The organism is Actomonas aquatica (assembly GCF_019679435.2).
GTDB classification, from domain to species: Bacteria; Verrucomicrobiota; Verrucomicrobiia; order Opitutales; family Opitutaceae; genus Actomonas; species Actomonas aquatica.
Genome location: NZ_CP139781.1, coordinates 5,262,771 through 5,376,569 on the forward strand (window position 1 = coordinate 5,262,771; position 113,799 = coordinate 5,376,569).

General features: G+C 64.6%; 94 protein-coding genes (2 of these 94 running past the window's edge). 36 read left to right on the forward strand and 58 right to left on the reverse strand.

Going from position 1 to position 113,799, the window contains the following annotated elements; all coding sequences use genetic code 11:
- A protein-coding gene (locus K1X11_RS20115) for an ABC transporter permease (RefSeq protein ID WP_221029463.1) crosses the window boundary here: on the forward strand, window positions 1–353 show its final stretch. It extends 2,359 nt beyond the left edge of the window; 353 of the gene's 2,712 nt are visible here — the last part of the coding sequence; the start codon falls outside the window, past its left edge; its stop codon occupies window positions 351–353.
- Between the two features lie 81 nt (window positions 354–434).
- Here K1X11_RS20115 and K1X11_RS20120 read toward each other — a convergent pair whose 3' ends face one another.
- From K1X11_RS20120 to K1X11_RS20160, 9 genes are all read right to left on the reverse strand, one after another.
- A complete protein-coding gene (locus tag K1X11_RS20120; RefSeq protein WP_221029462.1) occupies window positions 435–920 on the reverse strand; it encodes an LEA type 2 family protein in 486 nt (161 codons plus the stop codon).
- Window positions 921–959: 39 nt separating this feature from the next.
- Window positions 960–2,489 (reverse strand): AbgT family transporter, encoded by a 1,530-nt coding sequence (locus tag K1X11_RS20125; protein WP_221029461.1) that lies wholly within the window; start codon window positions 2,487–2,489, stop codon window positions 960–962.
- Between the two features lie 260 nt (window positions 2,490–2,749).
- Complete coding sequence (locus K1X11_RS20130; protein WP_221029460.1) at window positions 2,750–3,208, reverse strand: hypothetical protein; 459 nt, start codon at window positions 3,206–3,208, stop codon at window positions 2,750–2,752.
- A gap of 19 nt (window positions 3,209–3,227) precedes the next feature.
- Window positions 3,228–5,837 (reverse strand): CHAT domain-containing protein, encoded by a 2,610-nt coding sequence (locus tag K1X11_RS20135; protein WP_221029459.1) that lies wholly within the window; start codon window positions 5,835–5,837, stop codon window positions 3,228–3,230.
- A gap of 13 nt (window positions 5,838–5,850) precedes the next feature.
- Entirely contained in the window at window positions 5,851–8,538 is a 2,688-nt protein-coding gene (locus K1X11_RS20140; protein ID WP_221029458.1) for a WD40 repeat domain-containing protein, read from the reverse strand.
- A gap of 462 nt (window positions 8,539–9,000) precedes the next feature.
- A complete protein-coding gene (locus K1X11_RS20145) occupies window positions 9,001–10,515 on the reverse strand; it encodes a C1 family peptidase (RefSeq protein ID WP_221029457.1) in 1,515 nt (504 codons plus the stop codon).
- Between the two features lie 7 nt (window positions 10,516–10,522).
- On the reverse strand, window positions 10,523–13,999 hold the full coding sequence (locus tag K1X11_RS20150) for a caspase family protein (RefSeq protein ID WP_221029456.1): 3,477 nt from the start codon (window positions 13,997–13,999) through the stop codon (window positions 10,523–10,525).
- Window positions 13,996–17,484 (reverse strand): caspase family protein, encoded by a 3,489-nt coding sequence (locus tag K1X11_RS20155; protein WP_221029455.1) that lies wholly within the window; start codon window positions 17,482–17,484, stop codon window positions 13,996–13,998. The genes K1X11_RS20150 and K1X11_RS20155 overlap by 4 nt, the downstream gene beginning before the upstream one ends.
- A gap of 73 nt (window positions 17,485–17,557) precedes the next feature.
- Window positions 17,558–17,824 (reverse strand): hypothetical protein, encoded by a 267-nt coding sequence (locus K1X11_RS20160; protein WP_221029454.1) that lies wholly within the window; start codon window positions 17,822–17,824, stop codon window positions 17,558–17,560.
- Window positions 17,825–17,959: 135 nt separating this feature from the next.
- On the opposite strand from K1X11_RS20160, the gene panB reads away from it, so the two are divergent.
- Entirely contained in the window at window positions 17,960–18,751 is a 792-nt protein-coding gene (panB, locus tag K1X11_RS20165; RefSeq protein WP_221029453.1) for a 3-methyl-2-oxobutanoate hydroxymethyltransferase, read from the forward strand.
- A gap of 332 nt (window positions 18,752–19,083) precedes the next feature.
- Here panB and K1X11_RS20170 read toward each other — a convergent pair whose 3' ends face one another.
- Both K1X11_RS20170 and K1X11_RS20175 read right to left on the reverse strand, forming a co-directional pair.
- The gene (locus K1X11_RS20170) at window positions 19,084–19,734 is read right to left on the reverse strand and encodes a hypothetical protein (protein ID WP_221029452.1); all 651 of its coding nucleotides are present in this window, start codon (window positions 19,732–19,734) and stop codon (window positions 19,084–19,086) included.
- A 40-nt stretch (window positions 19,735–19,774) separates the two neighbouring features.
- Window positions 19,775–20,230 carry a DUF1294 domain-containing protein gene (locus K1X11_RS20175; RefSeq protein ID WP_221029451.1) on the reverse strand — a complete coding sequence of 152 codons (456 nt, stop codon included), beginning with the start codon at window positions 20,228–20,230 and terminating at the stop codon, window positions 19,775–19,777.
- Window positions 20,231–20,331: 101 nt separating this feature from the next.
- On the opposite strand from K1X11_RS20175, the gene K1X11_RS20180 reads away from it, so the two are divergent.
- The gene (locus tag K1X11_RS20180) at window positions 20,332–21,330 is read left to right on the forward strand and encodes an NAD(P)H-dependent glycerol-3-phosphate dehydrogenase (RefSeq protein ID WP_221029450.1); all 999 of its coding nucleotides are present in this window, start codon (window positions 20,332–20,334) and stop codon (window positions 21,328–21,330) included.
- Between the two features lie 54 nt (window positions 21,331–21,384).
- Here the strand turns inward: K1X11_RS20180 and K1X11_RS20185 are convergent, their stop codons facing one another.
- Window positions 21,385–22,083: a methyltransferase domain-containing protein gene (locus K1X11_RS20185; protein ID WP_221029449.1), complete on the reverse strand. Its 699-nt coding sequence runs from the start codon at window positions 22,081–22,083 to the stop codon at window positions 21,385–21,387.
- A gap of 58 nt (window positions 22,084–22,141) precedes the next feature.
- Between K1X11_RS20185 and K1X11_RS20190 the strand changes: the two genes are divergently transcribed.
- Complete coding sequence (locus K1X11_RS20190) at window positions 22,142–23,893, forward strand: DUF885 domain-containing protein (RefSeq protein WP_221029448.1); 1,752 nt, start codon at window positions 22,142–22,144, stop codon at window positions 23,891–23,893.
- A gap of 371 nt (window positions 23,894–24,264) precedes the next feature.
- Here the strand turns inward: K1X11_RS20190 and K1X11_RS20195 are convergent, their stop codons facing one another.
- The 3 genes from K1X11_RS20195 to K1X11_RS20205 all read right to left on the reverse strand — a co-directional run bounded on the left by K1X11_RS20195 (window position 24,265) and on the right by K1X11_RS20205 (window position 28,280).
- Window positions 24,265–25,989 carry a sodium:solute symporter family protein gene (locus K1X11_RS20195; RefSeq protein WP_221029447.1) on the reverse strand — a complete coding sequence of 575 codons (1,725 nt, stop codon included), beginning with the start codon at window positions 25,987–25,989 and terminating at the stop codon, window positions 24,265–24,267.
- Between the two features lie 185 nt (window positions 25,990–26,174).
- Entirely contained in the window at window positions 26,175–26,435 is a 261-nt protein-coding gene (locus tag K1X11_RS20200; protein WP_221029446.1) for a DUF4212 domain-containing protein, read from the reverse strand.
- A 72-nt stretch (window positions 26,436–26,507) separates the two neighbouring features.
- Window positions 26,508–28,280, reverse strand: coding sequence for a trans-sulfuration enzyme family protein (locus tag K1X11_RS20205; protein ID WP_221029445.1), 1,773 nt, complete (start codon window positions 28,278–28,280; stop codon window positions 26,508–26,510).
- A gap of 93 nt (window positions 28,281–28,373) precedes the next feature.
- Between K1X11_RS20205 and K1X11_RS20210 the strand changes: the two genes are divergently transcribed.
- Window positions 28,374–29,390, forward strand: coding sequence for an inositol monophosphatase family protein (locus tag K1X11_RS20210; RefSeq protein WP_221029444.1), 1,017 nt, complete (start codon window positions 28,374–28,376; stop codon window positions 29,388–29,390).
- 63 nt (window positions 29,391–29,453) lie between these two features.
- Here K1X11_RS20210 and K1X11_RS20215 read toward each other — a convergent pair whose 3' ends face one another.
- Genes K1X11_RS20215 through K1X11_RS20230 form a run of 4 tightly spaced genes read right to left on the reverse strand, consistent with a single transcriptional unit; the run spans window position 29,454 to window position 32,732 of the window.
- On the reverse strand, window positions 29,454–30,356 hold the full coding sequence (locus tag K1X11_RS20215) for a hypothetical protein (protein ID WP_221029443.1): 903 nt from the start codon (window positions 30,354–30,356) through the stop codon (window positions 29,454–29,456).
- Window positions 30,353–30,619 carry a hypothetical protein gene (locus K1X11_RS20220; protein WP_221029442.1) on the reverse strand — a complete coding sequence of 89 codons (267 nt, stop codon included), beginning with the start codon at window positions 30,617–30,619 and terminating at the stop codon, window positions 30,353–30,355. Before K1X11_RS20220 ends, K1X11_RS20215 begins: the two co-directional genes overlap by 4 nt.
- Before the next feature lie 36 nt (window positions 30,620–30,655).
- Window positions 30,656–31,420: a hypothetical protein gene (locus K1X11_RS20225; protein ID WP_221029441.1), complete on the reverse strand. Its 765-nt coding sequence runs from the start codon at window positions 31,418–31,420 to the stop codon at window positions 30,656–30,658.
- Complete coding sequence (locus K1X11_RS20230) at window positions 31,404–32,732, reverse strand: MotA/TolQ/ExbB proton channel family protein (RefSeq protein ID WP_221029440.1); 1,329 nt, start codon at window positions 32,730–32,732, stop codon at window positions 31,404–31,406. The genes K1X11_RS20225 and K1X11_RS20230 overlap by 17 nt, the downstream gene beginning before the upstream one ends.
- A 151-nt stretch (window positions 32,733–32,883) precedes the next feature.
- Between K1X11_RS20230 and lnt the strand changes: the two genes are divergently transcribed.
- Window positions 32,884–34,770: an apolipoprotein N-acyltransferase gene (gene lnt, locus K1X11_RS20235; RefSeq protein WP_221029439.1), complete on the forward strand. Its 1,887-nt coding sequence runs from the start codon at window positions 32,884–32,886 to the stop codon at window positions 34,768–34,770.
- Between the two features lie 21 nt (window positions 34,771–34,791).
- Here lnt and K1X11_RS20240 read toward each other — a convergent pair whose 3' ends face one another.
- From K1X11_RS20240 to K1X11_RS20255, 4 genes are all read right to left on the reverse strand, one after another.
- Window positions 34,792–35,361: a tetratricopeptide repeat protein gene (locus tag K1X11_RS20240; protein ID WP_221029438.1), complete on the reverse strand. Its 570-nt coding sequence runs from the start codon at window positions 35,359–35,361 to the stop codon at window positions 34,792–34,794.
- A gap of 71 nt (window positions 35,362–35,432) precedes the next feature.
- The gene (locus tag K1X11_RS20245) at window positions 35,433–37,841 is read right to left on the reverse strand and encodes an ADOP family duplicated permease (protein WP_221029437.1); all 2,409 of its coding nucleotides are present in this window, start codon (window positions 37,839–37,841) and stop codon (window positions 35,433–35,435) included.
- Window positions 37,842–38,163: 322 nt separating this feature from the next.
- Complete coding sequence (locus K1X11_RS20250) at window positions 38,164–38,838, reverse strand: response regulator (RefSeq protein ID WP_221029436.1); 675 nt, start codon at window positions 38,836–38,838, stop codon at window positions 38,164–38,166.
- On the reverse strand, window positions 38,835–40,007 hold the full coding sequence (locus K1X11_RS20255; RefSeq protein WP_221029435.1) for a sensor histidine kinase: 1,173 nt from the start codon (window positions 40,005–40,007) through the stop codon (window positions 38,835–38,837). The genes K1X11_RS20250 and K1X11_RS20255 overlap by 4 nt, the downstream gene beginning before the upstream one ends.
- Before the next feature lie 143 nt (window positions 40,008–40,150).
- On the opposite strand from K1X11_RS20255, the gene K1X11_RS20260 reads away from it, so the two are divergent.
- The 9 genes from K1X11_RS20260 to K1X11_RS20300 all read left to right on the forward strand — a co-directional run bounded on the left by K1X11_RS20260 (window position 40,151) and on the right by K1X11_RS20300 (window position 47,133).
- Entirely contained in the window at window positions 40,151–40,687 is a 537-nt protein-coding gene (locus tag K1X11_RS20260) for a DinB family protein (RefSeq protein WP_221029434.1), read from the forward strand.
- The gene (locus tag K1X11_RS20265) at window positions 40,675–41,430 is read left to right on the forward strand and encodes an NRDE family protein (protein WP_221029433.1); all 756 of its coding nucleotides are present in this window, start codon (window positions 40,675–40,677) and stop codon (window positions 41,428–41,430) included. Before K1X11_RS20260 ends, K1X11_RS20265 begins: the two co-directional genes overlap by 13 nt.
- 30 nt (window positions 41,431–41,460) lie before the next feature.
- On the forward strand, window positions 41,461–41,895 hold the full coding sequence (locus tag K1X11_RS20270; protein WP_221029432.1) for a hypothetical protein: 435 nt from the start codon (window positions 41,461–41,463) through the stop codon (window positions 41,893–41,895).
- Window positions 41,896–41,903: 8 nt separating this feature from the next.
- Window positions 41,904–42,359: a YHS domain-containing (seleno)protein gene (locus K1X11_RS20275; protein ID WP_425503838.1), complete on the forward strand. Its 456-nt coding sequence runs from the start codon at window positions 41,904–41,906 to the stop codon at window positions 42,357–42,359.
- The gene (locus tag K1X11_RS20280; RefSeq protein WP_221029430.1) at window positions 42,328–43,458 is read left to right on the forward strand and encodes an ATP-grasp domain-containing protein; all 1,131 of its coding nucleotides are present in this window, start codon (window positions 42,328–42,330) and stop codon (window positions 43,456–43,458) included. Before K1X11_RS20275 ends, K1X11_RS20280 begins: the two co-directional genes overlap by 32 nt.
- Window positions 43,455–44,198 carry a GNAT family N-acetyltransferase gene (locus K1X11_RS20285; protein WP_221029429.1) on the forward strand — a complete coding sequence of 248 codons (744 nt, stop codon included), beginning with the start codon at window positions 43,455–43,457 and terminating at the stop codon, window positions 44,196–44,198. The genes K1X11_RS20280 and K1X11_RS20285 overlap by 4 nt, the downstream gene beginning before the upstream one ends.
- A gap of 170 nt (window positions 44,199–44,368) precedes the next feature.
- Window positions 44,369–45,112 (forward strand): GNAT family N-acetyltransferase, encoded by a 744-nt coding sequence (locus K1X11_RS20290; RefSeq protein WP_221029428.1) that lies wholly within the window; start codon window positions 44,369–44,371, stop codon window positions 45,110–45,112.
- 31 nt (window positions 45,113–45,143) lie between these two features.
- Window positions 45,144–45,947: a lysophospholipid acyltransferase family protein gene (locus K1X11_RS20295; RefSeq protein ID WP_221029427.1), complete on the forward strand. Its 804-nt coding sequence runs from the start codon at window positions 45,144–45,146 to the stop codon at window positions 45,945–45,947.
- A gap of 76 nt (window positions 45,948–46,023) precedes the next feature.
- On the forward strand, window positions 46,024–47,133 hold the full coding sequence (locus tag K1X11_RS20300) for an aldose epimerase family protein (RefSeq protein ID WP_221029426.1): 1,110 nt from the start codon (window positions 46,024–46,026) through the stop codon (window positions 47,131–47,133).
- Between the two features lie 41 nt (window positions 47,134–47,174).
- On the opposite strand, the gene K1X11_RS20305 is transcribed toward K1X11_RS20300, so the two are convergent.
- Window positions 47,175–47,816, reverse strand: a complete 642-nt coding sequence (locus tag K1X11_RS20305) for a response regulator (protein WP_221029425.1) — start codon at window positions 47,814–47,816, stop codon at window positions 47,175–47,177.
- Window positions 47,813–49,954, reverse strand: a complete 2,142-nt coding sequence (locus K1X11_RS20310; protein WP_221029424.1) for a histidine kinase — start codon at window positions 49,952–49,954, stop codon at window positions 47,813–47,815. Before K1X11_RS20310 ends, K1X11_RS20305 begins: the two co-directional genes overlap by 4 nt.
- 170 nt (window positions 49,955–50,124) lie before the next feature.
- Here K1X11_RS20310 and K1X11_RS20315 point away from each other — a divergent pair, with 170 nt between their 5' ends.
- The 3 genes from K1X11_RS20315 to K1X11_RS20325 all read left to right on the forward strand — a co-directional run bounded on the left by K1X11_RS20315 (window position 50,125) and on the right by K1X11_RS20325 (window position 54,102).
- Window positions 50,125–51,543 (forward strand): glycoside hydrolase family 30 protein, encoded by a 1,419-nt coding sequence (locus K1X11_RS20315; RefSeq protein WP_221029423.1) that lies wholly within the window; start codon window positions 50,125–50,127, stop codon window positions 51,541–51,543.
- 169 nt (window positions 51,544–51,712) lie between these two features.
- On the forward strand, window positions 51,713–53,440 hold the full coding sequence (locus K1X11_RS20320) for a sodium:solute symporter family transporter (protein WP_221029422.1): 1,728 nt from the start codon (window positions 51,713–51,715) through the stop codon (window positions 53,438–53,440).
- Between the two features lie 65 nt (window positions 53,441–53,505).
- On the forward strand, window positions 53,506–54,102 hold the full coding sequence (locus tag K1X11_RS20325) for an HAD family hydrolase (protein ID WP_221029421.1): 597 nt from the start codon (window positions 53,506–53,508) through the stop codon (window positions 54,100–54,102).
- Window positions 54,103–54,127: 25 nt separating this feature from the next.
- On the opposite strand, the gene K1X11_RS20330 is transcribed toward K1X11_RS20325, so the two are convergent.
- On the reverse strand, window positions 54,128–55,264 hold the full coding sequence (locus tag K1X11_RS20330) for an SAM hydroxide adenosyltransferase (RefSeq protein WP_221029420.1): 1,137 nt from the start codon (window positions 55,262–55,264) through the stop codon (window positions 54,128–54,130).
- A gap of 55 nt (window positions 55,265–55,319) precedes the next feature.
- Between K1X11_RS20330 and hisC the strand changes: the two genes are divergently transcribed.
- Window positions 55,320–56,417: a histidinol-phosphate transaminase gene (gene hisC, locus K1X11_RS20335; RefSeq protein WP_221029419.1), complete on the forward strand. Its 1,098-nt coding sequence runs from the start codon at window positions 55,320–55,322 to the stop codon at window positions 56,415–56,417.
- A gap of 39 nt (window positions 56,418–56,456) precedes the next feature.
- On the opposite strand, the gene K1X11_RS20340 is transcribed toward hisC, so the two are convergent.
- A complete protein-coding gene (locus K1X11_RS20340) occupies window positions 56,457–57,995 on the reverse strand; it encodes a hypothetical protein (RefSeq protein ID WP_221029418.1) in 1,539 nt (512 codons plus the stop codon).
- 397 nt (window positions 57,996–58,392) lie between these two features.
- Here K1X11_RS20340 and K1X11_RS20345 point away from each other — a divergent pair, with 397 nt between their 5' ends.
- The 3 genes from K1X11_RS20345 (at window position 58,393) to K1X11_RS20355 (ending at window position 62,453) form a co-directional block, all read left to right on the forward strand.
- Window positions 58,393–59,547 (forward strand): outer membrane beta-barrel protein, encoded by a 1,155-nt coding sequence (locus tag K1X11_RS20345; protein ID WP_221029417.1) that lies wholly within the window; start codon window positions 58,393–58,395, stop codon window positions 59,545–59,547.
- 75 nt (window positions 59,548–59,622) lie between these two features.
- Entirely contained in the window at window positions 59,623–60,228 is a 606-nt protein-coding gene (locus K1X11_RS20350; protein ID WP_221029416.1) for a polysaccharide biosynthesis/export family protein, read from the forward strand.
- Between the two features lie 14 nt (window positions 60,229–60,242).
- Window positions 60,243–62,453, forward strand: a complete 2,211-nt coding sequence (locus K1X11_RS20355; RefSeq protein ID WP_221029415.1) for a GumC family protein — start codon at window positions 60,243–60,245, stop codon at window positions 62,451–62,453.
- A 26-nt stretch (window positions 62,454–62,479) separates the two neighbouring features.
- Here the strand turns inward: K1X11_RS20355 and K1X11_RS20360 are convergent, their stop codons facing one another.
- The 3 genes from K1X11_RS20360 to K1X11_RS20370 form a co-directional block, all read right to left on the reverse strand.
- Window positions 62,480–63,466, reverse strand: coding sequence for an L-threonylcarbamoyladenylate synthase (locus K1X11_RS20360; protein WP_221029414.1), 987 nt, complete (start codon window positions 63,464–63,466; stop codon window positions 62,480–62,482).
- Between the two features lie 64 nt (window positions 63,467–63,530).
- The gene (gene rpsR / locus K1X11_RS20365) at window positions 63,531–63,725 is read right to left on the reverse strand and encodes a 30S ribosomal protein S18 (protein WP_221029413.1); all 195 of its coding nucleotides are present in this window, start codon (window positions 63,723–63,725) and stop codon (window positions 63,531–63,533) included.
- A 57-nt stretch (window positions 63,726–63,782) separates the two neighbouring features.
- Window positions 63,783–66,245: a hypothetical protein gene (locus K1X11_RS20370; protein ID WP_221029412.1), complete on the reverse strand. Its 2,463-nt coding sequence runs from the start codon at window positions 66,243–66,245 to the stop codon at window positions 63,783–63,785.
- 126 nt (window positions 66,246–66,371) lie between these two features.
- Between K1X11_RS20370 and msrA the strand changes: the two genes are divergently transcribed.
- Window positions 66,372–66,947 (forward strand): peptide-methionine (S)-S-oxide reductase MsrA, encoded by a 576-nt coding sequence (msrA, locus tag K1X11_RS20375; RefSeq protein ID WP_221029411.1) that lies wholly within the window; start codon window positions 66,372–66,374, stop codon window positions 66,945–66,947.
- A 6-nt stretch (window positions 66,948–66,953) separates the two neighbouring features.
- Here msrA and lepB read toward each other — a convergent pair whose 3' ends face one another.
- Window positions 66,954–67,685, reverse strand: coding sequence for a signal peptidase I (gene lepB, locus K1X11_RS20380; RefSeq protein ID WP_221029410.1), 732 nt, complete (start codon window positions 67,683–67,685; stop codon window positions 66,954–66,956).
- A 93-nt stretch (window positions 67,686–67,778) separates the two neighbouring features.
- On the opposite strand from lepB, the gene K1X11_RS20385 reads away from it, so the two are divergent.
- A complete protein-coding gene (locus tag K1X11_RS20385; protein ID WP_221029409.1) occupies window positions 67,779–68,342 on the forward strand; it encodes a flavodoxin family protein in 564 nt (187 codons plus the stop codon).
- Here K1X11_RS20385 and K1X11_RS20390 read toward each other — a convergent pair.
- Entirely contained in the window at window positions 68,302–69,105 is an 804-nt protein-coding gene (locus tag K1X11_RS20390; RefSeq protein WP_221029408.1) for a class I SAM-dependent methyltransferase, read from the reverse strand. The genes K1X11_RS20385 and K1X11_RS20390 overlap by 41 nt on opposite strands.
- 110 nt (window positions 69,106–69,215) lie before the next feature.
- Here K1X11_RS20390 and K1X11_RS20395 point away from each other — a divergent pair, with 110 nt between their 5' ends.
- Entirely contained in the window at window positions 69,216–70,622 is a 1,407-nt protein-coding gene (locus K1X11_RS20395; RefSeq protein ID WP_221029407.1) for an MFS transporter, read from the forward strand.
- A 77-nt stretch (window positions 70,623–70,699) separates the two neighbouring features.
- On the opposite strand, the gene K1X11_RS20400 is transcribed toward K1X11_RS20395, so the two are convergent.
- Window positions 70,700–71,215 carry a YchJ family protein gene (locus K1X11_RS20400; protein ID WP_221029406.1) on the reverse strand — a complete coding sequence of 172 codons (516 nt, stop codon included), beginning with the start codon at window positions 71,213–71,215 and terminating at the stop codon, window positions 70,700–70,702.
- 79 nt (window positions 71,216–71,294) lie between these two features.
- Here K1X11_RS20400 and K1X11_RS20405 point away from each other — a divergent pair, with 79 nt between their 5' ends.
- Window positions 71,295–72,122, forward strand: coding sequence for a sulfurtransferase (locus K1X11_RS20405; RefSeq protein WP_221029405.1), 828 nt, complete (start codon window positions 71,295–71,297; stop codon window positions 72,120–72,122).
- On the opposite strand, the gene K1X11_RS20410 is transcribed toward K1X11_RS20405, so the two are convergent.
- The 3 genes from K1X11_RS20410 to K1X11_RS20420 form a co-directional block, all read right to left on the reverse strand.
- Window positions 72,112–74,544 (reverse strand): alpha-L-rhamnosidase-related protein, encoded by a 2,433-nt coding sequence (locus tag K1X11_RS20410; RefSeq protein WP_221029404.1) that lies wholly within the window; start codon window positions 74,542–74,544, stop codon window positions 72,112–72,114. The genes K1X11_RS20405 and K1X11_RS20410 overlap by 11 nt on opposite strands.
- A 43-nt stretch (window positions 74,545–74,587) precedes the next feature.
- Window positions 74,588–74,950, reverse strand: coding sequence for a hypothetical protein (locus K1X11_RS20415; RefSeq protein ID WP_221029403.1), 363 nt, complete (start codon window positions 74,948–74,950; stop codon window positions 74,588–74,590).
- A gap of 193 nt (window positions 74,951–75,143) precedes the next feature.
- Window positions 75,144–75,479, reverse strand: coding sequence for a nucleoside triphosphate pyrophosphohydrolase family protein (locus K1X11_RS20420; RefSeq protein ID WP_221029402.1), 336 nt, complete (start codon window positions 75,477–75,479; stop codon window positions 75,144–75,146).
- A gap of 124 nt (window positions 75,480–75,603) precedes the next feature.
- Here K1X11_RS20420 and K1X11_RS20425 point away from each other — a divergent pair, with 124 nt between their 5' ends.
- Together K1X11_RS20425 and K1X11_RS20430 are read left to right on the forward strand one after the other, a co-directional pair.
- Window positions 75,604–75,849: a hypothetical protein gene (locus tag K1X11_RS20425; RefSeq protein WP_221029401.1), complete on the forward strand. Its 246-nt coding sequence runs from the start codon at window positions 75,604–75,606 to the stop codon at window positions 75,847–75,849.
- Between the two features lie 211 nt (window positions 75,850–76,060).
- The gene (locus K1X11_RS20430) at window positions 76,061–78,031 is read left to right on the forward strand and encodes a methyl-accepting chemotaxis protein (protein ID WP_225919262.1); all 1,971 of its coding nucleotides are present in this window, start codon (window positions 76,061–76,063) and stop codon (window positions 78,029–78,031) included.
- A gap of 87 nt (window positions 78,032–78,118) precedes the next feature.
- Here the strand turns inward: K1X11_RS20430 and K1X11_RS20435 are convergent, their stop codons facing one another.
- From K1X11_RS20435 to htpG, 9 genes are all read right to left on the reverse strand, one after another.
- A complete protein-coding gene (locus K1X11_RS20435) occupies window positions 78,119–78,664 on the reverse strand; it encodes a DUF3016 domain-containing protein (RefSeq protein ID WP_221029400.1) in 546 nt (181 codons plus the stop codon).
- Window positions 78,665–78,822: 158 nt separating this feature from the next.
- The gene (locus tag K1X11_RS20440; protein WP_221029399.1) at window positions 78,823–80,109 is read right to left on the reverse strand and encodes a (Fe-S)-binding protein; all 1,287 of its coding nucleotides are present in this window, start codon (window positions 80,107–80,109) and stop codon (window positions 78,823–78,825) included.
- Between the two features lie 61 nt (window positions 80,110–80,170).
- On the reverse strand, window positions 80,171–80,971 hold the full coding sequence (locus K1X11_RS20445; protein ID WP_221029398.1) for a hypothetical protein: 801 nt from the start codon (window positions 80,969–80,971) through the stop codon (window positions 80,171–80,173).
- Between the two features lie 139 nt (window positions 80,972–81,110).
- A complete protein-coding gene (locus tag K1X11_RS20450) occupies window positions 81,111–82,088 on the reverse strand; it encodes a FlgO family outer membrane protein (protein ID WP_221029397.1) in 978 nt (325 codons plus the stop codon).
- Window positions 82,085–82,600: a hypothetical protein gene (locus tag K1X11_RS20455; protein ID WP_221029396.1), complete on the reverse strand. Its 516-nt coding sequence runs from the start codon at window positions 82,598–82,600 to the stop codon at window positions 82,085–82,087. Before K1X11_RS20455 ends, K1X11_RS20450 begins: the two co-directional genes overlap by 4 nt.
- Window positions 82,601–82,926: 326 nt before the next feature.
- On the reverse strand, window positions 82,927–84,585 hold the full coding sequence (locus tag K1X11_RS20460) for a GxGYxYP domain-containing protein (protein ID WP_221029395.1): 1,659 nt from the start codon (window positions 84,583–84,585) through the stop codon (window positions 82,927–82,929).
- Entirely contained in the window at window positions 84,582–85,121 is a 540-nt protein-coding gene (locus K1X11_RS20465) for a hypothetical protein (protein ID WP_221029394.1), read from the reverse strand. Before K1X11_RS20465 ends, K1X11_RS20460 begins: the two co-directional genes overlap by 4 nt.
- Before the next feature lie 229 nt (window positions 85,122–85,350).
- Window positions 85,351–87,408, reverse strand: a complete 2,058-nt coding sequence (locus K1X11_RS20470) for a methyl-accepting chemotaxis protein (RefSeq protein WP_221029393.1) — start codon at window positions 87,406–87,408, stop codon at window positions 85,351–85,353.
- A gap of 218 nt (window positions 87,409–87,626) precedes the next feature.
- Window positions 87,627–89,468, reverse strand: a complete 1,842-nt coding sequence (gene htpG / locus K1X11_RS20475) for a molecular chaperone HtpG (RefSeq protein WP_221029392.1) — start codon at window positions 89,466–89,468, stop codon at window positions 87,627–87,629.
- Window positions 89,469–89,686: 218 nt separating this feature from the next.
- Between htpG and K1X11_RS20480 the strand changes: the two genes are divergently transcribed.
- A complete protein-coding gene (locus K1X11_RS20480; RefSeq protein ID WP_221029391.1) occupies window positions 89,687–90,103 on the forward strand; it encodes a hypothetical protein in 417 nt (138 codons plus the stop codon).
- Between the two features lie 313 nt (window positions 90,104–90,416).
- On the opposite strand, the gene K1X11_RS20485 is transcribed toward K1X11_RS20480, so the two are convergent.
- Window positions 90,417–90,602: a hypothetical protein gene (locus K1X11_RS20485; protein ID WP_221029390.1), complete on the reverse strand. Its 186-nt coding sequence runs from the start codon at window positions 90,600–90,602 to the stop codon at window positions 90,417–90,419.
- 22 nt (window positions 90,603–90,624) lie between these two features.
- Window positions 90,625–92,229, reverse strand: coding sequence for a sodium-dependent transporter (locus K1X11_RS20490; RefSeq protein WP_221029389.1), 1,605 nt, complete (start codon window positions 92,227–92,229; stop codon window positions 90,625–90,627).
- A gap of 193 nt (window positions 92,230–92,422) precedes the next feature.
- Between K1X11_RS20490 and K1X11_RS20495 the strand changes: the two genes are divergently transcribed.
- From K1X11_RS20495 to K1X11_RS20510, 4 genes are all read left to right on the forward strand, one after another.
- On the forward strand, window positions 92,423–94,483 hold the full coding sequence (locus K1X11_RS20495; protein WP_221029388.1) for a hypothetical protein: 2,061 nt from the start codon (window positions 92,423–92,425) through the stop codon (window positions 94,481–94,483).
- A gap of 47 nt (window positions 94,484–94,530) precedes the next feature.
- Complete coding sequence (locus K1X11_RS20500) at window positions 94,531–96,429, forward strand: tetratricopeptide repeat protein (protein WP_221029387.1); 1,899 nt, start codon at window positions 94,531–94,533, stop codon at window positions 96,427–96,429.
- Between the two features lie 80 nt (window positions 96,430–96,509).
- The gene (gene nhaC / locus K1X11_RS20505) at window positions 96,510–98,006 is read left to right on the forward strand and encodes a Na+/H+ antiporter NhaC (RefSeq protein WP_221029386.1); all 1,497 of its coding nucleotides are present in this window, start codon (window positions 96,510–96,512) and stop codon (window positions 98,004–98,006) included.
- A 58-nt stretch (window positions 98,007–98,064) separates the two neighbouring features.
- The gene (locus K1X11_RS20510) at window positions 98,065–99,177 is read left to right on the forward strand and encodes an LptF/LptG family permease (RefSeq protein WP_221029385.1); all 1,113 of its coding nucleotides are present in this window, start codon (window positions 98,065–98,067) and stop codon (window positions 99,175–99,177) included.
- A 308-nt stretch (window positions 99,178–99,485) separates the two neighbouring features.
- Here the strand turns inward: K1X11_RS20510 and K1X11_RS20515 are convergent, their stop codons facing one another.
- The 10 genes from K1X11_RS20515 to K1X11_RS20560 all read right to left on the reverse strand — a co-directional run bounded on the left by K1X11_RS20515 (window position 99,486) and on the right by K1X11_RS20560 (window position 110,051).
- A complete protein-coding gene (locus tag K1X11_RS20515; RefSeq protein WP_221029384.1) occupies window positions 99,486–101,243 on the reverse strand; it encodes a hypothetical protein in 1,758 nt (585 codons plus the stop codon).
- On the reverse strand, window positions 101,240–103,753 hold the full coding sequence (locus K1X11_RS20520; RefSeq protein WP_221029383.1) for a S9 family peptidase: 2,514 nt from the start codon (window positions 103,751–103,753) through the stop codon (window positions 101,240–101,242). The genes K1X11_RS20515 and K1X11_RS20520 overlap by 4 nt, the downstream gene beginning before the upstream one ends.
- Window positions 103,754–103,776: 23 nt before the next feature.
- Window positions 103,777–104,295 carry a diacylglycerol kinase gene (locus K1X11_RS20525; protein ID WP_221029382.1) on the reverse strand — a complete coding sequence of 173 codons (519 nt, stop codon included), beginning with the start codon at window positions 104,293–104,295 and terminating at the stop codon, window positions 103,777–103,779.
- Window positions 104,296–104,477: 182 nt separating this feature from the next.
- Window positions 104,478–104,981 (reverse strand): hypothetical protein, encoded by a 504-nt coding sequence (locus K1X11_RS20530; RefSeq protein WP_221029381.1) that lies wholly within the window; start codon window positions 104,979–104,981, stop codon window positions 104,478–104,480.
- Window positions 104,982–105,127: 146 nt separating this feature from the next.
- Window positions 105,128–105,340 (reverse strand): hypothetical protein, encoded by a 213-nt coding sequence (locus K1X11_RS20535; RefSeq protein ID WP_221029380.1) that lies wholly within the window; start codon window positions 105,338–105,340, stop codon window positions 105,128–105,130.
- A 127-nt stretch (window positions 105,341–105,467) separates the two neighbouring features.
- Entirely contained in the window at window positions 105,468–106,085 is a 618-nt protein-coding gene (locus K1X11_RS20540) for a TIGR02466 family protein (protein WP_221029379.1), read from the reverse strand.
- A gap of 55 nt (window positions 106,086–106,140) precedes the next feature.
- On the reverse strand, window positions 106,141–106,458 hold the full coding sequence (gene sugE / locus K1X11_RS20545) for a quaternary ammonium compound efflux SMR transporter SugE (RefSeq protein ID WP_221029378.1): 318 nt from the start codon (window positions 106,456–106,458) through the stop codon (window positions 106,141–106,143).
- A gap of 50 nt (window positions 106,459–106,508) precedes the next feature.
- The gene (locus tag K1X11_RS20550) at window positions 106,509–108,017 is read right to left on the reverse strand and encodes a peptide MFS transporter (protein WP_221029377.1); all 1,509 of its coding nucleotides are present in this window, start codon (window positions 108,015–108,017) and stop codon (window positions 106,509–106,511) included.
- Between the two features lie 106 nt (window positions 108,018–108,123).
- A complete protein-coding gene (locus tag K1X11_RS20555) occupies window positions 108,124–108,777 on the reverse strand; it encodes a peroxiredoxin-like family protein (protein WP_221029376.1) in 654 nt (217 codons plus the stop codon).
- A 35-nt stretch (window positions 108,778–108,812) separates the two neighbouring features.
- On the reverse strand, window positions 108,813–110,051 hold the full coding sequence (locus tag K1X11_RS20560) for a pyrophosphate--fructose-6-phosphate 1-phosphotransferase (RefSeq protein ID WP_221029375.1): 1,239 nt from the start codon (window positions 110,049–110,051) through the stop codon (window positions 108,813–108,815).
- A gap of 253 nt (window positions 110,052–110,304) precedes the next feature.
- On the opposite strand from K1X11_RS20560, the gene mpgS reads away from it, so the two are divergent.
- From mpgS to K1X11_RS20575, 3 genes are read left to right on the forward strand one after another with little or no spacing between them, the layout of a single operon-like run.
- On the forward strand, window positions 110,305–111,573 hold the full coding sequence (gene mpgS, locus K1X11_RS20565; protein WP_221029374.1) for a mannosyl-3-phosphoglycerate synthase: 1,269 nt from the start codon (window positions 110,305–110,307) through the stop codon (window positions 111,571–111,573).
- 30 nt (window positions 111,574–111,603) lie between these two features.
- Complete coding sequence (locus tag K1X11_RS20570; RefSeq protein WP_221029373.1) at window positions 111,604–112,512, forward strand: HAD-IIB family hydrolase; 909 nt, start codon at window positions 111,604–111,606, stop codon at window positions 112,510–112,512.
- Between the two features lie 53 nt (window positions 112,513–112,565).
- Complete coding sequence (locus K1X11_RS20575; RefSeq protein ID WP_221029372.1) at window positions 112,566–113,045, forward strand: phage regulatory CII family protein; 480 nt, start codon at window positions 112,566–112,568, stop codon at window positions 113,043–113,045.
- A 52-nt stretch (window positions 113,046–113,097) separates the two neighbouring features.
- On the opposite strand, the gene K1X11_RS20580 is transcribed toward K1X11_RS20575, so the two are convergent.
- Window positions 113,098–113,799 carry the 3' portion of a PAS domain-containing sensor histidine kinase gene (locus K1X11_RS20580; RefSeq protein ID WP_221029371.1) on the reverse strand. Its footprint extends 1,620 nt past the window's final position, so only the last 702 of its 2,322 coding nucleotides appear in the window; its start codon lies off the right edge, out of view; its stop codon occupies window positions 113,098–113,100.

The following is a 113,799-nucleotide window of genomic DNA, read 5'->3' on the forward strand; positions in this document are numbered from 1 at the left end:
TGGCGCTGATACTGGCCATGTGCGGGGTGGGCGGTTCGTTGGCGCATCTGGTGACGCTGCGGCAAAAGGAGTTGGCCCTGCGCATGGCGTTGGGCGCGACGCCGCAGACCCTGTTGCGCGACGTGTTGTTTGACGGCCTGCGACTTGGCGTGCTCGGCGCGCTGGGCGGCGCGGCGCTGATCGGTGCGTTGGCGTGGGGGCTGTCGCTGATCACGTGGTGGAATGCGACGCCGAGCTTCAGCGTCGCCGTCGGCGCGGCGGTATGTGGCCTGCTGGCGGCGTTGCTGGGCGGCTGGCTCCCGGCGCGGCGCGCCTCGCGGGTCGACCCACAGCGCATGCTGAAAGCGGACTGAGTTTTGGGGCGGTAAACAAAACGGCGGCACCCGCTGATGGGCGCCGCCGTGAAAAGGGACAGACTGAGGCCGGACCGGTGATCAGTCGAGGTTGAGGAGGTAGGGGTTGACCTCGATGGAGCCGGTGGTGGTCGAGTTGCTGCGCAGCTCGTTGTTGGCGGAGAAGACCGTGAGCTTGGTCTTCAGGTCGTAGTTGAGGGCGCCGGTGCGCAGGGCGGCTTTGAGACGGGCGGCGTCGGCGGCGTTTTCGATCACAAAGGTCACGTCCTGCGTGTTGCTCTTCATCGCCTGGGTGGCGAGGGGCTTTTCACTGTGGTGGGTGCCAAGCGGGATGCCGTTGAGGCGCAGGGTGAGGTCCATCTCGCGGATGCCGATGGGACGGATGGTCTCGTTGTGCACGCGGGCGGTGACGGTGACGGAGGCCTGGCCGTTGGAGTCGTCGAAGGCCCGCACGCCGTCGATGTGAACGACGAGACCGGCGAGGTCTTTGGGACCCATGCAGCCGGCCAAAAGGACGGTGCCGGCGAGGGCGAGGAAGGTGAGGCAGGAGCGCAACGTGGAGGTCATGGTTTGGTGTTAAGAGGGTCCACTATGAACACGAATTGCTCAGAGGTAAAGCGGCGCGCTGGGTCCGAGGGGGAGCCCCGTGAGCATCCAAATGATCAGCAAAATGGTCCATGCGACCATGAAGGCGACGGAGTAGGGCAACATGGTTGCGATGATCGTGCCCATGCCCATCTGCGAATCGTATTTGCGCGCAAAGGTGATGATGAGGGGGAAGTAGGCCATGAGCGGAGTGATCACGTTGGTCACGGAATCACCGACACGGTAGGCGGCCTGCACGAGCTCGGGGGAGAAACCGAGCAACATAAACATGGGCACGAAGATCGGCGCGATGAGAGCCCACTTGGCCGAGGCGCTGCCGACCAACATGTTGATGATGGCGGCGAGGATGACCAAACCGATCATCATCGGGATGGGCCACTGATCGAGGCCGAGCGCTTGGAGGGCGCCGGCGCCTTTGACGGCGAAGATGAGGCCGAGGTTGGTCCAGTTGAAGTAGGCGATGAACTGGGCGGCGAAGAAGGCCAACACGAGGTAGGCGCCGAGGGTGCCCATGGCGTCGTTCATGGCGCCGACTACGTCCTTGTCGGATTTGATGGTTTTGGCGCCGAAGCCATAGGCCAGACCGCTGCCGAACCCGATGGCGAAGAGGAAGGGCACGAGGTAGCTGAAGGGCAGCGAGCGCATCATCAGCTCGGGGTAGGCCGGGTTGCGTAGGAAACCCTCCGCCGGCAGGACGCCGAGGAGGAAGAAGGCAACCGTCAGCACGGCGAACACGGCGGTGAAGAGCAGGCCGCGTTTCTCGGCGGCGGAAAGCGGGATGAGTTCCTCCGGTTTGACGTTGCCGGTGTAGGGACCGAGGCGCGGCTCGACGACCTTGTGGGTGACCCAGGTGCCGGCGCCGACGACGATGAAGGTGGAGATGAAGAGGAAGTAGTAGTTGGCGAGGCCGGTGACGCTGTATTCGGGATTGAGCAGGCGGGCGGCTTCGGTGGACAGGCCGGCGAGGATAACGTCGATGGCGCTGATGAGCAGGTTGGCGGAGAAACCGCCCGACACGCCGGCGAACCCGGCGGCCAGGCCGGCGAGCGGATGGCGACCGACGGCGTGGAAGATGGTGGCGGCGAGTGGGATGAGCAGCACGTAACCGACGTCGGCGCCGAGGTTGGACATGACGCCGGCGAAAACGACGATGGGCGTCACCCAGGTGCGCGGCGTGGTGAGCACGAGGGCACGCACGGCGGCACCGATGAGCCCGGCTTTTTCGGCGACCGCGATGCCGAGCAGGCAGACGATGACGACGCCGAGCGGGTGGAAGTTGACGAAGACGTGGACCGTTTCCTTCACGATCTTCTGGAAGCCCGCGAGGTTGAGCAGGCTCACGGCGGAAATCGTTTCGCCGGTGGCCGGATGGGCGACCGAGAGGTCGACGGCTTGGGCAATCGCCGACGCGATCAACGTGAAGAGCGCGAGGAGGGCGAAGAGGGTGGCGGGTTCGGGGAGGGCGTTGCCCACGCGTTCGACGGTGCCGAGGACGCGGGAGAGCAAGCGGGGCGGCTTGGATTCAGGCATGGGCCGACGAAAAGCGACTTTCATGCCGGGGCGAGCCTAAGTGGGCGGGAACGAACGGATCGTTGCAGAGGCTTGGCGGTGGTGGAGCGGTGCGGCGGTGGCGCCGAGGCTGGAAGCCTCGGCCACGGGGAGCACGGCGGCGAGGTAGAGCGACTGTCACGTAATACGTGACAAGTGCTCAAGTGCGCGGGGAGTTGGTGGTTTGGCGCGAAGCGTGCGGTGCCGAGACTGGAAGCCTCGGCCACGGGGGCTGCCCGGGCTCAGGCGAGGAGGGTGCGCCAGTGGCGGCCGGCGGTTTTGCCTTCGTTGACCTTCACCTCGGCCTGACCTTCGCCACCGACCCATTCGCGGAGGTCCTCGTTGTAGGCGCTGGGCCAGACGGTGTTTTGCGGTTTGATGAAAGCAAAGCGCAGCGGGCCGGTGCTGAAACCGAGATCGAGAATGGCGCCGCCGCCGAAGTAATACCACGGCATGCGAAAGCCGCGCAGTTCGGTGCGGGCGAGGTCGAAGAGCGTGGCCGGTAGGGGGGGCGGGGAGCCGGGTTCCGGGGCGTGGCCACAGGCGGTGAAGAGCTCGGTCAGGCGGGCGTTGGAAAAGGTGCCGGACTCCAGGACGCGGAAGCACAGGCGGTCGGTGGTGGCGTCGTAGGACAGGAGGCCGGGCAGGCTGTGGATCGGGCCGTCAAGCAGCCACGCTTTGCTGTGGTAGGAATCGGACATGCAGGAAAGAGGCGGAGAGCTATTGGACGACGAGTTCGCGGCCGCCGTAGAGGTTGAAGGGGGCCCAGAACTGCGGGTGGCGGTAGCCTTGGAGTTTGCCGGCGATCATGTCGCGTTTGACCTGGGCGATGGCGAGGTCGGAGGGCACCCCCTCGTTGAGGTGCAGCTCGTAGTAGCTGCGCATGAAGTAGACGGTGCTGTAGTCCGAGACGGGCCAGAGCGAGGCGAGCACGTTGTCGGCGCCGGCCTGGAGCAGGGAGCCGGTGAGGCCGACGACGCCTTCGCCGGCGATGATCGCGCCGAGGCCGGTTTCGCAGGCGGAGAAGGTGACCAACTCGGCGCGCAGCGGGAGCTCCACAAACTCGGTGACCTGCAGGCGACCGTCGCGCTCGGCGGGCATGTCGGGGGTGATTTCACCTTCCCAGGATAGCAGGATGCAGGAGAGGTCGGGCATGGTGGGCACGGCCGAGCCATGCACGGCGAAGTGGAGGACGCGGGAGGACTGGAGCTCGCCGCGGGCAGCCATGCCGCGTATGTAAGCTTCGGATACGTTGCGGCCGGTAACGATGCGGGAGTTGGGCAGCAGTTCGCTGAGCAGCTCCACTTCGGCCTTGGTGCCGGCAAGGTTGGTGGCGGGGCCGCGGGCCCAACCGGCGTAGGGGCTGCGGGCGCCTTCGATCTGGGCGGCGCGCACGGCGGTGACGGCTTCGAGCTCGGCTTTGATCTGCGGGGCGGAAGCCATCACCTGATTGTAGGAGGCGGGGTTGTAGACAGCGCCGCCGAAGCCGAGGAAGCTGTGAGCGTAGTCGACGTCGGCGCGCTGGGCGAGTTCGAGGGTGGTGAGCAGCGAGGGGGTGAGAGAAACGGCGTAGTCCTCGACCAGCAGTTTTCCCTGAATGCTGGCCAGCGCATCGAAGGGCACGTAGGCGAGCAGACCGCTGGGCGACACGAGGAGGCGTTGGCGTCCACCGAGAGCGGAAGTCAGCGGTTCGATGAGAGTGAAGTGGAGAATCTTGGCAGTCGTCAGGTAGTGAGGGAAGAGCGACGGGATTTCGGCGGGCTCGCAGTAGATGGTCTCACGGAAATAGGCGACGAGGCCGGCGAGGGTGATCTCGTCGCTGAGGTCGTAGCGGGTGGCGTCGACGTCGCGCTGCTGCGCGGCGAGCACATTGGGTTTGGGGAGAAGGCTGAGCAGCTCAGGCAACTCGGCGAGAGGCAGGCGGATGACCGAGAGGTTTTCGTGGGTGAGGACGAAGGCGACGGGATCGGTGCGGGACCAATCGGCGTTGGCGTAGGAGACGACGGCGATGTCGGCGGGCAGGCGGGACTGGAGGTCTCGCAGGGCGGCGACGCGGTGTTCGGCGGTTTCGATGCCAACCTGCTGGCCGGAGATGGCGTCGCGCAGGTTGCGGGCTTTGAGCGCTTCGCTGGTGGCGAGGGCTTCCCAAGTTTGGTTGTTGCGCAGGTAGGTTTCGAGCAGCCAGCGGTAGTGGTCGGACTGGAGGGCGAGCAGGCGCTGGCGGTCCTCCGGGGTGGCGGTGAGGCGCATTGTCTCCACCAATTGGATACCCATCTCGAGGTGGGAGACGGCTTGGGTGAAGTCGTCCTCCTTCATCGAAATTTCGCCAGCGAGGGCGAGGGTTTCGATATAGAGATCGGGGATCTGTCCGTCCTGGGTGCGGAGCATGGCGCCCATGATGGCGATGCGGGCGCTGAAGAGGTCGTTGCGGGCGAGGGCGAGGCGGCAGAGTCCGAAGAAGGCGAGGACCTGCTCGCGGGGCGCCTCGATCTTGCGCGCGAGTTCGAGGGCGGCGTCGAACTTTTCCTTGGCGTCGGCGGTCTCGCCGAGGCGGCGTTCGGCCTCGGCGTAGAGCAGCATGCTTTGCGCGACGGGCACGTCTCCTTTGCTGACCCAGTCGGCGGCGTCGCGGCGGCGGCTGGAGCGGACGCGACGGAGGTCGGCGGAGAAGGCGTCGCGGGCGAGCTTGCGGGCGTCGTCGAGGTCGTTGAGGCCGAGGCGGCAGGCGGCGCGTTCGCGGTGGAAGGCGGCGATCTCGGCGTAGTCGGTGACGAGTTCCGCCAAAATGGGTTCGGCTTGGTCGTAGCGTTGCAGGGCTCCGGCGAGATCGCCCCAGGCGCGACGGAGGCGGGCGTCGCGCAGATACATCTGCAGGTCCCAAGCGCGCTGGTCGGAGTTGGGGCGGGGGCCGAGGGCGCGAAGGGCGCGCAGGGTCTCGGACGCTTTTACCAAATCGGCGGCGCGCAGGTAGGTCGCGTGAAACACCCCGAGTTCACCCTGGCGGTCGCGGTCCTCGGGGGTGTTGGCTTGGGCGCGGGAGACGGCCTCGAGCGCTTCGGTATGGCGCCCGAGTTGCGACAGCACGGTGGCCTGGCGCAGGCTGGTGGAGTAGCGATCGCGATCGGTCTCGGCCAACTCGAGGGCGCGGGCGTAGTGCTCGGCGGCGCGGGCGAACTGGTTCTGCGACTCGAAGCGATAGCCCTCGGAGAAGGCCTCGGAATGGGGGCGAATCTGGATCTGGGCGGCGGCCGGTGTAAGTAAGCCGGCCACCAAGCAGGCGCCAATGGTGAGGGTGCGGACCAGCGCGAAGCGGGGGCGGGAAAATCGCATGGGGCGGCCCGGCTTACTTCGGCATTTGCGAGTAGGCGTAGCGGGCCCACTCCATGAATTGGGAGTCGTTCTTTTTGGCCGGGTCGACCTGCATCCACATGTTGGCGATGCCCACGGTGAGCTTCCAGTCCTTCAGTTGGTATGCGAGGGAGAAGGCGTTGGGCAGGATCTCGAGTTGTTGATCCTTGGTGCGGCAAATATCGAGGGCCTTGAGGTTAAGATCGAGCGCGGCGCGCTGTTGGCCCGCCTTGGTTTTTTGGTAGGCAATGATGGTGTGGGCATCGATGCGCAGACCGGTGTGCGGGCGGTTCTTGGGACGGATGAGATCGATCTCATCGATGGCGGCGAGGGTCTCGGTGAGGTTGCCGGCTTTGCGGGCGCGTTGCATGCGTTGCCACTGGTAGAGGTAGCGCAAGTCGCTGGAGGAGGGGTATACCTGGATGCCTTCGTCGAGGAGACGGTTGGCGTCGTCGAGGCGGTCGAGATTCAGGAGGGCGGTGACGGTGCCGTAGTAAACCGACATCGTGGTGAAGCCGTCTTCGATGGCCTCAAGGCCCAGCTCCGCGGCGGTCGCTTCTTCGTCGGCCTTGTTGTGGTTGCGAATGCGTTCGGCGATATTGCTGGCAACGGAGTTGACCAAGGTGCTGCGGCGGCCGAGTTGGTCGATCAAGTCGCCTTGTTCGGCGAGAGCCTGGCGGGCGAAGGTCTCGCGCTCGTCATCCTCGAAGTCGTAGAGCTGGCGGAGTGTGTCGATGGCGGGGCGCAGCGTGCGCTCGGTTTCGATGGCGGCGGCGAGCGCCTCGGAGTCGATGACCGGGTCGCGGCCCATGATGGTGGCAAGGTGTTCGCCGGTGGCGACATTCCAGCGGTGGAGGTCCTCCGCGCCGAGGGCGGCGGTGACCAGAACGTCGCCGGCGAGGCCGACGGCGACTCCGGCGGGGCCGGTGGGCACGACGAAGCGTTGTTGTAGTTCGAGCGTATCGTAATTCCAGATACGAATCACACCGTTGCGGGCGGCGGCGAGGACGCGCGGCTCGTCACCGGGCAGGAAGGTAACGAAGGTGTAGGGCTGGTTATCGATGGTGAGCTGACGGCGGTTTTCCTCGTCGCTGCCGCGCTCGTAGACGACCACCTCGCCGGTATCGAGGCAGAAGGCGAAGTGGCTGGCGTCGTCGTCGAAGGCGATGTCGGTGACGGGGCCGCGGAAGGCTTGGAAGTAGAACTTGGAAGTGAGTTTGGTGTCATCGCTCATGTCGGGCGGAAGGCCGATCATGACGACGCCATGGTAGGGCTTTTCGCCGTTGCCGAGGTTGTCGGTGCCGGAGAAGCCGTAAGCGGCGTGGAGGCCGTCGCGGGACATGGCGGCCGACGTGATGTTACTGGCGCCGCGCCCGGTGATCTTGGTGTCGAGGTTACCGCGGGTGAAGCCCGGGATGTGGGCCCAGCCCTGGACAAAGCGGTCGACGGTGGCGGCGGTATCGATGGCGCCGGTCAGGTTGGCGCTGGCGGTGTTGTCGCGCAGGTAGGGCTCACCTTCGTCGGCCACGTCCCAACGGAAGAGGCCCTTGGTGGTGAAGGCCATCAGCCGGCCTTCGAAGTCGAAGGCCATGCCGCGCACTTCACCCTCGAGGGTCTGTGTGCCGATGATCGCGTCGTCGGCAGCGGAGCGTATGACGACGGTTTGCAGGTCACTGCAATAGGCATAACGTTCGCCATCGTAACTCACGGCGAGATCGTTGCTGGCAAGGTCGAGTGAGTTGGCCGTGGCGTCGCCGAACCAGCGGGCGAAGCATGCCTGCCAGTCGATCAGGCGGAAGGCGGCGTCGGAGTCACGTTCGCGGCGGACGAGTTCCTGGTGGAGCACGAAGAGTAGACGCCCGCGGTTGTTTGGATCCAAGTCAGGCGAGAGCCCACTGAGTTCACCCTCGATTTGGACGTTGGACATGTTCGCGAGCGAATCACCGAACTCCTGCAGCAGTTCCAGGAGCTTGTCGCGCAGGGCGGCGATTTCGGAGGGGGAGCGACCGTCTTTGCGCAACGGAATGAAGTAGTGCTCGGCGATCAGGCCAAGGCCCTCGTCGATGCTGGCGGATTCGGCGATGAACCGCTCGTCGCGTTCGAGCGGAGTGAGGCCGCGACCGCTGACCCAGTTTTTATCGGTTAGATTGAGGCCTTGGAAAAAGAAGATGTTGGGGCCGCCGGCGGCGACGATGCGGGCGGTGATCGCTTCATGGAGATCGCGGAGGGTGGGTTTAAAGTCCTCTGCCTGCTCCATGAGGGTGACCGTCTTAGCCCCGGCCATCATGCGTGCCATGGGGTTGGCGCGGTTGGCTTGCTCCTGGTATTTGGCGCCTTCGGTGAGAGGAGCGATGGCGGCTTCGAAGAGGGCGATGAGGTTCTTATGATACTCTTGGATATCCGCGCCGAACTCCTCGACCTGATCGGCTTCGTCGTCGCGGTCATCGAGGAAGGCCTCGATGCGGTCCATCGCGTCGTTGAGCTGCGGGATGGACATCTCAATGATCATCGTCGGCAGGTCGGAGTTGGCCGCGCGGAAGGCGGCGATGTCGGCCTGCAGGTCGCGCCAATAGACGACTTCGGTGGCGGTGGCGGGTTCAACGTCCGCAGCGGCGAGGCGGGGGAGGGAGAGGGGCAACAGGAACAGCGCGGCGAGCGCGAGCAGGGGTAGGCGCAGGGGCAAGGGTAGGCGTGGGCGCGAGAAAGCGGTCGAGCGGATCATGCCGCCGAGAATAGCGGCGGGCGGGTTTTATGAGGATACGCCAACTTGCGTAGATGGCGGAGCGTGGCAGGGCGGGTGCGCGGTGGGGCGGGGCGCGGTTAGGTGCGTCGGTGGGGTGCCGAGGCTGGTAGCCTCGGCCACGGGGGCGGCGGCGGGGAAGGCGGACGAACAACTGTCACGTATTACGTGACAGTTGTGACGAGGAGGCGTCTGCGGAAGTGTCACGTATTACGTGACAGGTGTTCGGGGGCGGCGGGGTGTTGGGCGGAGGGGCAGGCGAGGCCACGTTGTCACTGCGCTCCAACGCAGCTACGAGGGGGCGGTGGAGTGGGTAGCTGCGCTTGAGCTGTAGGCGAAAGCGTGGCCGCAGGCGGAGGGGCAGGGGCGGCTCGACACGAGGTCGAGCCCTACAGGATCAGATCCTCAGTGGTGGGGGATTTCGATCATGAGGGGGATGACGGTGCCGGCGGTCTTATCCGTTAGACTAAAGGCGATGCGGTCGGGGGCCTTTTCGATGAACTCGTCGGCGACGATGCGGCGGCCGAGGGCTTGGTGAATTTTGAGCGAGAGCGTGCCGTTGTTGGCATTCATCGCGGTGACCAGCGCGTCGAGATCGAGTCGTTCCTCGGAGTAGAGCAGCAGCAGGTAGTCGGTGCCGGGTGTCGTGTCCATGCGCACGACTTTGCGCTCGGAGGGGAAGGCGATGGTGGAGTCGGGGCCGATGAGCGGCGACATGTTGTCGGCGAAGGGCAGGATCTGGGTGATCTCGCCGGTGAGGTCGGTGGCGAAGGCGTAGAGGTAGGCCTGGGTGGAGGTCTTGACGTAAAACCGGAAGCGCGTGCCGGAGGCGTAGGAGCGTTCGAGGCGGTAGCCGAGGTAGCGGGTCTGCGTTTCGCCTTCGGCCAGCGGCGGGGCGAGGCGGGCGCGCATGGGCGTGCCGTCGCGTTCCTCAAAACGCATTTCGCCGGCGAGCAGCGGCGGCAGGGTGCCGACGGGGTTGTCGGGCGTGACGTTGTAGGGCTGACGCTCGGGGCGTTTGCCGTAGGCCTGCATGGCCATGAAGACGTTGCGGTTGAAGTCGGCGTAGGGGATCCAAACAAAACCTTGGTCGCCCCACTTGGTGCCCCAACTGTTCATGACGCGCATGGCGCCGCCAAATTTGGTGTCGTCGTAACCCACCACGACCATGGCGTGGCGGCCGTGTTGGCCGGTGGCGCCGGCATCGGTGTCGAGTTCGTTCCAGGTGACCCCGGCGCGATAGAAACTCTGCTGCACGATGAAGCCGATGAGCACGGGGCTGCCTTCGGAGAGCGACTTCTTGATGGCGAGGAGTTTGAAGGGATCGTCCTGCGGCAGATCGGAGGCGAAGAGGATCTGGTAGTCGACGATGGGAAACTCGGTCGCCTTGCGCACGGCGTCGGTGTTGATGGTGGCGCCGCAGCTGTAGGGAACATATGAATACGGCGGCACGCCGCTGGTGCGCAGCAGCTCCAGCGCGTTGACGATGCTGGTGCCGGACTTGCAGTCGGGCGCGGCGTCGGGCGACTTGATTTTCTCGTAAACAAAACTGGGGGAGAAGACGAGGCGGTCGAGCTGGGGGCGGTTGGTGATGCCGCGCTCGATGCCGTGCAACATGGTGCGGGCGTGGTAGGCGACGGCCCAGGCGGTGCAGGTGGAGTAGGGGCCCTGGTTGCCGGGCGTGGGCGTGAACTGTTCGAGGGACGCGGCGCGCGGCAGGTTGGCGTAGGTGTCGGCGGTGACCGGGGCCTTGTAGGGCACGGCGCGGTAGGCGGCCTCGTCGAATTCCAGGCCGGTGCCGGGCAGCGTGTCGAGGGGCGGACCGTAGGCGTCGTCGTCGATGGGCGCGGGCTGCGCGAAGAGGCGCAGCGTGACGCTGATGGCGAGGAGCGAGAGCAGAAAGGAGCGACGGAACAACATAGGTAAATCAGTTGGTGGCGGCAGGCACGATGGTGAGCGGGAAGTCCTGGCCGTAGCCGTAGGTGACCGGGTATTGGGCCTCGCCCTTGGTGGCGGCGGTGACTTCGGGCACAGTGGCTTCGAGGTAGGCTTTGAGTTCGTTGACGGTGACGATGCCGTCGCCGGCGTCGGCGGCGCCGTTGAGCGCGTCGAGGAGGACCTTGGTGAAGGCGCCGTGGCCGAGCTCGGCAAACTCGGTGGCGAACTGTTCGCTGGCGGTGGCGGTGAGCCAGTGCGTGCCGGTGGAGCGGGCGAGTTGGGCGATGGCGCGCTCCTCCACAGCGCCGCGGGTGGCGAGGGCTTTGAGCGCGCCGGCGGACTGGCAGGCGTCGAGAATGAAGAGCTGTTTCTGGGCAGCGATGTCGCGGGAGTAGGCGAGGAGTTGGCTGCCGGGGATGCCGAGTTGGCGGAGCAGACGGCGTTCGCCGTAGAGCTGGGTGATCTCGTGGGGCGCGAGGTAAAACTCCGGATCGTCGTCCTGCGACATCACGCCGTGGCCGGCGTAGTAGAACACAAACACATCGCGCGGGCCGGCCTCGCGGCGGACGGTCTCGAGGGTGGCGAGGATGTTCTCGCGGGTGGCCTCGGCGTCGTAGAGCGCGTAGTGGTGGGCGCGGGTGAAGAGTTGGCCGAGGCGTTCCTCCAACACGGTGGCGACGGCGGTGGCGTCGGCGCGGGCGTAGTTCAGGTTGTAGGCAGGATTCTGATACGTGTTGATGCCGACGGTGACGACGTGCAGGGCGATGCCGGCGGTGTCGTCGACGGGCGCGGTGGCGCCGGAATACACGATCACCTCATCGGGCACGGACTCGGTGCCCTGCGCATTGATGGCGACGGCGCGGAAACGGTTTTTGCCCGGCGTGAGGGTGAAGGTGTGGGTGGCGGATTTGGTGAAGGTTTGAGCGTCCGCGGGCGGGGCGTCCTCGTCGTCCTCGACGAAGAGACCGCGGGTGGCGCCGGCACCGGCGACGAGTTTGCCGTTGTGGTAAACACGCAGGTCGGTGACGGCGGCGCCCTCACAGGAGGCGTCGAGCTGGAGCGTGACCTCGGGCGTGGGGATTTCGAAGGACTCAAATTCGTCCTCGACCGTGAGGCCGCGGGTGGAGGGGCCGGCGACGCGGAGAGTGAGTTTGGGCGCGTGGCGCAGGGCGTTGAGGGGGATGGCGGGGCGAGGGGCGAGGCCTTTGACGAGGGAGCCGAGGAGGCGGGGTCGGTAGAACTCGTCGAAGTAGGATTCGAGCGGCGTGATCTGGTTGCCGACGGCGAACTTGAGGTCGCGTTGCAGGGAGGTCTCGGAAGCGAAGAGCCCGGTGGCGGGATGGCGCACGAGCCATTTTTGCGGCGACTCGAAGAGGTGGATCTCGGCGATGTTTTCCGCCTGTGACAGGTCGTAGAGGCGCAGGGCTTCGTCGCGGGTGGAGGTGGTGAGCAGGAAGCGGTCGGAGCCGATGAAGGTGAGGTCGTCTACGGGGTGTTCGACCTGAATCGATTGCACGGTCTCGCCGGAGGGCAGGGCGACGGTGGTGAGGCGGCCGCGGGCGTAGGTGGCGAGGAGGGATCCGGCGGCGTTGTAGGTGAGGCGTGTATCGGGATCGTAACTACCGCGGTGGGGGTTGATGCCGGCGGAGTTCTCGCCGGTCTCCGCGTAGACCAACTGGAAACCGGCCGCGAGCAGGCTGTCGTCGGGCGGGAAGGCGTAAGGGCCGGAGAGCCCGCGACGGGTCCAACGGAGATCGCCGGTGGGGAGGTTGTAGAAGTGGGTGGTCGTCTCGACGATGCCGCTGGTGGTTTTGGTGGCGAAGCTGAACACGAGGCCAGTGCCGTCGGGCGCGAAGGTCAGGTGGGGCGTGGTGAACTGGTGCTGGGTGTGGGCGTGGCCGTCGTAGAAGGTGTGGCGTTGCTCGCCGCTGGTCAGGTCGACGACCTGCACGGCGTTGCCATGGTGCAGGGCGATCAAGGTGCCGCTGCGATCGATGGTGCTGGCGAGGACGGGGTTGAAGCGCCCGTAGTTGCCATCGTCGCGCCGGTAGTTGGCGTGACCGAGTCCGCGCGCGGCGTAGGGCGCGGTGGTGTCGGTGGGGTTGGCCGGCGCGGCGACGGCGGCAGGGCCGGTGAGCACGACGTTCCACGCGTCGGTGTTGCGGTGGTAGAACGGCACGAGACCGCCGACGTCGGCGCGGTCGTAGCGGATGGGGGTGGAGTGCACGCCGGCCTCGTTGAAGGTGACGCGACGCAGTTCGGAGCCGCGTTGCACGATGAAATCAAAGTCGTCGGGGCGGGCGGTGAGTTGGGTGGGTTTAAACACCTCGGGATTCCACGGACCGAAGGAAACGCCGCTGGTGAGGTTGAAGCGTTCGAGGTGGGTGGAGAGCACCTCGCGGTTGACGCCGACGGTGCGCGACAAGGTGGCAAAGGCGGAGTCGGGGCTGGCGGGGCGATCGAAAACAAAGGCATCGAAGCGGCGGCCGGGAGCGGTGAGCAGCGCGGAGGAACGGCCGGTGGCGAAATCGAAAAGGGTGGTGCCGTTGCTCTGGTGGATGCGCAGCGGGTCGCCGAGCTGGGCGGGGAAGCGGAGGTAGGGCTCGTGCGGGGTGGAGAGACGGAGGAGCTCGATGGAGACGTTGATCGACGTGGCGAGGGCGGCGAAGCGCGCGATGCCATTGGTGTAGTTGGCGGTGAGCACCTGGCCGGAAGGCATCAGGCCCTGCGGGTGTTTGTCGCTCGGCACGGTGGCGACGACCTTGGCGGAGGACGGGGCGACGATCGCGAACGGCACCTCGCCGAGGAAGTGGAAGCCGACGAGGGTGCCCTCGGCGTTGACGGTGAGGCCATTGGCGGGATGAAAACGCAGTGCGGTGTCGGCCGGGTGGGTGTTGTAGAGATTGATGGTCTCGCTGGTGAAACGCAGCGGATCGCCGACCTGCAGTCGGGCGAGATGGACCAGACGCGGATTGGCGGATTTGATCTCGGCGGCGAACAGCGTGTTGGTCGGGCGGTGGAAGCGTTTGGTGGAGCTGGTGCTGGCGTAGGTTGAGGTGAAGGACTCGTCGTCCGGCAGGTTGGGGTAGTGCCGGAGCTCGGAGCCCACCTGCACCAGCAGGCCGTGACCATCGGCGGTGAAGGCGGCGAAATGGATCTCCTTGTTACGGTCGGCTTCGAGGGTGAAGACGGTGACGCGCTCGGCACGGTTCCACAGGCGCAGGAACTGGCGGTCGGCGGTCAGCAGATAGTCTCCGTCGACCGAGCGGTCGAGGTGCTCGATCGGCAGGGCATGTAGCTCCGGGGAGATCAGGCGCGGCGGCGGAGGCGGCGGGGTTTCCGCGACGGCGGGAACGGTGGCCGGGTCCGGCTCCTGGAGGAGCTGCTCGTATTGGGCAAAGCATGACAGGCTCGTCGCGAGGCACAGGGCGGCGAGCGTGGATGGGAAAAACGGGCGGCGGCTCATGGGAGGAGGGCGATGGGGAAGTCTTGCCCGTAGCCGTAGCTGGACGGGTATTGCGGGGCGCCCTTGTGGCGCTGGCTGACGGCGGGGAGCTCTGATTCGAGGAAGGCCTTGAGCTCGTTGACGGTGACGCGTTTGTCGCCGGTATCGGCGCGGCCGTTGAGGGCTTCGAGCAAGGTGTGGGTGAAGGCGCCGTGACCGAGGTCGGCAAACTCGGTGGCGAACTGGTCGGCGGAGGCGGCGGTGATCCAGTGGGTGCCGGTGGCGCGGGCGAGTTGGGCGAGGGCCTTTTCCTGCGAAGCGCCGCGTTGGGCGAAGGTTTCGAGGGCGCCGCCGGAGTTGCAGGCGTCGAGGATGAAGAGCTGCTTGCGCGCGGCGATGGAGGCGGAGAGCTGGCGCAGGGTGTCGGCCGAGATGCCGTTGGCGGAAAGGCTTTGGCTGGCTCCGTAGATGCGGGTCACGTCGTGGGGCACGAGGTAGAACTGGCGGTCCTCCTTGGCCATCACGCCGTGGCCGGCGAAGTAGAAGATGAAGGCGTCCTGCGGGCGGGCGTCGGCTTGGATGCGGGAAAAGGCGGCGAGGATGCCGTCGTGGGTGGCCTCGGTGCTGACAAGGTGGGTGGACTTGATCTCGGCGAACAGGTCGCGGTTGGCGGCGGTGAGTTGACGCAGGATGCCGGCGGCGTCGGCCTCGGCGAAGTTGAGGTTGTATTCGGGATTACGATACTCGTTGACGCCGATCACCAGCAGATGGAGTTGGGCGGGGCGTTCGGCGGCGGCGGCGCGGCGGAGGGCGGCTTCGGGCGGATGCAGGGTGACCTCGGACGGCAGAGACTCGAGTCCGCTGGTGGTGACGGCGACGAGGCGGAAGGTGTTGGCGGGGACGAGATCGAGGTCGAGTTCGATGTCCTGGTTGGCGCCGCGGGCGTAGGAAGGCGGCACGGTGGCGACGAGTTTGTCGTTTTGGAAGAGGCGGAGCTCGGCGATGTCCTCGACCTTGCTGTCGGCACGCAGCTGGAGCTGGGCGCGCAGGGCGTTGGCGGCCGTGATACGACCGGAGAGCGTGACGGTGGGCGGGAGGATGACATCGGCGAGCGGCGTGTCGTCGACTGGCAGACCGGCGAAGAGGCGGGTGAAGAGGTCGGGGGTGTAGGCCTGGCCCATGATTTGGGTGAGGCGCACGGGCACGAAACCGCGGAGCATCACGCCGTCGGCTTGGAGGGCGGGGGTGGCGTCGAAGAGGCCGCCGGGAGTGCGGAAAAGGTAGTCGGCACCGTCGTTGTAGAATTCGAGGAAACCGGCGATGCGGGGGCTCGAAGCCGTGGCGGAAAGGTCGATGAAGGCGAGGGTGCCGTTGGCGAGTTTGGCCACGAGGTGACGGCCGTCGCCGAGTTGGTGGACGGTGTGCACGGGGTTGGGCGTGGCGACGATTTGGGCGTGGGCGTCGTCGGCGGTGAGGTGGAGGAGCGCGAGGCCATGGGGAATGAGGAGCGCCACGCGGTCGGGCGCGACGTCGGGAATGACGGCGAGGGATGGGCCGGTGAGGTCGGTCGGTTCGAGTCCGGAGAGGGGGAGGGGTTGTGGGGGCGCGGATAGGTCGGCGGCGGAATAGACCAGGAGGTCGGCGGAGGTCAGATCGAGGAGGAGGATGCGGCCGTCCGGTGACCATTGAAGGAAGCGCACCTGGCCGTGGGGGAGGTTGAGCGTCGCAGAATCGGGGTCGTAGCCGTCGGTCAGGTAACGCTCGAGCGAGAGCAGACTGAGGGACGCGGGGGAGAAGACCTCGCCGGTGTCGTAGTCGGTGTCCTCCTCGATCTCGAGGCGCAGGAGTTGGGATTCGTCGGGCGAGAAGGCGTAAGTGACGGGTTGGTCGCGGGGGGAGGACGGTAGGTCGGCGGCGATCTCGGCTGCGCCAAAACGGTAGAGCGTGGCGAGCGTGGAGGTCTGGCGGATGAGCCAGGTGTGCGACGGCGAGAGGGTGAGGTTTTTTTCGTATTCCGGGAGCGCGCTGCGGGAGTATTGCGGCTGGTAGGTGAAGGTGGGCTCGAAGGGGAAGGTCGAGGCCGGCGAGGTGGAGATGGGCGCCTCGTAGTCTTCGGTGGAGAGGAGCGATTCACCGTCGGGCGTGTAACGCATGCTGGTGGCGGAAGAGCCGCGGATCTGGCGTTGCAGGCCGGACGAGGTGAAGCGGAAGAAGTGCACGTCGCCGTCGCCGGTGTGGGCGAAGAACTCCGGCTTGGACGGGTGAAAAGCGAAGCCGCTGTAGTTGAAGACGCTCTTGCCGGCGCCGTCGAAGGTGGCGAGCACCTCGCCGGTGGCGGTGTCGATGCGTTGGAGCGTGTAGGGTTGGTCGTAGCTCGCGCGGGTTTTCACGAAGGTGATGGGCGCGTCCCACGGCGTGAGCAGTTCGCGCGGGGAAGGGAGGTTGGCGAGGTAGGGGAACTCGGGGTAATCGGATGCGTCGGCGATGGGCACGTTGCGAATCGTCTTGAGGGTGCCGGGTTCGAGGTAGTCGCGGAAATGTTGAGTCGAGCCGTTTTCCTCGACGCGGCGGGTGGCGACAACGTGGCGCGGGTCGGAAGTGTCCCAGGTGACGTTGGGCACGGCGAGGGAGCGGGTGATCTTGCCGGCGTAGGGATCGATGAGGTGGTAGGCCTCGTAGGGGTAAGACGCGGCGTGGAGGAGGGTGCGATCGGCGGAGGTCCAGTGCAGGATGTCGGCGGAGAGTTCGAAGCGGTCGTCCGGCGGCGTGAGCGAGGAGACGGGCGTGGTGTGGCCGGTGTTGAGATCGAGGTCGACGAAGTGGAAGTCGCCGAAGCGGCGCGGATCGTAAGGGTCGCCGGTTTCCGCGAGGTCGCGCAGGACGAGGAGGGCGTGGTCGGGTTGGCGGGCGGGTAGGGCGGCGATGAAGGCGATGGCGGTGAGGCCGATCGGTTTGATCTCGTCGAGCACGGTGACGGCGGCCGGCGCGTCGGCGGCGGCGGTGGCGAGATCGAGGCGGCGGATTTGGAGGGAAGTCGGCAACCAGAGGTTGGGGGCACCGACGATGGAGAGGAGTTGATCGCGCTGCGGCTGGTAGAAAAACTGCGCGTAGAAATCCTTGGGGCCGAGGGTGGTGGCGGCGCCCGTGGTGAGGTCGACGCGTTGCAGGCGGTTGCCTTGGGTGAGCAAGCTTTGGCCGTCGGGGGCGAACATGACGGGCGCGCTGCCGTCACGCAGGATGAAGCGCGGTTCGAGCGTTTGGCGGTCGTGCAGGATGAGGCTGTCCTGATCGGAGACCGGCAGCAGCTCGGCGGCGGGACCGGTGTCGACGGCGTGGGAGCCATCGGTCCAGTGGCCGAAGGGGAGTTCGGCGGCGGTCGCAGTCGCAGCGGCGGTCAGGCTGATGCAGCAGCCGACGAGAAAGGAGAGGCGAAGGCAGCGGGCAAAACGTGGTAAGCCGGCGGTCGTGGAGACAGCCGGCCGATCCTGGCGTGGATACGGAGTCATCGCCGTCAGTGTCGCACGAGCGTGGCGTATCGAGAATACGCCTACTTGCGTAGGCCGGGTCGGGCAAAATGCCTTAGAAGCTCGAGATGGCTTGGGCGCTCTCGATGACGAACCAGGTGCACATCACGGTGATGGCGAGGACGACGACCGTTTTGAAGAAGCGTTGACGCTTGAGGCGGTGGTCGTGGGCGTCGGTGTAGCGGCGGGAGACGCACTCGGAGCCGTTAAAAAAGCTCACAAAACCAGCGCTACGGACGGGGCTGCGGAAGGAACGCTTTTCGTCGATCAGTCCGAGGCGGACCGGGGGGCGACGAAAGAGTTGCTTGAGAATGCGCAGCACAACTAAGCGATTCGGTAATTTCTCGTAGTGCTCAAGGGGAAACTGGGGATTTGTCCTGATTGACGTGAATTTAGCGATCGGGTGCGCGCGAGTTGATGGTTGCGACTGGCCGGGGCTTGGGTTGGCTGCGCGATCATGGCCGACAAGAAACCCACTCCGCATACGCTGCGCCAGCGCAAGGGCGGCGAACCGATCGTCGCGATCACTGCTTACGATGCGGTGATGGCGCACTACGCGGGCGAGGCCGGGGTGGACATCATCCTGGTCGGCGATTCGGTGGGCAACACCGTGCTCGGACTGCCCGGCACAGTGCCGGTGACGCTCGACATGATGGTGCATCACAGTGCGGCGGTGGTGCGGGCGCAGCCGCCGGCGCTGGTGGTGGCTGACGTGCCGTTTGGTGAGGCGCACTTTGATTTCCGGCGCGTGTTGATGAGCTGTCAGCGACTCATGCAGGAAGCCGGCGTCGACGCGGTGAAGATCGAGGGGGGGCGCAAACTCGCGCCCAAGATCGCGCGGCTGGTGGAGGCGGGTGTGCCGGTGTGGGGCCACATCGGGCTGATGCCGCAGCAGGTGAAGCAGTTGGGGCGCTACAAGAAGTTTGGCGTCAACGATGCGGAGACGGCGGCGTTGGTGGCGGATGCGCAGGCCTTGGAGGCGGCGGGGTGTTTTGCGTTGTTGTTGGAAATGGTGAAGCCGGAGGCGGCCAAGATCGTGACCGAGGCGGTGAACATTCCGGTGGTCGGGATCGGGGCCGGGGCGGACTGCGACGGGCAGATCCTGGTGTTCACCGATGCGCTGGGGCTTACGCCGGGTTATGTGCCGGGCTTCGTGCAGCAGTTCGCCGATGCGGGGGCGGTTTTCCGGCAAGGGTTGAGCGACTACGCGTCGGCCGTGCGGGGACGGCGGTATCCGGCGTCGCGGTAGCGCCGGCGCTCGGCGCGCCGAGGGGCAGGGCTTTTTTGACACAGAGGGCACAGAGTTGGGGGGAGGTGCCTTCGTAGCTGCGTTTGAGTGGAGCGAAAACGTGGCTCGCGGGTCGTTCTCACAGAAGGGAACGAAGGTGAGGTGGACCTCGTGGTCTCAAGTGCTCCGCAGTGTTTTTACACCAAGGCAGCAAAGGGAGCAAAGGGGTAGGTGCCGAGGGGCAGGGCCTTTTTGGCACGGAGTGCACAGAGCTGGGGTGGGGAGAGGTGCCTTCGTAGCTGCGTTTGAGCGCAGCGAAAACGTGGCTCGGGTGGAGATCCGCGGACGGGCACTCAGGCTTTGGCGGCGCGGAGGGCGTGGATGAGGAAGTGGCGGCGGGCTTCGCTGAGGCCGCTGCCGAAATGGATGGGCTGCGGACCTTCCAGGACGATCTTGCGCGTCGTGTTGGTGCCGCCGCGGCGAGACCGGTGATGCGACACTTCTTCGGAGACGCCGGTGATGTCGGCGAGGTTGAAGTTCCGTTTCCAACCGATGCGACCGACGCCGACGAAGACACGGCCGAGCTTGCGGTTGATGGTCACCTCGACCTTGCCGCAGATCGCCATGAGCGTGAGGCCCCAAAAAAAGATGGAGCCGGCGAGGAAGGGCAGACCGAAGAGGGACATCATGAGGTTAAACTCTCCCTTCATGATTTGCGTGCCGTAGATCCCGCCGAGGGAGCCGCCCGACCAGACCAGCATGAAGGGCACGAGGAAGAAGGCGATGGGGGAGCGGGTCGTCGCGCCCATGGAGACGCCGTCCATCGTGGGTTGCAGCCAGGCGCCCTTGGGCGGGTCTTTGACGGCGGCGGGATCAAAGACGTCGTCGAGCAGATCCGAGGCGGGGGTGATGCGGCCACACTTGCGGCAGAGGGCGACGTCGGAGGCGACGTTGATGTCGGCGGTGGCGATCTCGGCGCGGCAGGATGGGCATTTGGGTTTCATGGAGCGGCGGCGAGAGCGGCGAGGTGGAGATGGCGAGCGGTCAGTTGAACCAGGAAAGCACGGTGTTGAAGACGAAGTCGCGCAGACGCCAGTCCAGGAGGAAGTCGATGGCTACGTAAAGGTGCGCAGCCACGATGAGCCAGTAGACGGTGCGGTAGCTGCGCTTCTGGGTTTTGTGGCGAAAGAGTTCGCGGCCGACGAAGGCACCGGGCCAGCCGCCGTGGAGTTCGGCGAGGTGGAGCAGGAGCTCGGGGATGCGGGAGGTGTTGCCACCTTTGCGGGCGCGGCGTTTGTCCTCGGCGTAGGCCAGCAAGGTGATTCCCGAAGCGACCGCGTAGATGATGAGCACGGGTTGGGCGATGCCGGCACGCACGGTGGCGAGCACGATGGGCAGGAGCAGCAGGCCAAGCGTGAGCGTAAGGCTCCAGGACCAGCGTCCGGTGACGACCGCGCCGGTATCGGAGCGGGGAGGAGGCGCTGATGGTTTGGGTGGCACGGGGCACTGTTTGAAGGCGACGGGGTGCGGTCAACTGCGGGGCCCAAAACGCTGGCCCCGATTGGCCTTGCTTTGGGGCGGGCGCTGCTGGCTCATGGGGTATGAATTTTGCGGTCATTGGTGCTGGGGCGTGGGGGACGGCGATGGCGATCCATCTGGCGAAGATGCAGCATACGGTGACGTTGGTGCCGCGGCGATTTGAGCAGGCGTTGGCCTTGTCGTCGGCGCGCGAGAATGCCGATTACCTGCCGGGCGTGCCCCTGCCGCCGAGCCTGCAAATCGGACACGAATTGGTGCCGGTATTGATGGAAGCCGAAGTGGTGCTGCTGGCTTGTCCGGCGCAGGCGCTGCGGGAGACCGCGACGCGCGTGAAGGACGCACTGACGCTGGCCACACAACTGAAGTTGGTGGTGAGTCTGGCCAAGGGGCTGGAGTTGGAGACGCACCTGCGTCCAGCCGAAGTGATTGCGCAGGTCCTGCCGGACGTGCCGGTGGGATCGTTGACGGGACCGACCAATGCGGCCGAGGTCGCGCAGGGGTTGCCGGCGGCGATGGTGCTGGCGGCGAATGCGCCGGCGGACTTGCTGGAGGCGGTGCAGGTGGAGATCAGCGGAGCGAGTCTGCGGGTCTACCTCAGTCACGATGTGGCGGGGGCAGAGTTTGGCGGGTGCCTGAAGAACATCTACGCGATCGCGGCGGGCATTTGTGACGGGTTGAAACTCGGCGACAACACCAGTGCGGCGATGCTCACGCGGGCACTGGCTGAGATGGTGCGGGTGGGCGAGGCGCTGGGCGCGCAGCGGGACACGTTTTATGGCCTGAGCGGGTTTGGCGATCTGATCGCGACCTGCCACGGCGAGTGGAGTCGCAACCGCCAGTTTGGTGAGCAAGTGGGCGCGGGGGCGTCGATCGAGGAGATCATGGCCAACCGCAAAACGGTGGTGGAAGGCTACAAAACGGCGGCGTCGTTTTATGGTCTGTGTCGCGACCGCGGCATCGAGGCACCGATCTTGGCCGAGGTGTATCAGACGCTCTACGAAGGCAAAGCCCCGGCGCAGGCGCTGCGCGACCTGATGCTGCGCGAGTTGAAACGCGAGTGAGTGGGGCGCCCGGCGTGCAGGAGAGCGATGGCCGGACGCGTCAGCGCTGAAGGGTCACCGCTTTCGCCAAGCGCCAAAATACTCGAAGTGGTTTTCGCTCCCCGGAGACTCCACTTCGCAGGAAGCTGTGATGCCGAGTCTGGCGGTGGCTTGGTCAAACATCGCGCGCCAGGAGCCTGAGTCCCAGACGTGGGCGTGTTCGCGACGACGGCGCACGGTGACGATGTGACCCGGCAGGTATTCGGCGGGTTCGTCGAAGACGTGAGGGCCCACGTGACGCAGGAAGTCGAGGTAGTGTTCGTCGTCGTTTTCGGTCACCCCGTTTTCATAGTCGGCCCAGAGGTGATCGAAGGTCGTAAGGGCGCGGTCGCGATCGTAGGTGTAGCGTTTGTCGGGCACCGCGATCAGCAGCAGGCCGTTGGGGCGGAGGATCCGGAAGCACTCTGCGAGCACGCGAATCGGGTTGGCGACGTGTTCGATGACATGACTGAGGATCACGAACTCGAAGGTTTGATCTTCGAACTGCGCCAAGCCGTCGTGATCGAGTTCGCCGAGGTGGTCGACGGAGACAAAGGCGTCATCGCCGATCTCGGGAAAAAGTTGGCGGGCGTCCTCCGCGGTCATGGCGTCGAAATACTCGACCTGCGCCGCCGGCGGCACCGGCGAGGGTTTGTTAAGCGCTCCAATTTCCAGGCCCCGTCCCGAGAGCATCGCGTAGGCACTTCGGCGATAGGGGGCGGTGAGGAAACTCATGGCCGGATTCACGTTCCGGTGCTTGCCTTCGGCAACCTCAATCCCCCGTCATAGCTGCATGAAGAATCTGATCCGCGGAGTTTGGGTAGGAGCTTTAACCATCCTGTCGGCGGCGGCCCATCCGGTGGATGATGCGATGGAGGCCTTTGCGGCAGATTGGGTTCGGGGGAATCCGGTGCTCGCGAGTCGCACCCAGTATTTCACGGGAGCGGAGCAGGCTGCGCTGGAAGGCCAACTCACTCCCGTGACGAGTGAATACAAAGCCGAGCGCGCCGCGCAGGCGGCGGCGGGACTGGCAATGATCCGCGCGCTCGACACGACCGGGGCCCCCGAGTCGACCCTGCGGGCCAAACGCACGCTGGAGTGGTTGCTGGAGGACTACGTGCGCGAGGCGCAGTTCGATGACTTTTATTTTCCGCTCAACCAGTTCACCGGCGTGCAGCGTTATCTGGTGAGTTACCTGGCGAGCTCAATGCCCATCCGTCACGCGGGTGACGCCCGCAACTATGCGGCGCGGATCGGACAGATGGGCGGCGTGATGACCGATGCGCGGGTGGAGATGGAGCGGCGCGAAGCGCAGGGCATGTTGCTGCCGGATTTCATTCTGCGGGCGACCATCCGGCAGATGGAGTTGTTCCTTGCGCCCGAACCCGCGGACAACCTGCTGGCCACCTCGTTTGAACGGCGGGCGGCTGAGCTGAGCGACCTGACCGCGGCGGAACGCGAGCGTTTGCTGGCGGCGGTGGTGAGCGACCTGACGGAATCGGTGTATCCAGCATATCGTGACGCGCTGGCGACCTTGGAACGGCAACTCAAGCAGGCGACGGCGGATGCGGGCATCTGGCGGCTGCCGCGCGGGGCGGAAGCTTACGCGTCGAAACTGCGCCACTACACCAACGGTGATATGACCCCGCAGGAGATTCATGAACTGGGTCTGGCCGAGGTGGCGCGCATCGAGGCGGAGATGGATGCGATTCTGCGCGACCAGGGATTGACGGAAGGTTCGGTCAACGCGCGCTACAAGGAGTTGGAGGCGCGTATCCAACCCACGGGCACGGATGATCCTCGCCCGATGCTGTTGTCGCAGTATGCGGAGATGGTGGACGACGCAGTGGCGCGGTCGCAGTCCTTGTTCGACATGATGCCGCGCGCGCCGGTGGTGGTGCGCCGCGAGCCGTTGTTTTCGGAGGCGAGTGCGGCGGCCCATTATTCGGTGCCGGCGGCGGATGGCTCGGTGCCGGGCATCTTCTGGGTGCCGCTGCCGGGGGAACCTTACCGGATGATCAGCCGGCGTTCGCTGGCTTACCATGAAGCGGTGCCGGGGCATCATTTCCAGTTGGCGCTGCAGCAGGAGATGGAGGAGCTACCCAAGTGGTGGTCGAACCGCATCTTTGGCAGCAACTCGGCGTATTCCGAAGGCTGGGCTTTGTATGCGGAATGGCTGGCCAACGACGAAGGCTGGTATGAAGGCGACCCGATCGGGAAGCTCGGTTATCTGAGCAGTGAGCTGCTGCGGGCGCGTAGGCTGGTGGTGGACACGGGCCTGCACGCGTTCAAGTGGACGCGGCAGCAGGTGATCGACTACGGCATCTCGGTGAGCGAAACGGAGCGTTACGTGGTGTATGCCGGGCAGGCGACGTCCTACAAAGTGGGGCAGCTCACCATCGTGAAGCTACGGCGTGAGGCCGAGGCACGGCTGGGCGATAAATTCGACCTACCGACCTTCCACAACATCGTGCTGCGCGGCGCGAGTGCGCCGCTGGAAATCGTGCGCGACGACGTCGAAGCCTGGATCGCCGCACAGGAATGAGCGCGGCGGGCGGGAGGGGCTTTCTATTTTACAGAAGGAAACGAAGGGGAAGCAGGTGCTGAGTGGCAGGGCTTGGTCGCCGAAGCTTTTTACACCAAGGCAGCAAAGGGAGCAAAGAGCCGGCAGGGGGAGTGCCTGCGCTATCCGATGGAGGCTCGGTTATCGGAGGGCGCGGAGAGTATCCTGCCTAAGGCGGAAGAATGGAACCGAGGGGGAGGTGGAGTCAGCCACGAAGAGGCACAAAAATGCACGAAAAGGATCCGGATGGTTTTTGTGCGTTTTCGTGCCTTTTTGTGGCTAGGTCTCGGTCGGACGGGGGCCGGTGGAGAGGCTTTGCTCTCTTTGCTGCCTTCTGTAAAAACAACCCCGGCTTACCGCGCGAGTTGGCGGGGGACGCGGATGTGTTCGACCTCTTCCTGGACTTCGGCGGGGGGCTCGGGGGTGAAGCGGGCGACGATTTGGGCCACGGCGAAGTTGATCAACATGCCGATGGTGCCGATGCCTTCGGGGGAGATGCCGAAGAGCCAGTGCTCAGGGTTGTTTTTCTCCGGGACGATGAACTTGAAGTAGCTGATGTAGACCGCGGTGAAGATGATACCGACGATCATGCCGGAGATGGCGCCTTCGCGGTTCATCTTCTTCTGGAAGATGCCCATGAGGATGGCGGGGAAGAAGGAGGCGGCGGCGAGACCGAAGGCGAAGGCCACGACCTGCGCGACGAAGCCAGGCGGGTTGATGCCGAAGTAGGCGGCGACCACGACGGCGGCACCGGCGGCGACACGGGCCCACATGAGTTCACCCTTTTCGCTGATGTCCGGCTTGATGCAGCGCTTCACCAGGTCGTGGGCGAAGGCGGTGGAGATGACCAGGAGCAGGCCGGCGGCGGTGGAGAGGGCGGCGGCCAGACAGCCGGCGGCGACGAGGCCGATGACCCAGTTGGGCAGCTGGGCGATCTCGGGATTGGCCAGGACGATGATGTCGCGGTCGATGGTGAGTTCGTTGCCGGCCCAACCCTTGGCGGCGACCTCGGTTTGGAAGGCAGGGTCGGTGTTCTTGTCGTTGTAATACTGAATTTTTCCGTCGCCGTTTTTGTCGTCGAAAGTGAGCAAGCCGGTCTCTTCCCACGTGGTGAACCAGGCCGGCATTTCGGAGTAGGTGGCGTTGTCGACGGTGTTGAGCAGGTTGGTGCGGGCAAAGGCCGCGACGGCCGGGGCGGTGGTGTAGAGGATGGCGATGAAGAGCAGCGCCCAGAAGGCCGACATGCGCGCGCCGGAGACGTTGGGCACGGTGTAGAAGCGCACGATCACGTGGGGCAGTCCGGCGGTGCCGACCATGAGCGCGCAGGTGATGGCGGCGACATCGACCACGGGTTTGACGCCCTGAGTGTAGGCGTGGAAGCCGAGGTCGGTGCTGAGCGTGTCGAGCAGATCGAGCACGTAGGTGCCGCCTTCCTTGGTGGCGGCGCCGAGCCCGAGCTGCGGGATCGGGTTACCCGTGAGCATGATGGCGATGAAGATCGCGGGCACCATGTAGGCGAAGATGAGGACGCAGTATTGGGCGACCTGCGTGTAGGTGATGCCCTTCATGCCGCCGAGCACGGCGTAGACGAAGACGATGCCGGTGCCGATGATGACGCCGGTGTTGATGTCGACCTCGAGGAAGCGGGAGAAGACGATGCCGACGCCGCGCATCTGACCGGCGACGTAGGTGAACGACACCATGATGGCGCAGAGCACGGCGACGATGCGGGCGGTCTGCGAGTAGTAGCGGTCACCGACAAAGTCCGGCACGGTGAACTTGCCAAATTTGCGCAGATAAGGGGCGAGCAGCAGCGCGAGCAGCACGTAACCTCCCGTCCAACCCATCAGGTAGACGCCGCCGTCGCGTCCCTGGAAGGAGATGATGCCGGCCATTCCCATGAAGGACGCTGCACTCATCCAGTCGGCGGCGGTGGCCATGCCGTTGTGGATCGGCTTCACGCCGCCGCCGGACACGTAGAACTCCTTGGTGGAGCCGGCGCGGGAGCGGTAGGCAATGTAGAGGTAGAGCGCGAACGAAAGGGCTACGATGAGGTAGGTCCAGGCTTGAGCGGACATGGGCGGGGTAAGGGAGGAGGTGGGTAAGAAGAGAGAGGGGAGGGGGCCGGGGAGCCGGCTCTTTATTCTTTCTCTTTATCTTTCTCTTTCTCCCCGAAGGCCGGGATCCGATCGCACCACGGGGAGAAAGAGAAAGATAAAGAGGAAAGAATAAAGAGCGCCTGACGGCGCGGGCGAAGGGGGGATCAGTCCTCGTGCACGTCGTATTGGCGGTCGAGTTTGTTCATGCGCCAGACGTAGTAGGCGATGATGCCGACGAACACGTAGATCGAGCCTTGTTGGCCCATCCAAAAGCCGAGTTTAAAACCACCGATCCGGATCTGGTCCAAGGCGTCGGCAAAGAAGATGCCGCAGCCGAAGGACACAAAGGCCCAGAGGATGAGGAGGGTAGAAAGCAAGCGAAGGTTGGCGCGCCAGTGAGCCCGGCGGTTTTCAGGGGTAGCCATGGGGGGAAAGCGATGGCGGGCCCGACCGCACCGGTCAATGGCGGAGTCGGGCCCGGCGGAGATTGGCCGCCATCAAAGCTCAGCGAGGCGCGGTCGGGAGGCGGCGTGACGGCGGTGCACGTCGACGTAGATCTCGTCGCAGAGTTGGTCGACCACGGGGCCTTGCGGGAAGTCGTCACTGAAACCGGGCGCCACCGGATCGAGCATGAGTTTGGCGGTGGCGAGGAAGTCGCGGATGAGTTCACGCGGTTCTTCGTCACCGACGGCGATGCGGATGGTGGTGGGCGCGATGCCGGCGGCGGCGAGGGCCGCGGGTGAGAGTTCGCTGTGGGAGGTGAGGGCCGGGCAGAGCACGACGGTGTTGCTTTGGCCGAGCGTGACCATGTGTCCAAACATGGGCGCGAGCGCGTCGAAGAAGCGTTGAAAGTGCAGGCGATTGAGTCCGGCGCGTTCGAAGTCGATGGTGAAGAGCGGCGCGGGCAAACCGAGGTAGCTGAGCTCGTCGACGAGGTGGTGGTGCGGATGACCCACGATGGCCGGGCACTGCACGGTGATGGCGGGATGGGTGCTGAGCCACTCGGCGAGAATGCGGGTGTTGATGCACTTTTTGAGCATGCGGCCCTCGAGGGTTTTCATGCCGCTGAGCACCTCGAAAGCTTTGTCGGCTTCGAGGAAGGCGCCCTTCACGTAATACACGTTCCAGAAGAGGGTCTGGTCCCAGCCGGGTTCCCCCTTGGGGGCAAACATGTCGGGTGCGCGGCCGATCACGACACCGGCGGTGGTATTGCCGGCGCCGGCGAGGTCCTTGGTGTAGCTGTGAATGAGGTAGTCGGGCCGCGCGGTCGGGTCGGGGTGACGGAGTGGCCGCGACAGGAAGGGCGTGGCGACCGTGCCGTCGAGCAACACGGTGAGACCGGCGGCGTGAGCGGCGCGGCAGATACCCGGCACATCGAGGAAGGTGCCGTGCGGATTGCAGGGACTTTCGATGAAGACGTAGATGCGACGGCCGTCGGCGAGGCGATCGGCGTGAGTCGTCTGGGCGCGGGTGAGGGCGGCAGAAAAATCGTCGGCGTCGCAACCGTCGAAAAATTCAATGGCGACATCGAGGTTGGAGGGTTTGGCGAACCAATCGTGCAGCAACTGGTAGGTGCCGCCGTAGACGTTGCGGGAGGCCAGCACGATGTCGCGGTATCCAATAAGATGTGACAGCGCGCCATCGATGGCGGACATGCCGCTGTTGAAATTCCAGGCGAGGTAGTCGGCGGCTTCGGGGCCGGCCTCCAAATCGACGATGTGATTGGCCAGCGCGATGGAGGTCGGATTGAGCAGACGCGAGTAAATCTCGTGCAGGAACTCGCGACCGTGGAAAGCGTCGTCGATCCACTCGGTGCAGGCGAAGATGTAGGTCGCGGTGCGGGTGATGACCGGGTTGGCAGAGAAGAGCGCGGCGACGTTGTCGAAGGTGGGATACGGGCCCTTGGCGAGGGTGGTTTCCAGTGAGTGACCGAGGGACTGATGGACGGCGCGCGACGGGTTCTGCAGCAGGTCGAGCAGCTTGGCCAATTGGAAGGCGACGAACTTTTTCGCGTTAAAGAGGGCGAGGCGGTCGGCGCGCGGAAGTTGGGCGAGGGTGCGAGTGGTTTCGGCCCAGAGGCCGAGGAGGTCATCGTGCGCGGCGTAGAGTTTTTCGGTGAGGGCAAGCAGCGGGGGCGCGACGGGGGAGTCGGCCGGAATGGCGAAGTGGTCGAGTTGTTCGCGGGCGAGTTCGGCGGGGCTGTGGGCGCCGGAGGTTTTGCGGCGCGGCGAGAGCAGCCGGGCCGGGGTAGGGGTAGCCTGATCTTGCATGAGCGGAGCCTGCCGCGCGGCGGCGCGCGGGCAAGCTCAGGCGGGTGGGTCGAGGCTTTACGGGGATGAACGGCGCGGGCAGGCTGCGCGGCCATGTCGATCACGCTGGATTCCCGCACTTTGGAACGCGCGCGCCGTCTGCTGTGCGCGCTGCAGGATGAAATTCGCAACACGCTGGTAGCGGCGCGGGCGCAGCAACGGCGGCACTTTGCGAAGGTCGCGGCGGTGACGGCGGCGGATACGATTTACCAGATCGACAAGTTGTCGGAGGACGCGCTGTTGGCGTGGCTGGAACGCAAGTGGCCGCGGCGCTGGCCGGTGGAGTTGGTGATGGAAGGGCTGGAGGAAGCCTGGACGTTTCCGCGCGGCACGGCGGTGGCCGACACGGTGTGGAAGCTGGTGATCGATCCGATCGATGGCACGCGCGGTATCATGCACGACAAACGCAGTGCGTGGGCCTTGAGCGGACTAGCGCCGCAGCGCGGGACGCGCAATCACCTCGGTGACATCGTGGTCGCGGCGATGACGGAGTTGCCGACGACGAAGCAGTGGTTGGCGGATCAGTTCAGCGCGGTGAAAGGTGGCGGCAAGGTGGTGGCGCGGTCGTATGATTTGCGGGCCGAGCGCTGGCAGAAACTGGCCGTGGCGCCGCAGACGGGAACGACGTTTGCGCATGGGTTTTCGACGGTCTCGCGGTTCTTTCCGGGCGGGAAGGTGTGGCTGAGCGAGTTTGAAGAACGGCTGTGGAAGGCGTTGGGGGAGTTGGAGGATGGCGCGGCGACGCCGGCGATTTTTGAAGACCAATACATCTCCTGTGGCGGGCAGTTGGCGGAGATCTTGTTGGGGCATGATTTGATGGTGCTCGATGTGCGGCCGCAGGCGTTTACGGCGATCGGAATGGGGCCGGACGGGTTGAGCAGCCATCCGTATGATTTGTGCGCGGAGTTGATCCTACGCGAAGCCGGCGGCGTGGTGGAGCGGCCGGAGGGAGGGCGCCTGCGTGACCCGCTGGATACGACGAGTCCGGTGGCGTGGGCGGCGTATGCGAATCCGCGTTTGGCGCGCAAGGTGCGGCCGGTCGTGAAGCGGGTGTTGGGCGAGATGGGGTGAGGCGCCGAGGCTGGAAGCCTCGGCCACGTTGGCGGCGAGGTGGGCGTTGCGCGGCGTTGTCTCTCAGCCGCCGTAGCCCCAGGTGCCGAGGGGGGCGTCGGATTCGAGGGCGGTCCAGGGTTGGTCGACGTCGGGGAGCCAGGTGTAACGCACGCGGTGCGCTTGGAGGAAGTCGACCACCTGTTGATAACCCTCGATGGCGTCGGCACAGACCCAGAGGGCGATGTAGGTGGTGTCGCGATCGAAGTCGGGAGCGGTGACCAACGCGTGCAACACGCCGCCGGGTTGGACGGCGGCGGTGATGGTGCCGGCGTCGCTGACGCGGGTGTAGCGCGGACGCTCCACGACGCGGCGATCCGGTAGGCGGACCTTGATGTATTCGGTCTGGAAATACGGCTCGCTGAAAGGCGCGAGGTTGTCACCGGTGAGCAGGAAGGGGCGCGGGGTGAGGCCCTCGAGCGAGACGGCGGATTCGAGGGGCGGTTCTTCTTCCTCGGGCGGCGGGGCGGCTTCGAGCTCTTCGATCTTGGTGAGGAGTTGATCGCGTTGGGCGAGGGCGGCTTCGACGGAGTTGAGGTCGAGGGTGAGCAGCTCCTGCAGGCGCGCGACGAGCGCTTCGAGTTCGGTGATGGAGAGGTGCAGCGCGTCGCGTTGGGTGGTGAGTTGGCTGATGAGTGCAGCGAGGTTCTCGTCGCTCAGGTCGTATCGTTCCAGGAGGGCTTCGACGCGCGTGACGCCGGCTTGGACTGAGGTCAGGGCCTCGGCGGCGGCGGCGTGGCGGTCGAGGAGATCGGCGTAGATTTGAGCGCGCGGACGGGCGGATGGTTCGGGCGCGGCGGCGAGGGTGAGGGCGGTGAGGAGGAACGCGGCGACGACGGTAACGGTGGCGGGGAGCGGCTGAGGGGCAGGGTTAGCGCGAGCGAGCTCGCGGCCTACGTTGTGGAAGGGACCTCTATTGCGCGTCATGGGGCGGTCTCCTCCGGTTTTAGGTCGAGGTCTTCGACGAGGGTTTCGAGGGCGCGGAGTTGGGCTTCGACGTGGTCGGTTTCGCGTTCGAGGGCGTTGACGGCTTCGGCGATGGCGGCGGGATCCGGGTCGCGGTCAACGATGGGCTGTTCGCCGTCGAGTGACTTCCCCTCCATGGCGGCGAGCAGGAACAAGCTCGCGCTCAGGGCGAAGAAGAGGTCCGCCATGCAGATGAGGTTACGAAACTTTTGCGGGACAGCCATCGAGGAAGTTCGAAGTGAGAAGTAAGAAGTAGGAAGTTAGAGGTGCGGGGGGAGGTAGGGGGTGATGGGGGCGTCGTTCTTCAGGGGAAAATCGGTGTGGGCGATCGTTTGGCCGGCGGCGCGGCGCGCGGCGAGGTGGGTTTGGACGAGGGGTTTGATTTCGGCGAAGGAGTCCTGGGTCCAGGCCTGCGGGCGCACGGCGATGGCGACGTAGCCGAGGCGGTCGATTTCGCCGAGGAGCCAGTCGCGGTGCGCGTAGAAGTCGCGCAGCGGTATGCGGCGTTGCTGGGGATGAACGATGATCTCACCGGCGAGGCATTCGATGAGCACGTATTGGCCGTTGTATCCACCAAACAAGGACGTGGTCGCGGCGCGTGACTGGTCGCGCTGGCGTTGCAGGTCGGTGAGTTGGATTTGGGCGGCCTCGATTTCGGCGAGGAGTTTTTCGAGGCGGTCGAGGTCCTGTTGTTGGGCTTCGAGGCGGGCGTGTTGTTCGAGCAGGGCGGTGACCTCGTCCTGGAGGGCGGCGAGGCGGGCGGCGTTTTGCAGGCGGCGGAGTTTTTCGGCGGCGGATTGTTCGCGCTCGTCGAGTTGGTAGGCGGTATAGGCGCTGGCGGCGACGGCTTCCTCGAGGGCGAGGAACTCGTTGGTGAGGGTGGGTTTGTTGCCGCCGAACTCGTAGACGAAGAGAGCGGCGCCGAGCAGGCAGCAGAGCAGCGGAATCGAGACCAGACCGATCTCGGGCTGGCTGGGCGCGGCGGGGCCCGGGTGGGCGGAGCGGTGTTTACGCCTTCGCGTCATGGTCGCGCGCCGGGCCTTCGGTGATGGTGAAGGACTTGGGGCGGGTGAGCAGATCGTGGGTGCGCTGGTCGGCGGCGTGGGTCGCTTCCTGCAAGGCGGCGAGGGCGGCGGCTTGGTCCTGGGCGGCGAGCTTGAGTTGGGCGGTGATGTCCTCGCTGGCGGCGGTCACGGTTTGGCTGAGCTGGCCGTGACCCTGCTCGAGGGCGGCGCGGAGATCGGCTTGGGCGGAGGTCGCCTGCTCGCGGGCGGCTTCGAGTTTGGCGGCGATGTCGGTGAGGGCGGCGAGGTGTTGCTCGCGGGCGGTGGCGTCGGCGGCCTGGGTTTGATCAAAGGAGGCCTGCAGGGCGCTGAGCCGGTCGAGTTGGGCGCGGGCGGCGGCGGTAGCGGCTTCGGTCGCGGTGACGAGGGCGGTGAGTTGGGGCGTGGGATCGGGCGGCGCGGGGCGGTCGGCGGTCGCGGCGGCGGCGCTGGCGGTGGTCGTATTGAGCTCGGCGATGGCGGCGGTGAGTTTCTCGTTGGTGGTGGAGAGGGCGGCGAGGTCGGTCGCCATGGTGCCGAGTTTTTGGCGGAAGTAGCTGATGAGTTCGGCGGGATCGATGCCGAGTTCGTCGAGCCAGACGCGCGGGTCGTTGGAGGCGGGCACGGGTGAGCTGCCGGTGGCGTCGACTTTGAGGAGGGCGGATTCGACGTGGCGGTCGAGTTTGCCGAGCAAGGTTTGTTCGGCGCGGCGCAGGAGGCTTTGCGCGATGGAGAGGGTGATGGTGAGAAAGAGCGCGAGCAGCGTGGTGTCGAAGGCGGTGCCGATGGCGTTGGCGAAGGAGTCGGTGCTGTCTTCCCCCTGGAGCACGAAGTTGTTGTAGAGACCGGCGGAGAGGCCCCAGACGGTGCCGAAGAAGCCCACGAGCGGGAGCAGGCCGATGACGTCGGCGGGGAGGGTGTAGCTGTCGTTGAGGGCCTGGGTGTCTTCGTCGGAGAGGTCGCGGGCGGCCTCGCGGCAGAAGGACGGCGAGTGTTGGGCGCTGAGTTTAAAGAGGGCGGCGATGCGGCGGCGGACCCAGGAACCGGTGGTCTCCGGGTAGTCCTGCCAAGCGGCGGCGGAGAGGTCGGCCTGTTCGCGGGAGAGGCGGCGGGCTTTGCGCACGAGGATGTCGGCCCCGAAGACAAACATGGCGATGCTGAGCCATTGGACGGGGCTGCGCTCGAAAAGGAAGGCGCGGAACCAAGCCTCGGCGGGCAGGGTGAAATGCAGGATGAGGAGCAGGACCGCCGTGGTGACGACCGCGACGAGGCCGGAGGAGAGCAAAGATCTCATGTGGGGGCAGAGCGAGAGCGAGGGGGGAGAAGCGGGGCGGAGTGTTTGGGGTAGGGGTAGGGTCAGCAAGCGATAAGCCGTCGTTGAAAGCTGCGGTTGCGCTCGGCGGTCGCAGCGGCGTAGGTAGGCGGTTTCACTTTTGTTGACTGTTTTGAACACCGCCAAACCCGACATCCCGCTGTTTCCCGAGTATGACAACCCGACGCCCCCGTTTTGGGAGCAGCACGGTGGTTGGCTGGCACCGGCGGCGGTGTTTGTGCTGACGGTGCTGTTCACGGTGGTGGCCTTCCCGCCGTTTCAGGTGCCGGAGGCGGCTTACGCGTGTCTGGCGCCGGCGATCCTGTGGGCCTATCGGCGGCCGAGTTTCAGGTTGTTTGCGTTGGTCACCATCGGGGCGCAGGTCACGGCTTGGTATATCCTGTTGTGGTGGCTGCACCATGCGACCTGGGCGGGGTGGGCGCTGTTGGCGCCGGTGGTCGGCGTGTGGGTCGGCGCGTGGTATCTGGCGGTGTGGTGGATGATGCCGCGGCTGCGCGGACAGGCGACGATCGTGCGGGTGTTGGGCGTGCTGGGCTTGGCGGGGTTGTGGGTGATCATCGAGTGGAGCCGGACCTGGTTGCTGACCGGGTTTCCGTGGCTGCCGCTGGCGGCGAGTCAGTGGGAACGCTCGTCGATTCTGCAGATCGCGGCGTATGCGGGCGCGGGTGGCGTGTCGTTTGTGCTGGTGCTGATGAACCTCGGGTTCGCGGCTTACGGGCATCGGTTGTTTTTTGAAAAACACCTGCGGGGGCTGAAGAAGCGCAGTCAGGAGTTTTTTGTGGCGGTGTTTGGCCTGCTGGTGTGCCTGAGCGTGCACGTGTCGGAGTCGGTGAATCGCCACTACTTCAATCAGGACGTCGGGCGGATTGGTTTTGTGCAGCCGGACGTGCCGCAGGAGTTGAAGTGGGACGCGAGCCAGGGGCCGGCGATCGTGAACACCTTGCAACAGGCGACGGCCACGGTGGCGCGCCGCAACGCCGACCTGATCCTGTGGCCCGAAGCGGTGACGCCGTGGGCGGTGCGCGGTGACGCGACGGTGAAGGCGTTTGTCGAGGAGGTGGCGCGTGAGTCGCATGCGCCCTTGTTGCTGGGCTCGATCGCGGTGGAAGGCCGCGAAGTGGGCGAAGGCGATCCGGAGGACGGCGTGTGGTATAACGGCGCCTTCATGGTCGATCCGCAGCGTGGGGTGGACTACGACTACTATCGCAAACGCCACCTGGTGCCGTTTGGCGAATACGTGCCGATGCGATCGGCGTTGGGCTGGCTGGACAAGGTGGTGCCGCTGCCGGGCGATTTTGAAGAAGGCTCCTCGCCGCAGCCGCTGTTGTTTAATGCCAACGGGGTGACGCTGTCGGTGGGTCCGCTGATCTGCTACGAGGACACCTATCCGCAGCTGGCGCGCGACAGCGTGAAGGCCAACGTGGACCTGCTGGTGGTGTTGACCAACAACGGCTGGTTCGGGCGGGGCGGCGCGGCGGAGCAGCACGCGGCGCACAGTGTGTTGCGGGCGGTGGAGACGCGGCGCCCGGTGCTGCGCATCGGCAACGCGGGCTGGAGCGGCTGGATCGATGAGTTTGGCGTGACCCGCGCCGTGCTGCGCAAAGTGATGCGGCGGCAGGCGGACGGCACGTATCGACCGATGGTCTCAACCAAGATTGACGAGGAGGTGGAAGGCTCGATCTACTTCCGCGGCTCGGCGGTCGTGGATGTGCAACGCGACGTGCGTTGGATCGGGAAGCAGAGTTTTTATGTGCAGCACGGCGACTGGTTTGTGCTGGTCGCGCTCGGGCTGTTCACGATGGCGGTGATGGTGGTGCGCAACAAGGTGCCGGACGAACCGGAGCCGGAGTCCGACACCAGTCTGCTGGACGACGTGCATTTGCTCGATGCGGAGAAGATCGCGCCGCGGTCGTCGGGCACGCCGCAGTCGCCCCGCGCGCCGGAGAAACCGGCGGAGGGCGACGAAGGCGAGATCGAGAAAGATAAAGATAAGGAATAAAGAGAAAGCGTTGGCCGGAGCTTACTCGGTGGATTTGGCCGCGATGCGTTCGAGCGCCTTGGTCGCTTCCGGGTAGCCGGGCTTGGCGGCGAGGGCGGCTTCGAAGTGGGTCTTGGCGGCGTCGAGGTCTCCGCGTTTTTCGGCGACGAGACCGAGTTCCACTTCGCCGAGCCACGCCACGCGCTGGTGGACCTCCTTGGCGTAAGTCTCGGCCTTGTCGGCGCTGCCGCCGGCGATGGCCGGAGCGTTGAGGTAGTAGCGGCAGAGGCCGATCCAACCCGTGAGGTGGTCGGGATCAATTTCGACGGAGCGCTCGTAGGCCTTGAGCATCTTGGAGGCGATGAAACCCTGGGCCATGAAGTTGACCTGGCCGATGCGCACGCCGAGGGCCTGGGCGTAGTCGGTTTGGAGTTGGGCGTCGTCGGGGGAGGCTTTGATCGCCTTCTCGTAGAGTTTGACGGCGTCCTTGGTCTCACCGGCCTCGAGGGCGGCGGCGGCCTGTTCGGGGAGCGGCAAGTCGGCGGCGGGAGCCGGGTCTTCGGCGAAGACGGTGGCGGCAAGAAGGAGGAAGGAGAGGATGTATTTGTGCATGGTAATCAGAGGGTTGCGAGGAAGTGTCACGTAATACGTGACAAGTGATATGGGTTGGAGGTGAGAGGGGGTTAGGCGGAGTGGAGGATGGTGGTGGGGTCGGTGCGGGCGGCGCGGTGGGCGAGGGGGAGGGCGGTGAGCAGGGCGGTGAGGCTCAGGGTGAGGAGGAGGGCGACGTAGCTGAGTGGATCGGCGGGACCGATGCCGTAGAGTTGGGCGCGCAGGGCGTGGCTGACGGGGAAGGCGACGAGCAGGCCGAGGGCGAAGCCGGTGCCGACGAGTTTGCCGACGCGGCCGAGGATGAGGGCGCGGATGCCGCCCGGGGTGGCACCGAGGGCGAGGCGGATGCCGATCTCGGGCAGGGTTTGGGCGAGGGTGAAACGCAGGCTGGCGTAGAGGCCAAAGGCGGAGAGCGAGAGGGCGAAGGCCGCGAATCCGCCGAGGAGGTAACTCTGCAACCGCTGCAAGGTCGTGCCCTGGGCGATGGCGTCTTCGAGGAGTTGCGGCTCGACCGGCAGGGTGGGGTCGGCGGCGCGTAGGGCGGAGCGCACGGCGGGGACGACGGAGGGACGTTCGATGCGGACGAGCAGGGTGGAGAAGAACCACGGCATCTGCGTGTGTGGCACGTAGACCTGTGGAGGCGGGGCGTCGGAGAGGTTGTTCTGTCGGGTGTCGGCGACGATGCCGACGATCTCGCGGTAGATCGGGCCCATGAAGGAAACGATCATGATGCGTTGGCCGAGGGCGTCGCGGCCGGGGAACATGCGGCGGGCGTAGGCCTCGTTGACGACGGCGACGGGAGCACCGTCGGCGTTGTCGAAGTCGTTGAGGAGGCGACCGCGCTGCAGGGGCAGTTGCACGGTGGTGAAGAAGTCGGGGCTGACCGGCGCGTAGACCGCGTCGAGCGCGTTGGTGGCGTCGGTGGTGGTGCCTTCGCGCCAGCTCGGGTAGGTGAGGGTGATGCCGGTGAGGGGCGTGGAGGCGTTGACGGCGGCGGAGCGCACGCCGGGGACGGCCTCGGCGGCATCGATCAAGTCTTCGTAGTAGCGGGCGAGATCTTCGTTGGTCTCGTAGCGGCTGGGCGGCGGGGCGAGGCGGACGAGGACGACGTTTTCCGGGCTGAAGCCGGTGGGGGTGGACTGCAACTGCACGAGGCTGCGCATGAGCAGGAGGGCGGCGGCGAGCACGGCGACGGTGAGGGTGATCTGGCCGACGACGAGCACGGCCTGCCAGCGGCGGGTGGCGGGGTTGGTGGAGCCGCGGGAGGAGCCCTCCTTCAGCCAGAGGTTCACGTTGGCGCGGGCGAGGCGCCAGGCGGGGAGGAGGGCGCAGAGGGCGGCGCAGAGCAGGGCGGCGGCGAGGCCCACGCCGATGGCGGCGGGTTGCAGGGCGACCTCGTGGGCGCGGGGCAGGAGGGCGGGCGGAATGTGTTGGGCGACGGCGGGCAGAGCGATGGCGGCGAAACCGGCGCCGAGGAGTCCGCCGATGAGGGCAAGGATGAGGCTCTCGGCCGCGACGACGCGGGCGAGGCGGGAGGCGGTGGCGCCGAGGGAGAGCCGGATGCCGAGCTCGGGCAGTTTGGCGAGGGCGCGGGCGAGCAGGAGGTTCGCGAGGTTGGCGCAGACGATGAGGAGGACGAGGGCGACGGTGCCGAGTAGTAGGAGCAAGCCGGAGCGCATGGCGGTGACACGTTGCTCGAGCAGGGAACGGGTGGTGGCGGACCAATCGCGATTGGAATCGGGGTATTCGCGAGCGAGGTCGTGGGAGAGGGATTCGATCTCGGTGGCGGCGACGGCGGGATTGGCGTCGGGGGCGAGGCGGCCGATGGCGGTCCAGTAGCGGGAGTCGCGGGCGAAGTATTCAGGGGATTCGGCGGGGAAGGGCAGCCAGGCATCGACGAAGGCGGGTTCGCGGAAGGTGGCGGGCATGATGCCGATGACCGTGTGGGGCTGGTCGTCGAGCAGGACGGTCGTATTCAGAATATCAGGACGGCGGTTGAAGTAACGTTCCCAGGCGGCGTCGCTGATGATGACGGTGCGTTCGGCGGCGAAGGAGAATTCGTCGGGCGAGAAGAGGCGACCGAGCTGCGGGGTGGGGCGGAGGGCGTCGAAGAGGCCGCCGGTGACAAGGCTGGTGACCCATTGGGCGGGATCGCCGTCGGTCGGGTTGTAAGCGGCGAAGTTGGGGCGGTAACCGCCGAGGGCGGCGAAGCTGGTGGTGCGGTCCTGAAAGTCGCGCAGATCGGTGGCGGAGACGCCCTCCTGGTCGATGGCCTTGCTGGTGTTGAGGGCGCGCAGGACGACGAGGCGCTCGGGCTCCGGGTAAGGGAGCGGTTGCAGCACGATGGAGTGGAACAGCGAGTAAGCCGTGATGGTGGCGCCGAGCCCGGTGGCGAGCATGAGGATGGCGAGGGTGGCAAAGCCCGGGGCGCGACGGAGTTGGCGCAGGGCGGTGTGGAGGTCGTGCAGGACGGCGTTCATTTCCCCTGCAGTCTAGACCATGACCAGAGCGGGCGCATGGGCCGGAGGTCATGGTCGGAAGTCATGGTGGGGCGGCGGAGCCGCCCCATCGAAACGCTGAAAGGCTAAAAAGCTGAAAAGCTGAAATTGGGGGGAGCCCCGAGGCTGGGGGGGGGCTGACGCACTGGAGTGACGCGGCCCGGAGGTCCGCGTCCACCTTTTGGTGATCTTTATTCTTTCCTCTTTATCTTTCTCTTTCTCCCGACGGGGCGAGATGCGGGCGGCTTCCGGGGCGCGGGGAGAAAGAGAAAGATAAAGAATAAAGGGAAAGATGAGCTCGGGCTTAGATCAGGCCGAGCTCTCGGGCGCGGAGGGCGGCTTGGGTGCGGTCGAGGACGCCGAGTTTGCCGAGGACGTTGCTCATGTGGTTTTTGACCGTGCCTTCGGCGATGCCGAGCTGGGCGGCGATCTCCTTGTTGCTGTGGCCGGTGGCGAGGTGTTTGAGCACGTCGAGTTCGCGCGAGGAGAGCGGCTCGGTGAGTGGCTGGGGCGCGGCGCGGCGGGTTTCCTGGCCGGCGAGGCGGGAAAAATGGTTGAGCAGTTTGGCCGTGACCGAGGGCTCGATGAACGACTGGCCCTGGGCGGTGAGCTCGATGGCTTCGATGACGCGCTCGCTGGGGGAGGCCTTGAGCAGGTAGCCGACGGCGCCGGCGCTGAGCGCTTCGTAAACCTCTTCGTCGTCCTCGAAGGTGGTGAGCACGATGACGCGGGAATCGGGCATCTCGGCGGTGATGCGGCGGGTGGCCTCGACGCCGTTGAGGCGAGGCATGCGCAAGTCCATGAGGATGATGTCCGGGCGGTGAAAGCGGGCGGCATCGATGGCCTGTTCGCCGTCGGCGGCTTCACCAACGATGGTGAGTTGCTCGTGTTGTTCGAGCAGGATGCGCAGGCCCTCGCGGAAGAGGGCTTGGTCATCAACGAGGAGGACGCGGATCGAGGCGGAGGACGGACTGCTCATACGGGCACTTCGACGGTGAGGGTAAAACCGCCGGCGGGTCGAGGCCCGGCTGTGACTTGGCCACCGAGGAGACCGATGCGTTCGCGCATGCCCTGCAGGCCGAAGCCATCGGAGGAGGGCGTGGAGGCGGCGCCCTGGCCGTCGTCCTCGACGGAGAGGCGGATGTGGGCGTCGTGGGAGAAGTCGAGGGCGAGGGCGGCGCGGGACGCGCGGGCGTGTTTGCGCACGTTGGTGAGGCCCTCCTGGGCGGCGCGGTAGAGGGCGTGTTCGGCGGCGGTGGGGAGGCGGCGGGGTTCGCCGGCGATGGTGAGTTCGACGGGCAGACCGGCGTCGGTCGTGAGGTTGCGAATGGCCTCGGCGAGGGGCGGGAGTTGGTTGTCGGTGCGCAGGGTGCCGACGGAGCGGCGCACATCGTCGAGGGCTTCGCGGCTGAGACGGGCGGCTTTTTCGACGGCGAGGGCGGCCTTGGCGGGGTCTTTGGTGCAGATGGAGCGGGCGGCCTCGAGTTGGATGTTGATGACGGTGAGGTAGTGGCCGACGCCGTCGTGGATCTCGCGGGCGAGGCGGTTGCGTTCGCGGGTGGTGGCGAGTTCCTCGGCCTGGGCGGCCTGGGCGCGGAGTTGGGCGTTGGCGGCCTCGAGTTGGTTGCTGAGAGCCATGGCGTGTTCGCGGGCGAGCAGGGCGTTTTGGGTAACGTAGGAAAACACCATGGTGAACAGGTAGGCCGGGCTGTAGGAAACGAGCACCTCACGATAGACATCGAAGCCGTAGAGCATCCAAAACACGCCGGTGGCGGCGAGGTAGATGCCAATGCCACAGGCGAGCGCGACGAGTCGCGGGAAGATGAAGACGGCTTGGCTGGCGAGGGGCAGGGCGATGATGCCGAAGAAGCCGCGGATCGGGCTCACGTAGACGATAATGAGCACGAGCGTAACCTGCAGGGCGAAGACGGCGGATTGTCGGCGGGTGTTCTCGTCATCGAAGCGGTAGGAGAACGTTCCAATCAGAATGTAGATCGTGCCGAGCAGGAAGGTGACGGCCAGACGCCAGGCTTCGCCGTGAATGTTGCTGATGAAGACGAAGGACGTGAACGCGCCCAAGCCGGTGCCGGCGAAAGCCAGCATGCTGTAGTAGTCACCTTTGGCGGGGGCACGTTGCGAAGTTCCCATGGCGGCGGAGTGTAGCAGATCGGTGGGACGGAAAGGAATAGGTCGATGGTCACGGTGAACGGGCGGGGCGTCGTGACGAGTTTGTTACGCGGAATAATTTTCTGTGGCTGGACTCTGAACGAGTAATGCAATCGCCTCGCTTCGTGCCCCCTCGTTCCGTCGTTACCGCGGCTGTCCAAGCCAACCTCGTCCTTGTGGCCCAAGGACAGGGCGTGATTCAGAGCCTCGGCCAGCAACGCTACACCCGGCCCTATGCGGGCTGTTTCAACTCATCGGCGGGCGGGCATTTCCGGCACGCGATCGAGCATTACCAAGCCTTCCTGCAGGCGGTGAAAACGGGCGAGCTGGACTACGAGAATCGGGCCCGGGACTTGCAGATCGAATCGTTGGCCGACTATGCGGCGGCGGCGTGGGAGCAGATCGCCGCGGGCCTCCAGGCGCTGGTGGGCGGGGCGCATGACGGTCAGCGCCTGACCATGGCGTCGGAGAGCGTGGAGGGCGGCACCATGCAGACCTCGGTGGAGCGCGAGCTGGAGTTTTTGATCAATCACACGGTGCATCATTTCGCGCTCATCGCGGTGATCGCGCAGGCCCATGGCGCGTCGGTGCCGCAGGATTTTGGCATGGCGCCCTCGACGCTCAAGTATCGCGAAGCGCAGGAGCCGGCATGTGCACGTTGAGTTGGCGACCGGCGGAAGCCGGCTACACCCTGTGGTTTAATCGCGATGAGCTGCACAGTCGGGCGGCGGAGGAGCCTCCGCGGGAGTTTCGCACCATCGGCGGCGTCGCCTGGCTGGCGCCGACTGACCCGGACAGCGGCGGCACGTGGCTGATGGTGAATCAGCAGGGCGTGACCGTGGCGCTGCTCAATGACTACGGCTCGACCTGGAGTGAACCGCTCGACGGGCCGCGCGAAAGCCGGGGACGTCTCGCACCGTTGGCGGCGGCGGCTGGCACCGCGACGGATGCCATCGGCCTGGCGCTGCGGGCGGGCGGACTGGACCGCACGCCGCCGTTTAATCTGGTGGCGATCGACGGCGACGGCGGCGCGGCGCACCTGCATTGGAATGGAGCAGAGATCCGGCTGCGCGAGGGCGACGACGTGGCGGCGCCGCTGACGTCATCCTCCTACGCCTCCGAACGGGTGGTGGCGGCGCGGCAGCGGGCGTATCCGCGCAACGCCGATGCGGCGGCGTTGGCGGCGTATCATCATTCTCATGACACGGAGCGCGGGGCGGAATCGGTCAACATGAGTCGGGCGGATGCGGCGACCCGCAGCATCACGCAGGTGCGGGTGGGGCCGGAGTGGGTGGTGTTGGATTACGAGCCGCAGAACTGGCCGGGCGCACCGCGGGTGGCCGGTGGGCCCCGCCAATGGCGGCTGCCGCGGCAGGATGTCTTTTCGTCCATCAATGCGGAATAGGGCGACGGAAGCCGATCTCCCACGCCGCGTATGAAGCAATCAATCCAACTCTCGAAGGGCCTTACGGTGGTGAGCTGGGTGACGCGAATCGTCGCCGCGGTGATCCTGTTGCAGACCCTGTTTTTTAAGTTTAGTGCGCATCCCGATTCGGTGGCGATTTTCACCGCGGTGGGCCAGGAGCCGATCGGCCGCATCGGTTCCGGTATCGTGGAACTGATCGCCAGCGTGATGCTGTTTGTGCCCGGTCTGGTGGCCGTGGGAGCGGCGCTGGCGGTGGGCACGATGAGCGGCGCGATCTTCTTTCATCTCACCTCGCTCGGGGTGGTGGTGAATGACGACGGCGGGACTTTGTTCTCGCTGGCCATCGTGGTGTGGGTCTGCAGCGCGGTGGGGCTGTGGCTGTATCGCGGCACCTTGCCGGTAATCGGACCCAAACTGGTCGGCCGGACGGGAGGTGTCTCGTGAATCCCGCGATCAAATGCAGCCGAACGCTGGGCCGTTTTATCAATCTCTTCCTCATCGCCGGACTGTTGGCCTTTGGCCTGCGTGCTGACGAAGTGAATACAAACTGGCGCGGGCTCGCGATCAAGGGTTACGACCCGGTGGCCTACTTCACGGAAGGCAAACCGGTGGAGGGCGACAGCGACTTCGAATTTGAATGGCGGGATGCGACCTGGCGTTTTGCCAGCGCGGCACACCGGGATCGTTTTGCGAAGGATCCGGAGGCGTATGCCCCGCAGTATGGCGGCTACTGCGCGTGGGCGGTGAGTCAGAACAAACTCGCGCCGATCGATCCGGAGGCGTGGCGCATCGTCGACGGGAAGCTGTATCTGAACTATTCACCCAAGGTGCAACGCGACTGGGAGCAGGATATTCCCGGTTTTATCGAACTTGCCGATGGCTACTGGCCCACATTGCGAAAGGAGTGACGTGGCCGGTGCGACGTCGTTAGCGGGGCCGGTCGACGGAGGCGTCGGCGGTCTCATGCGGTGGCAGCGGCTGGCGGTGTCGCGGTGGGTGCGGCTGACACAGTGGGAGTATTGGCCGATCTGGGCGATCTATCTGCCAGTGTTTTTCTACGGACTTTGGTTGGCGGTGTGGCATCGCGGGGCGACGGTGTTCTCGGCGGCAAATCCCGGCATGCCGGCGGCCGGTGGATTGGTGGGGTATTCCAAGTCCGCCATCCTCGAAGGGCTGGCCGGCGCCGGCGACGCGGTGGCGACGTGGGCGCTGATCGCCCCGGGGGCGTTTCCGGAGCGCAACGCGGCGGTGCGGCGGTTTATGGCGGAGCATCAGCTGGGTTATCCGGTGGTGCTGAAGCCGGACCTAGGAGAGCGTGGCTCGGGCGTCGTGATCGCCAAGAACGCGGCGGAGGTGGAGGTCGTGCTGCGGACGGAGCCGACGGCGTTGATCGCGCAGGCGTATGTGCCGGGCGTGGAGTGGGGCGTGTTTTATGTGCGGCGACCGGGGGCGGCGAAGGGCGAGATTTTTGCGATCACCGACAAACGTATGGTGCACGTGGTGGGCGACGGGCGAAGCAGTCTGGAACGGTTGATCCTAAACGACGCGCGCGCGGTGGGCATGGCGCGATTCTTCCGGCAGAAGTTCGCCGCGCGGTTGGGCGAAGTGCCGGCGGCAGGGGAACGCGTGATGCTGAGCGAACTCGGCACGCACTGCCGCGGGGCGATGTTTTTGGACGGTGCGGCGCTGGAGACGCCGGAACTGGTGCAGGCGGTCGAGGCGGTGAGTCGGCAGTTTGAAGGGTTTTATTTTGGCCGCTACGACCTGCGCGCGGAATCGACCGAGGCGATGCAGGCGGGGCGGTTTAAGGTCATCGAACTGAACGGTGTGTCTTCGGAAGCCACGGCGATGTATGACCCGAAACATTCGGTGTGGTTTGGCTGGCGCACCCTGTGCCGGCAGTGGCGGATCGCATTTGAAATTGGCGCGGCCAATCGCCGTGCCGGCGCACGGGTGTGGTCCGTGCGGGAACTGTGGACCCTATTACAGGAGCAACGAAAAGCATGAAGACGATAGCAGCACCGATCGAAGTGGAGACCGAACGTTATGTCCTGCGCATGGGGACCGGGGCGGAGGATTTGGCGGCGGCGCAGCGCCTGCGCTTTGAGGTATTCAATTTGGAACTACAGCGCGGGCTGGTGGAGTCGTATGCGTCGGGACGCGACGAAGATCGTTTTGATGCGGTGTGTGATTTGATGCTGGTGATGGAGCGCGACAGCGGCGCGGTGGTGGGCACGTATCGCATGCAGACCGGGCTGAGCGCGGCACAGCATTTGGGGTATTACAGCGGGGCGCAGTTTGACCTTTCGCCGATGGAGCCGGCGCGGCATCAAATCCTGGAGTTGGGGCGCGCCTGCGTGGCGGAGGCGCATCGCAACCAGACCGTCATCGGGCTGTTGTGGAAAGGCATCGCGCGCTACGCCCAGGCGCATGGGGCGCGGTATCTGGTCGGTTGCAGTTCCCTCATCTCGCAGGATGCCGGCGCCGGCATGGGCACGTATGAGCAGCTGGCCAAACGTTACCTGGTGGAGGAACCGTGGCGGACGCGGCCGTTGGCGGATCATCGTTGTGACGTGCCGGCGAGTGAGCCGGCGAAGGTGCCGAAGTTGATGGCGGCTTACCTCATGCTCGGGGCGCGGATTTGTGGGGAACCCTCGCTGCATCGCGAGTTTGGCACGATCGAGTTTTTGACGTGGCTCGACCTCGACGGGCTGGCGCCGCGGGTGGCGCGAAAGTTTCTGGGTTGAGGCGTGGCGCGGCGCCGACGTCACGGCCGTGTGGCGAACAGGCAAGGGCCGCGTGACGATGGTTACAATCCGCCGACGTGGGCGCGCCGCTCTTGCGAGCTGGTGCGGCGCAGCGCAGGGAGTTGAACTGCCGCGAAGGCCATGGGGGCCGGTGCGGCGGCTATTATCCCATGAGCGTGCAAGCGTCATTTCCGCCGGTCGGCACCGAGCGTTATCGAGTCCATTTTGCGGCGAACGAACAGGACCTGTGGGCCGCCCAGCGGCTGCGGTTTGAGGTGTTTAATCTGGAGCTCAACGAGGGGCTTGTGGCGTCGCACATGATCGGGCGCGATGAGGATGGGTTTGATCCGGTTTGTGAACATCTGTTGGTGACGGATCAGGCGGACGGGAAGGTGGTCGGCACCTATCGGATGCAGGCCGGACTCTCGGCGGCGGCGCACCTCGGTTATTACAGCGAGCAGGAGTTTGATTTTGGTCCGTTCGCCGCGCGGCGTGGCGAGATTTTGGAGCTTGGGCGCGCCTGTGTGGCGGCGGAGCATCGCAACCAGAGTGTGCTGTCGTTGCTATGGCGCGCCATCATGCAACATGCGCGCCGGCGGGGGCAGCGGTATTTGATCGGTTGCAGCTCGTTGTCGTCGTTGGACGAAGCCGGAGGGCTGGAAACGTATCGTAATCTCGCGGCGCATTACCTCGCGGCGCCGGAGTGGCGGACGCGGCCGGTGGCATCCTGTCGGTGTCGGTCGGGGACGGCCGATGCGTTGGCGGTGCCGCGATTGATGGTGGCGTATTTGGCGGCGGGGGCGCGGGTGTGTGGCGAGCCGGCGATCGACCGCGAGTTTGGCACGATCGACTTCCTGACGGTGCTCGACCTCGACGCGTTGTCGCCGCGCTTTGCGCGAAAATACCTCGCCTGACTGGCAGGTTTGGGCGTGATGGGCGGCTCGCATGGCCGTCTTTGGACCGAATACCCCATCTCCTCCCATCCCGTGGCGTTGGTCGCTGCGCGGGGTTGGTCGGGTGGCGGCGTTGCTGGGTGGAGCTGGAGGCAGCGCGTTGGAATACCTGCGGATGCCGCGCGAGGAACGGACCTCGGTGGCGGGCAAAGCACGCTGGTTGCAACGGACGTGTCGGCGAGCGTTGCGGGCGTTCAAAATCGAGGTGGTGGCTGAGGGGGAAGCGTTGCCGCATGGGGTGATGCTCGCGCCCAACCATGTGAGTTACATGGATATTTTGGTGCTGTCCGCGCTGGCGCCGACGGTGTTTGTGGCGAAGTCGGAGGTGAAGGGCTGGCCGCTGTTTGGGTGGTTTGCGCGGATGGCGGGAACCTTGTTTATCCGGCGGCAAGTGCGCGCGGATGTCGTGCGGGTGGGGGAGCAGTTGGCGCCGGTGATGGCGGCGGGGGTGAACCTGGTGGTGTTTCTCGAAGGCACGAGCACGGATGGGCAGGACGTGAACCCGTTTCGTCCGTCGATGCTGGAGCCGGCGGTGAAGGCGAGTTGGCCGCTGTGTCCGGTGGCTTTGCGCTACGAGGTGCCGGCGGGGCGGGATGCGACTTGGGAAGTGGCGTGGTGGGGATCGATGCCGCTGTTGCCGCATGTGATCGGGTTTGCGGGCCTGGAGTGGGTGCGGGTGCACGTTCGGCGGGCGGCGGTGCTGACGGCGGAGGGCGATCGGAAGGAGCTCGCGGCTCAGCTGGAGGCGCAGGTGCGGGCACTTTTGCACGGAGAATCGGGCGCGCGGCGTGAGTGAGCGTTGGCTTGTGCTGGGCGGGGGGATGGCCTTGAGTCCCGGCCTCGACTCCCAACCTCCAACCTGATCTTTCACCATGGCCTCAACTTCCCACGAATTGAACGGTGCCGGCAACTGGGCCAGCGTCGCTCGGAAACCCTTTGGTGAAACCAAGTCAGGCGAGGCGACCGAGCTGTTTACGCTGACCAATGCCAAAGGTATGCGCGTCGAGATCACCAACTATGGCGGCATCATCGTGCGTTGGACGGCGCCGGACCGGGAGGGCAAGCTGGCCGACGTGGTGTTGGGCTACGATGACCTCGCGGCCTACGAAGCGGGCGGCGCGTATTTCGGCGCGGTGGTGGGGCGTTTCGGCAACCGCATCGCCGGGGGGCAGTTCACCTTGGACGACGAAACTTACACGCTGCCGACCAACAATGCGCCGGGCGGCATCCCGTGTCACTTGCACGGCGGGCCGGAAGGGTTTGATCGCAAAGTCTGGGCGGCCGAGGTGGCGGCGGAAGGCGAGTCGGCACGGCTGACTTTGAAGTTGGAGAGTCCGGCGGGGGAGGCGGGTTTTCCGGGCACTTTGGCGGTCACGGTGGTGTATTTGCTGAAGCCGGAGAATACGCTGGAGATCACCTACACGGCCACGACCGATGCGGCGACGCCGGTGAACCTTACTCAGCACACTTACTTTAACCTCGCGGGTGAGGGCACGATCGACGGACACATCCTGCAGATGCAGGGCGCGTCGCGTTACCTGCCGGTGGATGCGGGACAGATCCCGACCGGCGAACTCGCGCCGGTGGCGGGCACGCCGTTTGATTTTCTGGCGCCGCGCCCGCTGGGCGCGCGCATTGCGGAGGATCATCCGCAGATCAAGATCGGCTGCGGCTACGACCACTGTTGGGTGTTTGACGATGCCGACGGCACGACGCACCTCGCGGCCAAAGTCATGGAGCCGATCTCGGGGCGGGTGCTCGAAGTGCTGACGACGGAGCCCGGCATGCAGGTTTACACCGGCGCGTTCATCAAGCCGGGCGACCAAGGCAAAGACGGCGCGATTTACGATGCGCGTTCGGGCTTTTGTCTTGAGACCCAGCACTTCCCGGACTCGCCCAATCAACCGACGTTTCCGTCGACGATTTTGCGGCCGGGCGAGACGTATCGGTCGGTGACGGCGTTTCGGTTTGGCACGATCTGACGGGGCGGCGCAATCTCGAGCCCGACCCACCGCAGGGGGGCTCAGAGTTCGAGCAGGCCGCGTTGCACGGCGGCGGTCACGGCTTCGGTGCGACCGGCGACCTGGAGTTTGCCGAGGATGTGTTTAAGGTGATCCTTCACCGTGTTCTCGGTGATGCCGAGGGTCGCGGCGATTTCCTTGTTGGCGAGGCCCTTGGCGGTCTCGCGCAGGACGTCGAGTTCGCGCGGGGTGAGGGCTTCAAAACGTTCGCGCACGGCGAGGCGACTGGCGACATCGCGCGGGATCCAACGACCGCCGCCACAGACCTGCCGAATGGCGGGGATCAAGTCGTCGCCAGTGGAGCTTTTGAGCAGATAACCGGAGGCACCGGCGGCGAGCGCGCCGTGGATATCCTCGTCGCCGTTGTAGGCGGTGAGCACGAGAATGCGGGCGGCGGGAAACTCGCGGCGAATCTGCTCGATCGCCTCACGTCCACCGAGCCCGGGCATGCGCAGGTCGAGCACGGCGAGGTCGGGCTGGTGTTCGCGAAAGAGTGCGACGGCCTGTTCGCCATCGCTGGCCTGCGCGATGACGGCGAGTTCCGGTTCACACTCGATGAGGGCAACCAAACCACTGCGCACGACGAAGTGATCGTCGGCGACGAGGATGCGCACGCGGGAGTGGGAAGAGGCAGGCGAAGTCATGACGTGGGACGGGGGACGACGAGTTGCAGGCGGGTGCCGCGGGACTGCGGGCCGGGCTCGAATGTAAGGATGGCATGGATACGGCGGGCGCGTTCCTGCATGCCGATGAGGCCGAAGTGACCCGATTGGCCAAGCTCGGCGGTGGGGGCGGGGGAGAAGCCGATGCCGTCGTCGGTGACGGTGAGGACAAGTTGGGTTGCGTCGGTGTGGAGGTGAAGTTGCACGGAGGCGGCGCGGGCGTGTTTGGCGATGTTGGTGAGGGCTTCCTGGCCGATGCGCAGGACGTTTTCCTCGACCACCTCGGGCCAGCGTGGCGGTGGGTAGGCGCAGTCGCAGTTGCAGGTGAGGCCGGCGGCCTCGGCGAGATGCTCGGCGCTGTGGCGCAGGGCGTCGGCGAGGTCGAATTGTTCGAGTTCGCGGGAGCGCAGGTCCCAGATCGAACGGCGCAGGTCCACCTGACTTTGTTGGAGGAGGAGACGGGCGGTCTGCAGGTGGTTGGCGGCGGCGCCGGCGTCGCGGGGCGCGAGTGTAGTGGCGGTTTGGAGACGCAGGGCGATGCCGGTGAGGGTTTGCTCGAGAGAGTCGTGGAGTTCGCGGGCGAGGCGGGTGCGTTCGGTGAGGGCACCTTTGAACTGCAGCTCGTCGGCTTTGCGTCCGGTGATCTCGACCTCGAGCTGGGCGGTGCGCTCGGCGACCTTGGTTTCGAGTAGCGCGTTGCGGCGGGCGTTGTGGAGGGACCAGGCCACGGCGAGAAAGAGGGCGAGTGCGGCGCCGCCGAGGGCGGTGAAAAGGCGGGCGGGCGTCCACCACGCGGGAGGTTCGAGCACGACGGCGTCGGCGTGCGTGGCGAGCAGCAGGTGAAGCGCGATCAGGCGGCCGGAGGCGTCGAGGGAGGATTGGCAGACGCCGTCGACCTGGACGGTGGCGCCGACGGGGAGGTTGGGTGCCTGGCCGGGAGCGTGGGCGAGGTTGACCGTGACGCTGAGATCGTCGGCTTGGAGCAACCAGGAGGATTCGATCAGATCGGTGGCGGGCAGCGGACGAAAGCTGGCGTCGAGGATATGGCCGACGAGGCGGATGCGTTCGCCGTGATGCAGGCCTTGGCGGAGTGCGGCGACCGGGGCGGGCAGTGGCGCGGGCTGAGGTGCGGAGTTGGTGGGGCGCAGGATGGCATCGCGCAGCACGGCGAGGTGGTTGTCGTATTCGATAAACCCGATGGCGGAGACCGCGGTGCCGACGGGCGGCAGGTCGGGTTGGATCGGATCGAGGCGTAGTCCGCCGGTTAAATCCTGCAGAAAGGCGAGGCCGTCGGGTCGTTGGAGGGTGAGCACGCCGGCGACGTGGACACGATTGGAGGACGTATTGCCCGGGCGGTATTGGGCGACGGCTTGAAGCGGGAGCGGTGCGGCGGACCACGGGGGAGCTGACTCGGTGGAAAGTAGTTCGACGTCGGCGGGGCGCGGCACGTGCAGGCGCACATCCAACAACTGGCGGACGGGGGTGTGGTAAGTCGTGGCGGCGGTGCCGCTGACTTGTAACCGGGCTCCGAGGAGGGAATCGGGCGTGGCGTCGGGTAGCGAAGGAATGAAGACGGTGAGGCGGTAGCCCTCGACGGCGAGGATGAGGCGCCATTGGTTGGCGTCGAGGTGAGCCTGACGCACGGTGCCCACAATACGGATACGTTGGCAGTCCTCGCTGCCACTCATCAGGCGGTCGGCGGAAACGGGTCGAGCCGGCGGGAGGGGCGCCGGGCCGAGCACGCGCCACTGCGGCTCACCGATGACGGGGGCGAAGTCGCCGGGATGGGAGGTGCCGTGGATCTCGACGCGGGTGCCGGGGGCGGGGGCGGGTTCAGTGCGGGCGTCGACGTAGATGCCAGCGGTTTCGTCCTGCACAAAAAACTGGCCGTGCCACGCTGGGTCGGCGGCGGTGACCACCCCGGTCACGGTGACAGGCAGCCCGGCGGCGGCACGTTCGGGCGAAAGGGCGAGCACGTCGGCCGCGTTGCGCAGCGTTTGCGCGGTGGTGACGGAACTGAGGGGCAGTGCAAGCAGGAGTCCGAGCCAAACCGCGCCGAGGCCGAGCCACCCCAGACGGGGGGCGAGGGGGGGAGCGGAGAGGAGGCGGGGCGGGATCACGTTGGAGTGCAGCTTGGGGTGGGGACGGGTGCGCGGGCAAATCCAAGCGCGACCGATCACCCGAAAGAGGGATGCGGGGGCGGGGGGCGAAACGCTACGATGAAAACCCTTCCGGTCGGCCCGCATGAGCGAGCGTCCGACGTCTCCCAACCCCTCGTTGTTTTCTCCCCATGACCTCCCCGATTGGCTCTCTTTCTCATTTGGTAACGGCGGTTTCCGCCGCGGCGGCGCTCGGCGCGACCACGGCCTCGGCGGCCTCCACTTGGACCGCGTATGAAACCGCCCGTGACAACGACCATCGCTTAACTCCGATTGCAGCCGAAGCGGTGGGGGGAGAGGCCGCGCGCGCGACGCTGAGTTTTGAGCCGGCGGAGCAGTTTCAGACGATGGTGGGGTTTGGCGGCGCGTTGACGGAATCGTCGGCCTGGGTGCTGGAGCAGTTGCCGGCGGAACGGCGCGCGGAAGTGATTCGCCGCTATTTCGATCCGGCGGAGGGCATCGGCTACACGTTGGCGCGGACGCACATCAACTCCTGTGATTTTTCGCTGAACATGTGGTCGCTCGACGACGTGGCGGGCGACTATGATTTGCATCACTTTAGCCTCGATCCGATGCGACGCTGGGTGCTGCCGCTGATCCATCAGGCGCGCACGGCGGCGGGCGGTGATTCCCTGCGGTTGGTGGCCTCGCCGTGGAGCCCGCCGTATTGGATGAAGACCAATTATCGCATGGATGACGGCGGGTCGTTGCGGGGCGAGTATGCGCCGGTGTGGGCGGAGTTTTTTGTGAAGTTCGTGCAGGCGATGCAGGACGAGGAAGGCATTCCGGTGTGGGGCCTCACGGTGCAAAACGAACCGCAGGCGCACCAGGTGTGGGAGTCCTGCCTCTACACGCCGGAGCAGGAACGCGACTTCGTAAAAAACCACCTCGGTCCGGCGTTGGTGCGGGCGGGCATGAGTGACGTGAAGCTCATGGCGCTGGACCATAACCGCGACATTCTGGAGGTGCATGCGGATGCCTCGTTGGGTGATCCGGAAGCGGCGCAATACCTGTGGGGCCTCGGGTTGCACTGGTATGTGAGCAACGACTTTGAGGCCTCCTCGCGGGTGCATGCAAAGTATCCGGACAAGCCGATTCTATTCACCGAAGGCTGCTGGGAAGGCGGCGACGCGATCGGCGCGTGGAAGCACGGTGAAGGCTACGCCCGGCAGATGATGGGCGACTTCCGCAATTGGGTGGTGGGCTTCATCGATTGGAACATCGTGCTCGATCAGCGCGGTGGTCCCAACCACGTGGGCAACTTCTGTGACGCGCCGGTGATCGTGAACACCGACACCCTGGAGGTGAGTTACGGCCCCTCGTTTTATTACATCGGGCACTTCAGCCGCTTTGTGAAACCGGGCGCGGTGCGCATCGCCTCGACCTGCGGAAATGAGAATCTGGATACGATCGCGTTTGCCAATCCGGATGGCGCGGTGGTTGTCGTGGTGATGAATGAGACCGACGCCCCGCAGCGCGTGGCGTTGGCGACGCTGGGCACGATCGAAGTGCCGGCGCGCGGCATTCGCACCTACGTCCAGAACCGCTGATGCCGCTGATTGGCGAAAGGCCAGTGCGCGGGTTTGAGCAAGATTTGGACAGACCCGCGGCTTGCGCTGCCGAGGTCGCGCTGGTCAGACTTCGCGTCGCGACCGCCCACCCACCGGGTGAGTGAGCCGCGTTCCATCCCACCCAAGCAAGCCCCCTCCTTCAACGTTCATGCACCTCCTCGAAGTCGTTTTGTTTGTCACCGCCGTTGTCGGCGTCATCTGGCTCGGAATCTGGAAAAGTAAGGATTCCGCCGCTGACTCGGGCGCGAGCGGCTACTTCCTGGCCGGCCGCGGTCTGACCTGGTGGTTGGTGGGCTTCTCGCTCATCGCGGCCAACATTTCCACGGAGCAGTTTGTGGGCATGTCGGGTTCGTCGGCCAACTGGCTCGGCATGGCGATCGCGTCCTACGAATGGATGGCGGCGATCACGCTGGTGGTGGTGGCATTCTGGTTCCTGCCGAAGTTCCTGAAGGCGGGCCTCTACACCATCCCGGAATTTCTGGAGTATCGCTTCGGCACGGTGTCGCGCATGGCGATGGCGATTCCGGCGATCGTGACGCTGGTGTTTGTGACGACCTCGTCGGTCATTTTCTCGGGCGCGAAGTTTGTGTCGGCCTACTACCATGACGTGCCGGTGCTCAACAGCCTCACCGCCTGTTGCTGGCTGATCGCGATCTTCGCGGCGGTGTATGTGTATATCGGCGGTCTGCGCGCCTGTGCCTGGACGGACCTCGTGTGGGGCTCGGCGCTGATCGTGGGTGGTCTGATCGTGGCGGTGCTCGCGTTCAACGTGCTCGCCAACAAGCCGGCCGAAGAACTCATCCTGACCAAGGTCGCCAACTCTTCGGCGACGGTCGAGGATCTCGAAGCGGCCGGTCCGTGGGAACGCTTTATGTTGCTCAACGACGGCAAGGATGGCGAAGCCGAGGTGCGCAACGGTGACAACCTTTCCGGCGGCAAGGTGCACATGGTGCGGCCGAAGGAAGACAGTGACATTCCGTGGACGGCGTTGCTGGTGGGCCTGTGGATCCCGAACTTTTTTTACTGGGGCCTCAATCAATACATCGTGCAGCGCACGCTGGGCGCGAAGTCCTTGGCCGAGGGCCAGAAGGGCATCGTGTTTGCGGCCTTCCTGAAGCTGCTGATCCCGTTCGTGGTGGTGATTCCGGGCATCATGGCCTTCAACCTCTTCAGTGCGGAAATGGCGTTGCCCGGTGGGGGCTATGATTACGACGCGGCGTTCCCGGTGTTGGTGCGCGAGTTGGTGAAACCGCTGCCGTTGATCTCGTGGTTCGTGTTGGCGGCGCTGGCCGGTGCGGTGATCAGCTCGCTGGCCTCGATGCTCAACTCGGCTTCGACGATCGCGACGATGGACCTTTATGCCCGCTTCACTGGCGAGAAGGACGAGATGAAGCTCGTGCGCATGGGCAAGGTATTCGTGACGGTGTTCGTCGTGCTGGCGGCCCTGCTCGCGCCGCAGCTCAACAAGCTCACTTCGATCTTCGCCTACATTCAGGAATTCCAGGGCTTCATTTCGCCCGGCATTCTGGCGGTGTTCATCTTCGGTTTCTTCTCGCCGCGCACCCCGCGCTTCTTCGGCTGGCTGGGCATCGTGATCAACGCGGTGGCTTATGCGGCCTTCAAGTGGGTCGTCGGTCCGATCCTGGTGAACCAAGGCTGGTGGTATTCGGAGGAGATGGCCTTCCTCGATCGCATGGCGTTGTGCTTCTTCCTCGTCATCGCCGTCGGTTTGGTGGTCACGAAGTTTGCCCCGCTGTCGCGTCCGGTGGAAATGCCAGTGAATAGCGCGATTGAGTTGAAGAGCTCCTCCGGCGCCAAGCTGGTGGGCATCGGCGTGTGTGTGCTCACGCTGATCTTCTACGTGATCTTCTGGTAACGAAGCGCGCGGAAGTCGCGCCGAGGGTTGCAAGTTGGCGGGATGCGACCCTTGGCTGGAGGGCTATGCAGATAGAATTTCCCGATCGCGGCTTCCGTGGCTACATCTTCGATCTCGATGGCACGCTCATCGATTCCATGCCGGTGCACTACCGGGCGTGGGATCTCGCCATGCAGGAGGCGGGCGTGCCGGGGACGCTCGATGAGGATCTGTTTTACAGCCTTGGTGGCGTGCCGACGCTGGGTGTGGCGGAGAAGATGGGGGAGCATTACGGCCTGACGATCGACGCCGCGGCGGTGTCGCACCGAAAGGAGAAGCTCTATCTGGACTGTCTGGCGGAGGTGAAGGTCATCGAGCCGGTGGCGGCGTTTGCGCGGGAGATGGCGAAGACGCATCCGGTGGCGATCGCGACGGGCGGCGAGCCGCTCATCGCGCATCCGGCGATCAAAGCGGCGGGGTTGGATGATGTGTTTGAGATCGTGGTGACCCCGGAGGACGTGGCGCCGGGTCGCGGCAAACCGGCTCCAGACATGTTCCTCGAAGCGGCGCGACGCATGGGCGTGCCGCCGGCGGAGTGTGTGGTTTTTGAGGATGCGGTGCCGGGCATCAAAGCCGCCGAAGCCGCCGGCATGGCGGTGGTGCGGGTGCCGAGCCGCGGTTGAATTCGAGCGAGGCTCGGCGGCGGGCTCAGTTCTTCTCCGCTGTATCGAAACGGCGGATATGCACGGTGTCGCCGAGCTGCAGGTTCGCAGTTTCGGCAGCATTGGCCCAGTTGCGCGACAGCCAGTAGAAGCCGTCGGCGTTGGGGAAGACGACCCATTGGCCACGCTCGACATCGGAGAAGTCGGTGCCGTGGCGCACGCGGTAGGTTTCGTCGCCGGCGGTGAGGCGAGCCCAGAGACCGGAGGTGAGGCCGATGGCGGCGAAGTCGGCGGGTTGGGCGTTGAGCCAGACGTTGCCGTAGATGGCGGAGACGTCGGTGACAGTGGCGGTGAAGCCGCGGCCATCGGCGTCGAAGGTGACCGCGGAGTCGCGGGCGACGGGTTGCACGGTGCCGTCGTGCGGCGACGCTGGCGTCTGGGCGTCGTCGGGGAGGGCGCGGGAGCCGTGTTCGAGCCAGAGCTCCATGGCGCGGATGGCGTAAAGGCGCTCGGCTTGGTTCACATTGACGTGGCCATCGCGATCGACGCGAAAGAGGGCGGGGGCGGTGAGCGCGACCGAGGTCGGGCGCTGCAGGACGGTTTCGGTGTAGGCGCTGGGGCCTTCAAACTCGGAGCGGTTGGCGATGAAGAGCAGGGGATGGCGGGGCTGGAGGTTGACCGCGCCGGCGCCGTTGTCCTCGCGCAGATCGAGCGCGGCGCCGATGGCGATGAGACCGTCGTAGGGCGGTGACTCGGACTCGGCGAGCAGGGTGGCGATGGTGCCGCCCATGGAGTCGCCCATGACGATGGAGCGGGACGGCGGACCAAACTGGGCGCGAATGTGGGCGTGGAGATTGGCGAGGTCGGTGATGGCATCCTGCACAATGATGCCGTTGCGACGGTAGCTGGTTTTGGCGACGATCCAGCCCTCGGCGAGCAAGGTGGCGTAGGCGGCCTGAGCAGGGTTGAGGTCGGCGACGAGCGGGGCGGTTTCGGGGCGGTAGCCGTGGGCGATGAGGAGCAGGTTGCCATTCCAATCGGCGCGGGCGGCTGGCGCGGCGATGGTATATTTGGCACCTTCGATCTCACCGGTGAGGACGGTCGTGGCGGGCGCGGCGATAAGGCGCGGGAGCACCAGCAGGCCGAGGAGCAGGGCGGTGAAAGAAAGAGCAGGGCGGCGCATGGGAGCAGACGTATTTGGCTTTTGTGGGCTTGTCGAATGGTGTTGGGATGGCGGCATGAATCTTCGTGAGCTCGTGAATCCCAGTGTATTGACGCAGCCGGTGTATGAACCGGGTCGTCCCATCGAGGACGTGGCGCGGGAGTTGGGGCTCGATCCGAACGGCATCATCAAACTGGCCTCGAACGAGAATCCGCTGGGCGCTTCCCCGAAGGCGATCGAGGCGATGAAGGCGGCGTTGGAAGATTGTGAGTTGTATCCGGATGGCGGATGCGTGGCGTTGCGGGACGCGTTGGCGGCCCATCATGGGGTGGACGCGGCGCAGCTGGTGGTCGGGAATGGCTCAAACGAATTGCTGGAGTTGCTGGGGCATGTGTTCCTGCGGCCCGGCGATGAGGCGGTGATGGGGGCGCCGGCCTTTATCGTCTACAAACTGGTCACGCTCTTGTTTGGGGCGACACCGGTGGAGGTGCCCTTGGTGGACCACGTGCATGATCTGGCGGCGATGGAGCGGGCGATCACGGAGCGGACGCGGATCGTGTTTTTGGCCTGTCCGAACAATCCGACGGGCACCTTAAATCCGGCCGAGGAGGTGCGGGCGTGGATCGAGCGGCTGCCGCAGCATGTGGTGGTGGTGCTCGATGAGGCTTACGCGGAGTATCTGGATCCGGTGCCGGACTGGACCGATCTGCTGACGGGCGACCGAGCGGTGGTGGTGTTGAGGACGTTTTCCAAGATCTACGGCTTGGCGGGGCTGCGAGTCGGCTACGCGCTGACTTCGCTGGAGATGGCGAGTATGCTGCAGCGGGTGCGGCAGCCCTTTAATGTGAACACGATCGGCCAAGTCGGTGCGATGGCGGCATTGGCGGATGAGGCTTGGGTGGCGCGTTGTCGGGAAGCGAACCGGGCGGGCGGCGAGCAACTGATGGCGGGCCTGGCGGCGGCGGGGCTGGAGTATGTGCCGAGTGCGGCGAACTTCCTCTTGGTGAAAGTCGGCGACGGTGCCCGGTGTTATACCGAGCTGCAGCGAGCCGGGGTGATCGTGCGACCGCTGGGACCGTATCAGCTCCCCGAGTGGGTGCGGGTCACGATCGGCACGGAGGAGCAGAATGCGCGGCTGTTGGAAGCGCTGAGGCAAACGGCCCGTTCGAGCTGAAACGGCGATCGGGTCTGAGCAGTAGTCTGAGTCAGCGACTTACGAACTCTGGGCGCGTTGGTAGCGTGACCGCGCCAACTCGTTGGAGATGCGGTCGAGCACCTCCTCCCGGCCTGGCACGAAAGCGAAACGATCGCGGCCGAGCGTTTGGTAAGCTTGGCGGAGCAGTTGGGGGGAGGGTCGCCGCATGGTCAGCAGTTGGGAGAGGTGTGCGGTCAGGTCGCTCTCGGTCGGACGCTGGAGTTCGAACTCGATGAGGGCCGTGAGCGCGAGCTGGTTAAGCGGGTCGGTGGCCACGGCCTGTTGCAGGACACGAACGGCCTGCTGGTCGGCTCCAACGTTGCGGAGACGTTGGGCGACCGCGACAAGGTTTTCGGCGCGGACATTTTTGAGATTCAGGAAGTCGGTTAAGTAGAGATTCGCGGCCTCGCGATCGCCCAAGGCGTAGTTGGCGATGGCAAGCAACCCATTAAAAATGGGGGCGAACTGGTCCTCCCACTCCGGATGAGCCTGCAGGAGTTCACGAGTGAGTTGCACCGCCTCGGCGTGGCGCTGGGCCACGATCAAGGACTCAACGCGCATGAGGGCGAGCGCGCTGGTAGAGTGCTGATGAGCGGCGGCGTGGGCAAACACGTGGTCGGCGATCTCAGGTCGACCTGAATTGGCCGCAAAATCGCCCAACATCAGCGCCGCTTGGGGGTTGGCTGCAAACTGGCGGAGCATCAGCTCGGTCTCTGCGCGAACGGCGTCATCGTCGTCAGTGGCGTCGAGGGCCGTGAGTAGATCGATGCGCGGCTGGAGTTCGTCGGGGTAGTCGATGCGGCGGAGAAGGCTAAGGTGACGGGCTCGATCGGGTGCGCCGGAATCGCGCAACCACGCGTTTTGCAGCGAGTAGATTTCCTGGTGGGTGGGGAATTCGTGCGCCAACTGGTCGATCAAGACCACGGCGAGCTCTTGAAATCCGCGTTCCCATTCGATTTTTGCGCTGAGGACTCGACCTTCAGGCGTGAGTTCGAGGTCGAATCTGCGCAGAGTATCTTCGGCTTGGTCAAAATTACCCCGAAAAAGCAGGGCGTTGGACTGAGCCAGAGCGAGGAATTGCGCCGCGGATACGGGTAATTCGGCGCTCTGCAGCAGATCCGTCGTCAGCGAGACGATCGTTTCGTCACGTTGTTCTCGGAAAAGAAAGCGAATCGACTCCTCGCAATAGGCCCAATCGAGATCCGTCACCGGAATTTCACGCAGCGGAGTCAGGGCGTTGGCGACGGCGAGGTCCTTGCGGCCGAGATAGAGGTAAATGTCGGTCAGCAGGCGGCGGCCGGTGAGATTTTGGGGAGAGCGGGCCAGACCAGAACGGAGCAAATGGAAGGCTTGGGGGAGATTGCCTTCCTCTAAGGCGGCTTCGGCCAAATGGATCATGCTTTCGCCCCGGCTGCGCGAGTAAGCGGGCCAATTCGGCGGGTAGAGCCGATCCCAGAGACTGATCTCCTGCAAACCTCGCCGGTAAAAGTCGTTGCAGTATAGTGCGATGCCGACCGAGAGGTAACCGCCGATAAGGCCGAGAGTTAACCACCCCACGAGCTTGGCGGGAAAGAGGCGGACGCGGAGGCCCCGGGCGTCGCGATAAATGTAACAGGGAAGGAGTGTGCGCCACCCTGAGAGCACGCGAATGGACGGCGCGGACTTTGCGGTCGAAAAGCTCTGGTTTTGGTTCATCGCAATGGCATGAAATTTGCAGCAACACTAACAATATCCAAGCGAGTTACATGCCCTTTCTCGCCCCGGGCCATAAATGCAAAAAAGTTACAAGAGAGGTCTTGATCAGCTCGAATGAATTCGTTTTCTGGATTGCGTCTACTCGGGTGGACGCCTTGGACTTCGCCTTTCGGTGAGCGTGATTGCGAACAATTTACTTTTCATTTCCTAATCCATCATTCCTAAATCGGGTTTCCTAATCACCAAACTCAGACTACATATGAACAAGACCATCATCTCCGCTGCTGTGGCGGCATCGCTCCTCGGGAGTAGTGCGTTGGCCGCGCCGTTTATGGCGATCGGCAGCAGCGCCGAACTTTTTGTCACGGCCAAAGCCGGTATCGAATTCAACGACAACGTCACCCTTGGTAACGACTACGTCGCCCCTGGGGCCGTGGGTGGTCCTTCCAACCCGGTGCGTGACGACACGGTTTTCCTCTTTGCGCCGGGTCTCTCCTATGAGTTCGGCAAGAACGCGTTGGTCAGCGGCAAGCTCGCTTACACGGAGAACATCACCCGTTACAGCGACAACTCCGACCTCGATTCCGAGCTGTCCGACGTGACCTTCACCATTCAGCACAAGGATGAGAAGTCGTCCACCAAGGGTAAGGCGTCCTACCGCCAGCTAAATCAAAACACGGTTGACCTCCGTTCTCCGACTCTCTCCCGCCGCGACGTTTTCAACGCTGGCGTTGAGCACGAAATGGAGATGACCGCCAAGTCATCGATCCTGTTTGGCGTGGACTACACCGACACGGATTACGAGCAGGCTTCCTTCACCGACCGCACTCGCACCGAGATCCCGCTTCGTTACTACTACGAGCTCACCCCCAAGGTGGACATGAGCTTTGGCGCACAATTCCGCCAGACGGACACCGACACCGTGACGGCTGATGCCGAGGACTGGTTCTACAGCGTGGGTGCTCGTGGTGAATTCACCCCGAAGCTCACCGGTTTCCTCCGTTTGGGTGTCACCGACCGTAACCTCAAGGCTGGTGGCGATCGCACGGCCTTTGGTCTCAAGTCGGACTTCTCTTACGCTTACTCCGAGAAGACCAGCCTGACCTTTGGCCTCGGTAACGACTTCGGCACCTCCGGCGTCGGTCTGAGCCAGGAGAACTTCGACGCCTTCGTTGGCTTCAACTCCAAGATCTCCCCCGACTTCACCCTCGGTTCCCGTCTGACCTACCGCAAGATCGACTACTTCACCCGCGCCGATGACACCTATTGGCAGGGCACGCTCAGCGGCGATTACATCTTCAACGAGTATTTCCAAGTTCGCGGCGAGTTTAACTACAAGAACAACGAGAGCGGTGTCGTTGGTGGTGACTTCGACAACACCGTCTTCAGCCTCTCGGCCCGCCTCCGTTACTGATCGTTGCGGGAACAACTGAAGTAGCTTTGAAATCGTAGGAAGAAGGCCCTTAGGGTCTTCTTCCTTTTTTTTCTAATGAGAACCACGCACCTTTTTCTGTTGATCGCCGCCTTTTTCGCCAGCGCCGTGACGCAGTCTTTGCGAGCCCAAGACTCCGGCGCATCCACGGCCATTTCTGACGACTACATCCTCCAGCCGCTCGATCTCCTGCAGGTCCGGGTCTTCCAAGAAGAGGACATGGATCGAGAGCTACGCATTTCCCGCGAGTCGGTTGTTTCCTTGCCGCTCATCGGACGGGTCAATCTGAAGGGACTCACCATTCGCGCCGCGGAGCAGAAGATCGAGGAGCTCTACGATCGGGATTACTTGGTCAATCCGCAGGTGAACATCGTCGTGATGGAATACGCACGGCGCACCGTCAATGTGCTCGGATCGGTGGGGTCTCCAGGTGAAATTGAATTTCCCCGCGAAGAAGGCCTGAACCTGCTCGATGCGATCTCGCGTGCGGGTGGCTTCACCCGTTTGGCAGATCGCCGAAAGATTCGTCTGACGCGGAAGAATGACGATGGTTCTCAAGAGAATTTCGTCATCAACGCCGATGATATGATCGAAGGTGATTCCAATGAAGTTTGGGTGCTCCAGACCGATGACCTTATTTATGTGCCCGAGCGACTGCTCTGACCGTTTGACGTGCAATGAATCTCTCTGACAAAGAAAACAGCCCGCAAGGTGGCGATTACGGTTACGGCGGTTATGCCGGCTATGGTTCGGGTGGCTACGGCGAGGGTGAAGGCACCGCGCATCGTTCCTTTCAGGACTACCTGCTGATTCTCCGCGAACGCATCTGGTATATCATCGTGGTGTTCCTCGTGGTGTTCTCGTCGGTGCTGGTTTACACGACCAGTGCGACGCGCATCTACGAGGCCACGGCAACGGTGCAGTTGCTGCGCGACGATCCCAAAGTGATGCAGGTTGAGGCGGTGGTTGATACTGAAATTCGTGGCGCGGAAGACCTCAACACGCAGGTCAAGCTCCTCGAGAGTATGAACCTGATCGAGAGTGTGGCGAATCGCCTCACCGGCGATGAGCTGACCAAGTTCCTAGCGCCCTACGTGGACGAAGACAGCGAAGAGCCTCTCTTGCCGCATGGCATTTTGGCCGAAAATCGGAAGATTGTGCCGCAGCGTCTCAGCCTCGTGATCGCGATCCAATACCGCCATCCGGACCGAGTGATTGCAGCCCGCGTGGCCAATTACTTCACCGAGGAGTTCATCAACTTCAACAATCGCCAACGCATCGAAGAGACGCTCAAGGCAGTGGACGACCTCAAGCTCCGGGCTGATGAGCAGGGACGAAAGGTCGATGAACTTGCCAACGAACTCCAAAGCTACCGCGAGAAAAACAACATGGTATCCTTGGACGAACGTCGGGATATCGTGACTGACCGTCTCAAGGCGCTGGGTATGAACGTGACCGAACTTTCGACCGAGTTGAAGCAGGTCGAGGTGCGCTACGACCAACTCGAAGAGCGCAAAGACAACCTCAACGAGTTGGCCGAGCTACCCTTTGTGGCCAGCGATCCGCATATCGCCGCGCTCAAGCAGCAAATCGCGGCGGAGAACATCGCGATCGCTGAGTTGCAGGAACGGTATCGGGCCAAACATCCGCGTATGATCGAAGCGCGTCGCAAGCTGGAGCAGACCAATGCCGAGCTCGAATCCGCGATCCGCGGTATGGTGCGACAGATCGAGTCCCAATACGACGCCGCCAAACGCAGCCTCGCCGAGGCCCGCAAGGACTTGGTGGAGCAGGAGACCGAGTCTCTGGCTCTGAGTCGCGCGGCGGTCGATTACGACAAGAAAGAGCGCGAATACCTGATCAACAAAGAGCTCCATAACAGCATCGTTTCGCGCATGCGGGAGACCAACCTCAACGCGGCGATGGACAACCAAAATGCCCGCGTGATCGATCGCGCCCAGCCGTCTAAAGAAGGCAATTTTGTATCTCCGAATATCGTGCTCAATCTCGGCCTCGGCCTGATCGGTGGCGCGGGTCTGGGTCTTGGCTTTGCCTTCTTCGTCGCGTTCATCGATGACCGTGTGAAGAGCTCCTTCGACATTGAGTCGGTGGTGGGCGTGCCGCTGGTCGGCATCATCCCGCAGATCAAGAAACTTGATCCGGTGGAGAAGGCCCAAGTGGTGATCAACAACTCTGATCGGCAGGTGGCCGAAGCGTTTCTGACACTTCACTCCGCGCTGCGGCTCAAGGAGGAGGCGAAGAACGCGAAGTGTCTGCTCACCACCAGCACGATTCCGGGTGAGGGTAAGTCCTTCACCACGACGAACCTGGCCCTCACCTTTGCAGCCCACGGCGAGAAAGTCTGCGTGGTCGATTGTGACCTTCGTAAGCCGAACATCCACAAGACTCTTCAGCTCGAAAACGTGAAGGGCGTCATTGATATCGTTGGCGGCACGGCCGACCTCGACGATGTGGCGGTGAAGGATGTCTTTCCGGGCTTGGACGTGATCACCACAGGTGGACGCGCCAAGAATCCGACTCATGTTCTCAACTCCCGTAACTTCGAGAAGATGATCGAAGACCTGCGCAAGCGCTATGACCGGGTCTTCATCGACACGCCGCCACTCGCCGCGGTGAGCGATGCGATGATCATTCTGCCGCTGGTGGATGGTTCGCTGTTCACGATCTTCTTCAACAAGGTGCGCCGCAAGGCCGCGCAGTTTGCCGCCAAGAAGCTCTTGGAGAGCAACGTGCCGCTGCTGGGAGCCGTGCTCAACGGCCTGAACTTGGCTGTCTCGGGTTACTACTACGCCCAGTATTACGACAAGTCCTACAAGGACTACTACGTGGTGATGTCGAAGAACGACGACACCCCGGAGCGCAGCTGAGCCTCATCGCGGAACTGAACGTCTGCCTAGCGGGCGTTCGATTTCACCGCAGCCCGGCTGAGCCGGTCGAAAATAGCTTCCCGCCACTTCAACTGAGGTGGCGGGTTTTCTATGTAGATCGTGGCCAGTTTCGCTTGGTCCAGCTCCCGTAGCGTGGCGAACAGCTTCTGGGCAGCTTCTTCACCGTTTCCGTCGAGGGAAAGCGCGCGGCAATTGTTTGCTGGGTAATCCAACGCCGCTAACGGAGTGAAATGCACGTAGGCTTCATCCTTCGCCAGAGCCGCGGGAGGGGACGCCACCATCACCAGCGGAGTGCGAGGACTGTAGTGCTTGTGTTGTAAGCCCGGCGCTAGTCGTCGATCGGCCGGACTCTGGTATCCGATGAGCGGAGGAGTGCCGAGCACTTCGGCGATGTCCTCGGCGGTGATAGCGCCCGGTCGGAGGAGTTTGGGGGCGGCCGGGTCACGAAGATCGAGGATCGTGGACTCGATACCGATGGGGCAGGGGCCACCGTCGAGGATGTAGGGGATGCGGCCGTCGAGTCCCTGCAGCACGTGAGCAGCCGTGGTGGGACTGATATAGCCGAATGGATTGGCGCTCGGGGCGGCCAACGGAAGACCAGACGTTTCCAGCAAGCTTCGAAAGACCGGGTGCTGCGGCGATCGGACGGCTACGCTGGGAAGGCCGGAGGTGGCGATGTCAGGCACAGCATGGTCCTTCGGTAGCACGAGGGTGAGGGGACCCGGCCAGAAGCGCTCGGCCAGTATTTCAGCAGCGTCATTCCAGCGCGTCAGAGACCGGGCCTGCGGTGTCGTTGCGACGTGCAGGATCAGCGGATCGTCGGCCGGGCGCTGTTTGGCCGCGAAGATTCTGCCGCAGGCGTCGGCATCGAGCCCGTGAGCGGCCAACCCGTAAACGGTTTCAGCCGGCACCGCCACGAGTCCACCCTCATGCAAGTGCTTGGCTAGCAGGGTGATGATTTCTGGCGTGGGCTCGACGATCCGGGTGTTCATGTCTTGGCACAAAAAAGCCGGAGCTGGAGAGCACCGGCTTGGAAAGGAGGGCTGTAACTTCGTCTTACTGAGCGAAGAGCAGGTTACGGGCGCGCTTGATCGTCTTGGTGATACGGCGCTGCTGCTTGGCCGAAAGACGGGTGTATTTGCGCGGGAGGATTTTGCCCGTGTCGGTGGTGTATTGGTTGAGCGCCTGCGGGGTGGAGAACGGAATCTCCTCCGGAGTGATGCTGCGCTGGGTTTCTTCGGACGTGCTCATAATTGGAAAAAGGCCGGGATCGAAGCGGTTTCTTGCCCAACCTGTCAATCGGTAACTTCAAGGGCTGTCCACCCGGTCTATAGTGAGTCGGACTCGCCGGGTGGGCCAGCCGGTGTCCAGCAAGATTCCGAACCAGCCCTCGGGTCCGGAGGACCAAGCGCGGAACCGGCGTGGAGCATCGATCGCGTTGAATTGATCCACGATTTGGACCCGACCGCCTTTATACCAGAGGATCCGCACCATCGGCAGGGGTTTGTCGGCGGGCCCAGTTGGCGTGATTACACCTTCGAGGCTGGGCAGGCTGGCCGCGGAACGCAGCCAGACTTGGTCGCCGGAGGCCATGGTCCAGTAGCCTTCCTCGTCAAATCCTCCGCCGCGCAGATAAACGTCGTCGGGTTTCCAGGGGGATTTGATGGCGGCGGCGGTGAAACTGGGAGGGGTGGCTCGCTCAGGGGAGGGCGTGCGATACAAGGCGGGAGGCGGCGTGGAGTCGGCCACCGAGTGCAGCATGAGCGGGAGGAACCAGCCGACCAGCACGTCGTTGGCGGAAACCTGCGCTCCATGGGCATGGAGGCGGATGCGACGCCGGCGGCTATCGACGCGAAACTCCGGCAGCATCTCCTCTTGGTTGGGTTCCAGCACGACTTCCTGCTCCCAGAGCGGATGCCAGACGCCATCGATGTCATACTCGATCCAGAACCGGATGGAGACCTTTTGCTCGATGGGAGCGTTCAGTCGTTTGATGACGGGGCGAATCAGGAGCTGATTGGAGATGCCGCTGAACTCCAGCTGGGCCTGCCCGGTGTTGGAGCCGTAGAAAATCTGCCCGCTTTCGACCGCAAAATAACTGCCTTCCTCTGGTGCCGTTAACAACTCGGGAGGGTAGTTGATCCCCAGGGTGTTCATGGCGAGCATGGCGTCGGCTTCCCAGTTGAGGCGTTTGACCGGGGCTCGATGCCGAATCACCGGCCCGACGAAATGGGTGTTGGTGAACAACTCCACCGCAGTTTGGGCGGGAGGGGGCCAGAAGCTCCAGTTGACGGAATCGTAGACGGCATCGAAGACCGACGGAGGGCTGAGTAGCTGATTGAGCAGCTGGCGCTGGGGCTCCTGGTAGGAGGTGTCGTTGTGCATCCACAGTGGCAGACCTGGCCGCGGGATCGCCGGCCACAGGCGCTCAAGAAATTCCAGCGAGGTAGAGTAGAAGACGGACCGCCGACCGGCCTCATCCGGGGCGGGAAGCCACTCGGGCATGGCTTGGAGGGACTCTACCAGTGCTGGAGGCATGTGCAGTCCGCGAAGGTAGGCAAAGGTCGGATCCGTCGCGTCGATGGTGAGGTATTCGCTGCGGTCGGCTTCTTCGTGGCCGAACTGCGATCGCTGTCCGCGCCAGGCCGATTCGAGCGCGAGGCAGCCCGTCACCACGGCCAGCGCGAGCAAAGTGAACTGTTGCCATCCGGGACGCAGGCGCACGCCGAAGGCCAGACCCAGCGTCAGCGCCAGGGCTACGGCCATGCCGAGGGCGATCCAGGCGATGTCTTGATTGGTGGCGAGGGCCGCCAGTGCCGCCACGGCACACGCAGGAGCTGCGATCAAGAGGGCGAAACGGTCGAGTCCACGGCGGTGCGGCCAACCGGCGACAGCGAGGCCGGCAAACAGAGCGACGATCGCGGCTCCGATGAAGGGCAGATGCAGATCCCCGTAATAGTTGTGCAGTGGGCGCAGGTAAAATTGCGGGTCGGCCAGCGCGTGGAGGTATTGGGCGCGGTCGCCTGCGGCGAGTTCGATGACGTTGTAACGCCATTGGGCGAAACTAGCCCCGGTCAGTCCCAATTCCGTAAGGAGAGGGAGAGCCCCGCCGGCGATCGCAGTGAGCAGGCCGAGTCCCGCGCTTCGTTTCCAGTGAGCGGGAGCCAACAGGATGCTGCGAAGCGCGAGCGCAAAACAGCCGGCGACGGCGACCAGATGGAAACTGATTTTGTTGACGCCACCGATCCAAAGGCAGGCCGCGAGCAGCAGAATCAGGCGACCGGGGCGCACTGGGTTTTCAGCGCGGGTCAGCAGGGCCATGCAAGCGGTGGCGAGCGCCATGGTGATGACGCCCAGCACATTGTGCCAGATGATGGTATGTTGCGCGGTGGTGAGCGCGGTGACGATCCATGCCCCGAGAATCGCGGCCGGGACGCCATAAGCGCGCCGGAGCAAACCGAAGAGCAGGCCACCACCGAGCAGCAGCAGCAGCAAGGCACCGTAGGTCATGCCCAGGTAGGTGCCGCCGAACAGCGTTTCGACTCCGCGGTTGATTTCCAAAAAGCCCACCTGAATCGGGGTCACAAAGTCGACGTAGGCGGCTTGGCCATCGGCCAAACGACCCGCGGCGGCCATGACCAGGCCGTAGTCCATGAAATCGCGCAGGTAATCGTGATTACGCAGCCAGGGAGCGATGGCGGTGAGCACCGCCAAGACGGAGGCACCGCAGAGCAGCCATTTGGACGAGGCGGAGGTTGAGGCGGTCGGCATGAGCGTTGAGCAACGTGCGACCTTGGGCGGTCGGCGCTCACCGGCAAGGGGTTTCCCGCCACGACAGATCGATGCACGCGGTGGAAATTTGGGAATAGGCACGCATGTTGGCGGTTCCCAACGACCATGATACGCCGCATTGCCCTTTTCCTCAGTTTTTTGGTTTCGCTCTCCTTTAGCCAAGCGGCGGAACCGCAAAAAGCCACGCTGGGCGCGGGTTGCTTCTGGTGCGTCGAGGCGATCTACGAGCAGTTACCGGGCGTGCTGGATGTCGTGTCAGGTTACGCCGGCGGTCCGGAAAAGAACCCCACCTACAAGCAGGTCAGTGCTGGCCGCACGGGACACGCCGAGGTGGTGCAGATCACCTTCGATCCGGACCAGACGAGCTACCGCGAACTCATCGACTACTTTTGGGGCACGCACGATGTCACCGATCCCACCGGGGTGTGGCCCGACTTCGGCAAACAGTATCGCAGCATCATTCTGCCCCACAACGAAGCCCAGTTGGCTGAAGCGCGAGCGTCGCGCAACGAGGCTCGCGCGCGTTTCGACAAACCGGTGGCGACCGAGATCGTGATGCTGGACACGTTCTATCCGGCCGAGGACTACCATCAGGACTTTGTGCGGCTGAATCCGCTCCATCCCTACGTGAAAAGCATCGCGTTTAAGAAGCTCGATAAGCTCGGGCTCAAACGCCCCTGACCCCTCCTAACGCAGCGGTTCCAGCCATCGCTGCCAGCGGGGCAGGTAGGTGTCGTTGATGTCCCATGACAGCAACACGCCCTTGGCTTGGCCCAGCACGTCGTTGCGGTCGGCAAAGCCAAAGCGACGCGAATCGGTGCTGTTGTCGCGGGAATCGCCCATGAGAAACAGTTTGCCGGGCGGCACGGTGACGGGACCCCAATCCTGACGGGCGACGCGTATCCGCAGACCCATGACGGCGTGTTCGGGCCTGTCGGGCAGGTGTTCTTCGGCAAAGTAGGCGTGAGGGCGCAATTCCTCGGCGATCATCGAGCCGTAGTCTGAGCCGGGTGCTTGATAGGTCACAGCTTCGCCGTTCAGGTAGAGTTGCTGTCCGTGCATCGCGAGGGTGTCGCCGGGGATGCCGATCACGCGTTTGACCAAGCGAGTGCGTTCCGCGGCGGGCGACAGCACGACGATGATGTCGCCGCGCTTCGGATCAGCTCGGTGTTGCAACGACCACGGGGTGAGCGGGACGCGGAGGTCGTAGGCGAGTTTATCCACCCAGACCACGTCGCCTTCCAGGATGGTCGGATTCATGGAGCCGGTCGGCACCGGACTGTAGTCGATCACCGAGGAGCGCAACGGCACCCAGACGAAACAGAAAAACAGCACGTAGCCGCGCCACGCGCGCCATTGGTGCTGCAGGTAGGGGCGGACGCGATCGCGCCAGAGCTGAGCGGCGGAGGAAGGGTGCATGGGACCAGAACACTGCTTTACGAACAATAGTTGCAGCCGACTTCGCGGGTTTTGCCCCTTGCTGGCCGGGAGCCGGGCTTCACCTTCGCGCCCATGGGAAACGTGCTCGTGCTTTACGCCTCCGCGACCGGTAACACCGCCAAGATGGCCGAACAGGTGGCGGCGGGGGCGCGTCGAATCGATGGGATCGAAGTGCGGGTGCGCGACGTTAGTGCTGCGACTCTGGAGGACGTGCAATGGTGCGACGGCCTCGCCCTCGGGGCGCCGACCAACATGGGCACGGTGCCCTGGGAGATGAAGAAGTTCTGGGATGTGACCATGCAGTCAGCCTGGGCCGACATCGACGGCCGCATCGGTTGTGCCTTCGCCACGCAGGGCGGTTGGGGTGGCGGCGCGGAACTGACCTGCCAGACGCTCAACACCATCATGATGAACTTCGGTTTCCTCGTCTTCGGCGTGACTGACTACGTGGCCCAAGGATTCACGCTGCACTACGGCGCCACGGTGGCGGGTGAACCGCGGGCGGACCGCGAAGTCGAAGCCTGTCAGCGGCTCGGCCAACGTCTGGCCGAGTGGGTGGCGGTGTATCGGGATGGTCGCCAGGACCAGCACCCGCTCACGTCGGGTCGGACTCGCTTTCCGTGGCCGCGGGATTAAGCGCGGGTTTCCACGTCTGGTAGTAGAGCGAAAAATCGACCGCGTGATCGAGCTCCTCGGCTCCGACCTTGGCGCCGTCATGGCCCTGGAGCACGCGGGTGTTGGCAAAGCCCAGCTTCTCCAAGACCCGCACCTGGTGGGCGGGACGGATGTAGATGTGGCGCACGTCTTCATCGTCGCCGTAGACGCCATCCCAGAACATCGCTTCGGGCTGAGTGGCGAGCTCGGCCCACGGCGGGTTGCGCGACTGGATGCCAGCCCAGCGGCTGGCGGTCAGCTCAGGCTGGTCGGCGTGGTAGGTCGTCGGGATCGCCTGCAGGTTGTGAGAGGAGAACATCAGCATGCCGCCGGGGCGCAGCACCCGTTGGATCTCGCGTAGACAGCGCTCACGATCGGCCAGCGACAGGCAGTCGAGACCGTTGAAACTGAAGAGCACAAAATCGAACGACTCGTCTGCCCACCGGCTGAGGTTGGCCCCGTCGCCGACCTCGATGCTCCATCCCTTGCCGTCGATCGCCGTGGCGAAGGTCTTGCGGCAATAGGTTACCATGCCCGGTGCGATGTCGATGCCGGTGTAGGTGCCGCACAGCGGGGCGAGGAAGCGTGTGGTGCGGCCGGCGCCGATGCCCAAGTCGAGCAGATCGGGGTCGCCCTCGTGGCGCATGAGGGCGCGGAGGAATTCTCCCTCGGCGAATTCGAGGCGGTCGAAGTCGAACTGACGCACGATGTGCGGACGACTGTAGATCTCGGCAAAGGACTCCATCGCCGAGCATGGAGGCGGCGGCGGCGGGGAAGGTCCACCGTGTTTATCGTGGACTAAGCGGAGCTAAACTTCGCCCTTGTTCGATTGGATGCCGCTCCTACGGTCGCGCCATGCCCCATACCCCCAGTTCGCCAGCGAAGGGCGATCGTCTGTCGTTTAAGGAAAACCTTGGCTTCGGCCTCGGCGACATGGCGTCGAACTTCTTCTTCCAGACCTTCGGCATCTTCCTGCTGTATTACTACACGGATGTGTTCGGGATCGAACCGGCGGCAGCGGCGGCCATGTTCTTCCTCACGCGGTTGGTCGATGCTTTCACGGATCCGGCGATGGGCGCGCTGGCTGATCGCACCCAGACACGTTGGGGGAAATACCGTCCCTACCTGCTGTGGATGGCTATCCCGTATGGAATATGTGGATACTTGATCTTTGCCAATCCGTCCCTCGAAGGCGCGAGCAAACTGGTTTATGCCTATATCACCTACTCGGCGATGATGCTCATCTACACGGCCATCAACGTGCCGTATTGCTCGCTCATGGGCGTATTGAGCCCGTCCTCGCGGGCCCGCACCGTCGCTTCAAACTTCCGTTTTGTCTGCGCGTTTGGCGGCGGGTTTCTCATCTCACTCTTTGTGCGTCCACTGGTGGAGGGTCTGGGCGGCGGCGATGAGATCCGTGGTTTTCAACTTACCATGGCGCTGTTTGCGGTGGTTTCCATCGTGCTGTTTTTGATCACTTTCGCCACGACGCGGGAGCGGGTGCAGCCGCCGGTTAACCAGCAACACAACCTTAAAGAGGAGTTGGTGGAGCTGTTCCGCAACAAGCCGTGGATCATGCTGTTTTACGGGGCGGTGGCTTCGACCACGTTTCTGGTCATGCGCGATTCCGTCACCATCCACTACTTCAAGTATGTGGTGGGCGTAAGCGACGAGAAGTATTGGTGGATCTTCGACCAAGCTTCGCTGTTTCTGGGCGCGGCCAAGCTTTCGAATGTGGCCGGGATCATCTGTATCGGATTCTTCCTGCGCAATTTTGATAAGAAGCCGCTCGCGGTGACGCTCTGTGTCGTCACGGCGCTGAGTGTGGCGGCCTTCTATTTCATTCCGGCCGATCAGTTCGCGCTGATGGTGGTGGTGAACACGATCGGCACCTTTGTCTACGGGCCTACGGCGGCGATCATTTGGTCGATGTATGGCGACGTGGCGGCGTATGGAGAATACAAGTTCGGCCGCCGGTCCACGGGGTTGATCCACTCGGCGTCACTCTTTTCGCTTAAGACCGGGAGCATGATTGCGGGCACCTTGGCCAGTGCGTTGCTCGCCTACTTTGGGTTCGTGGCCAACGAATTGCAGACCGAGCGCTCCATTCTCGGTATCACGCTCATGTTCTCGCTGATCCCGGCGGTATTCGCGCTGATCAAAGCGTGGGCGATTTGGGCGTATCCGCTCGATGCGGCGCGGATGGCGGAGATCGAGACGGCGCTGGCTGAGCGTAAGGCGGCGGAGACATCGTCGGCGTAACCACGATCCCGATACAACGAAGCCGAGGCAGGGATGCCTCGGCCACGGGGGGGGGGAATTCGCTCAGGTGCGGCGGTTTATTTGCCGCAGCACTTTTTGTATTTTTTGCCGGAGCCGCAGGGGCAGGGGTCGTTGCGCCCGACTTTCTGGGTGTTTACCACCGGAGCGGGACCTTCGCGCAGCGGGCGAGTGAAGATCCAGTGGCCGTCGGTCAGCTTAAACTCGGACTTTTCGTGCATCACGCCGGTCTGGCCGCGCTCTTCGAAGTGGGCGGAGAAATCGACATGGGAGATGCCGGGGCGCACGTCGGGTTCGTGGCTGTGGACCTCAAGCTTGGTCCACTTGATGTGATTGCCGTATTCCTCCTCGGTGTAGGGCGTGCCGGCGGTCTCGGCGTAGGTGCGGTGCAGGTAGGGGAAGTCGTGCACGACGTGGGCGGTGTAGCGGGAGCGCATCATCTCCTCGGCCGTGGCGGCTGGACGCAGCCCCTTGAGCAGAGGCTCGCAGCATTCGGCATAGGTCTTGCCCGAGCAGCAAGGGCACGGGTCGGCGGACGTGAGAGTGGGAGGTGTGACGACGGAGGAATCGCTCATGGGGCGGAAGATGGGCGGTTGAAGTGGAGTTTGGCGAGTCTGGGTTGGCGTTGATCTCGGCTTCCCGCAAGGTGGGCCCATGCTCATCAGCACCTCAGCCTTGGAAACGCGTCTCTCCGATAGCTCAGTCGTGATTTTCGACTGTCGCCATGATCTCGGCGATCCGGCCGCGGGTCGGGCGATGTTTGATGCGGGCCACATTCCCGGGGCGCAGTTTGCCGGGGTCGACACCGTGCTGGCCGGAGCGCTTACGGGGTCCAATGGCCGGCATCCGTTGCCGTCGGCGGAGGCGTTTGTGGCGTTTTTGGAGCAGGCGGGGGTGACGGCCGATACGCTGGTGGTCGGTTACGACCAGGTAGGGGGGCAATACGCTGCCCGACTGTGGTGGATGCTGCGGTGGATCGGGCATCCGCAGGCGGCGGTGCTGGACGGCGGTTGGAACCGCTGGACGGCCGAGGGTCGTGCCACGTCGACGGACGATCGGGCTGCGACGCCCGGGCGGGTCGCCGCGGCCGTAGACGATGCTCTGTGGGTCGACGCCGACATGGTCGCGGGGGGCGGCGGGCTGGTAGTCGATGCGCGGGCGCCGGAGCGCTACCGCGGAGAGGTGGAGCCCATCGATCCGGTGGCGGGGCACATTCCCGGGGCGGTGAATCGTTTTTTTAAGACCAACCTGCGCGACGATCTGACCTTCCGTGATCCGGCGGAGCTGCGAGCGGAGTGGTTGGCGCTGCTCGACGGTCGCGAGCCGAGCGAGGTGATTCACCAATGCGGTTCGGGCATCTCGGCCTGCGCGAATCTGTTGGCCATGGAGGTGGCGGGGCTGACCGGCTCCCGGCTTTACGTGGGCTCGTGGAGCGAGTGGGTGGCGGATCCTTTGCGGCCCGTGGGCACGATCAAAGGTTGATCTGCTGTTCGCCGGGACGGAGGTCGACGGTCTGGCCGCGCCATTCGAAGCGGCCGTGCAGTCCGGCCGGCAGGATGATGCGGGCGCGCAGGCCGTGGGCACCGACGCGTTCGTAGGCGACCTCGATGTCGCCGCGTGGGTGCGGCACCTTGCCGGCGGCGTGCGGGAGAGCGCCGAGGTGAGGCGCGATGCGCACCGAGGCAAAGCCGGGTTCGGCAGGCGTGATGCCGAGCACGGTGTTGAGCAGGCCGAGCATGGGATGGGCGCCCCAGGCATGGGAGTCGGAACGCGAGTCAGGCCCGGGGCGCTCGGGCACGGTGGTGAGGCCCTGCGCGAGGACGTCGTGCCACGGTTCGAGTTGATCGAGGTAGCGGTCGCCAAGCCCGACGCGGGCGAGGGCGGCGTGGGAGTAGAAGCTGAAGTAGAAGGTCGCCTGAGCGAGGTCGTCTTCGGCCAGCATGCGCTCGGCAACGGCTTTGAGGCGCGGATCGGAAGCGTCGCCGGTGAGGATGTAGTAGCTGTTGGCGTGTTGGCTGAAGGTCTGGTGCTCGGGGGTGTCGGCGATGAGTCCGCGGGCCTCGTTCCAGCAAGTGGTTTCAACCCAGGCCCGAAGGGCGGCGGCGCGCTCGCGGCAGCTAGCGGCGTCGTGCTCGAAGCCAAACGCCGCGAAGAGCTCGGCGGCCTGTTGCAGGGTGTAGACGTGTTGGAGATCGATGATGGCGGAGGTGCCGCGGCCATCGCGCGGCGGCACGCCACCGAGGCCGGTGACGGCGTCGCGACCCCAGGCCGGAATCCAATCGATGTAGTTCCACCATTGGCGGCCGGTGTAGCTGCCGGTGGCCGGGTCGCTGTGTTCGGCGAAGTAGCGCAGCACCTCGCGCACGCCGCCGAGACGAGCGCGGACAAAGGCGTCGTCCTGTCGCAGCATCCAATAGTCATGAACCATGCTGACCCAGACGAGGGAGTAGGGCGGGATGATTTGGATGCCGGAGTCGGGCCACCGCGAGGCGGTGAGACCGTTGGGATCGCGGCTGTTGTCGAAGGCTTCGATGGCCTTGCGCATGAGGCGGTCGTCGCCATCGATCCAGAGGCTGACCAAAGCTTCGATGCGGGTGTCGCCAACGTAACTGAGTTGTTCGTAGTAGGCGCTGTCGGTGAAAATCTCGTGGGTGCCGGTGCGCATGGTGCGCCAGGCGATGTCCCAGATCTGTGCGAGTTCGTCGTCCGGGCTGAGGAAGGCGGCGTGCTCACGCAGTGGATACGCGGTGAACTCGGCAGTGAGGTCGTTCAGCGTCAGAGCGTCGTCGCCGGTCTCGATGTCGAGCTGCAGGTAACGCCAGGTGCGCCATCGCAGCGGGCGGAAGGTGCGGTCGGCCGCGCCGTCGGGATGGTAGATGTCGAAGAAGCCGCGCAGGTGTTTGCCCTCGATCGCGTTGCGGTCGCCTTTGACGGTGGAGCTGGGGTGGTCCTCGCCCTCGTAAAGCGACTCGGCGTAGGTGAGTCGCACCTGGCTGTCGGCGCCGCCGCTTACGTTCAGTTGCGGGTAGCCGGTGGTGTGCTCCCCTTGATCGAGCAGCACGGTCGCCGTGGTGTGAGGTGGCACGGTGAGCGGGGCGTCGCCACGCAGGAAGGCGTCGGAGGTGTCCACGCCGGTAGTGCGGCGCACGGTCTGCAGCCGTAGGGGGCGGGATTCCATGAGCGGAATCTGGCGGGGGACAAGCAGCCAGACGCCGTGCGTGCTGATGCCGCGGGGCTTGCCGTGGTGCAGCGTTTGAGCCGGTGTCCATGCGGAGTCGTCGAAGGTGGGATCGGCCCAACCCCAGGGGTAGCGGGAGGCGTCCACTTCGTCGCCGGGGCCCACCACGATGTAAGTCCAGAGATGAGCGCCCATGTCACCAAGCGGTGAATACGCGGGGTTGGTGAAGGTCGTCCAACTGGCGTCGGTATTGGCGATGGCCTCCGTTTCGCCGTCGCCCTGGAGAATAAAAGCGGTGCGGCCGCTCTGCTGGGCGATCGGGGCGTGTTCGCCGAAGTTCCAAACCTGCGCGGCGAGCACGTTGGGACCGGCCTGCAGGAAGGGGGCGAGGTCGAGTGAATCAAAGCGCCAGTGTCGCAGTTCGCCGCGGGCAGGACCGATGTGCACGGGAGTGCCGTTGACGAAGATACGGTAACGGTTGTCGGCCGAAATATGGACGACAAAGCGCTCGGGCGCTGCGGGCAGGTCGATGTGCTTGCGAAAATGATACACGCCGTAGGCGCGGGCGGGGGCATCGGCGGGGGCAATCCACTGGGCAGACCAGGTTTGCTCCAACAGCTCCGGGGGAACGGGGGCCGTGCTGACGCGGGGAGCGGGTTGGCCGGTCAGGAGGGTGGGGCTGATGGCCAGAAGCAGGGCAGCGGCGAGTCGGGGCAGGAGGGGCATAAGCGCCACGATGCGAGATCGTGACGGCGGCTCAACCCCGCGCTTACCACGCTTCGCGCACGGCGCGCTGCGCGCGGTCGGCGGAGATCCGCAGGCGCAGCCAATGGCGCCAGCGACGCTCGCGGCGGCTTTGCTTGTAAAAGTCGTTGGCTTCGTGGGTGATGCCACGGCGGGAGCGAAGAGGAGCGAGCCCGCGCACGAAGCGGCGATCGAGTTCGAAACAGCCCGGCAGGAGCAGCCGCAGCAATGGGGCCAGGAGGCGGGCGTGCGGGTAGAGGGACCGCGAAAGCAGGTGGGAGGTAAACTCGTCCTCGGTCAGGTGGTGCGTCAGGCAGTAGCGCTCCTGCAGGTTCTCGGGGAGACCGGGCGAAACGGGGACACTCAAAATACGGGCGGAACGCTGCACGCGGGGAGGCGATTCAGAACGGACAGAGGCTGGGATATTAGCGGTGGCAGAAATGGGCATAAGGTGATCAGCGAGAGGCCGGGATCGCCCCTGCAAAATTCGTGCCGAGGTAAGTTACAGCTCGGTGACTTGAGCGTGCGGGCTGCGGTGGTCTCGGCGGCCGGAATGGCGCGCGGCTTCGCGGGCGCGCGGGTCAGCGGGTTAGCTTGGCTTCCGCGGCGGCGATCATCCGGGGGTAGGCGGAGGTCAGGTCGACGCCATATTCGTCGGCGAGGACCAGAACGCTCCAGAGGCAGTCGGCCAACTCGTGAGCCAGCGGGGAGTCGTCGGCGGTGGTGGACGGTGAGCCAGCCGCGCCCTGCCGGCGGCCGTCGACGATCATGCAGAGTTTTTGGAGTTCACCGACATCGGCGGCGAACCCTTGGGCGAGTTCGAGCCGGGACCAGGGGGCGCGGTCCTCGCGACGGGCGGATTCATCAAATTGGCGGCGCAGGCGGCGGGCGTGGTCGATGAAAGGGGATAAGCTCATGGTGCTGACAATGGCGGTTCTCAGCGCGAAGGGAATCCCTGGTCGGCCATGACCCTACCGCTCTTGGCGAAAAATGTGCGTCGGCGGGTGACCCTTTGGCGGAGAAATTTCGCATCTAGAGGCGATGCACCTCACCTCCAGCCCCTTCACCACCCGTCCCGCCGCCCAGACGCCCGATTCCACCAGCATCGACGACCAGATTTTTCGCACCCTCATGGAGGTGGATGCCGCGGTGCGGGACTTGTTGCTTGCCCATCTGTGTGATGGCGACGAGCAGCGGCGCGAGCGCCTGCAGGCGACCGTCGAGGCGGCGTTGGCGTGGCGCGAACAGGATGAAGCGCCGCGGCGGGTTGACCTCTCCATGGCCTGAGCAACGCCCCTCGTTGCTCGATCAACCGTGGCCGTCGGCTGCTAGGTAAGGGCTGAGGAGTTTTCCCTGTGATGCTCTAAGGGGATACCCGTGGACGAGATTTGCTCTGCGGAGGGGCAAGATCTGCATTAGGTAGAAATACCTGATCCGAAAGTGCTTAGGTGGATCCATCGGGTGTCGAAAGCGGAGTTAATATTCCCGTCATTACCCGATGAAAAAGAACCTCACCCTCGCGCAGCGCATCACCGCCGGATATGTCCTGCTTCTTACCGTTTGCGGCATCTTTGGTGGTGTCGCCGTTTGGCGAATGCAAAAGTCGGCCGATGGGGCCGCTTTTCTGAACGAGGCGGTGACGCCGCAGCTGCAGATCTCCAACGACCTCAACCACCATGCCGCCTTGATGAACCGGGCGGCGCGGACCTACGGACTGACGGGGCAGGCGGATCAGCTGGAGATCGCCCGCGAGCACATGGGGGAACTCAAGCAGGATCTGCAGACCGCCCTGAAACTGTCGCAAAGTCATCCGGAGCTTCAAGCCATGGTGGTCGCGGTGCAAAAAGCCCAGGCGGCGATGGCTGAATACCAGAAGGACTTTAATGCGACCGAAGCGGAGCAGCAGAAGTTGACGCAAGTGAGTGCGGTGATGGACGGAGCCGCTGCACGTTTCTCGAGTGCCTTTGAGGCCTATATCGCCAGCCAATCCAACACGCTCGAAGTTGAAATCCTAGGCGAGGTCGACGATACCAAGATCCTCGAGACGCGCACGAAACTGGTGAAGGCGGGGGAAGCGTTCCGTTTGGGTAATCAGGCCCGCATTGAGAATTTTAAAAGTCAGGCCACCCGTGATCCCGCCGCGCTGGAAGCAGCTCTGCCGCTGTTTGACCAGATTCTGACCCTCGGGAATGAGGTGGGCGAAATCACGGTGCTGGACGCCGATATCAAGGAACTGACGGTGGTGCGCAATGCCGTCACCGACTACCGTGAGGGGGTCCTCAATGTGATCACGTCGCTCAAGGCGATGAAGGCCTTGCAAGTGAAACGAACGGCCGCCGCCGACGCCTTCGATGCTGCCGTCGAAAACTTTGTGGACGCCGCGATGGAGCAGACGGTGGACTACGCCGAGAACAGTTCCACCGGTCTGGCGGTGGTGGTCGGCACGACCATTTCCGGCGGCATATTTGTCGGTATCATCGGGCTCGTCATGGCGTGGTGGACGGTGCGCAGTATCAACCGATTGGTTACGGATATCGCGAATACTATCAACCAGGGAGCACTGCAGGTCGCGACTGCCGCGTCGCAGGTGTCCGGCTCCAGTCAGACCCTCGCCGAAGGCGCCAGTGAACAGGCCGCTTCGCTCGAAGAGATCAGTTCCTCGGTCGAGGAGCTGGTGAGCATGACCCATCGCAACCGTGATCACGCCGCCGCCTCGAAGACCGCGGCGAATCAGGCGCGCGGATCCGCCGAAACTGGCGTCGGGGAGATGGAGCGCCTCGAGACCGCGATGCAGGCGATCAAAGAGTCTTCTGAGGAAATCGGGCGCATCATCAAGACGATCGACGAGATTGCCTTCCAAACCAATATTCTGGCCCTCAACGCGGCGGTGGAAGCCGCCCGGGCGGGTGAGGCCGGAGCTGGGTTTGCCGTGGTGGCCGATGAAGTGCGGGCGCTCGCGCAACGTTCGGCCAAAGCGGCTCGCGAAACCGCGACGAAGATCGATGACGCCATGAGCCGCAGCAATCAGGGCGTCGAGCTTTCCGGTCGAGTGGTGAAGGCCCTCGAGGACATTGTGGAGCGGGTGCGCGAAGTCGACTCGCTGGTTATCGAGGTTTCCAGCGGCTCCGAAGAGCAGAGCACCGGCCTGAATCAGGTCAGCACCGCGATCACGCAGATGGACAGCGTCACACAGACGGGCGCTGCCAATGCGGAAGAAACCGCCGGTGCCGCCGAAGAACTCAACGCCCAATCGACCGAACTGCGCTCTGCGGCCGAGCAGCTGGCCGCCTTGGTGGGACTCAAAATGGAGTCCGAGGTCGAGAGCGGTCGTGGTCTGGGATCGATGATGGGAAGCGCGGTGTCCGTGTTGACCTCAGGTCGATCAAAATCCACGTCGCGAGCCCCGTCGAAGCCGGTCGCCACGGTCATGAGCAGCGGCGGGGATGACTCGATGGAATTCTTTCGCTGAACCGACGGAATGACTCAGCGTGAATGAACCAAAGCGCGGTCCGTGAGGACCGCGCTTTGCCTATTCGGAGGAGGGAGATCAGGTCGCTCAGGAGATCGAACGCGACAGGTCGTAGATCAACTGGCGGGCGAGTTCGGTCTCATAGAAGAGCGTTTCGTCGTCGCGGAAGTTGATGATGTATTGGAAGTCCAGATCGGCGATGCGGCGCTGGCCCTTGGTGACGACTTCGCCGGTGGGCGTGGTCACGCTGTATTCGACCAGGAAGCGCGGCGCGTAGATGCTGCGCACGATGCGCACGTCGTCATTCGGCGGCGTGAGGTTGGGCTCAAAGTCGCCGGCCATATCGATGTCGAGGAAGGTGAGGTGGAGATGGCGATCCTTCGGCAGGTAGCGCGGTGCGATGCGCTTGATCTCTTCACGCAACTGCTTCGCGAGCGCCTTTTGATTATCGGCGCGGGGGTTCATGCTGTAGCCGAAGTCGGTGTAGGACTCCATATCCTCGAATTCGACGCTGATCACGCCGTCGGGGTGCTGATGATCCTTGGACTTTTTATGATCGTCGGCCTGGAGCACCGTGCCGGTGCCGAGCGCCAGTGCGATGAACGGAACGAGGGTTTTACGTAGTGCTTTCATGGTTACGTTGGATTTGAGGTGTTTGCTTTTGATAACCATGCGAGAATAGGCGCAACCCGTGTGCCAGTTACGTAAGTGCCCATGGCCCAGGGGGCGGTGCCTGTCCTGTATTGCAGGCTGCAATACAGCAGGCGGGACAAGCCTTCAGGTTGCAACGCTCAGAGCCGGCCGGCGTAGGCGTCGCGGAGGATCTGCACCGTGTGGCGGATGGGGAGCGGCGGGCCACCGTCCTTGGCGAGATGACTCTTGATCTGAGTGAGGCAGCCGATGTTGCCGGTGGCGATCAGGTCGGCGTCGGTGGAGCGCAGGTGCCGGGCTTTTTGGCGGCCGAGGGAGGCGGCGATTTCCGGTTGATCGATGTTGTAGGAGCCGGCGGAGCCGCAGCAGGTGGCGCCGTCGGGAACCTCGATCACCTCGACGTTGGGGATGGCCCGCAGCAGGTCGCGCGGTGGGATGGTCACGCCCTGGGCGTTGGCGAGGTGACAGGCGTCGTGGTAGGCGATGCGCAGCGCGCGCGACGGCGCGGGGATGGGCTCGAGATCGGCGGCCAGTTTGGCGAGGTAAACCGAGATGTCGCAGCTGCGCTCGGCAAAGGCGGTGGCGGCAGCTTCGGCGCGGGTGCCTTTGAGGATGAGGGGATATTCGTGCAAACCGGAGCCGCAACCGGCGGCGTTGGTGATGACGGCGTCGACGTCGGCCGGGAAGGCGGCGAGATTTTTAACCGCAAATTTTTGGGCAGAGGGCAGGTCGCCGACGTGCCAACTGAGCGCGCCGCAACAGCCTTGGGTTTCCGGGATGACAATCTCGATGCCGTTGCGGTTGAGCACCTCGATGGTGGCGTCGTTGATGTCGGGATCGAGCACCTGTTGGGCGCAACCGAGCAGGAGGGCGACGCGAGCGCGGACGGGCACTCCATCGGGCGGCGGCACCGTGGGCGGATAGACCACGAGGGGGGGCAGGGGCTCGTCGGGAATGAGCTCCAGCATGGGGCGCAGCGCGCGGGGCAGAAGAGGGGCGAGGGGTTGGGCGAGTCGGCCGGTGCGGGCGGCGAATTGGAAGCGGCTCGGATGCGGAATGGTGGTCGAGACGAGTTTGCGCCGCAGCTTCTCCATTAACGGGCGCTGGGGCTCACGCTCGGCGGCGGTGGACGCGCGATAGGCGCTGACAAGGTCGCGGTAAGGCACGCCGGACGGGCAGGCCGGTTCGCAGGCGAGACAGCCGAGGCAAGCGTCGAGGTGAGGCGCGGCGTCGGCGACGGCGAGGGAGCCCTCAAGGACCTCCTTCATCAGCACAATGCGCCCGCGCGGGGAATCCATCTCGGTGCCGAGCTCGCGGTAGGTGGGGCAAGCCGGCAGGCAGAACCCGCAGTGCACACATTTCTCCACGGCGCGGGCCATGGGAGCGGTCAGGGGGCCGTGGGTATCAGGAGGAATGGCGTGCTGCATGGGGGGTAGTCAGATAGGGCAGACTCAGCCCGAAAGGCACGCAAGAACGGCACACGCCGCGCTAGCGGGAGGTGACGAACTCGTCTCGTCGTTGATAGGCTCGCAGGACTCGGGCATTATCGGCGGAAGCGGGCAAGGTGGCATCGATCATGACCTCGTAGCCCCAGTGCGGGATACCGTTGGTGTCGGGTGCGCCATGGACCCAGAGGACGAGGACCGACGGTGTGAGCCATCCTTGCACTTCCGAGGAACAAGCGCGGTCGAGTTGGCGGGTGGTAAAAAACGGCGTGAGGTCGGTGCTGCGCACGGAGATGGAGGCTTGATCCAAGTCGTGAGTGTCGACGAGGAAGGCGTGGCGCCAGTGGTTTGGGCGGAGTTCGTTGAGCCCGATCCAGCGGCCTTGGGGCGACCAGTGGAGTGATTCAAACTGGCCGGTGGACCAGAAGTAGCGTTGGTCCTGATCGGCCTGGCGGGTCATCTCGATGACGTTGGGCAAACCTTCGGTGCGCTTGAGCTGCGTGAACCACAGCCCGTCGGGAGAGGCGCCGCTGAGCGGGGCATGCGGACGTTGGCGCGGGTTGAAGAGACCGGCGGACAAGGCTTCCGCGGAGACCAAGGCGCGGTGCGTGTCGGGTGGGAAAAAGTGATCGTGGTTGGCGGGGGCCAGGGCGTCGAAACCGAGTTCGGCCACGTTCAGTTCCGCGAGCGGGATCCCCTGCCAGTTGATGGGAATGATGAGAAAGATGCCCCATTCCATGATGGGGAGAGCGGCGGGGCGCCGAGAGTTGAGGCAGCCCGGTAGGGATACGAGCACGGCCAACGTGACGGCGAGCGGACGCAGATGACGGGCAAGCGTGGACATGAACAGGGGGGCAGATTCGTGGCCAGCGAAGGGCGTCAGCGTGGCAGCGCGCGTGGGTTGGGAAAAGCGGGAAGTGAGTAAAAGAAAAGCGCGACCGGGGAGGGTCGCGCTTGATTGGTGCGAGGGTTTGCGCGAGCGCTTACTCGACGGTTACCGGGACGTTCCGGAACTGAACGGGGAACCTTACGTTGCCGCTTTCACAAGATACTTCCAGCACCTGCAGATACTCCGACGGTTGCTCCGTCGCCGGAAAAACCAAGGAGGCGGCAGTGGAGATTTCGCGGATAAGATCCGAGGTGGCGTAAGTAGAGGCATCTTTGCTTCCGAGTTGGGACTGTTTAGCGCGGGCGACATTGCCAAAGGGATCAATGATACGGGAGAAACTGGAGTTGTAGGTTCCGTAGATCTTGAGTCGTAGATCTTCCTTCAAGGCAGTGATCCGCAGTTGGGCTTTGATGGAATCGCCGGACTTGGTGACGGAGAGCAGCTCAAAGCGGATATCCCGCGTGGTGATGGCGCCGGTTGGAGCGGGCGGAGGTTTAAGCTTCTGTTGGCGTTCTTGGAGCAGAGGAGGATCTCCCACGGTGGTCTGCCCGGCGGACTTGGCGAGGAGGTCGGCGACGGTGCCGACCTTGGGAATGCGGACCTGGGAGACGGAGAAGATCTTGGCGGTTTCGACGGAGATCAGGCGGGCGTTGATTTTAATGTCGTTGCCCAGGTCGACGATCGAGCCAGTGACCACGGCGTCGACGGCGAGGAACTGGCCCAATTGTTTGATGGTGTCGGGATTGAGCAGGCCGGTGGCCCCCAGCTTATGCTCCGCCATGACTTGGGTGAGTTGGCGTCGCTCAACCACGTCGAACTTTCCCGGGCTCACAACGAAGAGTTGGGTGATCAATTCTTCGGCGAGGAACTGGCCGAAGTGACTGACGTCACCATTCAGATCCGCGAACTCCAGCACGGCGACGCGTTGTTTGCCTTCGGCCTCAAGGTTGGTCGTGATTTGCGTCGCGAGATCGGCGATCCCGGACTCGAAGTCGGCGTGAAGGGATTGAGTCAGTATCACGCAGGCCCAGGCGGCGGCCATGGTGCGGCCTAGATATGAGGTCAGTTTCATTGCGGGGGTGGATTTGGTTTTTGGAGGACAACGACCGTCGCTTGGCCAGTAGCGGGGTCGAAAGCGTTCAGATTGATGAGGTAGGTGAAAGCGGAGCTTTTCCAGGAGAGGAGGGGACCGGCGGTGATCACCGTTTTACGAATCGGTGGTGAACCGTCTGCGGGGATTAAAGTGGCGGCGGCGATTTTGGAATCGGCGACAACCGACAGCGTCACACTGAACGAGAATTCGCCGTTTTCCGGAGACCAGGCTTCGCCTGAAGATAGGTGAAGCTCAGTCGATCGTGGAGCGGACAGGGTGGCTGGCGGGGTAACGGCGACCGGTGGCGGGGAACTTGACGAAGTGGCCGCTTGAGCTGCGGGCGGCGGCTCGTCTCGAAACCGCCTTTCGATGAAATCCACGACGTTAGTCAGGTTGGCCAAAAAGGTCACGGTGGCGACGACTCCGGTTCCGGCTGCCGAGGCTTTCACCCACGGCGAGGAGGTCTTCAACTTCAGCAAGGCGGATTTCATGACGATGGGGCACCTGGTTGCTGCCAGTTGAGTGCCAATCGACCGGTGGAATCCGCGCTCATTTTAGCCGAGTGGGCTGGGGCGCGAAGTCGAGCGGCTGCTTGTCCGGGGCGCGGTCTGGACATGGGAAGTTCAAGGCCGGGGCGAGCGGCTTCTTTTGGAATGGGGGTAGGCATCGGGTGGCGGACCGTCGAGTCGGAGCCAGCGAAGGCCGTATTGGGAACACCGCCGTCACGGGAGGAAAGCCCGAAACGTCTGGAGCAAAAGAAAAGCGCGACCGGGGAAGGTCGCGCTTGGGATAGAATTTGAGGAGACTCTGGAGGTGCTCAGAAGCCTTTGAAGTGCTTGGGGTCTTCGGGGTCCTGGTAGCGGGTGGTGTAGGTCTTGTTGCTGGCGGCGAGTTTGAGGAACACGTCCAGCGGCACGATCTCGACCGGGCCCTCGAGGTTCTGCGTCACTTCGACGAGGCTGTTCACGTCGTTGGATTCACGCACGTGCACGAGCAGGAAGTAGGGGCGCTTGGCGTTGAGGTAGATGAGCTCGTTGAGATCCGCGGTCACTTCCTCGCGGGGACGTTTCGGATCGATGTAATAATCGTAGGAGATGAGCGGTTGGCCGTTGCGCAGATCGCGGGTGCGGGCGGGGCCGTAGCCGTTGATGAAGCCGATGACATCGGGGAAGGCTTCGTAGTAGCGGTCGACCGTTTCCTTGGTGAGGTCGGTGTTGCCCACGTTGCCGTCGGCGGCGGAGTTGTCCATGATCTCCATGACGTGCTCGTCGAGCATGGCCATCATCTCCTTGGCTTCATCCATGAGGCCGAAGAAGCGGTCCTCGGGGATGTGGTTCGGATACATGTAACCCGGGCCGGAGAGGCCGCCGATGAAGTAGTCATTGGGGGTGGCGGACTCGTGGAAGTATTCGAGGGCGGGGGCGGAGAACTTGGTCCAGTTCATCGTGACCTGCCAGCCGAAGGGCAGTTTGCCGCGGCCGGGTTTGGTCCACACGCCGATGCCGATGGAGTCGGACTGCACGAAGGACATGTAGACCTTCTCCTCGGCGACGAGATCGGCATCGAGAGCGACGTTATTGTTGTTGGTGAACTTGAAGCCCTCGGTGAAGCCGAACTGGCAGTTGAAGCTGAGGTTGGGCAGGTTGTGCAGGCCTTCCATCTTGAGGCCGTAGGTGGAGAGCAGGGTGGTGGCCTGTTCCTCGGTGTCTTTGCCGTAGGGGTGCCAGCCGAAGACGATGGAGCCCGGGTTGAGCTCGGAGAAGATGCGCTTCATGAGCGCGAGTTCCTCGGGGTGGCGCAACGGGTTGGCCGAGAGGTCGTGGAAGAACATCTTTTGGCGGATGCCCCAGTCGGCCATGGCGGGTTGCATGACCCGGCCGCGGTGGCCGCCCATGAGCATGACCGAGTCGTGGGTGCAGCGCTCCCAGTAGCGATCGTAGGCGTCCTGGTAGATCGCGGCGTCGCTCATGCCGTTGTAGCGGCCGCGCAGGTCGTCGATGGGCTGGAGGCCATGACGCTCGACCAGCGGTATGAGTTCTTCGGATACAACGACGGCGTCTTCGAGGCCGGCGATGGTGAAGGCGACGTTGAGGGACGGGCCGACGGTTTTGTCCCAGACCACGTAACCCTTGGCGGCGGATTTGAATTTCGTCAGCGCGGCGTCGGCGTCGCGCAGGGTGGTGAAGTCGACGTGGTGTTTGCGCTCATAGAAATCGAGCAGGGGCGCGGTGATTTCCCATTGGAAATCCGGCGGGTGCACGACGTAGAGCTGGGGCTGATCGCGATTGGCGAGACCTTGCAGGCTGACGATGAGTGCCTTGTCGGACAGGCCGGAGTCGACGCGCCAATCGAGGTCGAAACACATCACCGAAGCGTCACGGCCGTTGTCGGCGGCGACAGCGGACGAGGCGGTGGGGCCTAGGGCGATCGCAGTGGCGGTGAGGGCGAGGGAGCAAAGGGAACGCAGGGATTTCATTTGGCGGCCTCCTCAGCGGAGAGTTTGTCGAAAACGTAGACGAGCGGGCGGGTGCGGCTGGAGTGCAGCTCGATGAGGGTGAGGCGGTCGCCCATCTCACCGACGCGGAACTCCTGGTAGAGACGCATGGGCACGTCGCCCTGGGAGACCTCGACGGAGGTGTTGGCTTCGATGCGCAGGGTGCGGCCATCGTCGAGCCAAGTGGCCGTCGCGGTGGTGGTGCCGTGTTTGGTCGGGTAGACGGCCATGTGGCGTTGCTCGACGCGGAAGTAGTCGTCGCTGGTGACCGACTGAGTCGTGTCGTAGTGATTGGTGGCGGACACTTTGGTGGAGCGCCACTGCATGTGGTAGGTGACGCTCACGGCGGAGCCGTCCGTGGCGATTTCGAGGTCCATTTTCTGCCAACCATCGAGGGCGGTGCTCTTGGCGGGATCCATACGCCAACGGCCGTCGATGTTGGGGGCGGCGGACAGGAAGCTGGCGGCGAGCAGCGTCAGCCCCAATCCGAGGAGGAGTTTGAGTGGGTGAACTTTCATGAAGGGTGCGGGTAGTGTCACCCGACCGGCGCGTGAGTTCCAAGTGTTAAGTGTTGATGAGTAGTGATTTGTGAAACGGAAATGAATGAAATTTCATTTCATCAACCAGGGGTTGGCGAACCTTGTGAGGGAGAGCTGGTTACGCCGACGGACGCAAAAACGGCGCACCGTTGTGGGTGCGCCGAAATAGGAGAGCGGACGGGCCTGACAGGCGGGTCGCTGCCGAGTTTTAGGAGAAACTGGCGAAGCTTGCCTCGCGCGGAGCCGACGCGGTGGCGCGCGGGGCATTGTAAGTGGAGGCGCCGAATGACGGGGCCGGAGCGGCGTTTTCCGCGTCATCGATGGTGCCGCCGTTGACGAGGGTGCGCAGGCCGTGGACGAGTTGCCGCATGCGCAGAGCGTGGGCATTGAGGTCTTCGACGGCGTGAGCGGTGCTGGTGGCGGCTGCGGCGTTTTGCTGGGTGATTTGGTCGGAGGCCTCGGCGGTCTGATTGATGCGCTGGATGGCCTGTTGCTGCTCCAAACTGGCCTGGGCAATCTGGCTGACGAGGGTATCCACTTGCTCGATACTGCCGACGATTTGTTCGAGGCAGCCGGCGAGGCGTTCGCTGCTGGTGACACCGTCCTGGGTGCTGCGCGCGCTGATTTCGAGTTTCTCGGCGGTTTCGCGCGCGGCTTCGGCGCTGCGTTGGGCGAGGGCGCGCACCTCTTCGGCGACGATGGCAAAACCGGCGCCGGCCTGGCCAGCGCGGGCGGCTTCGACGGCGGCGTTGAGCGCGAGCAGGTTGGTCTGGAAGGCGATTTCGTTGATGGTGCCGATGATGTGGCCGGTTTCCTGGCCCGATTTGCGGATGCGCTGCATCGCCTCGTCCATCTGGGTCATGGCGTGCTGGCTTTCCTGCACGGCGGTGCTGGCCCGGTGGCTCAGCTCGGTGGCGCTTTGGGAGTGGTCGGTGTTGTTCTTGGCCTGTTGGCGGATCTCCAGCAGGGATTGGTGGATGTCCTGACTGGCCTCGGCCTGGCGGGTGGCACCGGCGGCGAGGTCGTTGATCTCGGCCGAGATCCGATCGAAGGTGTGAGTGGAGTGTTCGGCGCTGTTGAGCAACTGCGTGGAGGTGCGGTTGAAGTGTCCGCTGAGCGAGCGGGCGACAAAGAAGAACACCGCGCCGGCGAGGGCGGCGGCAAAGATCATGGCACCGATGCGCAGCCAGGTGGCGCGGCGTTGGCTGGAGCGCACCTCGGTGGCGATGGCATCGAGTTCGTCTTGGGCGATGCTGACGCCGAGCACCCAGTCCCAGGGGGCGTAGTAGGTGGCGAAGATGGCGGTTTCGCCGGAGGCTGCGGCGGAGTCGCCAAAGGCGAGGCGCGCCATGTCGCCGGCGGCCAGTTGGGTGGCTTGTGCGGCGAGGTCGTTGCGGAAGTCGTCGGAGGCTTGGGAGAGGTAGGCGCCGCGATCGCCGGTGGCGTCGGCGGTGACGATTTTGCCGCGGTTGGCGCCTTGGGAGTGCATGACGAAGAGGCGGCCGGTGTTGCCGATGCGGGAATCGTTGAGGCGGGACAGCAGGGGCTGGGTGGCGATGGCGTCGGGGGTGCCGACGTAGAGGATGCCGATGACTCGGCCGGCTTCGTCGCGCAGCGGTTTGTAGGCGGTGATGTAGTGCTGGTTCACGACATAGGCGCGGCCGACGAAGGTCTCGCCGCGCAGCACGGTCTGCACGACCGGGCTGGTGTGGGGAATGAAGGTGCCGATCGCCCGTTCGCCGTTGAGGAGTTTCACGTTGGTGGCGACGCGGAGCATGTCGCCGCGATCGTTCATGCGTTGGAAAATGGTGGCGGTGTCGCCGGTGCGGGCTTGGAGGGCGTCGACGACGGGAACCTCGACGGCGTCGTCAAAGGTGCGGGTTTGGCCGAGCCATTCGCCGCCGACTTGGAGCTGGGGCAGGGTGATGGGGGTGGCCTCCTTGGTGATCTGATTGATCGCCTTCCACTCGGTCGATTCGGTGGAGGACTGGGTGACGGTGCCGCGCTGGAGGAGCAGTTCGTCGGCGACGGCGAGGGTGGTGCGGACCTTGGCGCGCAGGAGATCGTCGGCGAGGCCGGCCTGTTGAGCGAGGTCGGCGATGAGGTGCTGGTAGCGGCCGTTGCTGTCGCGTTCGAGGGCGGTGTCGAGGTTCTCGCTGAGTCGGCGGGAGTCGAACTCAGCCCAAACGGCAATGATGAGCAGCGGCAACAGCGTGCAGCTGAGGCCGACGATCAAGAGGCGTTGGAGGAAGCTTTTGCGTCGCATGGAAAGGGAGTGATGAAAAAGGAAAGGTCCGCGGGTCTTGGAAGGAGTATGCGGCTTTATGGTCATCGTCCGGTTTGGTGCTTATCTTGATAAAGGATGCTGCTTAGTTGGGTGAGTAATATTGCCCAGAAGGAGCAGTGGGATTGCCGGAGGGCCCAAAAAAAGCGCGCCCGGGAGGGGGGCGCGCTTCGCGAAAGGGAGTGGAGGGCGGGCTGGGCTCAGACCTGCTCCAGCAGCTTATACAAACGCTGGATCATGGTGCTTGGGTCCTCGAGGAGGCCGGCGGCGAGCATGGCGTTGTCGAAGAGCTGCTCGGCGACGAGGCCGGCCTTCTCGGACTCGGTGTCCTTGGAGGCGGCGAGCTTCTTGATGACGACGTGGCGCGGGTTGAGCTCGAGGTTGACCTTGAGCGGGGGCGGACCGCCGGCGGTGTCGCCGTCCTTCTGCAAGGCCTTCATCATGGCGCGCATTTGCGGGGTCATGAAGCTGTCGGCGTTGAGCACGGCGGCGGGGGATTCGACAAGGCGGTCGGAGCTCTTCACCTCGTTGACGCGTTCGCCGAGGGTTTCCTTCAGCCATTTGGCGAGGGCGTCCATCTCGTCCTTGGAGAGGGCTTCACCTTCCTGCTCCTTCTCGTCGAGTTTCACGTCGGCGGAGTCGGCGGCGACGAGCTTCTTGCCGTCGAATTCGCCGAGGTTGCGCATGACGTAGTCGTCGACGGCTTCGTAGCAGAAGAGCACCTCGAGGTTGCGGCTCTTGAAGCCTTCGAGGTAGGGACCGCGCTCGATGGCGGCGCGGCTCGGGCCGATGAGGAAGTAGATCTCCTTTTGCTCTTCGCCCATGCGGGACACGTAGTCGGCGAAGGAGGTGGTTTTGCCGGCGTCGGTGAGAGAGGACTCGAAGCGGAGCAGTTTGGAGAGCTGTTCCTTGTGGGTGAAGTCGGTGGCGGCGCCTTCCTTGAGGAAGTAGCCGAACTCGGTGTAGAACTTGGCGTAGTCCTCGGGGCGGTTCTTGGCTTCGTCGGCGAGGAACTTGAGGAAACGTTTGGTGACGACCTTGCCCAGTTTGTCGATGAGGGCGCGGTCCTGCATGGTTTCGCGCGAGATGTTGAGGGGGAGGTCCTCGCTATCGATGACGCCCTTGAGGAAGCGGCCCCATTCGGGGAGCAGGTCCTTGGGGGAGGGGTCGATGAGGACCTTGCGACAGTAGAGGGACACGGCCGGCTCGGCGCGGGTCATGCCGAACTTCTCCGGGTTGTTCTGGGGAACGAAGAGGATGGAGTTGATGGCGAGGGGCGCGTCGGCCGAGAAGTGCAGCTTGAGGCGCGGCTCATCGTAGGCGTGGGCCTGGAACTTGTAGAACTCGGTGTATTCCTCGTCGGTGATCTCGGACTTGGAGCGGAGCCAGAGGGCGGAGACCTTGTTGACGCGATCGCCGTTGAGCTGGATCGGGAAGGAGACGAAGGCGCTGTAGCGCTCGAGCACGGACTTCACGCGATCGGCGGTGGCGTAGTCGTGGGAGTCGTCGTTGAGCTCGATGACGATCTTGGTGCCGCGGGTGAGGTCGGCGGCTTCCTCCACGGAGTAGGAGCCGGAGCCGTCGCTGGTCCAGACGTGGCCGGACTCGGCGGACTGCCAAGAGCGGGAGTAGACCTTGACGGACTTGGCGACCATGAAGGCGGAGTAGAAGCCGACGCCGAACTGGCCGATGAGGTTATCGTTCTTGGCGCCGCCTTCCTTGATGGCTTGGAGGAAGGCCTTGGAGCCGGAGTGGGCGATGGTGCCGAGGTTTTTGACCAACTCGTCGTGGGTCATGCCGATGCCGGTGTCCTCGATGGTGAGGGTGTGGGCCTGGTCGTCGGTGGTGAGCTTGATTTCCAGTTCCTGGTCGGCGTCGGCGATGTCCTTCTCGGTGAGCTGGGTGTGACGCAGCTTCTCGAGGGCGTCGGAGGCGTTGGAGACCAACTCACGGATGAAGATCTCTTTTTCGGTGTAGAGGGAGTGGATGACGATATCGAGCAGTTGCTTGATCTCGGCTTGGAACTCGTGGGTTTCGGGCATGATGGGATTTTCGATTTTGGATTCTCGATTTTTTGATTTTGGAAGGGAGGTCGCGCCGACGGGGGGCGCGGAAATTGAAGGGCCGGAAGTTTTAAACGAATTTCCGGAAAATCAAGAGCCCGGCTGCATGGGGGGCGTCAGCTTTGGTCGGGGGCGCGAGTGACGAGCACATCGAAGGGCAGGGGAAGTCCTTGGGGCGAAAGCAAGACATTGGCCGGGTGCACATCCCAAAGATCAAAACCGTCCAAGCGGAAGGAGAGGGAATCCTGATAACCGAGTCCTCGCCAAGGGAGCTGGGTGAACCCGAACTCCTGAAAGGCGGCGGAGAGTTCTGCGAGCGTCACGCGGGAACCGACGAGGCCGGGTTGCGTGGTGACGATCGACCATCGGTGCGGTTCGGCGGCAAGCAGTCCGACGAAGAGAATGTCGTCACCGAGGAGCTCGTTCTGCCAGATGAGACCATGGAGTTAGTCGAGCGGAAGGGCATTGTGGAGGTAAGGGGTGCCGTTTTCGGCCCAACTCACCGTATAGCCGCAGCTGGCGGGTTTGGTGTATTTGATCCAACGCCCACTGGATTCGTCGACGGAAACGTCGTGCTCCCGACCGCCCTCTCGTTCGGGACCGGGGAAGCTTAGCGGGAGGAGTTTTCCGGAAGTTTTTGCCCAAGCGATGAGCGCTGCCCACTGGGCTTCGAGGAGACGGAATTCGTCTTCTTCCCCATCAGACGCTCCATTTGCGCATACGCCGAGTCGGAGGTGAGCGGCCGCATCTGCGAGCGCGCTTGCCGAGCCTGCTTGGAGTAATTGCTGAGTGTCATGATCCGGAAACATTGGGGCTCGGGGCCGAGTTGCAAGTATGGTTCGTGTTGGCAGGACGTCCCAAGAGGTCTCCCGCTAGCCACGGATTTCTCCGCTGTGATCGGCGTGATCCGTGGCCGGCTGAGTCTCCTCAGCGCTTCGCGGACTCGTCTTCGTCGAGGGGTTCGACGTGGGCGAGTTCGTGCTCGTGCTTGGCGCCGGGACCTTTGAGGACGCGGGTCACGCAGTAGATGAAGAGGCTGGTGACGAAACCGACGGAGAGGAGCATGTTGATCCAACCTCCGATCGTCAGGGTGGCCAGGGTGATGAGTGTCATGGCGAGAAGGGGGTGGAGGTTATCAGTCGTCCTGCGCGGTGGGCGGATTGGTGGTCCAACGCCGGCCGGCAATGTTTACGAAGACGAGGGCGAAGGTGGTGATGATGGCGATGAAGCACACCGTGATGCGAGCGACGTGGCTGGGGTTGTCGCCGATGATGTCTTCGACGTAACCGGTGGGTTGGAACACCGGATCGGAGAAGGAGTAGTTCCAGCCAAAGACGTTTTGGAGGAGGAACATCACGAAGATGGTGACCAGGTAGGTGGGCGTGATGTATTTGATGATGATCCCAAAGATATTGGGGATGCGCATCTCGGCGCCTTCGTGGGCGATTTCGAAACCGCGTTTGATGCCCAAGCCCCAGCCGAAGATGATCACGAGGATGGTGGCCTGCACAAAGAGCATCACGGTGCCGACCCAGAAATCCATCGTGTCGAGCGCCTTCAGGTCCTTGGAGAAATACCAGACAAACATGGTGCCCACGGCGGTCATGAGACCGAGCAGGGCGACCGAGGCTTTACGCTCGATGCCGAGGCCTTCTTCGAGGAAGGCGATGCCGGGCTGCAACATGGAGAGCGAGCTGGTGACCGCCGCGATGAAGAGCAGCACGAAGAAAATCGACGCGAAGAGGTGACCGGCAGGCATGGAGGCGAAGACCTGCGGCAGGACATTGAAGCCCAGGCCGAAGGTGCCTTGGCCGACGATGCCGGCGGCGCCGAGGAAGACGAAGGCAGCCGGCACGGTGATGAGACCGCCGAGGCCGACCTCGCAAAACTCGTTGGCGGCGGTGGCGGTGAGGCCGGAGAGGACGACATCGTCCTGTTTGCGCAGGTAGGAGGCGTAGGTGATGATCACGCCGAAGCCGACGGAGAGGGAGAAGAAGATCTGGCCGGCGGCCGCGAGCCAGAGTTGCGGGTTCTTCAGGCCGGCGGCGACGTCACCGGGGTTCCACATGTAGGCGAGGCCGTTGAGCACGTTTTGGTCGGGCTTGGCCGGGTCGGGCGTGCCGAGGGTCAACACGCGCACCAGGATCACGATGGCAATGAAGATGAGCGCCGGCATGGCCACCTTGCAGACCATCTCGATGCCCTTGGAGATGCCGCGGTAGATGAAGAAGAAGTTAACGACGTAGACGATGACGACGAAGATGCCCACGTCGCGCAGGCCGAACTTGAAGGCCACGCCATCGGAGCCCGCCCCGGTGAAGTTGGCGAAGAAGGTCGTGTAGTCCTTCCCGTCAATGGAGAGGTTACCCATGAGCGCGTTGAGCGCGTAGCCGAGCGCCCAAGCCTCGATATACACGTAATACATGTAGATGATGACCGGGACGACGAAGCCGATCACGCCGAGGTATTTGGCGGCGGGGTGCTTGAGCAGCGCGTTGAAGATGCCCGAGGTGGAGTGGTAACCCTTGCGACCGCCGAAACGGCCCAGCGTCCACTCGGTCCAGCAGATCGGAATACCGATCAGCAGCAGCGAAATGAAATACGCCACCATGAAGGCGCCACCGCCGTATTGAGCGGCGAGGCCGGGGAAGCGCAGGAAGTTGCCAAGGCCCACGGCGCTACCGGCAACCGCGAGAATGACACCAAGTCGGGAGGACCAAGCCTCTTTGGGAGCGGACATGGGCCCAACGGGCTAAGGGAGCGCGCGTTAACTGCAATGGTGTTTTTACGTAGTGGCGTTCCCCACCGTCCGACCGGCGTCTGCAGGCTGCGGGGAACATTGCCGGATTGGCCTCGTCAATGAAGCCGTGCCGAAGTCACTGTGCCCCCGTATGCGAAACCCCTTTCGATGCCCCCAACGAATCCGCCGAGCCGTGGCCGGCCTGAGTTTCGGGATACTTTTCTGGTGGGGCGCGGGGTGTGAGAGCACCGCCGGCAGTTTGGCGACGAACGAAACCTCGTCGGACGTCACCGCCATCGATGGCGGCGATCAGTCTGCGTCCGAAACGGCCGACGTCGCGGCGGAGTTGACTGCCGCCCAACAACAGGCGGCCGAAGCTGAGCGGCAGTTGGAGCGGGATCGGCAGGCGCTGCAGTTCTCCGCCTGGCAGCACGTGAAGGCCATCGTGGAGATGTGGCGGCAGATGCCGCCGGAGTATTTTCCGGGCATCGCGACGCTGGTGGAGCAAATCGACACGCTCGCGGCCGAGATCGAGCGCGAGGATTCGTTGCAAGTGGGGCGCATCGACCCACTCCAGCTCACCACGCACAACCCGGCGTTCTGGCGGGCGATGTTGGAGACCACTCCGGAGGATCCGGTGGTGGGACTCTTCGAGCAGATGTTGTGGACGGCACGGGGGTATTTTGACCGGGCGGGCTGGTTGATTGATCTGCAGATTTCGGGACCAGCGCTGCCCATGCCAGTGCATCGGCTGACCTATCGGGTGGACGACGAGATTGAAAAGCTGCGGGCGCGCAAAGACGCGCGCTTGCGGGCGCTGAGTCAGAGTCTGAGCGGGGAGGAGTTGTTGCGTTTCATCACCAGTGCCCGGGGCTTCCGCGGACAGGATCCGGATCTGGTGCTGGCCTCGATCGTGGTGCGGTTGCGCATGGCCGGTATCGATCCAGCCGATACGGAGGCCACGTCGGTTCAGGTTTCCGAGCTGATGGAGACGATGCGGGACGACTGGCTGATCGTGGCCGAGCACAATCCGTGGCTCGCGGCGCGCTTCAATCCGGATCCGGCGGCGCGCAAGGCGGCCCTCGAAGCCGAGGGTTTTTTCGCCCAGTTGGCCGAAAGCCGGGGCGCTTACGGGGAACGCGATCTGCAACGTCTGGCGGAGGCGATGGCGGCGGGCGGCTTTTATGCCGAGGCTGTGCAAACCTCGCGCCGCGCGGTCGGCATGCGCGGCTTCACGATGCCCGGCGATACCATGGTTTGGTGGGACTGGCTGGAACCTCTGATCGGGGCGGAGGAAACGGCCGCGCTGCGCGACGCGATGGATTCCGGTGAGATTCGCCCGGTGGCCTTTTTTGAAGTCGGACGCGCGCTCGACGGCACGCCTCAGTTGCCCTTGCACCCGATCCTGGGCGAGCGGGCGCTGCGGCGTCTCCAGGAAGTGGAGCGGCGCTTGAGCAGCGCGGAACCCGACTCCCGGGAAGCGGCGATTGCGCGACTCACGCAGGCAGAAACCCTGGGCCACCTCGGCCGGTGGGACGAAGCCGAAGCGGCGTTGGACGCGGTGCCGGCGACGCTGGCGCAGGCAGCCATCCCGATGCGGATGTGGGTGGCGCTATGGAGCGGTCGGGTCGACGACATCGAGACGCTCAAACGTGAGCTCGACCCGGACTCCGTGCTGGAGGCGCCGGCCTTGCCCGCCCTCGCCGATGCGGCGCAGGGCAACTGGGCGGCCGGAGCCGAGGTGTTTGCCATGGCGGCGGAGTCGCTGGCCAACGACAACGAATACCGCGCCTACTACGCGCTCATGGGCGCGGCCTTCCATCGGGTGGCCGGGGATGAGGCGAAGGCGGTCGCGTTGATCAAACGGGCACGCGAACTCGGCGCGGGCCATGACTGGGTCAGCGTGTTGGTGCGCAGCATGGCCGGCGAAGACGAGCGCGAGCCGGTGGGCGACAACATCACCGAAATCGCCGAAGCCGGGCGGGTGTGCGAACAGCGTTTTTATCGCGCTTTCCAAACCGACCTGTCCCCCGCGCGGCGTCAGGCGCTGTTGGAGAGCTGCGTATCCACGGGCGTGGTCGACTTCGTGGAATACACGGCGTCACTGCTGCGGCTGCGCGAGTTGGAACCCGAGCGTTGGGATCCGAGTTTTGCCGCGCCGGATGTTGCGGATCCGGCGGAAGACGAGGAAACCAAAGACGCGGATCGCGAGTGGACCAGGGACGCCTCGCCGACGTGGTCCGTGCCTTCCTGAATCCTGGTCGTGTCGTTTTCGTCCGTCATCTGTTTACCTGTTTTGCCATGTCCGTAATCTCTTCGTTCCGTTCCCGTCTGCGTTGCGTATCCACCTTCTGGGCACTCGTTGGCGCGCTGGCGGTGGCCTGGGTGTTGCCCGGCTGTCAGGTGGTGCCGCAATCGAGCACGATCGTGGCGGCTTCTGCGGGTGACGTGCAGGAAGAGGCTTGGGCGAACGTGCAGGAACTCACCGCTGAACTGGGCCAGGTGGACGGGCGGCGGTATCCCGGCGTGGCGGCGTTGGTGAGCGACCTGCGGGCGGCGGCGGCGCGGGTCGATGCGGGCACGGGCGGTAGTTACGAGATGCTCGATCCGGCGAAGCTCATCGCGGAGAATCCGAACTTTTGGCAGGCGATGGCGGAGATGGACCCGGGCGACAGCACGTTGGCGGTGTTGGAGGGCATGGTGCTGGCGGCGGCGGGCCACATCGAAGCGGCGCAGGATGCATTGGAGTTGGCAGAGGCCGGACCGTTGATGGAGGACGAACTTGGCCGGCGGGTGGCGGCGCAGTTACGCACCATCGATGCGTGGTCGCTTTCCCCGCCGGGGGTGCAGCTTTTGCAGGCGCGCAGTCTGCCGCCGGAGGAGCAGTGGTCGCCGGTGAAGAAGGTGGAGGCGAGTTTTCCGGAATCGGCCACGGCGGCGATGGCGGTGCTGCGGATGCGCGCGGAGCTGGCCGACATCGAGCTCACCGAAGCGGAGGGCGACGACGAGCGCATGCGCACCAAGATCCTCGCGGCCGAACCGCGGGCGGTGAAGGTGCTGGAGGAGAAGCAACCGCTGTGGGCGGCGATTTTGAAGGCGGACGGCGAAGCGGGCGACGCGGGGCGACGCATCGCCAAGATGCTGGAACCGGATCTGACCGGCGTGCTGAACCTGTCTGCGGAAGACTGGGAGCAGTTGATCGCGGATTTTGATCGGATCGGGCTGCCGGATTGGGCGCTGCGGGCGTTGCGCATGCGAGCGGCGGAGAGCGGTGGTCTGAGTGATCGTGATCTGACCGCGATGCGTCAGCTATTGCCGAAGGTGCTGCCGGCGGCGACGGCCGAACGCTTGGTGGATGCCTTGGAAAGTGGCAGTCTCGAGCCGGTGGCGCTGCGGGTGCCGCAGGCGGAGCCGACCGGGACAGAGGACTGGCCGATCGATCCGGTGGTGGGGGGATCGTTGGTTTCCCTGACCCGGCAGGCCGAAGCGGTGCTGGAGGATGTCGAAGGTGAGCCGGAGACCTTGATCGAGCGCAGTGCGGTCGTGAGTCTGGCGCAAAACGCGCTGTTGTTGGGCGATCTGGAGCGGGCCGAGCGGGAGTTGCTCAATGCGGCGACGGTGGCGGACGCCGATGAGCGGCTGCAGGTGGCGCGGTTGAAACTGGCGATGATGCGGGGCGAGCGCGGCGCGGTGGTCGCGGCCCAGGAGGAGCTGCGCAAGGTCGATCGCGGGTTTAAACAGAGCTATTTTACGGCGGGCAATTCGTTCATCCAGACCGGCGATTGGGAGCAGGCTATGGACGTCTTTGCGGTCGGTTTTAAACACCGCAATCTCGAGCCGGAGCGCCGGGCTTATGCGGCCTTGTATTCCCATGCGGCGGCGCGACTGGCCGGGCGCAGTCAGGAAAAAATGCTCCGCGAGGCGCTGGAGTTGGTGGAGGAAGACGAGTGGGTGGCGCGGCTGATTTTGACGGTGCTGGGCGAGGTGGAGCCCGCGCAACTCATGGTCGAGGCCGACGAAGGCCGCCACTACGTCGCGCTGGGGCAGCGTTGTGAGGCGCACTTTGTGTTGGCCTTCACCCCGGGGCAGACTACGACCGGGCGCAACGCGGAACTCGAAGCCTGCATCGCGACGGGTGTATCGACCTTCATCGAATACGAGTTCGCGCAAAGCTGGTTGCGGGCGCAAGGGGGGCGGTAGGCGGTAGGCTCGCTTTGGGGCAATTGAGTGAACTTCGTTCTTCTGCCCGGGGGCTTGATCCGTAGTGTGCGGCGCGACGCATGAAGCACGCACCGACTTCTCTTCGCGCCCCGACGCTGGGCGAATCGCTGATTCCGGTCGTATGCCTGGTGGTGTTCCTGGCTGGATCGGTGCTCAATCTCAATGACCTCCCGGAGCTGGCGGTGATCACGCCGCTGCTGCGGGCCCTGGCGTCGATTCCGTATTTCGGCGACGTGTTGCACGCCTCGATTCCGGTGCAGTTGCCGCTCGTGGCGGCGACGGTGGTGGCCTCCATTATGGCGAAGCGGGTCGGGCTGCGTTGGCGGGACATTCACGAGAGTTATTTGCGTGGCATCAAACTGTCGCTGGGCGCGGTGCTCATTCTGCTGGTGGTGGGCATGTTGATCGGGGTGTGGATCGCCAGCGGGGTGGTGCCCTTGATGATCGTGTGGGGGCTCAAGCTGCTGTCGCCGGGGGCGTTTCTTTTTGTGACCTGCCTGATCTGCGCGATCGTATCGGTGGTGACGGGCAGCTCGTGGACGACGGCGGGCACGGTGGGGGTGGCGCTTATCGGCGTGGGGCAGGGGCTGGGCGTGCCCATGCCGATGGTGGCGGGGGCCATCATCTCGGGGGCGTATTTTGGCGATAAGATGTCACCGTTGTCGGATACCACTAACCTGGCGCCGGGCGTGGCGGGAGCGGAGTTGTTCGAGCACGTGAAGCACATGCTTTTCACCACCGGGCCGAGTTTGGTGATCGCGCTGGGGCTGTATTGGCTGCTCGGGCTGCGCTTCGGCGAGGGCACGATCGAGGCGGGCTCGATTGACGAAATGATCCGTGGCATGAGCGCCGGTTACACGCTCTCGGGCTGGCTGGTGGTGCCACCGCTGGTGGTGTTGGTGCTGGTGATCGCGCGGGTGCCGGCCTTGCCGTCGCTGGTGGCGGGCGTGGTGGTGGGCGGGGTGATGGCCAGTGTGCTGCAAGGGAGCACGCTCTCGGATCTGTTGATCACCTCCTACGACGGTTTCGTGAGTGAGACCGGGGTTGCGGCGGTCGATGACCTGCTGACGCGCGGCGGGATGAGCAGCATGTATGGCACGGTGGGGATCATTTTGTGCGCGATGTGTTACGGCGGCGTGATGGAGCGGTCGGGCATGTTGGAACGCATCGCGGGGGCGATTCTGGGTCTGGCCAAATCGCGGGGCGGACTCGTGGGCGCGACGCTGGCGACCAGCATGGGCATCAATCTGGTGGCCTCGGACCAATACCTGTCGATTGTCGTGCCGGGCCGCATGTATCGCGGCGCTTACGCCAAGCGCGGGCTGCATCCGAAGAACCTGTCGCGGTGCCTCGAGGACGGCGGCACCATCACCTCGCCGCTCATTCCGTGGAATTCCTGCGGCGCCTACATGTTTGCGACGCTGGGGGTGTTCCCGCTGGCCTACCTGCCGTTTGCGTTTCTGAACCTGCTCAACCCGCTCATTTCGCTACTGTATGGCTTCACTGGCTGGACGATGGCCCCGGCAGATCCCGTGGACGACGAGGAGGAGGAATAGGTTTTACAGAAGGAAACGAAGGCAACCAAGTCGGGCTCGGCGGCTCGCGCCATTATTCATGTCATTGATTGATCGATACGTTTTGCGGGAGTGGGTGGGCGCACTGGCTTTGGTGCTCGGAGCCACCATGGGCCTGCTGCTCATGGCCTCGATGGTCGATGATCTGACTGACCTGCAGGCGGTGGGCGCAGGGCTGGTCGACATCTGTTTTTATTTCCTGATCAAGCTGCCGAGCTTTCTCTCGGTGGTGCTGAACCTGTCGGTGTTGCTTTCGCTGCTCTTCACGCTGGGGCGCCTCCACCGGAATCTGGAAATCACGGCGATGCGGGCGGCGGGCATGGGCTTCTTCCGCATCACGCGGATGATCTGGGGGGCGGGTTTGGTGCTGTGCGCCGCCACCTGGTATCTCAACGGCACGGTGATACCGTGGTCGGTCGAGACGTCGCGGGCGATCCTGCAGGACCTGCGGGTGCAGGGGCAGGGAAAGGTCGAGAGCGCCGACAAAGTGGAGGCGGTGTATTCGGTGGCCTTCGACAATCGGCGGGAAAACCGCATGTGGTTCATGAACCGTTTCAGCCGCTACACCGATCGCGGTTACGGCGTGATGGTGACGGAACTCGACCGGCAGCGACGGGAGAAAACTCGCCTGCAATCGCGCGAAGCGTGGTTTGACGAGGAGACCGGGAGTTGGGTGTTTGTGGACGGCCGCGAGACGTGGATCGATCCGGAGACGGGCGAGGTGCAGCGCACGCTGCCCTTTGCGGAAAAGGCGGTGCGGCACTATCGCGAGGATCCGAAGCTGATGCTCGTCTTCGACCAGAAGCCGCAGGACCTGTCGTTTTTCGAATTGGAGCGGGTGATGGCGTTTCACCGCGCGGCGGATGACCCCAAGGTGCAGCGGTATGCCGTGCGGTATTACGGCCTGCTGGCCGAGACCCTGGGGCCGCTCATCATCATCGCATTGGCGGTGCCGTTTGCGGTGGCGGGCGTGCGAGTGAATCCGGCCGTGGGGGTGTCGAAATCGATCGGCCTATTCCTGGTGTATTTTGTCCTCTTCAAAGCCAGCACCGGGTTGGGCGGACGTGCGCTGATTGACCCCGTCTGGGCGGCGCTGGCGCCCAACCTGATCATGCTCGCGCTCGGTATCGTGCTGATGTTCCGTGTGCGGTAGGACGGGCGCAAATGTAGCTGCGCCGTAAAGTAGCTGCGCTTGAGCCGGAGGCGAAAGCGTGGCCGCGGGTGGAGTGGCCATCCCACGGGGCCGCGTTGTCGCTTCGCTCCAACGCAGCTACGGTTGTGCAGGTGGGGGTGGTGGGTAGCTGCGCTTGAGCCGGAGGCGAAAGCGTGGCCGCGGGTGGAGTGGCCATCCCACGGGGCCACGTTGTCGCTTCGCTCCAACGCAGCTACGGTTGTGCGGGTGGATGGTGGTGGGTAGTTGCGCTTGAGCCGAAGGCGAAAGCGTGGCCTCCAGTGGAGAGGCTACGGTTGCGTGGTCGCGGCGTCGAGGCGGGCGCGGAGGTCGTCGTAGAAGTGGGCGGTGCGGGCGTCGCGAGTGCGGGCGCGGGCGTAGTTGAGAATCTGCCGGGCGAAGGCGAGTTGGCCGCGCTCGGCCTGCAGGGCCACCATGGTCGCAATGACGTTGGGTTCGTGGGGGAAGAGGCGCACGCCGCGGGCGAGGGGGGCGAGGTCCGTGCGCGTGAGTGGCGCATCGATCTGCCGCCAGAGTTCGGCGAGTTGCACGTAGACTTCGGGCAGGGCGGGCGATTGCTCGAGTGCGCCGTTGAGCATGACACGGACGGCGCCGACTTCCTCGCCGGGGATAAACTCGGTGTCGGCATGGCGGGCGCGCAGCTCGTCGAAACGCAGGTCGGCCAGCGCCTGCAACACGCGCGGACGGCGCTCGCCGCTGACGACGGCGTATTCGAGCTCAGCACGGGCGGCGTCGGCGGCACCGGCTTCGTATTCAATCAATCCTGACAGGGCGGCGAGTGCAGGGGAGTTGCCGGCTTCGCGTGCGCGTTGCACGGTGGCGCGGGCGCGGTTGAGGTAGAGCTCGGTGAGGGCGGGGGCGTGTTGGCGCACGTAGCCGGTTTCGAGGCGTTCCCATTCGCCCATGATGAGGCCAACATCGGCAGGACGGGTGCGGCGGGTGGCGACGGAGGGGGGATAGAAGTCACGCGGCAGGGTGAGGGCGAAGGTTTCGGAAACGGCGCTGTTGAGGTATTCGCTGAGCCGGTCGCGGGCCTCGGCGAGGCCGAAGCCGAAGCTGGCGCGGAAGGTGTCGTCGGTGGGGCGAGACAGTTCGAGCTGATCAACAAAGTCCCACAAGGCATCGCGGTGCGCGGCGTCGTCGGCGAAGAGCGCCCAGCGCACGAAGAGCGCGGCTTGTTGTTCCCAGCGCGCACGGGTGGCGGGATCGCTGGGCGGCGGATTGCTGAAGAGGGTCGGTAGCACGAGCAACTCGCGCGGTTGGTCCGGATCGCGGCGGAAGAGGTCGGACTGGGCCGGCGAATACCAGACGTAGGTGGCGGCTTCGAAGGTCTTGGAGCCGAAGACGCCGTTGCGGTAAACGCCGGTGAGTCCGGCGATGAGCCAGGCGGGCAGGGCGGGTGTGCGGCGACTGAGTTTTTCTTCGAGGCGGGCGACCGAGAGGTAGAAGCCGGCGTTGTCGCGGCGGCGCAGGTGTTCGCCTTGCATGAGTTCCCAGGCGGAGCGGATGCCCCGGGAATTGGGTTCCTCGGGGTCGTCGTGAAAGGCGAAGACCACGCTGCTGTCGTGGCCGGCGAGGCGCATGTTGGGCAGGAAGCGGGAATCGGGAGCTTCCTGGCCGTCGCGGCGGTCGTCGCGCAGGGCCGCCATGGCCTGCTGCATGGCGGTATCCGTTTCCTGGCGACGGCTTTCGCTGGCGACGACGATGTGGCGCACGGGCAGGGCGGGTTCCCAGAGGTAGCGGTCGGGCACGAGTTCGCGCACGAGGGCGAGTTGGCGAAAGTAGTGTTTGGTGTAGGTGCGGGCGAAGTCGGCGTCGTGGGTCGTGAGCAGCTCAAAGCCCGGGGTGGTGGCGAGCATCCAGCGGTCGGGACGCGAGGGAGGCTCCACGAGGAAAGGCGGCAGGAGGATGCTCTCGTCGACCTCGGCGGGGCGGTCGGGCGTTTGGGCGCGCAGTCCGGGCGCGGTGAACGTGGCCGCGAGCAGGACAACGGCGACGGTGGCGGGGAGGAGGCGCAGCGGGGTCATGGCGCGTCGGGCACCTCGCGCGAGGGACCAATCTCGACGTCGAAGTTAAGCAGGGTTTCGTTGAGGAACTCGGCCACGCGCAGCCAGACTTCGGGGCGTTCGGCGATGCTGCGATTCCACGGCGAGGCCGGCAGTTCCCAGACCTCGGCGGGATGGCGGGCGTCGGCGAGGGCGGCGGCGATCTTGCGGGTGGCGGAGAAGGAGTGGCCGGCTTCGTCGGGCGTGGCGCAGAGCAGCACGGCGGCGTCGATTAGGTCGGCGTGTTCAGATACTGAATACGCTTCGTTGCGGTGGGTGTCCTCGCCGAAGAACCACTGGGCGAAACGCACCCGGAACGGCACGGGGGTGGGTTCCTGGTGACGGACCATGCGGTCGAGGGCGCGGAAGCGGGACGTGGTGTTGTAGCGGTTCCACTGGTTTTCTTCGGAGTAGGTGACGTTCTCGTCGACCTCCTCTCCTTCGCCGTCGGAGTAGGTGGAGGGATCGATGGTGCTGCCGGAGGAGAAACTGGTGTCGCTCGTGCCGCCGCTCACCAGGTTGATCGTGGCGTCGAGGTCCCGGCGGGTGGCTTCGAGGTATCCCTGCATGTCTTGGGCGAGGCGCAGGGCGGAGACGGTGCCGTCCGGACGTTCGCGTTCCGGGGGCGGGGTGAAGAGATGATCGAGGTCGTCGAAGGCATTGAGCGCGGCCACGGAGCTGAAGGCGGAGGGGGAGAGTTGGGCGGCACGCAGAGCCAGCCAACCGCCGTAGCCCACGCCGATGAGGGCGACGCGGCGGGGGTTGTAGGTCTGCTTTTCCGCGAGCCACGCCATGGCGCGGGTGAGGTCGGCGTGGGCAACGTGGTCGGGGGCGTCGCGGCCGGCGAGCAGGGTGGCGTTGCCGTGGCCGGCGCTGCCGCGGTAGTCGACCTCGAGGACGAGGCAGCCGTATTCGGCGAGCATCTGGGCGGGGGCGGAGTGGGTGTGGTCGGACACCTGCCACGGGCCGTCGGGGAGGAAGCAGACGAGGGGAGGCGTCTTGCCCAGCGGCTGACGCGGGTAGGTGACCCGGCCGTGGAGGGGCGAACCGTCGTCGGCGGTGAGGGTAAAGGACTCGACGCGGTGGTGGTCGGCGGCGCGGTCGATTTCGTCGCGGCGGAGGATTTCCACCCAGGCGGCGTCGGCGGTGCGGTAGAGGTAGTAGCGGCCGGTGGAGGCAGCGGAGGCGACGTTGACGAGGAGGAACTGGCGGGCGTCGTCCCAATCGAGGATATGCACGAGGCGGCCGGGATGGTCGCGTTCGAGCAGGGGTTGCAGGGCGGCGAGCTGTGGGTCGATCCAATGCGCGCCGGCGGGCAGGGCGGCGACGCGCACGCCGGCGAGTTCGCCGGAGGCGCGATCGAAGACGAGCGGGTTGGGCGGCGGCACGGGGGCGAAGTCGGTGTAGAACAGGGCGGCGTTTACGCGGCGCTGTTGACGTTCGTAGGAGCCGATGAAGCGGGTGGTGACATCGGCGACGGGGGGCGCGAGGTCGATGCCCGGCAGGTCGACCTGCAGGTCGGTGAGGGAATCGCGGGCGAAGTCCCAGGCGCGCAGGGCGTAGCTGTCGCGGTCGACGTTGGTGGCGAAGTAGAGCGTGGTGCCGTCGCGGTTGAAACCGAGCGGGAGGGCGCGGTCGAGCCAGAGGCGGTCGGCGTCGGCCTCGAAGGCGGTGGCGAGGGTGGAGGCGATCACGTCCTCGAGGGGCCGCCAGCGACCGAGGCGACCGTTGGCGCGCAGGTCACGGGCGCGCCATTGCAGGGGGAAGTAGGTGCGGTCCTCGAGCAGGCGGTAGCGGCCCTGCGGGTCGGCCCAGGTCCGCATGGCGGGCGCGATAAGGCGGACCTGCTCCAGCTCTTTGAGCGAGCCGTCGGTGAGGTCGAGGCGGGCGGTGGTGGCGATGGCGTCTTCCAGATCGCGGCCGGCGACGCCTTCGACGATCACGGTGTCGGGTGCATCGGGAGCGAGGGCGAGCAAGCGCGGCGGGCGGGCGAGGCGTTCAAACTGCAGCGGGTTGTCGCGGGCGGCGAAGGTGGTGTCGAGCTGGCCCGAGACACCGATGGTGAAGCGACTGGGATCGAGCACGATGCGAGCGGAGCCGTCGCTGAGGGTGGCGGTGGCGATGGCCCAATCCTCGGTGGCGAGCACGAGGCGATCTGGGGAGGTCCATTGCAGGGAGAGCAGCCGGGCGCCTCGTGTATCGCCGAGTTGGATACTTTGTTTGGCGTAAGGCGGCGTGGTGGCGACGATGTCGATGCGGGTGCGGCCCCCGGCGTGCACGGCGTAGGCGAGGTGCCGGCCATCGCGTGAGAGGGTGGCGAGGGAAGCACGGGGGGGCGCGAGTTGGCGTTCAATGCCGTCCTGGCGGGCGACGGGGCGGGAGGCACCACCGAAGAGTTGGGCGGAGGCGGTGGGGGGCGCGGTCAGGGCGATGAGCAGCGCCAACGCGCAGGTGATGAAGCGGCGGGAGCAGTGGGGGCGGGGCAGGGGCACGGACGGGGGGCAGACGAAGGCGCTCAGGATACAAACCAATCGGCGAGGCGGTTCCAGACGGTGTTGGAGGGCCAGAGGAGCACGACCCAGACGACGATGGCGTTGATGTAGCTGAGAAACACCGCGGCGCTGCCCATATCCTTCACGCGTTTGGCGAGCGGATGAATCTCCGGGCGCAGGTAGTCGATGGTCCACTCAATGGCGGAGTTGAGCAGCTCGACGATCATGATGAGCAACAGCACCGCGATCATGAGAGCGGTGGAGACGGCGTTGACCGGCAGGATGATGGCAAAGGGCACGAGACAGGCCACGAAGATGAGGTCTTCGCGGAAGGAGGGCTCGTGCTTCACCGCGGCAAAGAAGCCGTCGACCGAGTAGCGGATGGACGCGATGAAGTTGCGCAGGTCGCGGCGTTTGTTTTCGGCGTCGCCACCGGTGGCCATGGTGGTGGCGGGCGGCGGGCTGACCGGCTCGGACGAGGGTGGCGTCGAAGACTCGGGACGCGCCGAAGCACGGTCGGACTGGGGCGGAGAATCGCTCACTAAGCGGGCATGGTGAGCAGTTCGGGAGGGAGCGAAAGCCTTATCGGAACACGCGGCGGCGGCGGGGCACAAAAAAGCCCAATGTTCGTATTACGAACATTGGGCGAAAGGGGATCGATGAAGGGGAAAGCAGGGGGGAGGGCGCCGCGGGACGTTGGCGCGGCGGGGGGCGGATTGGCCGATCAGGCGGCGAACGAGATACGGCGAGCCGGGCGGCGCATGCCGATCACGTTGCAGGTGAAGTCGATCAACTCTTCGCGATAGCCGCAGAAGGTGAGCACGCGGGAGAGGAAGCGGCGCTTGGTGGGCGTATCGATGTTCATGATCGCCCAGTAGTGGGTGCCGGGGATCTGGCGGGCCTGGTTGTGGCGGCACTGCGAAAGGATGTCCTCGCGGCTCATGCTGAGGAAACGACGGCCGCGGTTGAGGGACTCAATGTATTCGCGGAAGTCGGCTTCGTGCTGCTTCGAGATCCAGCCGAGGATGGCGAGGTATTTGTCGGCATCGGTGAACTTGCTGCGGAACTCGGGGCCTTGGAGATAGGTGATGAGCGGATCCTGCTGGGCCACGGTGGAAACGGGCAGGTGCAGGATGGAGGCGAGCACGTCGTTCGGGCTCTGGTTGAAGTCGGTGGTGAGCCGCTTCAGGGCGTTATAAACGTCTTCGGTTACATCGATCTGCTTCATGGTGGTCACAGGTTGGACCGGTGCGGGCCGGCCGCGACCACTCTGCGATGAACCGGTTTAATTTTGCGGTGAACGGGGGCTCCGCTGCGACGACCCGGGGCGGGGCCTGCGACGAATGGGGCGGATTCTGCGACGAATGGCAGGATTCAGCGTTCGGTCGCAGGCGGGGAAACCGGCCGCTGGAGGTCAAAATCGGTGAAATCGTTCAGGACATCGGGGTAGCGTTTGTCCTGTTTGTAGATCTGGAGGATGCGGGCGTGCTGCACGTCGTCGGTCGGAAAAATTCGCGGCGGCTCACCCGGCAGGAAGATCCCGGTGTAAGCGCGGCGGCGGTCGACGATGCGGCGAATGACGAGCATGGCACGCAGCGAAGCTGCGAAATCCTAAAACACAAAATCCTAAATCCTAAATGGGAGTGGCCTACGCCAACCGCGAAGGCTGACGGTTTTTAGGATTTAGGGGTTAGGGATTAGGATTTTTGGAACGTCAGTTCCACGCGTAGTTGAAGGAGATCGAGATGCGCTCCTCCTGGACCTGGTTGGCGGGGACTTCGTGGCGGAGCCAGCTCTCGAAGAGCACGACGTTGCCGGCTTGGGCGGGGTAGGTGACGAAGGCCTCATTCTCGGGCTTGCACTTGGCCTTGCGGGGCGGGGCGGCCATGAAGCGGTCGAGGCGCGGGTCCTCGAACTTGATGCCAGGGCAACCTTCCGGGGTTTGCACGTAGTAGGTGCCGCTGATGAAGGAAAGCGGGTGGATGTGAAGGGCGTGGGTGGTGCCGGGGGGCATCATGTTGACCCAGCAGTCGGTCATGCGCACGTCGGCGCCGCGCAGGTCGAAGTCGAGGGCCTTGGCGTAGGCTTTGACGTGTTTGTCGATCTTGCGCTGCAGCGCCTCGAAGGTGCTGGAGAAGCGGTGCAGCTCGTTCATCGACGCGTAGCTGGTGTAGCCGCCGGGGTAGTTTTTCTCCGACCACTTGCGGCCGGCGACATCGAAGGCGCGCAGCTGGTCGCACTCGGTGACCAACTCGGCGTTGAGCTTGTCGAGGCTCTTGGGTTGAAGCGGCTCGCAGTAAACGTAGGTGGGGAAGTGCAGGTGGACGGGCATGACGTTTAAAAAGCTGAAATGCTGAAAAGCTGAAACGCTGAAATGAGCGCGCGGCCTACTTGGCGAAAAGTTTGAGGCCGACGATGCCGGCGACGATGAGCAGGATGCAGACGATGCGGGCGACCGTGGCGGGTTCACCGAGTTTCGCCATGCCGATGATGGCGGTGCCGACGGCGCCGATGCCGGTCCACACGGCGTAGGCCGTGCCGATGGGCAGGTGGCGGGCGGCGAGCGCGAGCAGCCACATGCTGCCGATCATGGCGGCCCCGACCAGGAGGCTGGGGCCGAGCTTGGTGAAACCTTGGGTGCTTTTGAGGCCCACGGCCCAGACTACCTCCAAGCCGGCGGCGATCAGGAGCAGCACCCAAGGCATCGGTTTAAAACGCTGAAAGGCGGAAAAGCTGAAAGGGCTTCTGAGGCGACTCAGTGCACGCCGCCCATGAGGCGCTTCACCCACGGGACGAGGGCGAGCAGGATGGCGGTGGCGATGCCCACCCACATGGCTTGGGTGAGGAAGAAGTCGACCAGCGAGGAGGGATCGGACTCGTCGAAGCTGCCCGCGAGCAGACCGGCGAGTTTGTTGCCCAGCGCGGCGGCGAGGAACCAGATGCCCATCACCAGACCGGTGAGGCGAGCGGGCGCGAGTTTGGTCATGGTGCTCAGTCCGACGGGGCTCAGGCACATCTCACCGGCGGTTTGCAGGAAGAACAGACCGAGCAGCCAGATCGGGCTCACGAGGCCCTCGGCGGTGAGTTTGGCCGCCGGGATCATCCAGATGAAGGACACGCCGACGAGCAGCAGGCCGAAGACAAACTTCATCGGCGAGCTCGGGCCGCCTTTGCCGAGTTTGATCCACAGCCAGGCGAAACAGGGGGCCATGAGGATGACCCAGAGCGAGTTGACCGACTGCCACCAGGTGGAGGGGAATTCCGCGCCGAAGACCTCGTTGCGGGTGAGGCGGTCGGCGAAGAGCTGCACGGAGGAACCGGCCTGCTCGAAGATGGCCCAGAAGACCTGGGCGGCCATGAAGAGCACCAGGATGGCGGCCATGCGGCGGCTTTCCTCGGACGGGCGGAAGGCGAAGAAGAGGATGGCGCCGATCTGCACGGCGAAGAGGGCGAAGACGATGGCCTTGTATTCTTCGGCCGCGACCATGAGGCCGATGAGGGCGGCGGAGCCGAGAGCGACGAGGCCGAGTTTGCCCCAGGGGCGGGAGCCGTCGGCTTCCGGAGCCGGCACGTGACCCACGTGGGCGAGGGTGCCGGCGCGGCGCAGGTAGGAGATGAGGCCGAAGGTCATGCCGACGCCGGCGGCACCGAAGGCCCAGTGCCAGCTGCCGTGCGGGTTCATGCCCCAGGATTCGAGCATGCCGCGGAAGGTTTCGGATTGGGCGAGCCAGCCGCAGACCAGCGCGGAGGAGAGGGCACCGATGTTGATGCCCATGTAGAAAATGGAGAAACCGGCATCGCGACGGGCGTCCTCGGGGGAGTAGAGGCTGCCGACCATGGTGGAGATGTTGGGTTTGAGCAGACCCGTGCCGACGGCGACGAGGAAGAGACCGATGAAGAAGGTGGTCTCGGACGGCAGGGCCATGGAGTAGTGGCCGGCGGCGATGACCATACCGCCGATGAGCACGGCGCGGCGGGCGCCGATGAAGTTATCGGCAATAAACCCACCGAGGATGCCGAGCAGATACACGCTCATGGTGTAGGTGCCGTAGATGTTGGCGGCCTTCTCGGTGGAGAAGCCCAGGCCGCCCTCGGCGATCGCGAGGGTCATGAACAGCACCAGCAGGGCGCGCATTCCGTAATACGAAAAACGCTCCCACATCTCGGTGAAGAACAGGGTGGACAGGCCACGCGGGTGGCCCCCGATGCCACCCCGGTCATTCAGCGAATCGACGGGGGCGGAGGAAGTGGATTGGTCGCTCATGCAGTCGTGGTGTGTGTGCCGCGAGCGAAACAAACCGTCGCAGTGATGCGACGATGAAATGGCCGAAGGGACGGAGCGCAGCGGGTTTAGGCGCGATCCATACGGGTTATTGCAACTGCGGTGCAGCCTTGCGGGCGGCGGCGAGCAAGTCGTCGAGGTTTACGCGCTGGCGGATGTCGGTGTGGGTGAAGGCGAAGGTGATGACGCCCTCGGCATTCACGACGTAGGCGGCGGGCACGGGCAGCCAGTGTTCGCCGGGTTGGTCGGCGATGGGGGCGAGATCGAGCCCATGTTCCAAGTAGCGACTATGGGTGGCGGGCTTCATTTGGTAGGCCAGGCCGAGGGCGCGGCTGGCGTGGCCGGCGCGATCGGAGAGGGTGAGTCGACCGTTTTCGGCGGGATGCTCGGCCAGCGCGGCGGCGAGGGTGGCGGGTTGCTCGGGGCTGAAGGCGATGACGCGGAAACCGAGGGCGGTGAGCTGGGGCTCGATGGTGGCGAGCTCACCGAGGTGGGTGTTGCAATAAGGGCACCAGCCGCCGCGGTAGGTGATGAGGATGCTCGGTTGGGCGAGCGCGAGTTCGCGCAGGTCGACGGAAGCACCGTCGGGTTGCTGCAAGGCGGCGGAGGGCACGGGCTCGCCGACTCCGATGGGTTTCGCGGCCTCCGGACCGAGCGGCAGGGCGGCGAGGCCGCTGGTGGACAAAACGAGAGAGCTAAGAGCAGCAGCAAATAAAAGGCGCATGCCGCTGAGAGCGGGCATGCGCCGGAAAATTCCCGAGAAAAAGCGACTGTTTCTCAGTGCTTGGTCTCGACGGTCGCGCCGCGCGGCTGACCGATGGCGCCGAGCAGATCGGTGAACCACGGGGTGGCCGGGTCGAAGGGCTTGCCGCCCTTGATGCGCGGGAACTCGATGGCGCGCAGGGTGCCGCCTTGGTCCTCGTCGTGACCGATGACGCCGCCTTCGAAGCGCATGGCGCAATCGACGGCTTCGTGCACGCAGTCGCGGATGAGGTCGAGGTCGGCCTGATTGGCCGGGGCGGCGCGGGCGAAGTAACCGCTCTTTTGGACGAGCACTTTCTCGGCGCCGATCATCTTGGCGAACTGTTCACCGAACCACTTGCCGGGATTTACGGCGTCGAGCTTCACGTGGCCGAAGGCGTCGCGGGGGACGTCCTGACCCTTGGCTTCCATCTCGGCGACGATGCTTTCCACGCCGGCACCTTCGGAGATGAAGATGTTCACGTTGTCGGTTTCGTCCATGACAGCGCGCAGACGGGTGGCTTCGGCTTCGAGGTCGATGGCCATTTCGGGAATGAAGACGCCGTGAACCTCGAGGTTGGCGCGGGAGAGGCCGAGGCCGGGCACGTAGTCGGACGCGTCGAGAAGCTGGCGGTAGGACTCGGCGGTGGCGGCGGTGAGCCAGCCGCAGTTGCGGCCCATGACCTCGTGCACGATGAGCATGCGCGGGTTGGCGTTGTGCTCGGCCACGACGTTGCGGAAGTAGCGGGCGCCTTGTTCGGCGGCGGTCCAGGCGCCGAGGGATTGGCGGATGGGATAGACGTCGTTGTCGATCGTCTTGGGCAGGCCGATGACGGTGAGGCCGTAGTCGTGCTTGGCGAGGTAGGCGGCCAGATCGGCGGCGGCGGTATTGGTGTCGTCACCACCGATGGTGTGGAGGATGTCGACGCCGTCCTTGATGAGCTGGTCGGCGGCGACCTTTTGCGGGTCCTGGCCTTCCTCAACGAGGCCGCGCTTCACGCAGTCCTTGATGTTGGTGAGCTTCACGCGGCTGTTGCCGATGGGGCTGCCGCCGTGGGCGTGCAGGATGCCGGCGGCTGCGCGCTCGGCCGGGCCCACCTTGTAGCTATCGCCGAGGAGGAGGCCCTTGTAGCCGCCGCGGTAGGCGATGATTTCGATTTCCGGCGCGAGCTCGGTGTAGCGTTCGATCAGGCCGCCGACAGCGGAACTGAGGCAGGGAGCGAGCCCACCGGCGGTGAGCAGAGCAACTTTCTTGGGCTTGGCGTTGTTGGTCATGGCGAAAGAGTCCGCCCATCCAAGGGGTGGAAGCGGCGGCGTCAAACCGGCAGCGGTGGGCGGGCATTGTTCGGCAATTTGTGCGGGTCTGTGCCAAGTCGGTGACATGGCCCGCGTGGAGCGTTTAGGGACGGGCTGGCCGGATGCTGGCATCCAACCTGCTAAAATGGAGATATGCATCTTTCTCATGAATTAAACTACACCACGCGTGCCGCAGCGGTCGTGGTGGAGGTCGCCAACCCGGAGGTCGCGCATGCGTATTGAGTCGCCGCGTGAGTTTGAACGCTTGGGGGCCGTGCGCATTTATGGCCTGCAGAAAGTGTATGAGTTGGATGCCGGTCCGGAGAGCGGCTCCCCCGAAGGCGGAGAGGACTCGGTGGTGCGCCGCGTTTCGTCGGAGGCGCTGCACGAGATCGAGAGCCAGATGGCGATCGTGGTGCCGGTGCGCAACGAGCGTTTGAAGCTCATCGAAGGCGTGCTGGTGGGTATCCCGCACGACTGTCTGGTGATTGTGGTCTCCAACAGCCCGCGAGCGCCGGTGGACAAATTTTTCCTCGAGCAGGAGGCGATCAACAACTTCTGCCGCTTCACCCGCAAGCAGGTGATGGTGGTGCACCAGAAGGATCCGGCGATCGCGGCGGCCTTCTCGGCGGCGGGTTATCACGACATCCTCGACGACAAGGAGCTGGTGCGCAACGGCAAGGCCGAGGGCATGATCATGGGGTCGCTCCTGGCCAAGATGGCGGGCCGCAAATACGTGGGATTTGTCGACAGCGACAACTACTTCCCGGGCGCGGTGAACGAGTATGTGAAGGAGTATGCGGCGGGCTTCTGTCTGAACCCGAGCGATTACGCCATGGTGCGCATCTCCTGGCACTCCAAACCCAAGGTGGTGGAGAACTCCCTCTACTTCGCGAAGTGGGGTCGCAGTTCCCGTCACTCCAACATGTTCCTTAACAAGTTGGTGGGCCATCACACCGGCTTCGAGACCGAGATCGTGAAGACCGGCAACGCCGGCGAGCACGCGCTCACGACCGATCTCGCGATGAGCATCGATTACGCGACCGGTTACGCGGTCGAGACCTTCCACTACGTCCACCTGCTCGAAAAATATGCCGGCATCCTCACCGAGGGTGAAGGCGTGGGCGAAGACATGCATCGCATGGTCAAGATCAGTCAGATCGAGTCGCGCAACCCGCACTTGCATGAAGTGAAGGGGGACGAACACGTCGAAGACATGATCGCGGCCTCGCTGAGCACGATCTACCACTCCAAGCTCTGCCCGGAATCACTCCGCGAGGAAATCGAGCAGGACCTGCAGCGGCGCAACTACCTCAAGGAAGGGGAGCAACTCGCACCGATGCGGATCTACAAGAGTCTGGATCGGATGAATTATGACCAGTTCTTCGCGACGTCGGAGGCCGCGATTCGTGCCGCTGGCGGCACCTCGCTGACGGTCCCGGTGGCGTCGTCGAAGCCGAGCCCCGTCGAGCCGACTCCCGCGGAGACCGCCGAAGACTGACCTGCCAAACGGCTGACTGCATCTGCCCTCATGCCCCTAAGTTCCTTGTTGGATCCCGCCAGCCCCTGGCTGGTGTTCACCGATCTCGATGGCACCCTCTTGGAGTGGTCGTCCTATTCTCCGAAAATCGCGCGACCGGGTTTACTGCGGTTGCGCGAGCGGGGCGTGCCGGTCGTGTTTTGCTCTTCCAAAACCGCCACTGAGCAGCGCGCGCTCCGTCAGGAGCTCGGCATCCGTGCGATCCCGGCGATCGTGGAAAACGGTGCGGCCATCATCGTGCCGGAGTCGACCGGTCTGCCGACGGCGGGCTGGGAGCCGGCACCGGGCGAACCCGGTCGTCGCGCCTTGGCGCTCGGTTTGCCGGTCGCAGAAATCCAAACGCGGCTGGACCGGGTGCGGGCGCGCACGGGGCAGGCCTTGCGTGGATATCGCGACATCAGCGACGCCGATCTGGCGGAGCTCACGGGGCTTTCGGTGGAGTCGGCGGCGCGCGCGCGGCAGCGTGATTTCAGTGAGACGCTGGTGGAGGTGCTCGATGATGAGACGTGGGCGCAGCTCGATGCCGAGTTTGCCCGCGAAGGTCTGGAGTGTCGTCATGGCGGGCGCTTTCACACCGTGACCGGCGCGGGCACGGACAAAGGTCGGGCGGTGCGTCAGGTCATCGAGCTGTATGAGAGTGCCTACGGGCGTTCGGTGCAGTCGGTGGGACTGGGCGACAGTGCCAACGACAAGCCGCTGCTTGAGGCGGTGGACCATGCCTTTTTATTGGCTTTGGAAAACGGGTCCTGGGCGGATCTGGCCACCGATGGTCTGCATCGAGTGGGAGGCCGCGGACCCTATGGCTGGGTGGAGGTGGTTGACGGTCTGCTCGACGATGGCACCGACGACACGGTGAAGCAGAAAAGCGAAACGGCCGAGACAGGTTCGGCGGACGTGTGATCGAGGGCATCGCAGCATTGCCAGCGGTTTGAAGAAACTCATGCTGCGCCGACATGGAGTCCCACGAACTACTCAAGGAACTACTCAAAAAAACGAGTGCGAAGCAGGTCTGCTCCGACTTGGGGCTGTCGCTTTCCTTGATCTACAAGTGGGCCGAGCCGCCGTCCGAGAACGCCGGCAGTGGCGCGGTCAATCCGCTCGACCGGGTGGAGAAACTGATGCGAACCACCGGCGATGTGCGCATCGCCCAATGGGTGGCCGAGCGCGCCGGGGGCTTCTTCATTCACAACCCGAAGGGCGTCAGCCAGACGTCCGAACTCATCCCCTCGACCAACGCGATCGTGCAGCAGTTTGCCGACATGTTGGGGGTGATTGCGACGGCGGCGGCCGATCAAAAAATCACCGACGATGAGGCCCGCAAAATTCGCGCACAGTGGGAGAGCCTGAAGTCGGTGACCGAAGGATTTGTGCAGGCGGCCGAGCAGGGGAATTTCTCCGGCATTCGCGCCGAGTTGGTCGAGCAGCCGCATTGAGCGGTGTGTGGTGAGTGGAGGCGCGGCTCCGACGCCGGGACCTTCGCCGCCCCTAGCGCTGGGCGTGTTTGAGCGCCTTCTGCATGAAGCTGGCGAGGCCTTGGAAGGAGAAGGGCTTTTCGAGGAACCATTTCACGCCGAGGGCGCGGGCGGTATCGATGTCGCGCGCGTTCATGAAGCCGGTGGCGATGATGAGCGGCAGACCCGGGCGCAGCTCAAAGACGCGGCGAGCGATGTCGACGCCGGTGATACCGCCCATGGTGAGGTCGGTGACGACGATATCAAACTGGCGGGGCGCGGCGGTGAAACGTTCGAGGGCTTTGCTGGAAAGGGTGAAGGCTTCGACCTCGTAGCCGAGGCGCTTGATCATGCGGCTGCCGATGTTGACGACCGACTCTTCGTCGTCGACCAGCAGGACGCGTTCACCGTTGCCCTTGGGCAGATCGGTGGGCGTGACTGCCACGTCGAGGGAGGCCGGATCGACGGTGGGGAAATAGACGCGGAAGGAGGTGCCGATGCCCGGTTCACTTTCGCAGACGATGGCACCGTCGTGATCCTGCACGATGCCGTGCACGACGGCGAGGCCCAGGCCGGTGCCCTCGTTGGACGGTTTGGTGGTGAAAAACGGTTCGAAGATGCGTTCGCGGGTGGCGGCATCCATGCCGGTGCCTGTATCCGAAACGCTGAGACAGAGGGTCTGGCGGTTGGCGAGCTGCGGGTAGCTGGCGTAGAGGGAGGGCTCGGCCTCGCCCTT

What these genes read in the sequence shown, in the direction of transcription:
- K1X11_RS20470 (WP_221029393.1), bottom strand. Translation starts at nt 87,408, where the DNA reads ATGCGACGCAAAAGCTTCCTCCAACGCCTCTTGATCGTCGGCCTCAGC.
- K1X11_RS20210 (WP_221029444.1), top strand. Translation starts at nt 28,374, where the DNA reads ATGTCGATCACGCTGGATTCCCGCACTTTGGAACGCGCGCGCCGTCTG.
- K1X11_RS20395 (WP_221029407.1), top strand. Translation starts at nt 69,216, where the DNA reads ATGCCCCATACCCCCAGTTCGCCAGCGAAGGGCGATCGTCTGTCGTTT.
- K1X11_RS20295 (WP_221029427.1), top strand. Translation starts at nt 45,144, where the DNA reads ATGGCCGTCTTTGGACCGAATACCCCATCTCCTCCCATCCCGTGGCGT.
- K1X11_RS20460 (WP_221029395.1), bottom strand. Translation starts at nt 84,585, where the DNA reads ATGAAATCCCTGCGTTCCCTTTGCTCCCTCGCCCTCACCGCCACTGCG.
- K1X11_RS20125 (WP_221029461.1), bottom strand. Translation starts at nt 2,489, where the DNA reads ATGCCTGAATCCAAGCCGCCCCGCTTGCTCTCCCGCGTCCTCGGCACC.
- lepB (WP_221029410.1), bottom strand. Translation starts at nt 67,685, where the DNA reads ATGCACCCTTCCTCCGCCGCTCAGCTCTGGCGCGATCGCGTCCGCCCC.
- K1X11_RS20180 (WP_221029450.1), top strand. Translation starts at nt 20,332, where the DNA reads ATGAATTTTGCGGTCATTGGTGCTGGGGCGTGGGGGACGGCGATGGCG.
- K1X11_RS20440 (WP_221029399.1), bottom strand. Translation starts at nt 80,109, where the DNA reads ATGCAGCACGCCATTCCTCCTGATACCCACGGCCCCCTGACCGCTCCC.
- K1X11_RS20350 (WP_221029416.1), top strand. Translation starts at nt 59,623, where the DNA reads ATGAGAACCACGCACCTTTTTCTGTTGATCGCCGCCTTTTTCGCCAGC.
- K1X11_RS20225 (WP_221029441.1), bottom strand. Translation starts at nt 31,420, where the DNA reads ATGACGCGAAGGCGTAAACACCGCTCCGCCCACCCGGGCCCCGCCGCG.
- K1X11_RS20230 (WP_221029440.1), bottom strand. Translation starts at nt 32,732, where the DNA reads ATGAGATCTTTGCTCTCCTCCGGCCTCGTCGCGGTCGTCACCACGGCG.
- K1X11_RS20485 (WP_221029390.1), bottom strand. Translation starts at nt 90,602, where the DNA reads ATGACACTCATCACCCTGGCCACCCTGACGATCGGAGGTTGGATCAAC.
- K1X11_RS20385 (WP_221029409.1), top strand. Translation starts at nt 67,779, where the DNA reads ATGGGAAACGTGCTCGTGCTTTACGCCTCCGCGACCGGTAACACCGCC.
- K1X11_RS20280 (WP_221029430.1), top strand. Translation starts at nt 42,328, where the DNA reads ATGGCTACTGGCCCACATTGCGAAAGGAGTGACGTGGCCGGTGCGACG.
- htpG (WP_221029392.1), bottom strand. Translation starts at nt 89,468, where the DNA reads ATGCCCGAAACCCACGAGTTCCAAGCCGAGATCAAGCAACTGCTCGAT.
- K1X11_RS20215 (WP_221029443.1), bottom strand. Translation starts at nt 30,356, where the DNA reads ATGACGCGCAATAGAGGTCCCTTCCACAACGTAGGCCGCGAGCTCGCT.
- K1X11_RS20530 (WP_221029381.1), bottom strand. Translation starts at nt 104,981, where the DNA reads ATGAAGCAGATCGATGTAACCGAAGACGTTTATAACGCCCTGAAGCGG.
- K1X11_RS20560 (WP_221029375.1), bottom strand. Translation starts at nt 110,051, where the DNA reads ATGACCAACAACGCCAAGCCCAAGAAAGTTGCTCTGCTCACCGCCGGT.
- K1X11_RS20345 (WP_221029417.1), top strand. Translation starts at nt 58,393, where the DNA reads ATGAACAAGACCATCATCTCCGCTGCTGTGGCGGCATCGCTCCTCGGG.
- K1X11_RS20120 (WP_221029462.1), bottom strand. Translation starts at nt 920, where the DNA reads ATGACCTCCACGTTGCGCTCCTGCCTCACCTTCCTCGCCCTCGCCGGC.
- K1X11_RS20265 (WP_221029433.1), top strand. Translation starts at nt 40,675, where the DNA reads ATGTGCACGTTGAGTTGGCGACCGGCGGAAGCCGGCTACACCCTGTGG.
- K1X11_RS20555 (WP_221029376.1), bottom strand. Translation starts at nt 108,777, where the DNA reads ATGCCCGCTCTCAGCGGCATGCGCCTTTTATTTGCTGCTGCTCTTAGC.
- K1X11_RS20535 (WP_221029380.1), bottom strand. Translation starts at nt 105,340, where the DNA reads ATGCTCGTCATTCGCCGCATCGTCGACCGCCGCCGCGCTTACACCGGG.
- K1X11_RS20185 (WP_221029449.1), bottom strand. Translation starts at nt 22,083, where the DNA reads ATGAGTTTCCTCACCGCCCCCTATCGCCGAAGTGCCTACGCGATGCTC.
- K1X11_RS20430 (WP_225919262.1), top strand. Translation starts at nt 76,061, where the DNA reads ATGAAAAAGAACCTCACCCTCGCGCAGCGCATCACCGCCGGATATGTC.
- K1X11_RS20355 (WP_221029415.1), top strand. Translation starts at nt 60,243, where the DNA reads ATGAATCTCTCTGACAAAGAAAACAGCCCGCAAGGTGGCGATTACGGT.
- K1X11_RS20510 (WP_221029385.1), top strand. Translation starts at nt 98,065, where the DNA reads ATGTCATTGATTGATCGATACGTTTTGCGGGAGTGGGTGGGCGCACTG.
- K1X11_RS20290 (WP_221029428.1), top strand. Translation starts at nt 44,369, where the DNA reads ATGAGCGTGCAAGCGTCATTTCCGCCGGTCGGCACCGAGCGTTATCGA.
- K1X11_RS20250 (WP_221029436.1), bottom strand. Translation starts at nt 38,838, where the DNA reads ATGAGCAGTCCGTCCTCCGCCTCGATCCGCGTCCTCCTCGTTGATGAC.
- K1X11_RS20320 (WP_221029422.1), top strand. Translation starts at nt 51,713, where the DNA reads ATGCACCTCCTCGAAGTCGTTTTGTTTGTCACCGCCGTTGTCGGCGTC.
- K1X11_RS20420 (WP_221029402.1), bottom strand. Translation starts at nt 75,479, where the DNA reads ATGAGCTTATCCCCTTTCATCGACCACGCCCGCCGCCTGCGCCGCCAA.
- K1X11_RS20400 (WP_221029406.1), bottom strand. Translation starts at nt 71,215, where the DNA reads ATGAGCGATTCCTCCGTCGTCACACCTCCCACTCTCACGTCCGCCGAC.
- K1X11_RS20220 (WP_221029442.1), bottom strand. Translation starts at nt 30,619, where the DNA reads ATGGCTGTCCCGCAAAAGTTTCGTAACCTCATCTGCATGGCGGACCTC.
- msrA (WP_221029411.1), top strand. Translation starts at nt 66,372, where the DNA reads ATGATACGCCGCATTGCCCTTTTCCTCAGTTTTTTGGTTTCGCTCTCC.
- K1X11_RS20245 (WP_221029437.1), bottom strand. Translation starts at nt 37,841, where the DNA reads ATGAACGCCGTCCTGCACGACCTCCACACCGCCCTGCGCCAACTCCGT.
- rpsR (WP_221029413.1), bottom strand. Translation starts at nt 63,725, where the DNA reads ATGAGCACGTCCGAAGAAACCCAGCGCAGCATCACTCCGGAGGAGATT.
- K1X11_RS20465 (WP_221029394.1), bottom strand. Translation starts at nt 85,121, where the DNA reads ATGAAAGTTCACCCACTCAAACTCCTCCTCGGATTGGGGCTGACGCTG.
- K1X11_RS20200 (WP_221029446.1), bottom strand. Translation starts at nt 26,435, where the DNA reads ATGGCTACCCCTGAAAACCGCCGGGCTCACTGGCGCGCCAACCTTCGC.
- K1X11_RS20455 (WP_221029396.1), bottom strand. Translation starts at nt 82,600, where the DNA reads ATGAAATCCGCCTTGCTGAAGTTGAAGACCTCCTCGCCGTGGGTGAAA.
- K1X11_RS20540 (WP_221029379.1), bottom strand. Translation starts at nt 106,085, where the DNA reads ATGCCCGTCCACCTGCACTTCCCCACCTACGTTTACTGCGAGCCGCTT.
- K1X11_RS20255 (WP_221029435.1), bottom strand. Translation starts at nt 40,007, where the DNA reads ATGGGAACTTCGCAACGTGCCCCCGCCAAAGGTGACTACTACAGCATG.
- K1X11_RS20490 (WP_221029389.1), bottom strand. Translation starts at nt 92,229, where the DNA reads ATGTCCGCTCCCAAAGAGGCTTGGTCCTCCCGACTTGGTGTCATTCTC.
- K1X11_RS20405 (WP_221029405.1), top strand. Translation starts at nt 71,295, where the DNA reads ATGCTCATCAGCACCTCAGCCTTGGAAACGCGTCTCTCCGATAGCTCA.
- K1X11_RS20445 (WP_221029398.1), bottom strand. Translation starts at nt 80,971, where the DNA reads ATGTCCACGCTTGCCCGTCATCTGCGTCCGCTCGCCGTCACGTTGGCC.
- K1X11_RS20360 (WP_221029414.1), bottom strand. Translation starts at nt 63,466, where the DNA reads ATGAACACCCGGATCGTCGAGCCCACGCCAGAAATCATCACCCTGCTA.
- K1X11_RS20150 (WP_221029456.1), bottom strand. Translation starts at nt 13,999, where the DNA reads ATGAGCCGCCGCCCGTTTTTCCCATCCACGCTCGCCGCCCTGTGCCTC.
- K1X11_RS20190 (WP_221029448.1), top strand. Translation starts at nt 22,142, where the DNA reads ATGAAGAATCTGATCCGCGGAGTTTGGGTAGGAGCTTTAACCATCCTG.
- K1X11_RS20410 (WP_221029404.1), bottom strand. Translation starts at nt 74,544, where the DNA reads ATGCCCCTCCTGCCCCGACTCGCCGCTGCCCTGCTTCTGGCCATCAGC.
- panB (WP_221029453.1), top strand. Translation starts at nt 17,960, where the DNA reads ATGGCCGACAAGAAACCCACTCCGCATACGCTGCGCCAGCGCAAGGGC.
- K1X11_RS20155 (WP_221029455.1), bottom strand. Translation starts at nt 17,484, where the DNA reads ATGACTCCGTATCCACGCCAGGATCGGCCGGCTGTCTCCACGACCGCC.
- K1X11_RS20300 (WP_221029426.1), top strand. Translation starts at nt 46,024, where the DNA reads ATGGCCTCAACTTCCCACGAATTGAACGGTGCCGGCAACTGGGCCAGC.
- K1X11_RS20130 (WP_221029460.1), bottom strand. Translation starts at nt 3,208, where the DNA reads ATGTCCGATTCCTACCACAGCAAAGCGTGGCTGCTTGACGGCCCGATC.
- mpgS (WP_221029374.1), top strand. Translation starts at nt 110,305, where the DNA reads ATGCGTATTGAGTCGCCGCGTGAGTTTGAACGCTTGGGGGCCGTGCGC.
- K1X11_RS20575 (WP_221029372.1), top strand. Translation starts at nt 112,566, where the DNA reads ATGGAGTCCCACGAACTACTCAAGGAACTACTCAAAAAAACGAGTGCG.
- K1X11_RS20370 (WP_221029412.1), bottom strand. Translation starts at nt 66,245, where the DNA reads ATGCCGACCGCCTCAACCTCCGCCTCGTCCAAATGGCTGCTCTGCGGT.
- K1X11_RS20515 (WP_221029384.1), bottom strand. Translation starts at nt 101,243, where the DNA reads ATGACCCCGCTGCGCCTCCTCCCCGCCACCGTCGCCGTTGTCCTGCTC.
- hisC (WP_221029419.1), top strand. Translation starts at nt 55,320, where the DNA reads ATGAATCTTCGTGAGCTCGTGAATCCCAGTGTATTGACGCAGCCGGTG.
- K1X11_RS20270 (WP_221029432.1), top strand. Translation starts at nt 41,461, where the DNA reads ATGAAGCAATCAATCCAACTCTCGAAGGGCCTTACGGTGGTGAGCTGG.
- K1X11_RS20325 (WP_221029421.1), top strand. Translation starts at nt 53,506, where the DNA reads ATGCAGATAGAATTTCCCGATCGCGGCTTCCGTGGCTACATCTTCGAT.
- K1X11_RS20195 (WP_221029447.1), bottom strand. Translation starts at nt 25,989, where the DNA reads ATGTCCGCTCAAGCCTGGACCTACCTCATCGTAGCCCTTTCGTTCGCG.
- K1X11_RS20135 (WP_221029459.1), bottom strand. Translation starts at nt 5,837, where the DNA reads ATGCGATTTTCCCGCCCCCGCTTCGCGCTGGTCCGCACCCTCACCATT.
- K1X11_RS20550 (WP_221029377.1), bottom strand. Translation starts at nt 108,017, where the DNA reads ATGAGCGACCAATCCACTTCCTCCGCCCCCGTCGATTCGCTGAATGAC.
- K1X11_RS20500 (WP_221029387.1), top strand. Translation starts at nt 94,531, where the DNA reads ATGTCCGTAATCTCTTCGTTCCGTTCCCGTCTGCGTTGCGTATCCACC.
- K1X11_RS20330 (WP_221029420.1), bottom strand. Translation starts at nt 55,264, where the DNA reads ATGCGCCGCCCTGCTCTTTCTTTCACCGCCCTGCTCCTCGGCCTGCTG.
- K1X11_RS20435 (WP_221029400.1), bottom strand. Translation starts at nt 78,664, where the DNA reads ATGAAAGCACTACGTAAAACCCTCGTTCCGTTCATCGCACTGGCGCTC.
- K1X11_RS20170 (WP_221029452.1), bottom strand. Translation starts at nt 19,734, where the DNA reads ATGAAACCCAAATGCCCATCCTGCCGCGCCGAGATCGCCACCGCCGAC.
- K1X11_RS20570 (WP_221029373.1), top strand. Translation starts at nt 111,604, where the DNA reads ATGCCCCTAAGTTCCTTGTTGGATCCCGCCAGCCCCTGGCTGGTGTTC.
- K1X11_RS20205 (WP_221029445.1), bottom strand. Translation starts at nt 28,280, where the DNA reads ATGCAAGATCAGGCTACCCCTACCCCGGCCCGGCTGCTCTCGCCGCGC.
- nhaC (WP_221029386.1), top strand. Translation starts at nt 96,510, where the DNA reads ATGAAGCACGCACCGACTTCTCTTCGCGCCCCGACGCTGGGCGAATCG.
- K1X11_RS20145 (WP_221029457.1), bottom strand. Translation starts at nt 10,515, where the DNA reads ATGTTGTTCCGTCGCTCCTTTCTGCTCTCGCTCCTCGCCATCAGCGTC.
- K1X11_RS20390 (WP_221029408.1), bottom strand. Translation starts at nt 69,105, where the DNA reads ATGGAGTCCTTTGCCGAGATCTACAGTCGTCCGCACATCGTGCGTCAG.
- K1X11_RS20315 (WP_221029423.1), top strand. Translation starts at nt 50,125, where the DNA reads ATGACCTCCCCGATTGGCTCTCTTTCTCATTTGGTAACGGCGGTTTCC.
- K1X11_RS20425 (WP_221029401.1), top strand. Translation starts at nt 75,604, where the DNA reads ATGCACCTCACCTCCAGCCCCTTCACCACCCGTCCCGCCGCCCAGACG.
- sugE (WP_221029378.1), bottom strand. Translation starts at nt 106,458, where the DNA reads ATGCCTTGGGTGCTGCTCCTGATCGCCGCCGGCTTGGAGGTAGTCTGG.
- K1X11_RS20240 (WP_221029438.1), bottom strand. Translation starts at nt 35,361, where the DNA reads ATGCACAAATACATCCTCTCCTTCCTCCTTCTTGCCGCCACCGTCTTC.
- K1X11_RS20305 (WP_221029425.1), bottom strand. Translation starts at nt 47,816, where the DNA reads ATGACTTCGCCTGCCTCTTCCCACTCCCGCGTGCGCATCCTCGTCGCC.
- K1X11_RS20285 (WP_221029429.1), top strand. Translation starts at nt 43,455, where the DNA reads ATGAAGACGATAGCAGCACCGATCGAAGTGGAGACCGAACGTTATGTC.
- K1X11_RS20450 (WP_221029397.1), bottom strand. Translation starts at nt 82,088, where the DNA reads ATGAAACTGACCTCATATCTAGGCCGCACCATGGCCGCCGCCTGGGCC.